The sequence below is a fragment of the Pseudomonas sp. 50_B genome, from assembly GCF_017491625.1.
GTDB classification, from domain to species: Bacteria; Pseudomonadota; Gammaproteobacteria; order Pseudomonadales; family Pseudomonadaceae; genus Aquipseudomonas; species Aquipseudomonas danubii.
In genome coordinates this window covers 57,672-145,793 of sequence record NZ_JAFGYX010000017.1, presented here as the reverse complement: position 1 = coordinate 145,793, position 88,122 = coordinate 57,672, and the positions used below count along the sequence as shown (strand labels likewise).

Below are 88,122 nucleotides of genomic sequence, written 5' to 3'. Positions count from 1 at the left end.
GGATTATTCCAGGCCAACCTTGTACAGGCCGCCCTGATCCTCGTCGGTGAGGATGTAGAGATAACCGTCCGGGCCCTGGCGCACGTCTCGGATACGCGCATTGAGCTCGCCCAGCAGGCGCTCTTCATGGGTGACACGGTCACCGTCAAATTGCAGGCGGATCAGTTCGCGGCTGGCCAGGGCGCCGATGAACAGGTTGTGCTGCCAGGGTTTGAAGCGATCACCGTCATAGAACGCCATGCCGCTGATGCCGGGAGACTTCTCCCAGACATGATGAGGGCCCACGGTACCTGGTGCTGTCTGGCCGCCGGCCTCGGGAATCGGCTGGCCGGAGTAGTTGACCCCGTGAGTCGCCAGGGGCCAGCCGTAGTTCTTGGCCCGTTCGATGAGGTTGATCTCGTCACCGCCCTTGGGTCCGTGCTCGTTCTCCCACAAGGTGCCGCTCCAGGGGTTGAGCGTCGCGCCCTGTGGATTGCGGTGGCCGTAGCTCCAGATCTCCGGACGCACCCCGGGCTGGCCGACAAAGGGGTTGTCGTCCGGCACCCGGCCATCGGCGTACAGGCGCACGATCTTGCCATGGAGTTTGTCCAGGTCCTGGGCGGTGGCCCGGTTGTTGTTCTCGCCCAGGGTGATGAACAGGTAGCCATCGCGGTCGAACACCAGGCGAGAACCGAAGTGGTTGCCGGTGGACAGCTTCGGCTCCTGGCGGAAGATCACCTTGAAGTCCTTGAGCCCGCTGAGGTCGTCGGCCAATCGGCCCCGGCCGACCGCAGTGCCGGCTGTGCCGTTCTCGCCACCGCCTTCGGCGTAGGACAGATACACCAGGCGGTCCTGCTTGAAGTCCGGCGACAGCACCACGTCCAGCAAGCCGCCCTGGCCATTGGCCCAGACCTTGGGCACCCCGTTCAAGGGGGCCGAAAGCTTGCCGTCCGGGCTCACCAGCCGCAGGCTGCCGGGACGCTCGGTGACCAGCATGCCTTGGCGATCTGGCAGGAAGGCCAGGGCCCAGGGGTGGTTCAAACCTTGCACCAGCGGCGTCAGGCTCAGAGTGCCCTGCTCGCTGGGAAACGACTGTTCGCCCGCCGCCGAGACCGGCAACGCGCTGCCCAGCAGGACGCTGGCGCACAAGGTGGCGAAAAGGGTTTTACGCAACATGCTCGCTTCCTTCTGTGGATCAAGAAATTCCCTCGCGCCCCCAGGCAGGCGGCGCCGACAACGCAGCACACCGGCATCTTAGCGCCGGTTGTTCGGATCGTTGGCTCGGGGGCTTTGCACTCGGGGATCGGGGTTGGGTCGCTGCACGCCGCCCCGGGGATAACCGTTGCCGATACCGCCGTTCTCCAGGGTGGGCCGCCGCACGCTGGGGCCGGTGCCAGGGCCGCGCACAGGCGGACTGATGGGCTGGGTGCCCTGCATGCTGTTGGGATTGGCCCGGCGAATGGGGTTGCTGTAGGGATCGTTGTTGCCACTGTTGGGCAGGTTCTGCGCCAGCAGCAGAGTGCTGGGCAAGTGCGGGGATGGGAGCGGTTCAGGAGCGGCGGCCCAAACGGCGCCACTGGCCCAACTCAGCGCGATGAATGCGGCAAACCTGCGGGCCAGACTGTTCATGACAAGCCTCCTGAAGAGCGACAAGGTATCGAATTCGATTCCACGCTACGCCCAGGGTTCGGCTTTGTTAATTAAATATTCCTGCAGAACATGTAACACCCGGTATCCGCGGCCCGCCATTGGCGGCGCCGCGTTACCGCTGTGCAGAAGGCGGATGGCCCATCAGATATAGATGAACAGCAACAGCAGTGCGGCGAAGATCGCCCACTTTTCCAGGTAGTAACGGGTGCGGTTGCGCTTCTTCAGTTCCTTGCCCCGCAGGCGGATCTTGTACAGCTTGTTGAAGGCACGGTTCAGGCCGCCGGTCTTGTCCCCGGCATCGTTGGGCGAACCGGCAGCGGACATCACCGTGCGGCTGAACCAGCCGTTGAACGCCGCAGCCCAGCGATACTTCATCGGCCGCTCCACGTCGCAGAACAGAATGATGCGGTTCTGATCGGTGGTGTTTTCCGCGTAGTGGATGTAGGTCTCGTCGAACATTACCGCTTCGCCATCGCGCCAGTGATAGCGCTCGCCATCGACCTCGATGTAGCAGCCTTCGTTGTTCGGCGTGGACAGCCCCAGATGGTAGCGATAGGAACCGGCATAAGGATCGCGGTGACGCACCAGCTTGGAGCCCGGAGGCAGCTCGGCAAACATCGCTGCCTTGATCGAGCCGATGCTCTGCACCAGCTCGGTGGTGCGCGGGCACAGCTTCATCGCCGAAGGGTGGCTGTCGCCGTACCACTTCAGATAGAAGCGTTTCCAGCCGGTCTTGAAGAACGAGTTGAAACCCACATCGTTGTACTGATCCGAGCGCTTGATCTCACCGGCCTGCAACAGGTTCTGGCCCTCGGCACGAATCTCCTCCCAGTGTTCCTGCAGCTTGTTCATCTCGGGGAAGTCGGCCGGGTCCAGGTAGGGCCGGTTGGGAAACTTGGAGAACAGATAAAGGAAGCAGTTGATGGGGGCCAGGAAGGTGGAGTGATCACTCAGTTGGCGACCCAGCTTGTGGCGCACGCGCCCCCGCAGGTGTACGTACGCAATGGATAAAACGTATACAGCGGCAATGATGAGTTTCACGGAAATTGTCACACTTCAGAAGAGAGCATGCTGCGCCCCTGAAAGCCCGAAGGGCCAAAGGCAAATGGCAGCGTCTGAGTTGAAAAAAGCGCAATCGGCGAACATCTTCGTCGTCGATCCGACCCTCGGCGTCCGGCCGTCGGGTCGCATTTTAGCCACAGTTTGTAACCAATGGTTAACTCAAATTTGTGAAAAGCTGCGCGACTTCTGTCGAAATTTGCCTGTATTGCGCCAGGTTTTGCTTCAGCTCAATAAAATGCCCTCCAGCCCTCTGGCCAGCACAAACGAGCTGTGTTGGCCGGACTCCCGAGGTATCCTGCCGGGCGCTTTTTTTCTTTGTACCCGGCAAGGATCGCTGAATTGATCGACCCCACACCGCTCCCGATCCTGGTCCTGCTGCCTGGAATGGATGGCACCGGCAGCCTGTTCGCCCCCCTGCTCCACGCCCTGCCCCCGAACCTAGCGGTGCAGGTGCTGCGTTATCCCACCGATCAGGTGCTGGACTACCCCGCCCTGGTAGAGCGGATATGGCAACAACTGCCGCTGGACCGTCCTTTCGTGTTGCTGGGCGAGTCGTTTTCCGGGCCGGTGGCCGTCAGCATCGCCGCCCGACGACCCAGCGCCATGCTGGGGCTGGTGCTGTGCTGCAGTTTTGTGCGCAATCCGCGTTCGGCACTGGCGCCGCTGTCACCGTTGCTCAAGCTGCTGCCCTTGCGACACCTGCCGTTCTGGCCGATGGATGCCTTGTTGCTCGGCGGTTTTTCCACCCCCTCCCTGCGCAGCGCCCTGGCGGCAGCCATCGCCCAGGTGACGCCCCAAGTACTGCGGGCCCGGTTGCAGTCAGTGATTGCAGTGGATGCAAGCCAGGCCCTGGTGGCCACAGAGGTACCGCTGCTGTACCTCCAGGCCCGCCACGACCGGCTGGTGCCGGCCTCGGCATCCATCCTGATCCGGCAACTGCGCAACGACGCCCGGCTGGTGGCCATCGACGGCCCTCACTGCCTGCTTCAGGCCGCCCCCACTGAGGCCGCCGCACACTTGCAGCGGTTCATGCACGCGTTGGCTCAGGCCCGGGTTGCACTTAACGGCAGTTGAACATCGGCCATTGCGGCGAAAATCCCTACCCGAGCGTCATACAACTGCTCGGTTACATATGCGACAATGCGCACAAATTCCAACATGCACCCCGCACTCTTCGCTCAGCAACCTGGCCCCGTCGCCGGAATGTTGCGCTCGACGTACGCCCGCTGGCTCAGTTCCACACCCAGACCGGCCCGACCTGGAAGGCTCCAGATCGCGCTTCGTGGATTCAAGGCTGGCGCTAAATCATTGGTAGGTAAGTAATTGATCTCCACAGCTAACATCACCATGCAGTTCGGCGCCAAGCCACTGTTCGAGAACGTTTCGGTCAAGTTCAACGGTGGCAACCGTTACGGCCTGATCGGCGCCAACGGTTGCGGCAAGTCGACCTTCATGAAAATCCTCGGTGGCGACCTCGAGCCGTCCGGCGGCCAGGTCATGCTGGAGCCGAACGTGCGCCTGGGTAAACTGCGCCAGGACCAGTTCGCCTACGAAGAATTCACCGTGATCGACACCGTGATCATGGGTCACGAAGAGCTGTGGAAGGTCAAGGCCGAGCGCGACCGCATCTACTCGCTGCCGGAAATGACCGAAGAAGACGGCATGGCCGTGGCCGAGCTGGAAACCGAATTTGCCGAGATGGACGGCTACACCGCCGAATCCCGCGCCGGTGAGCTGCTGCTGGGCCTGGGCATTCCCCTGGAACAGCATTTCGGCCCGATGACCGAAGTCGCTCCAGGCTGGAAACTGCGGGTGCTGCTGGCCCAGGCGCTGTTCTCCGATCCGGAAGTGCTGCTGCTGGACGAACCGACCAACCACCTGGACATCAACACCATCCGCTGGCTGGAAAACATTCTCACGGCGCGTAACAGCACCATGATCATCATTTCCCACGACCGGCACTTCCTCAACAGCGTCTGCACCCACATGGCCGACCTGGACTACGGCGAGCTGCGCCTGTTCCCGGGCAACTACGACGAGTACATGATCGCCGCGACCCAGTCCCGCGAGCAGTTGCTGTCGGACAACGCCAAGAAGAAAGCCCAGATCGCCGAACTGCAGACCTTCGTCAGCCGCTTCTCGGCCAACGCCTCGAAAGCCAAGCAGGCCACTTCCCGGGCCAAGCAGATCGACAAGATCCAGCTGGCCGAAGTCAAGCCGTCGAGCCGGGTCAGCCCGTTCATCCGCTTCGAACAGACCAAGAAGCTGCACCGCCAGGCGGTGACCCTGGAGCGCATGTCCAAGGGTTTCGATGGCAAGACCCTGTTCCAGAACTTCAGCTTCACCGTCGAAGCCGGCGAGCGCGTGGCGATCATCGGCCCCAACGGTATCGGCAAGACCACCCTGCTGCGCACCCTGGTGGGCGAGCTGACCCCGGACGCCGGTACCGTCAAGTGGACTGAAAGCGCGGAAATCGGCTACTACGCCCAGGACCACGCCCATGACTTCGAAGACGACGTCAGCCTGTTCGACTGGATGGGCCAGTGGACCCAGGGCGAGCAGATGATCCGTGGCACCCTGGGCCGCATGCTGTTCTCCAACGACGAGATCCTCAAGTCGGTGAAGGTGATTTCCGGTGGTGAGCAAGGCCGCATGCTGTTCGGCAAGCTGATCCTGCAAAAGCCCAACGTGCTGGTGATGGACGAACCGACCAACCACTTGGACATGGAATCCATCGAGGCCTTGAACCTGGCCCTGGAAAACTACCCGGGCACCCTGATCTTCGTCAGCCACGACCGTGAGTTCGTCTCGTCCCTGGCCACCCGCATCATCGAGTTGAGCCCAAGCGGCGTGACCGACTTCAGCGGCACCTACGACGACTACCTGCGCAGCCAGGGCGTGATGTTCTAAAGCGGCAGCGAGCGTCAAGCGACCAGAAAAGAGCCCCGTCCAGTGTGACGGGGCTTTTTCATTTGGGCCTCGCTGGCCGGTGCAGAAACCTTCGAACCTTGTGCACTATCGATCAGCGTGTTCGCCGGTAAGCCCGCGCTTGCAGGGCTCGCAGCGCCGCTGGGCTTATCGGCGAAGCAGCCTTCAGGCCTTGCACATCAGCGGTCTGCGAGGCGTTGGGGAAAGATAGTTAGCCTGCTTCCTTTTATGATCGCGGCACGCGATGATGCGGCTCTCTAACCGCCGCCCGCGAACGAGCCTTCATGCCCGAGCCACAGACCTCCGCTCAAAGCTCCATGGCGATCACCCTGCAGATCGTCTCCATCGTCTTCTATACCTTTATCGCCTTCCTCTGCATCGGCCTGCCAATCGCCGTGCTGCCGGGCTACGTCCACGAACAGCTGGGCTTCAGCGCGGTGATTGCCGGGCTGACCATCGGCGCGCAATACCTGGCCACCCTGCTCAGCCGGCCCATGGCCGGGCGCATGTCGGACACCGTGGGCACCAAGCGCTCGATCATCTACGGCTTGCTGGGGATTCTCCTCAGCGGGCTTTTGACCCTGATTTCAGTGTGGCTGGAACACTGGCCACTGCTGAGCCTTGCCGTGCTGTTGGGCGCACGCCTGCTGCTGGGCGTGGCCCAGGGCTTGATCGGGGTCGGCACCATCAGCTGGTGCATGGGCCAGGTGGGCGCGGAACACACGGCCCGCTCGATTTCCTGGAACGGCATTGCCTCCTACGGCGCCATTGCCATCGGCGCGCCGTTGGGAGTGGTGATGGTTGAGCAATACGGTTTCACCAGCCTGGGCATCGCCCTGTCGGTTCTGGCGGTGCTGGCCCTGCTGCTGATTCGCAACAAACCCTCGGTGCCGGTGATTCGCGGCGAGCGCCTGCCGTTCTGGGCGGTCTTCGGGCGCATTGCCCCCTTCGGCGCCAGCCTCAGCCTGGCCTCCATCGGCTATGGCACCCTGACCACCTTCATTACCTTGTTCTACCTGAGCCGCGGCTGGACCGGCGCCGCCTATTGCCTGACGGTGTTCGGGGTGTGCTTCATCTGCTCGCGGTTGCTGTTCATCTCCAGCATCAGCCGCTTTGGCGGCTTTCGCTCGGCCATTGCCTGCATGTGCGTCGAGACCCTGGGGCTGACCCTGCTCTGGCTGGCGCCGTCCACGGCCTGGGCGCTGATTGGCGCCGGGCTCACCGGCTTCGGCTTGTCGCTGGTGTACCCGGCGCTGGGGGTGGAAGCCATCAAGCAAGTGCCCAACAGCAGCCGCGGTGCCGGTTTGAGTGCCTATGCGGTGTTTTTCGATCTGGCCCTGGCCATCGCCGGTCCCTTGATGGGCGCGGTGGCCCTGAACCTGGGGTATTCGTGGATTTTCTTCTGCGCCGCCCTGCTCTCGATCACCGGCCTGGGACTGACGCTGCTGCTCAAGCGTCGGGCCGGTGCCTGAGTTACTGGTCGGCAGTCTGCATCCCTGCCCGGCTCGGCCGGCCCAGGGTATGGGTGAAGAACCTGCCGGCCTCGGCAATCAGGTTGCGATGGATATCCTCGCGGTCGACGCCGTCGGCATCGGTGCACAGGGCCGGCATGGCCGCCAACTGCTCGGCGCTGCACGGCGCCATGAACACGAAGTGCCCGGCACCGGCCAGCAGCTTGAAGTCCGGGGCCACGGGCAGCTTGCGCGCCAGGGCCGCGGCATTCTTGTCCAGGGCCACCAGCTGGTCGCCATCGCCGCTGTAGAGCAGCACGGGCACATGCACCCCGGCCAGGGTCTGGCGACCGAATTTCAGGCTCAGGGGCGCCATCAGCATCAGTGCATGCACCCGCGGGTCGGCCACTGGCTGCAGATCCTCGCGGTCGACAATCAGTTCGCCCTGGGTATTGCAGGCATCGCGATCATCGGGACGTTCCTGGCAGTAACGCCGCAGGCGGTCCAGGTCAGGCGTGGCGCCGGACAGGATCAAGGCGGTCTCGCCGCCGGCGGAATAACCGATGACCCCGACCTGATCGGCATTGACGAAGGGCGACAGCATGGGGTCGCCAAGGGTGGCGGTTATGGCTTCGGAAATCTGGATCGGCCGTCCGTAGAGGTTGCTCAAGGTGCCCAGGCGGCTGTGGTCCTTGGAGTTGTCACCGGGATGAATCACCGCCACCACGACAAAACCCTTGCGTGCCAGGGACGTCGCCAGGTCGTGCAGGGCCAGGGGTGTACCGGTATTGCCGTGGGACAGCATCAGCATCGGAAAGCGGCCGATGGCGACCTTGGCATCCCGGGATGCGGCGATCTGATACCCCTCGACCAAACTGGGGTGCTCGATGCCGGTGGACGGGTAAAAGGCAATGGCGCGCATCGGCTGCCGGTCCAGGGGATCGAGAAAACTCATTTCATGGAAGCCGACGCTCCAGTGCGGGTGGGGCGCAGGAGCGGCCTGCACTGAAATCGGGCTGCCGAGCAGGTACATCAGTAACACTGCACAAACACGTTTCATCACACGCCCACCTTTGCCGCCGGATCGAGAAAGCCCGTTACCCCTGCCATCCCTTGCTGCCAAGGCCTTGAAGCCAGATTGGCCCATCAATGCGAATGCACCGCCAGGGAGCACGACTCCCGGCCTCGAAAAACCTGCATAACCTGGGCCAGCAACACTGGAAACGCCCACAAAAAAACTCCGCATTCTGATCACTTCAAGCAGTCATCAGAATACGGAGTCTAGTGGCGCTTGCCGTGCCGGAAAGCGTCTTTACACAAGCCTTACGCCGCGGCGAAAAGCTGCTCGCTGATCTGCGCCTGGGCGTCGCTCATGGCTTTGTTGCGCACGTCTTCACCGTACCCCAGGCCGTGAGCGCGAACGAACTCGATATCGGTGATACCGAGGAAGCCGAACAGCACCTTGAGGTAGTCCTCATGAGCCGCGCCAGTGGCCTGGCCGACGTGCAAGCCGCCGGAGGTGGAGACCACCAAGACCTTCTTGCCGCCGCACAGGCCTTGCGGACCGGCTTCGGTGTAGCGGAAGGTCTGGCCGGCCACGGCGATGCGGTCGATCCAGGCCTTGAGCTGGGTCGGGATGGTGAAGTTGTACATGGGCGCCGCGATCACCAACGCGTCGGCGGCCTGGAATTCGGCCAGGGCCTGGGCGCTGAGTTCGGCTTCGTGCTTTTGCGCCGCATCACGCAGCTCGGCGGCGGTGCCGGCGGCCACCAGGGTCGCAGCGGAGAAGTGGCTGATGGCATCGCCGGCCAGGTCGCGATAGGTCACTGCCAGGTCAGGCTGGGCGGTTTTCCAGGCCTGGACCACGGCGTGGCTCAGTTGGCGGGACGCCGAGTTGTCACCCAGGATGCTGGAATCGATATGCAAGAGTTTCATGTGGGATCTCCAAGTGAGGACCGCCGCTGGGCGATCGGATGCTGGCAATCCTACAGATGAATTCAATAGCTGATTAGTCGGCATAAATGCGATAGTTCGTCCTACCAATAGGACAGTCGAGCCTTTCCCCATGCAAGACCTCAACGATCTCTATTACTTCGCCAAAGTGGTGGAAGCCGGTGGCTTCGCCGCCGCCGGGCGCCAATTGGGCATTCCCAAGTCGCGTCTGTCGCGGCGCATCGCCGAACTGGAGGAGCGCCTCAAGGCCCGGCTGCTGCAGCGCACGACCCGGCAGCTCAAGCTCACCGCCGTGGGCGAGCGCTACCTGCGCCATTGCCAGGCCATGTTGCTGGAAGCGGAGATGGCCGACGAAGCCGTGGCCAGCATGGCCAGCGAGCCCCGGGGACGCCTGCGAGTGTCGAGCCCGGTGGGCCTGGCCCATGAGTTGCTGACGCCACTGGTGAGCAGCTTTCTGGAGAAATACCCGCAGGTGCAGCTGGAGATGCTGTTGCTCAACCGCCGTGTCGACCTGGTGACCGAAGGCATAGATGTGGCCCTGCGAGTACGCGAGCAAGGCGACGAAGACCCTTTGTTGGTCACCCGGCGCCTGCGCCCGGCGCAGACGGCGATGGTCGCCTCCCCGGCCTTCCTGCGGGACAACCCGGTGACCCACCCGCAAGACCTGAGGCACCTGCCCATACTCGGCGCCCTGGAGGCCGACCGGCTGGTACACCTGCGGCTGCTGGATCAACAGGGCAACGCCTGCGACCTGGCCCTGGAAGCGCGCCTGGGCATCGATGACTTCATCGTCCGTCGCGCCTGCGCCCTCGCCGGCCTGGGCTGCACCGTGCTGCCGATGCTGTACTGCGAGGCCGAACTGGCCAGCGGTCAGCTGGTGCAACTGCTCCCCCAGTGGTCACTACCCGGCGGCTGGCTGCAAGCGGTGTATCCTCACCGCCGGGGTGTGCTGCCGGCCGTGCGGGCCTGGATCGAACACCTGAGTGAATCCTTCGAACGTTGTGGAGAACGTGCCCTGTGAAAGCTGCAACCCTGAATGAAGAGCAAGTGGCGCAATTCTGCCTGGGCCTGCCAGGCGCGCGGGAAGACTACAAATGGGGCGGCGTGCGGGTGTTCTCGATTGCCGGCAACAAGATGTTTGCGTTGCAGAACCTGCGGGGCGAGTCCCTGGCCTTCAAGGTCGACCGGGAACTGTTTCTTGGCCATGTCGACCGTCCGGGCATTGCCCCGGCGCCCTACCTGGCCCGGGCTCACTGGATCATCATGCACAGCCCCTACCCGCTGGGGGCCGTTGAACTCAAGGCCCTGCTGCAAGCGTCCCATCAATTGGTGGTGAGCAAGCTGCCCAAGCGCACCCAGGTCGGCCTGCTGCTCTAGAACAGGCTCAGCAGGCCGCTTTCCAGGAACAACCGATCAATCCAATAGACCTGATGCAAGGCCACGATCAGCCAGAACAGCGTCTGATAGGACACCTTGCGGGTCTTGTGCCGCAACAGTTGCTGAGCCAGCAAGGCACCGGGCCAGCCACCGGCCAGCTCCAGAGCGTGCAGGACCTTCTCCGGCGTGCGCTGCCCCTGGGCCCTGGCCCGGCGCTTGTCGTGCCAGTACAGCAGGAAGGTCAACAGGCTGACGGCGCCATAGGCGACCAGGGGGATGATCGAGACTGCTCGCCACCACAGGGATAACGAGCCGAACAACGGCAGTGCGCACAGCAGGCCCCCTACCAGCAACTTGAGCTTCAGATTGTGGATGTGCGCGCCACTGCCGGCGCGCGGTTCGCTGCGGCCCGTCGTCACGGCTTAACTGCCGTCCAGTCGACCCAACCGAACTGCCAGGTCGCCAGGATCAGCAGGCCGAAGGCAATGCGATACCAGGCAAACGCCGCATAGCTGTGGCTGGCAATGAACTTCAGCAGGCCCTTGACCGCGATCATGGCAAAGATGAAGGCCGTGACGAAGCCGATGGCGAACACCGGAAAATCAGCCGGCTGGAACAGATCGCGGTACTTGTAGCCGGAGTACACCGCGGCCCCCACCATGGTGGGCATCGCCAGGAAGAACGAGAACTCGGTGGCGGTCTTGCGCGACAGGCCGAACAGCAGCCCGCCAATGATGGTCGAGCCGGAACGCGAGGTCCCCGGGATCATTGCCAGGCATTGGGCGCAACCGACCTTGAGCGCGTCCTTCCAGGTAATGTCGTCCACCGTCTCGGCATGTACCTGATGCTGCCGGCGCTCGGCCCACAACATGATGATGCCGCCAACCACCAGGGCCGAAGCCACGGTGATGGCGTTGAACAGGTAAGCGTGAATCAGGTCGGCGAAGATCACCCCCAGCACCACCGCTGGCAGGAAAGCGATCAGCAGGTTGACGGTGAAGCGCTGGGCCTTGGGTTGGGTGGGCAAGCCCAGCACCACATCGAAGATCTTGCGCCGAAATTCCCAGACAACCGCAAGAATCGCCCCCAGTTGAATGATGATGTTGAAGGCCATCGCCCGCTCGCCCCCGAAGTCGAGCAAGTCGGCGACGATGATCTGGTGCCCGGTACTGCTGATGGGTAAAAACTCGGTCAGGCCTTCGACAATCCCAAGTATCAATGCCTGCGCGGCGGTCCAAAAATCCATCAATCCCCCATAAGGCGATGCTCCAGGCATGCCTCTTTTTTAAGTATTCAAAGCCATTGCTGCGACGAGCGTAGCCGAGTTTTCGGCGCCCATAAGATCAACACAAACCTATGAAAATTCTGTGAAAAATTCAGAAAGGTTCAGGTTTTGCGTGAAGGCGCCGAAATCCTAACAGACAGGCGCAAAATGCGCCTGTGGTGTTATTGGACTTCCGTAGGGTTGGCGCTCGAAGGCAGGCGTGCTTGGATGCTCACGGCCTTTTATGACAAGAACAAGAATCTGGAGTGACCGGATGATGAATAGCTTACGCAAGATGTCCATCAGTCAGCGTTTGTGGCTGATCCTGATCGTGGCGGTGCTGACCCTGGTGACCCTGGGCGTGATGATGCTCAAGCAGATTCATGGCGACCTGTACCAGGCCAAGGCGCAGAAGACCCAGCACGTGGTGCAGACCGCCGCCGGCGTGCTCACTTACTACCAGGGCCTGGAAGCCGCCGGCAGCATGAGCCGCGAACAGGCGCAGAAACAGGCGCTGCAGGTGATTCGCGGGCTGCGCTACAACCAGAACGACTACTTCTGGATCAACGATCTGGCGCCGGTCATGATCATGCACCCGGCCAACCCCAAGCTCGACGGACAGAACCTGGCGGCAGTCAAGGACCCGGACGGCTTCGAAGTGTTCAACGAAATGGTGGCCCTGGCCAAGTCCAAGGGCGCCGGCATGGTGGACTACCGCTGGCCCAAGCCCGGGGCCGAGCAGCCGGTGCAGAAGACCTCCTATATCCAGCTGTTCCAGCCCTGGGGCTGGATCATCGGCTCCGGGATCTACATCGATGACCTGCAACAGGAGTTCTATGCCCAGGTACTGCGGGCCTCCTCTGTCGGCCTGGTGATTGCCCTGCTGATGGCGGGCCTGGTGGTGCTGATCGTGCGCAGCATCGTCAGCCCGCTGCGCGAGACCGTTCACGCCATGGCCAATATCGCCAGCGGCGAAAGCGACCTGACCCGCAGCCTGGATACCCATGGCCAGGATGAAGTCACCGAGCTGGCCCGACACTTCAACGGTTTCACCGCCAAATTGCGTGGGGTCGTGACGCAGTTGCAGACCAGCGCCGCGGCCCTGGAACAGTCCTCCAGCGAGCTGGGCAGCAATGCCGCCGAGGCCCAGGAGCGCAGCCAGCAACAGTCCCAGCAGATGGAACAGGTGGCCGCAGCCATCAGTCAGGTCACCAGTGGCGTTCAGGATGTTGCGAAGAATGCCGAGCACGCCGCCAGTGAAGTGCGCGAGGCCGAAGCCCAGGCCCAGCAAGGCCAGGTCAATATCGACGGCAGCCTGCAGCAGATCGATCAGCTGTCGAGCACCATCGATCAGGCGGTGGAAGTGATTCGCACCCTGGCGGCAGAAAGCACCCAGATCGGCACCGTACTGGAAGTGATCCGCTCCATTGCCGAACAGACCAACCTGCTGGCCCTGAACGCCGCCATCGAGGCGGCCCGGGCCGGGGAACAGGGTCGGGGTTTTGCCGTGGTGGCCGACGAGGTGCGCCTGCTGGCCCAGCGCACCCAGCAATCGACCGCAGAAATCCAGGGCATGATCGAGCGCTTGCAGAATCACTCGGAAGCGGCGGTCAAGGTGATTGGCGACAGCAGCCGCGCGTCGCAGTTGACCATCGAGCAGGCAGGCCTGGCCGGTACCAGCCTCAATGCCATCGGCCAGGCGCTGCGGACCCTCAACGGCCTGAACGCCTCGATTGCCAGCGCCACCCTGCAACAGGCCCATGTGGTGGAAGACATCAACCACAACGTCGGCCAGGCGGCAGGCCTGTCCCAGGGCACCGCTCTGGCGGCCCAGCACTCCAGCGCCGCCAGCCGCCACCTCAAGGAGCTGTCGGAACAGCTCAATGGCCTGCTGCGTCAGTTCCGCGTCTGAGTCACTTCAGGGTCTGGGCCCCGGGCTGACGCCCAAGGCCCAGACTGGGTACAATCCGCCCCCTCCTCCACTTCCCCAAGGAACCGCCATGTCCGGGCTTGAACTGTTTGCCGCTGCGCTAGGCGTCATCGCCGTCTGGCTGACGGTTAAACAGAATCCCTGGTGCTGGCCCATCGGCCTGGTCATGGTGTTGCTCTACAGCTGGATTTTCTACGAGGTCAAGCTCTATTCCGACATGCTGTTGCAGGTGGTCTACGCCGTGCTGCAGCTCTATGGCTGGTGGCAGTGGACCCGTGGCGGCGACCAGCATCAGGGGCGCCCGGTCAGCCAGTTGCAGCCCGTCGGCTTGCTCCAGGGTCTGGCCCTCGGCGTACTGGGCAGCCTGATGCTGGGAGCGGCCATGGCCCACTGGACCGATGCCGCGCAACCCTGGCTCGACGCCGCCCTGACCGCCTTCAGCCTGGTAGCCCAATGGTGGATGGCGCAGAAGCGCGTGCAATGCTGGCCGCTGTGGATCGCCGTGGATGTGATCTTCGTGGGTCTGTTCATCTACAAGGAGCTGTACCTGACCGCGGCCCTCTACGCCCTGTTCACCCTGCTGGCGGTCCAGGGCTGGCGCACCTGGCGCGCCGACCCGGCGTTGCAGCCGTGAAGGTACTGGTGCTGACCGGCCCCGAGTCCAGTGGCAAAAGCTGGCTGGCGGCCGAGCTGCAAGCGCACTTCGGCGGCATCCAGGTGGGTGAGTACGTGCGCCACTTCATCGAGCAGGAGTGCCGCGATACCTGCCTGGCGGACATCCCCGAGATCGCCCGTGGCCAGTTGGCCTGGGAAGACCAGGCCCGGGCCCGGCAACCCGCCCTGCTGATTCTCGACACCCACCTACTGAGCAACCTGCTGTGGAGCCGGACCCTGTTCGGCGACTGCCCGCCGTGGCTGGAAACCCAGTTGCTGGCCCGGCATTACCACCTGCACCTGCTGCTGTCCCCGGAGGATGTGGCCTGGAGCGACGACGGTCAGCGCTGCCAGCCGCAACTGGCGCAGCGTCAGGCTTTCTTCGACGCCACGCAGCAGTGGCTGGACCTGCACGCGCAGCCTTATCGGGTCATTCGCGGCGATTGGCAGGAGCGCCGGCAGCAAGCCTTCGCCCTGGTTCGGCAACTGCTGCTGGACTGATCCCGCCGCAGGTGCGCGCCCCCCCAGAGTGTCCATTCCTGAAACACTCCCCTGGCGATCAGGCCGCCATTTTCGGGGGCGGCGCCCACTGTCGGCGAAACTGTTGCGCCACTGATACACCCCCGCAGCAACCCTTGTTCCAGAGCATTGTCCCGCTTATGGCCAATGGCCGTCGGTGGCGCCTGTCTCAATCCTGAAACACCTGCTGCGCCCTTTCCCCCCCAGCATTTTCCCAACCCATTGATTCTTCGCAAGAAATCAAAAGCGGCACGGCTTCTGCTCTCTCCCTCTCAACGCTGACTAGGGCCAGCACTGAGAAGAAGGAATACCGCCGTGGGGACTCTGAACAAAAGTTTCACCCGCCTACTGCTGATCGGTTGTGCCGTCAGCGCGGTGTCCAGTCTTCCGGTTCTGGCGGCGGGCAATGGCGAGATCATCATCCAGCGCACCTTACAGGCACAGCCCATTGGCCGTGCGCCTCTGCAGAAAGACCCCAATCCGGTTTCGGTCAATACCAACCCTTCGGCGTTGGTCAATCAGATGACCGGCAATGAAATGACCGATGGCGATTTCGCCGGCATCAGGACTGGCGCGCTGATCCGCGGCACCGTGCTGTCCGGCAACAGCGGTGTACCGGGGATGCATGTCCTGAGCAACAGCAATGGCCATGGCCTGCCAGGCATGGCAGTGGGTCATGGTGGCGGTGCCGGGGCCAGTATTTCCGGCTCGATCAATCGGAGCATCAACACCGGCATGGCTCCCTTGAAAAATATCGGGGGCCAATAAGATGAATCACTCAGTCCTGTTCCTTGCCTTGCTCGCCTGCTCCGGGGCCATGGCCGACTCCGCCAATCAAGCCGCCGCCACCTCCAGCATCCAGAACTCCGGCACCGGCTACACAGGCAACTTCAACGTCAACCAGGCCGCCGGCGACCAGCAACAACAGACCAACGTGCGGGCCATTGCCATCGGCACCAACGCCACGGCCACCACCAGCGTCAACCAACGCATCACCACGCCAGCCGACCGCTCGGTCAATACCAGCAGCACCATCGGCGGCAACTCTTTCAGCAACGGCAGCGGCGCACTGGGCGTGAACCAGTCGGCCGGGGCCAACAACCAGATGGCCAATGCCCTGCGGATCAGCATCAGCGCCAATCCGCAAAGCATTGACGACAGCGCCCTGTCCCAACAGAACGTGGCGCTGTTACCAAACTCGGGAGCAACTGGCGCTCAACAAGGCAGCCGCCAGGTCGTTACCAGCGACCAGGCCTTCACCGGCAGCCGTGGAGTGATTCAGGTGAACCAGAGTGCCGGGGTGGGGAACCGAATGGCTAACACCCTGAGCATACGGGTCGCAGATTGACCCCTCGTAGTGCAATTAGAAAGTACCAACACTTAACCAACTAATAAGCACCGGAGAAACACCATGAAACCTACAATGGCTCTCAAACCACTGGTTTTCGCACTGGCCGCAGTCATGGCAATGGCCGCCCAGGCAGGTGGAAATAACAACGGTCACAACGGCGGTCATGGCAATGGCCATGACGATCATGATAGAGGTCCAGACCTCGGCACTCTGCTGCAAATCACCGCTGGGGCCGGTGCTGCAGTGATCGACGTGCAGACCAGCACCTCCAACGTGGTGAAAAACCAGGGCACCAACAACAACGCCAAGATGGACAGCTCCCTCAACAACTCCAACGGCAACATGGGCGCCAACGTCGCCGCCGGCGACGGCAACCAACAAGACAACGCCGCTGCTCTGGCAACCGCTGACGAAAGCTTCATCTTCGGCAGCGCCGTGGCGGCTTCCAGCGCCACCCAGATCAATAGCAACAACCATGTGAAAAACTCTTCGACACAGAACAACGCTGTGTTGAACAACTCCGGCAACAACGGTTCCGGCAACATCGGCATCAACGTCACCGCCGGCAACTTCAACCAACAGAAAAACAACCTGGCCATCGCCGTGTCCGGCGGCCGCGTGGCAACCGCAGCAGCGGCGGCCAACCAGTCCTCGACCAATCTGGTCGTAGAGAACAAAGGCGTCCAGGCCTACAAAAAAGACACCCTCTCGGGCGGCTTCGTGGCCTACGGCACCTATAAAGGCACCGGCAGCGGCAAGATCGAAGGCGACGATCATCACGGCGGCGGCTATGGCAACAACAACCGCGGTGGTGGTCACGACAACGACGATCAAAAATTCACCTTCAAGGAACAAGGCACCATCGAACTGGCTGGCTACTGGACCCAGCAAGTGCTGACCAAAGACGGCTGGAAAAACCCAGTGGTCAACAACGCCAGCATGACCAACTCGATGAACGGCTTCTCCGGCAACGGTGGCGCCAACGTCTCGGCCGGTGTGGGCAACCAACAAAGCAACTCGCTGTCCATCGCCGCTGGCTGCAAAGCCTGCATGTAATCGCGATCGTAACGAAAGCCCCGGAAACGGGGCTTTTCCACAGTCCGACTCAGGCGTAACGATCATGCGTACTGCGATCCTCTCCCTCCTGCTGTGTCTCTGTGTTCCCGTTGAGGCTGCACAGATGGCCGTCGCCGGCCTGCCCGGTGGCAACCTGATCTTCAAACAGGTGCAGAGCGTGCGTGAACGCAAGTTCAGCGACATCGTCGAGCAGAAGACCGACTTCAGTTGCGGCGCCGCCGCGCTGGCGACCGTTCTGCGCCAGGCCTACTGGCTTGATGTCGATGAGGAGCACGTCATCAAGGGCATGCTGGTCAATTCGGATCAGAATCTGGTCCGCACCCAGGGTTTCTCCATGCTCGATATGAAGCGCTACGTGGAAAGCATCGGCATGCGCGCCCGAGGCTACCGGATTCCGCCCGACAAGCTCGAAGCGGTGACCATTCCGGTGGTGGTACTGATGGACATTCGCGGCTACAAGCACTTCGTGGTGATGCAGCGCGCCCAGAAAGGCTGGGTCTACATCGGTGATCCGGTGTTGGGTCACAAGCGTTACACCCATGAAGATTTCGTCAAAGGCTGGAATGGAATCGTGTTCGCCATCATCGGTCCCGGCTACGACAAGACCAACGCCTTGCTCGACCCGCCTGCCCCGCTGACCGCGAAAAACAAGCTCGATGGATTCTACCCGGTCAAAGACTCGGACCTGATGGACTTCGGTTTCATTCAGAGCGACTTCTTCTAGGAGCCCGAACAATCATAAAGGGGCAGGACGCTCCGGGAGCAGCAAGCAGATGAAGACTTCATACTGGCTGGCCGCCGCTTGCCTGGCAGCAGCTCTTCCAGCCCATGCTGGTTTCAAGCCCGAACTTATCCAGGATCAGGAATTATCGCAGTTACGGGGTCGTTACGTGATGCCGGGGCGGATTATCAGCTTCGGCATCGTCATGAGCAGTACCTGGCGCAACGCCAGCGGTGACCTGATCGGTGCGACCACCTCGCTGCAGATCCAGCAAGCCACCATCAAACCGGAATTCTACGTCTCCACCATCACCCAGACCGGTGACGGCACCACGCCGCCCCCAGGCACCGGCAATGTGATCGGTGGTGCAGGCCTGGCCAGTGGCCAGGGCGTGACCCAGAGCGTGAGAGCCGCCGGGGATGGCAATTCTGCCTACAACAACATCAGCATCAATGTCACAGAGGCCAACCAGGCGCCCGCCTTGGCCGCTGGCGCCGGCCAGGCCTTGATGAGCGGCCAGACCATCACCGGCAGCAACGCCGCCGGTAGCGTGGCGGTATCGGCCCTCAATGGCGGTATCCAGATGGCGATACAGGCCAACGGCAATCAGGGCAGCGCCCTGCAGCAAGTGGCCCAGGGCAATCTGTTGCAGAACACCCAGTTGATGGGTAACAGCAACCTGGTCAACAACCTGACTCAACTCAATGTGGTGCTCAGAAACAACGGGCCGAGCAACGGTGTTTTGGACTGCAACCTGACAACGCTCGACGCTCTACGCAAATTCTGATCTTGAACTACGCTGATTCTCGACCATTGGGGTTCAAAAGGGACGGTTTATTTCATGTATCGATCGGTTTCACTGCGCGCAGTCATCTGTTTAAGCACTCTATTTCCAGCGGCGCTGGTTCAAGCCGCGCCGGATGCCGATGTAGAGACCCTGAAACGCGAACTTCTGGAGCTCAAGCAACGTTACGAAGTGCAGCAGAAGGCCCTGGCGGTACTGGAGCAGCGGGTCCGGCAGGTAGAAGATCAACCCGCGGCACCACCGCCCAAGCGCCTGGCCAAATCGCCAGCCGATCTCAGAGGCAATCAACAGGTTGCCGGCACTGGCGCCGCAGCGGCGTCCGGAGGAGCAGCCGGGGGCGCTTCCTACGGTCAGTCGCTCAAGGATGATTCGGCTCCGGCCCAAAGCGTCAGCAACCTGTACGACGAGGCCAGTGGCTTCTTCGGTGGCGGCAAGTTCAGCGTCGAGACCGGCTTGACCTACGCCCGCTACGACGCTCGGCAACTCACGGTCAACGGCTTCCTTGCGCTGGACTCGATCTTTCTCGGCAACATCAACCTGGACCGGATCAAATCCGATACCTGGACCCTGGACCTGACCGCTCGCTATAACCTCAACAACCGCTGGCAATTCGACATCAACGCCCCCGTGCTGTATCGCGAGTCCACCTTCCAGTCCGGTGGTGGCGGCGGTGCCGGCACCCAGACCACCGAAGAATCGGTGACCCGTGACCCGACATTGGGGGACGTGAACTTCGGCGTGGCTTACAAATTCCTCGACGAATCGGAGTTCTGGCCCGACGCCGTGGCCACCTTGCGAGTCAAGGCCCCCACCGGCAAGGAACCGTTCGGGATCAAGCTGGTGCAATCCGCGGGCAACAACAACCTGTACGTGCCTGAAAGCCTGCCGACCGGTAACGGTGTCTGGTCGATCACCCCCGGGATCTCCCTGGTCAAGACTTTCGATCCGGCGGTGCTGTTCGGCACCCTGGCCTACACCCACAACCTGGAAGAGTCGTTTGACGACATCAGTTCCACGGTTGGCAGCAAGACCCCTGGCAAAGTTCGCCTGGGCGACAGCTTCCAGATCGGCGCCGGTGTGGCGTTCGCCCTCAACGAGAAGATGAGCATGTCCTTCTCGGTGTCCGACCTGATACAGCGCAAGAGCAAACTCAAGCAGGATGGCGGCGATTGGCAATCGGTGGTTTCCAGCGACGCCAACGCCGGTTACTTCAACGTCGGCATGACCATTGCGGCCACCGACAACCTGACCATTGTGCCCAACCTGTCCATTGGCATGACCGAGGACGCCCCGGCCTTCACCTTCAGCCTGAAATTCCCTTACTACTTCTGATCCACCGGCAGAAACGCCAAGGCCCGCAGCGATTCCCCAATCGCAGCGGGCCCTGGCGTTTTTGCCGCCCTAGCGGATCTGGTGTTTGTGCAGCAAACGGTAAAAAGTCGGACGCGAGATGCCCAGTACCCGGGCGGCAACGCTGAGGTTGTCACTGTGCCGGTTGAGCACGTCGCACAGGGCCTGACGCTCGGCGCGGTGCTTGTAGTCCTCCAGGGTGCCCATGGGCAGTTCCTGGGCTTGCAGGCCTTGCAAGCCCAGATCACTGGCCTGAATCTGTCGGCCTTCGGCCAGTACCAGGCCCCGGCGCACCCGGTTGGCCAGTTCGCGGACATTGCCCGGCCAGTCGTGCTTGCCCATGGCCACCAGGGCGTCCTCACTGAAACTGCGTGGCCGGCGTCCGGTTTCCTGGCTGTAGAAGTGGGCAAAGTGGCTGGCCAGCATCCCCAAATCGCCATGACGCTCACGCAGTGGCGCGGTAATCACCTGCAGCACGTTCAACCGGTAATACAGGTCCTCACGAAAACGACCGCTGGTGATGGCCGCCTCAAGGTCCACGTGGGTCGCAGCCAGGACCCTGACATCCACCGGTATCGGCTGGCTGCCGCCTACACGCTCGATGTGCTTTTCCTGCAGGAAGCGCAGCAGATTGGCTTGCAGCTCCAGCGGCAGATCGCCGATCTCATCGAGGAACAAGGTGCCGCCATGGGCCGCCTCGATGCGCCCGACCTTGCGTTGGTGCGCCCCGGTAAAAGCGCCCTTTTCATGGCCGAAGAGTTCGGACTGGATCAGGTGTTCGGGAATCGCCCCGCAGTTGATCGCCACAAATGGCTTGTCGTGACGCTGGGACTGGCGATGCAGGGTACGCGCCACCAGCTCCTTGCCGGTGCCGCTCTCGCCGCGGATCAATACCGGCGACTCGGTGGGCGCCAGCTTGCTCAGCAGCTTGCGCAGGTCGCGGATGGGCCGGCTGCTCCCCAACAACTCGTGCTCGGGCTGGTCCACATGGACCGCGCCCTGGCCCCTAAGGCGGGCCATGCCGAAGGCCCGTCCCAGGGTCACCTGGACCCGGGAGACGTCGAACGGCAGGGTATGGAAGTCGAAAAACCATTCGCAGACAAAGTCACCGACCTTTTGCAGGCGCAGGACTTCCGGACTCAGCACCGCGATCCACTCGGTGCCGCTGTGGCTGATCAGGTCCTTGACCGCTTCCGGACGCTCCAGGTGAAAGGGTTGCAGGCGCAGCAAGCCGACATCGCAGGAGCGCTCGCGGGCAGACTCCAGGTCACAGCTGTCCACATCCCAGCCGATAGCACGCAGCCCGGGCAGAAGACGATGGCAGTCATCACAGGGGTCGACCACCAGCAAGCGGCGCTGCACGGGAGCTTCGAGCATGACTGGTCCTTGGCGCCAAAAGAGGGAAAAGTTATTAGAAACAGTGGTTTGGCAAACCTGGCTGTAACGTTAGCAAGAACTTGACGCTTGAATGTATCAATTGCTTATAGCGCTGCTTACCAAAGGAACTAAGGCGCTACCAGAACTTCGTCCCGAGCGACTGATTGTCGCAGTCATTTTTTAAGAACCCCGTAACTAATGGTGTTGTCACAGGGCCCACGTACGAAAGTTGTAAAAACTTGTTTTTCAGTGTGACCCGATCACTACCTCAGTGCATCAGTACAAGTGACCAGCCGAACGGTAAGCCCAACCGACGGCACATCATCTGATTGGGCACATAGAGAGAAGACCCCATGAACGCCCCGCTCCGTAGAAACGAAGCACTTTTGATCGCCGACCGCGCATTCAAGCCTTTTCAATGCGTGGCCTGGGCCCCACAGGACGGGAACGGCGAGCTCAGCCTGAGCGTCATCGACCGTACCAGTACCCGTATCGGTCACACCCAGATTCCCAGCAGTGCCTACTCCGATCCAGCCCAACTGGAAGACCTGCTCAAACAAGCCCGCGCTGAACTGAGCCAGGAAGGTTATATCTTGCAGTCCTGGGCCATGCCCAAGTAAGTGATGCTGTTAGCGGATCACCCGAACAGGTGATCCGCTATTTAGGCAAAACAACTAAGCACGCTATCTATTTTTCCCTCGCTGCAACTTTTATCTGTAGCGTAGTGGTTGTTTTCGCTAGTGCAGAAGCTGCACCTCCTCGCTATTTCCAACTAGTGTCCCTTGTGCTTCATCGATGCCCTCTCAGGGCCGCCCCATCAGCGGGTCACTGATACTGTGTGCCCCGGTTTCCAGTCGTCCGGCTACCCTGCGCAACCAGCCTGCGTCACTGCGCAGGGTCAAGTCATACCAGCCACCGCTGGACTCACAGGCGAAAACCTGGCGCACCTCTGCTCCCCCAGGCACGACCAGGGTCCATGGCCCCTGTTGGGTATAAGGGCAGCGATCGATAGTGACCGATACCCCATGCGCACCCGGATTGCTCAGGGTGAATTGCAGTTGGTTATTGCTGGACGTCACCAACAGCTCAGGCTGGAGCTGTTGCAGCTGGCCGCTGAAGCTGCGGTGGAAGCCATTGGGTCCCAATACCCACAGCTGGTAGCGCTCCACCACGGGCCAGCTGTCCTGCAGCGCCTTGCCGGCCTCCACCGTGTAGCGCCGCGGGATATCGCTCAGGTGCAGGCCGTCGTAGACATGCAACACCGCGCCCTGCTCGCCAGTGTTCTGCAGGCTCAGGGACAGGGTCTTGGCCTTGGGGTCCACCTGGCTATCGACATGCAGACGATAAGGCAGTGCCCGTGAAGGTCGGGCCAGCCGCGGCTGGTGCGGTGGCAACTGCTGGCTGGCCAAGGGTAGCGGCACCTGGAGCAGCTTCTCCTGGCGCTGGCGCAAACCGTCGGCGGCCTGCCGGGTGGTGGTCTGCAGCGCCGGTAATGGCTCATGGTTGGGGTCGACGAAATTCAACGCCGACGTCAGGTCGCCACATACCGCCCGCCGCCATGCACTGATGTTGGGCTCGCGCACGCCAAAGCGTTTTTCGAGAAATTGCAGCACCGAGGTGTGATCGAACACCTGGGAATTGACCCAGCCTCCCCGGCTCCAGGGAGACAGCACCAGCATCGGTACCCGCGGCCCGGGGCCATACACGCCGCCATCGGGCAGCGGTTGCTGGGTCGAACCGGGTGGCGCCGGATGCTTGAACAGTTCGCTGTCGAAACCCAGCGTGGACTTGCCGGCAAAGCTGCCATCCTGACGCTGGGAAGGTGCCGACGGCGACGGCATATGATCGAAGAAGCCATCGTTTTCATCGTAGGTCAGTAGCAGCACGGTCTTGCTCCAGACCTCGGGATTGCCAGTCAACGCCAGGAGAATCTCCTGGGTGAACCAGCCGCCCTGGACCGGACTCGATGGGCCGGGATGCTCGGAATAGGCGGCCGGCGCCACAATCCAGCTGACCTGGGGCAACTTGCCGGCCTGCACGTCATTGCGAAATCCACCAATGATCGCCTCCAGATTGCTGCCGCTGCTGGCCGGCAAGGTATTGCCATTGCCCTTGTACAGCGCAGCGACGGCGTTCAAGGCATCGCTGTAAGGCACAAAGGCATTGAAGTCCTTGGGCGGTTGGGCCGGATTGCCCACCTTTACGCTGGCGGCGCGGTACTGACGGAAGCCGGCCAGGGGGTTGTCGCCGAAATTGTCCGGCAGGTGCTGGTAAACCTTCCAACTGACACCCTGCTCTTCCAGGCGTTCGGGATAGGTCTTCCAGCTGTAGCCGACATTTACCGCACCCGGGCCATCCCATTCGTTGACCACCGCAGCGACCTTTGCCGCACTCGGGCCGTTGCTGCCGGTCCAGAGAAACAACCGGTTGGGGTTGGTCCCGGCGTGTACCGAACAGTGATAGGCGTCGCACAGGGTGAAGGTGTTGGCCAGGGCGAACTGGAATGGCAGCTCCTGCTCACGGTAATAACCCATGGACGTCGCTGTCTTGTGGGTCGGCCAGGCACTCATGCGGCCGTTGTCCCAGGCCGAATGGGCATCCACCCATGAATGAGGCGTGCCACTGACGCGCTGGGCGTTGCCTTTGCTGCTGTCCAGGTGATAGGGCATCACCAGCCGGCCCTTACCCTGTTGCTCCCAGACCGTGCGCTGACCGGGCAGTGGAATGGTAAAGCGGTCGCTGAAGCCCCGTACCCCGGGAAAAGTACCGAAGTAATGATCGAAAGAGCGATTTTCCTGCATCAGGATCACTACATGTTCGACATCCTTGATCGTCCCCGTACGGTTATTCGCCGGTATGGCCAGGGCTTGGCGAATAGCCAGGGGCAAGGATGAAAAAAATGAACCGATAGCGGCCGCTTGCAATAGCTTCCTGCGTGAAAGACTGGGCATGGGTCTTTGAATCCTTGTGGTTGCAGCGCGATATATGACGCTGCAAGCAAAAGTATTCATTTCAAATAACAAGGCAGTGACATTGCCATTGCAATTACATCAAGCCGATATTGCCCAGACCTGAGACTTCGCAAATACACCATGTTTTCAAGGTTGCAAAAGAATGTTTCATGAAGAAAACACCCGAGCCTGCAAACTTGTCATCAATGGCCAGGTCCAGAAACAATATCGACCCGTCGCCTTACTGAAGATTGTCCGCCACTTCATTGCGTTGAACCCGCAACGGATTGAACGCCAGCCGGATAAACTGCGGGTCCCGCGCGAGTTTGTAGTCCGGACCGACAAAGTACTCCTTGGCCCCCGGATCATGCTTGCCGAGATATAAAATCCAGGCGGTTGTAATACCGGCGAACTCGTTTTCCCGGACACTGCGCACCGGACTGAAATGGGTGGCGTTATGGGCCGTGGCACTCCATCCCGGCACCGCCTTGATCAACCCGCCCTGCCAGAGCCGCGGCCAGGCCCAGGCCGGCACCACCACATCCGCGGCCCCGGTAAGCACCAGGGTTGGGGTCTTGACGGTGGAGCCCAGGCCTATGGGCCCAGGTTCGATGGGCAGCGAGCCGATGTAGCGCAGCTGTGGATCGATGTCCTGCAAGGTGCCAGGCAGCAGGCTCGACGAAAGGATCGACGCCCCGCCGCCAGCGGAGTGCCCCGCCACTATGGTGCGAGACAGATCGACCTTGCCGAACAACGCTGAGGTTGGGTCCTGGTTGAGCTTGCTCAGCTCAAGGGCACCCAGGACATGCATGGTGGGCGCGGTATTGATGAAGTCGGAGGAGATGATCACGATAAAGCCGTAACTCGCCCACAGCCTCATCAAATCGGTGTATTGCCCCTGATTGGAAAGGATGCCGCCAACAAAGTTGACCACCGGCAACTTGTCCAGATTCCTTATATTGCTCGGATAATAAACACTGGTGGAAACCGGACTGGCAAATCCATAGGGAAAGGACGAATTACATTGAACGCTGTTGTCCAGCAGCATGATCCTCGCCAATACACCCAACAGACCGCGACAGTCACTCAAGACCGCATTGGTAGTGACCTTGTACGGCCCTGGAGACTTGGCATATTGATCATTGGCCAGCCCCAGTGCCGGAACAAGTTGCGAGGCACCGGCCAGACTCCCAAAAGCAACTAAGACTCCAGCCAAACATAGTTGCACTGCCACCTTGCGTATCGATCTCATTGATAGTTCCTTTATCTGCCTGCTTTCCCTGCAAGACCGGATACTCCCTCTGGCCGTGCACTCACTACTGCCAATCACCTGAACTTCATCTCACTGCAACAAGCCTGAAACACTCAGCCTTAGTTGCCCAGCGGACTCTGGCGACCCTAGAACAAGACAAATTCCAAGGTCAATCCTTATTCAAGCTAGAGCAGCCCACCGAAGCGCCGATAGAAGCTTTCCCCGACATCCGGTAGCGGGCCATCAGCGCTCTCCAGAGCCGTGGCCAGCCACTCCTCGGCCTTGGCCTGGATCAAGCGATAGATGTTGCGACACAGCTGGCGCGCTGCACGACCCTCCCAATCGCCGGGAAGCAGTTCGTCCGGCAACTGCGGGTCGCGCAGCAACAGCTTGCGGTACTCATGAATCAGCAGCAGGCGAGCCAGGAAACAGTCGGATGGTTGCAACTGCTCCTGTTCGCGCAGGGCCTGCCAGAGGGGGCGAAACAGTTGGATGAATTCACTGTAATGGGCTGCCAGTTCGTCAATGTTCCAGCTCTCGCGCACCTGCTGGCGCAGGGCTCTGGAGCCGAGCACGTCCTCGGGTGCAGTGGCAAAGACAATGGTGTCGTCCTGGGCACCAAGCTCCAGCAAGGTGGCATTGATATCGGCGCGATCGCTGCGCGGGCACGCCAGCATCAGCGGCGACATCGCGGCAAACCCTTGCCACTCCAACTCTTCACGCACTTGCTTGCGCAACTCCGGTTGCAATTGTCCGAGCATTACCAGGCTCCAGGAACCATCCCAGGCCGGCACACCGGCGCTATAGACCCGCTTGAACGCCTTGTCGAATCGCCGGCGACCGGCCAGGGTCAGGCTGTAGTAACTGCGGCGCCCGACCTTTTCGGCAGTCAGCCACCCCTCCTTGCTCAGGCGGAAGATCGAAGTGCGGATCAGCCGCTCGTTGATCCCCATGGGCTCCAGCAGTTGAATCAGGCTGCCCAGCCAGACGGTGCCGCCATGGGGTTCGATGGCATCGCCGTACAGGGTGATGATCAGCGAACTGGCGCGGATCGGGGTCTGCTCCTGAAAGCGTTTGATCAGGTGGTTCAGTGGCGCTAGGGACGACATGGGCGTACCGGAAAAAAAGGAAGGAATATAGCCGGTTTCAGGCCGTCGCAGCGGCCCGGGGTGTTCATTGGCCGGCCTTGGGACGAAAGCCACCGTCGGCGATTCGCGGCCGATCATCCTCGACCCCAGACAGCGGCTCACAGACTTGCATCTGCTCCAGGCAGCGACGGGTCAAGTGCTGGTACTCCCGAGTGCCGGCCAGCTTCCAGGCCACTTCCTCGTCGCTCAACTGACGCGTGACCCGCGCCGGCGCGCCCATCACCAGCGATTGCGGCGCGCATTCGAAACCGGCCTTGACCAGCGCCGCCGCCGAAACGAAGGAACGCGGCGCAATGAAGGCGTTGTCCATCACCACCGCATTCATGCCCACCAGCGCGTCGGCGCCAATCCGGCAACCGTGCAACACTGCGCCATGGCCGACATGGCCATTGCGCTCCACCACCGTGTCGCTATCGGGGAAACCATGCATCACACAGGTGTCCTGCAGATTGGCCCCCTCTTCGAGGACAATCCGGCCAAAATCCCCCCGCAGGCTGGCCAGGGGGCCGACATAGCAACGGGGGCCGACTATCACATCGCCGATCAGCACCGCCGAAGGGTGCACATAGGCACTGGGATCGACCACCGGAATCAAGCCATCAAGGCTGTAGCACGTCATGCTGCTTCCCTCTCTGATCAGCAGAAACTGCTGTTGTTGGAGCGGCTGGGGGGCGCTGCACTTGCCCGCGAATACAACGCCGAGAATGCGCGACGCCACCCAATCCAGGATACCGATACAACGCGGACGGCATTTTGTATCAGGTTATTCTCGGTACACAACCGTTCTCCAAGACACAGGCCTGGCTCGCCACAGGCGCCACAACCCGCAAAGCATAAAGGATACGGCCTCAATTGCCGGCCCAAGTCAGCATTCCGTCGACCTGCCGCCCCGAACAGAACACAGCTGAAGCCGAAAGATAGGACACATTAACAATCCATTAACCTTGATTTTATGTATCGCATTGGCGATATACTCGGCGAAAACCGGCTCCCGGGCCGACCCGACAATCGAGCCGGCAACCGGCCGTATCACTCCGAGGACATCCACCATGCCTCAACACCCGACCCTGAACTTTGCCACCATCCTGTTCTCCATCAGCGAGGGCGTCGCCCTCCTCAGCCTCAACCGTCCCGAACAGCTCAACAGTTTCAACCCACAGATGCATGGCGAGGTGCAGGCGGCCCTCAAGCACGTGCGCAACAACCCCGAGGTGCGGGTCCTGCTCCTGACCGGCGAAGGCCGCGGCTTCTGCGCGGGGCAGGACCTTGGCGAGCGCGACGTCGCCCCCGGCGATGCAGCGCCTGACCTGGGGGAATCCATCGAACAGTTCTACAACCCGCTGGTGCGTGAGCTGCGCGACCTGCCATTGCCGGTGATCTGTGCGGTCAATGGCGTGGCCGCCGGCGCTGGCGCCAACCTGCCCCTGGCCTGCGACCTGGTGCTGGCGGCGCGCTCCGCGAGCTTTATCCAGGCCTTCTGCAAACTCGGGCTGATTCCCGATTCCGGCGGCACCTGGCTGCTGCCACGGCTGGTGGGCATGGCCCGGGCCAAGGCCCTGGCCCTGCTCGGCAACCGTCTGAGCGCCGAACAGGCCGAGCAATGGGGACTGATCTACCAGTGCGTGGACGACGCCTTGCTGCGCGATGAAGCCCTGAGCCTGGCCCGACACCTGGCGACTCAACCCACCTATGGCCTGGCGCTGATCAAGCGCAGCCTGAATGCCAGCCTGCACAACAGCTTCGACCAGCAACTGGAGCTGGAGCGCGACCTGCAACGCCTGGCGGGACGCAGCGAAGACTATCGAGAAGGTGTCAGTGCCTTCATGGACAAGCGCCCTCCTGTGTTCAAGGGGCGCTGACATGGCCCCGCTGCGTCGTACCGCAGAAACTGCCGCAGTGGGTGCCGGGGCGTGGGCACCACCCTGATCCTCCAGAGGCGCCAGCCCGCGCCTGCAGAACTCCCCGCAAGCCCTTCGTGCCTCTTGCGGGTCATGCACTCAGAACCCGCAGTGACGGGTTGAACGACAACAACAATACGAGTGACACCATGAACATGCCGATAGCCAGAACCGTGCCCGAAGCGCCGCTGGACCCGATGGAAACCGCCAGCATCGACCACTTGCGCCAGCATCAGCTGGAGCGCCTGCGCTGGAGCCTGAACCACGCCTACGCCAACGTCCCCCTGTATCGCCAGCGCTTCGACGCCCTGGGCGTGCACCCCCAGGACATCCAGCGCCTGGAGGACCTTGCCCAACTGCCCTTCACCACCAAGTCCGACCTGCGGGACAACTACCCCTACGGCATGTTCGCGGTGCCCATGCAGGAGGTGGTGCGCCTGCATGCCTCCAGCGGCACCACCGGCAAGCCCACGGTAGTGGGCTATACCCGCAACGACATCGACACCTGGGCCCAGGTGGTGGCCCGGTCGATCCGCGCGGCCGGCGGCCGGCCCGGCGACAAGGTGCATGTCTCCTATGGCTACGGCCTGTTCACCGGCGGCCTGGGGGCACACTACGGTGCCGAACGCCTGGGGTGCACCGTGATTCCCATGTCCGGCGGCCAGACCGAGAAGCAGGTGCAACTGATCAAGGATTTCCAGCCGGACATCATCATGGTCACGCCGTCCTACATGCTCAATATCGCCGACGAGATCGAACGCCAGGGCCTCGATCCCCACAAGCTGGCCCTGCGCCTGGGAATCTTCGGCGCCGAACCCTGGACCGACGAACTGCGCAGCGCCATCGAGCAGCGCCTGGGCATCCGCGCCCTGGATATCTACGGGCTGTCGGAGATCATCGGTCCGGGAGTGGCCATGGAATGCGCCGAGACCCGCGACGGCCCGACCCTCTGGGAGGATCATTTCTACCCCGAAATCATCGACCCGCTGACCGCTCAGGTGCTGCCCGATGGCGAAATGGGCGAGCTGGTGCTCACCTCCCTGAGCAAGGAGGCACTGCCGATGATCCGTTACCGCACCCGCGATCTGACCCGCCTGCTGCCGGGGACGGCGCGACCCATGCGGCGCATCGACAAGATCACCGGGCGCAGCGACGACATGCTGATCATTCGCGGGGTCAATGTGTTTCCCACCCAGGTGGAGGAGCAAGTGCTCAAAGCCGTGCACCTGGCCCCCTGTTACGAGATCCATCTGTATCGCCACGGCAACCTCGACAGCGTCGACATTCACGTCGAGCTCAAGAGCGAGCATCAGCAACTGGGGGATGAACAGCAAAGGGCCATCTGCAGCGAGCTCAGTCGCCACATAAAGACCCATATCGGCATCAGCTCGCGTATCGTTTTACAGCCCCCCTTCAGCATCAAGCGTTCGGAAGGCAAGGCCTGCCGCGTGGTCGATCGCCGCAAGTAGCGTTGCCGCAAGCATTGGAGCCCCGTCATGACGGGGCTTTTTTTCGCCTGCCATTCAAGTTGTGAGGCAAAGCGATACAGAAACAAACATGACACGCTATTTTGTGTTTGATATTTATTTATGTATCACATATAAACATTCACAGCCTCACCCACACCTGCAACCCGGGAGACACTCATGTACGCACAGCTGGTAGAGACGGGGATCAAGCGCATCAAGCCGCTGGCAGAAATGTCCGAGCAGGAGCGCACCTTCCAGGAAAAAATCGACGGGGAAATCAAGATCGAGGCCAAGAACTGGATGCCCGATGCCTACCGCCAGACGCTGATCCGGCAGATCTCCCAGCACGCCCACTCGGAAATCGTCGGCATGTTGCCCGAAGGCAACTGGGTCACCCGCGCCCCGACCCTCAAGCGCAAGCTGCAACTGATGGCCAAGATCCAGGACGAAGCCGGTCACGGCCTGTACCTGTACAGCGCCATGGAAACCCTGGGCGCCGACCGCGACGAGGAAATCGCCAAGCTCCACAGCGGCCGGGCCAAGTATTCGAGCATCTTCAACTACCCGACCCTGAACTGGGCCGACATGGGCGCGGTGGGCTGGCTGGTGGACGGTGCCGCCATCGTCAACCAGGTGGTGCTGCAGCGCACCTCCTACGGCCCCTACGCCCGGGCCATGGTGCGCATCTGCAAGGAAGAGAGCTTCCACCAGCGCCAGGGCTACGAAATCCTCCTGACCATGATGCGCGAGGGCAACCAGGCGCAGAGGGAGATGGTCCAGGACGCCATCAACCGCCTGTGGTGGCCGGCACTGATGATGTTCGGCCCCAGCGACGAACACTCCCCCAACAGCGCCCAGTCCATGGCCTGGAAAATCAAGCGCCAGAGCAACGACGAACTGCGCCAGCGCTTCATCGACCAGACCATCCCGCAACTGGAATTGCTGGGCTGCACCTGCCCCGACCCGGAGCTGAAGTGGAACGCCGAACGCGGCCACTACGACTTCGGCGAAATCCAGTGGCAGGAATTCTACGAGGTGCTCAAGGGCAATGGCCCATGCAACCAGGAGCGCCTGGAAACCCGCCGCCGGGCCATCGACGACGGCGCCTGGGTGCGGGCCGCCGCCGTGGCCCACGCCCAGAAGAAAGCCAACAAGAACGCCGCCTGAGCGCGCCTGCCTGATCCGGAGTCAATCCCATGTCTGAATGGACCCTTTACGAAGTCTTCGTGCGCAGCAAGCACGGCCTCAATCACAAACATGTGGGCAGCGTGCACGCCGCCGACGCCGCCATGGCCATGACCAACGCCCGGGACCTGTACACCCGGCGCAGCGAAGGCGTGAGCCTGTGGGTGGTGCCCTCGGCGCAGATCGTTGCCTCCTCCCCGGATGACAAGGACCCGCTGTTCGATCCGGCCGACGACAAGGTCTACCGCCACGCCAGCTTCTACCAGCTGCCCCCTGAAGTCGGACACATGTGAGGCCGGCCATGAACCCTGCAAACGATCTGATCAACCACCTGCTGCGCCTGGGCGACAGCGCCCTGATCCAGGGCCAGCGCCTGTGCGAATGGTGCGGCCGGGCGCCGGCCCTGGAAGAAGAACTGGCGCTGATGAACGTCGGCCTCGATCTGGTGGGCCAGGCCCGCAACTGGCTGGACTATGCCGCCGAACGGCTGGCCGATGGCCGCGACGCCGATCACCTGGCCTTCCGTCGTGACGAGCGGGCCTACCGCAACCTGTTGCTGGTGGAGCAGCCCAATGGCGATTTCGCGGTGACCCTGCTCAAGCAGTTCTTCTACGACGCCTGGCACCTGGAAACCCTCAAGGGCCTGAGCCAGTCGGCGGACGAGCGGATGGCCGGCATCGCCGCCAAGGCCCTCAAGGAAGTCACCTACCACCTGCGGCGTTCCAGCGAATGGGTCGAGCGCCTGGGCGACGGCACCGAGGAAAGCCACCAGCGCATGCTGCAGGCGATCCCCCGGCTGTGGCGCTTCACCGGCGAGCTGGTCGAGCACCACGCCACGGAAATCGAGCTGCACCGGGCCGGCCTGTGGGCCGATCCGGTCCAGGTGGCCGAGGCCTGGCGCGCCACCGTCGAAACCCACTTCGCCCGGGCCACCCTGCCCGTGCCCGAGGCGCCGAGCCATTTCTACCTGGATGCACGCCGGGGCCTGCACACCGAGCACCTGGGCCCACTGCTGGCCGAGATGCAATTCCTGCCGAGGGCCTACCCCGATGCGGTCTGGTGAACTGATCGGCAGCGACCAGGGCGCGCGGAGCCTGCAACAGGGCGACCTGGACCTGGCCTGGAGCACCCTGGATCAGGTCATGGACCCGGAAGTGCCGGTGGTCAGCGTGCTCGACCTGGGCATCGTCCGCGACCTGGACTGGCAGGCCGGCCATCTGCAGGTGGCGCTGACCCCCACCTACTCCGGCTGCCCGGCCACCGAGGTGATCGAGAACGACATTCGCCAGGCCCTGGAACAGGCCGGCTTCAAGGCTCCGCGCCTGGTGCGCCAACTGACTCCGGCCTGGACCACCGACTGGATCACCGAGCGCGGTCGCCAGCGCCTGCGGGCCTACGGCATCGCGCCGCCCTCGGGCAGCAGCAAGCGCAGCCTGCTGGGGGACGCGCCCCAGGTGCACTGCCCGCAATGCGGCAGTGCCCACAGCGAGCGCCTCAGCGAGTTCGGCTCCACCGCCTGCAAGGCCCTGTACCGCTGCCGCGACTGCCTGGAACCCTTCGACTATTTCAAGTGCATCTGAGCCGCCCGCGCCTCAGAGGAGAATCACCATGAGCCAGTTCCACCGCTTGACCATCAAGGATGTACGCAGCGAGACCCGCGATGCGGTGTCCATCGCCTTCGAGATTCCCCGGCACCTGCAAGGGCAGTTCCACTTCACCCAGGGCCAGCATCTGGTGCTGCGCACCGAACTGGAGGGCGAGGAAGTCCGGCGCTCCTACTCCATCTGCAGCGGGGTGAATGACGACGAGCTGCGCATCGCGGTGAAACGCGTCAGCGGCGGGCGCTTTTCGGCCTTCGCCAACGACCGGCTCAAGCCCGGGCAGTCGCTGGAGGTCATGCCTCCGGCCGGCCGTTTCCATGTCGAGCTTGATCCGGCGCGTCACGGCCACTACCTGGCGGTGGCCGCAGGCAGCGGCATCACGCCGATCCTGTCGATCATCAAGAGCACCCTGGAAGGCGAGCCGCTGAGTCGCATCACCCTGCTCTACGGCAACCGCTCCAGCGCCTCGGCGCTGTTTCGCGAACAGCTGGAGGACTTGAAGAACCGCTATCTGCAGCGCCTGAACCTGGTGTTCGTGTTCAGTCGCGAACAGCAGGACATCGACCTCTACAACGGCCGCATCAACCAGGACAAATGCCGGCAACTGTTTTCCCGCTGGCTCGATGTCAGGCAACTGGACGCGGCCTTCATCTGCGGCCCCCAGGCCATGACCGAAACCGTGCGCGACAGCCTCAAGGCCGCCGGCATGAAGGCCGAGCGCATCCACTTCGAGCTGTTCCATGCCGCCGGCGACGGGCAGAAGCGCCAGGCCCGGGAAGCCGCCCGCGCCCAGGACCCGCAGGTCAGCCGGATCACCGTGATCAGCGACGGTCGGGCCCTGGCCTTTGACCTGCCGCGCAACAGCCAGAGCCTGCTGGATGCCGGCAACGCCCAGGGCGCCGAACTGCCCTATTCGTGCAAGGCCGGGGTCTGCTCCACCTGCAAGTGCAAGGTCATCGAAGGCGAGGTGGAAATGGACAGCAACCACGCCCTGGAAGACTACGAAGTGGCGGCCGGTTATGTGTTGTCCTGCCAGTCCTATCCCCTCAGCGACAAGGTGGTCCTGGACTTCGACCAGCCCTGAACCCAGCGTCGGTATGCGTGCCCCAGAACAACAACAAGAGAGAACCCGCCCATGAGCCCGCAAGAAATAGACCGCATCACCCGCCACCCGGACTTTATCCAGCTGGTCCGGCGCAAGCAGCGACTCTACTGGTCCCTGACCCTGGTCATGCTCCTGGCCTACTACGGCTTCGTTTTGCTGGTGGCCTTCAATCCCGGCCTGCTGGGCCGCTCGCTGTCCGGCGGGGCCACCAGCGTCGGCATGCCGGTGGGCGTGGCGATGATTCTCCTGGCCTTTGCCCTCACCGGTCTTTATGTGTATCGCAGCAACCGGCTGCTGGACCCGCTGAACGACAAACTCAAGCGCGAGTACCGGTCATGAAGCGCGGTGCAGGAGTCATCCTGCTGCCCTGCTTGCTGGCCTGGGACCTGGCCCTGGCCGCCGACGACAGCGCCCGCCCGCTGAACTGGAACGCCATCGGCATGTTCCTGGTGTTCGTCCTGCTGACCCTGGGCATCACCCGCTGGGCCGCCCTGCGCACCCGCTCGGCCAAGGACTTCTACACCGCCGGCGGCGGCATGAGCGGCCTGCAGAACGGCCTGGCGATTGCCGGTGACATGATCTCCGCCGCGTCCTTCCTCGGCATCTCGGCCATGATGTTCCTCAACGGCTACGACGGCCTGCTGTACGCCCTCGGGGTGCTGGCCGGCTGGCCGATCATCCTGTTCCTGATCGCCGAACGCCTGCGCAACCTGGGCACCTACACCTTCGCCGACGTGGTTTCCTATCGCCTGGCCCAGACGCCGGTGCGCCTGACCTCGGCGTTCGGCACCCTGACCGTGGCCCTGATGTACCTGGTGGCGCAGATGGTCGGCGCCGGCAAGCTGATCGAACTGCTGTTCGGCCTCAGCTACCTCCACGCGGTGATGCTGGTGGGCCTGCTGATGGTCTGCTACGTGACCTTCGGCGGCATGCTGGCCACCACCTGGGTGCAGATCATCAAGGCGGTGATGCTGCTCTCGGGCACCAGCTTCATGGCCTTCATGGTGCTCAAGCACTTCGGTTTCAGCAGCGAGGCGCTGTTCGCCCGCGCCAGCGAGGTGCACGCCAAGGGCAGCGCGATCATGGCCCCCGGCGGGCTGCTGTCGAACCCCATCGACGCCATTTCCCTGGGCCTGGGGATGATGTTCGGCACCGCCGGGCTGCCCCATATCCTCATGCGCTTCTTCACCGTCAGCGACGCCCGGGAAGCGCGCAAGAGCGTGCTCTATGCCACAGGTTTCATCGGCTACTTCTATCTGTTGCTGATCGTGGTCGGCTTCGGCGCGATCGTCATGGTCGGCACCGAGCCCGAGTATCGCGACGCCAGCGGCGCGATCATCGGCGGCGCCAACATGATCGCGGTGCACCTGGCCCAGGCGGTGGGCGGCAACCTGTTCCTGGGTTTCATCTCGGCCGTGGCCTTCGCCACCATCCTTGCGGTGGTGGCCGGGCTGGCGCTGTCCGGCGCCTCGGCGGTGTCCCATGACCTGTATGCCTGCGTGATGCGCCAAGGCCAGGCCAGCACCCAGCAGGAAATGCGCGTCTCGAAGATCGCCACCCTGTGCATCGGTGTCCTGGCGGTGCTGCTGGGGCTGTTGTTCGAGTCGCAGAACATCGCCTTTCTCTCGGGACTGGTGCTGGCGATTGCCGCGTCGGTGAATTTCCCGGTGCTGTTTCTTTCCATGTTCTGGAAAGGCCTGACCACCCGGGGCGCGGTGGGCGGCAGCCTGGCCGGGCTGATCTCGGCGATTGTCCTGCTGATCCTCAGCCCGGCGGTCTGGGTCAATGTGCTGCACCACCCCCAGGCGCTGTTTCCCTACGCCAACCCGGCGCTGTTCTCCATGAGTCTGGCGTTCTTTGCCGCTTGGGCCTTGTCCGTCAGCGACCGCTCGCCCCGGGCCGAGCTGGAGCGCGGCCGCTACCTGGCGCAGTTCATCCGTTCCATGACCGGCATCGGCGCTGGCGGCGCCAGCCATCACTGAGTTGTCTCCCGGCGCCCGGTACGGTGCGCCGCCCCCCACTTGACCCTTCGGAGCCTTTCTCCCATGCCACAGTCTCCTACCCTGCAAAGCTTTATCGGCGGCCGCTGGATCGGCCAGCACCCGGCCCAGGCCTTGCGCAGCGCCATCGATGGCCATGAAGTGGCGCGCACCCATGAAGAGCCCCTGGACTTCGCCGAAGCGCTGCAACATGGGCGCGTGAACGGTGCCCGGGCCCTGCTCGCCCTGGATTTCCAGGAGCGCGCCCGGCGCCTCAAGGCCCTGGCGCTATACCTTGGCGAGCGCAAGGAACAGCTGTACGCCCTGTCCCACCACAGCGGCGCGACCCGGGCCGACAGCTGGATCGACATCGAGGGCGGCAACAGCACCCTGTTCAGCTATGCCGGGCTCGGCGCCCGCGAGCTGCCTTCGGGCAACCTGCTGCACGAAGGCCCGGCACAGACCCTGAGCAAGCTTGGCAGTTTTGCCGGCACCCATATCCTGGTGCCTCGTGGCGGCGTGGCGGTGCACATCAACGCCTTCAACTTTCCCATCTGGGGCATGCTGGAAAAGTTCGCCCCCTGCTTTCTCGCCGGCATGCCCTGCATCGTCAAACCGGCCAGTGCCACCAGCTACCTGACCGAGGCGGCAGTGCGCCTGATGCATGAGTCCGGCCTGTTGCCCGAAGGCAGCCTGCAACTGGTGATCGGCGGCACCGGCGATCTGCTCGATCGCCTGCAAGGCCAGGACCTGGTGACCTTCACCGGCTCGGCGGTCACCGCCGCCACGCTGCGGGCCAACCCCAACCTGATCCGCCACTCGGTGCCCTTCAACGCCGAGGCCGATTCGCTGAACTGCGCGATCCTGGCGCCGGACGTGACCCCGGACGACCCGGAATTCGAGCTGTTCATCAAGGAAGTGGTGCGGGAAATGACGGTCAAGGCCGGACAGAAATGCACCGCCATCCGCCGCGCCATCGTTCCGGCCAAACAGCTGGATGCCGTGGCCACGGGCTTGCGCCAGCGCCTGTCGAAGGTGGTGGTCGGCGATCCGTCGCTGGAAGGCGTGCGCATGGGCGCCCTGGCCTCCCACGCGCAACAGCGGGACGTGGCCGAGCGCCTGGAAAGCCTGCTGCACAGCAGCGACCTGTTGTTCGGCGCACGGGACGGCTTCGAGCCCCGGGGCGACAACGTCAGCCAGGGCGCGTTCTTTGCCCCGACCCTGCTGCTGTCCCGTGATCCCCTGGCCCAGGGTGGTGCTCACGATATCGAGGCCTTTGGCCCGGTCAGTACCTTGATGGCCTACGACGATCTGGACCAGGCTCTGGACCTGGCCGCTCGCGGCAAGGGCAGCCTGGTGGCCAGCCTGGTGACCAAGGACCCAGGCATCGCCGCCCAGGTCATTCCTCGGGCCGCCAGCTGGCATGGCCGCCTGCTGGTGCTGGACCGCGAGTGCGCCGGCGAATCCACCGGCCACGGCTCGCCATTGCCGCAACTCAAGCACGGTGGCCCCGGTCGCGCCGGTGGCGGTGAAGAGCTGGGCGGCCTGCGGGCGGTCAAGCACTACCTGCAGCGAGCCGCTGTGCAGGGCTCGCCGAGCATGCTGGCGGCAGTGACCGGTGAATACGTGCGCGGCGCCAAGGTCATCGAAACCGAGGTCCACCCGTTCCGCCGGCACTTCCAGGACCTGCAGATCGGCGAGTCCCTGCTGACCCACCGCCGCACCGTGACCGAGGCCGATCTGGTGAACTTCGGCTGCCTGTCGGGGGACCACTTCTATATGCACTTCGACGAGATCGCCGCCAAGGATTCCCAATTCGGCAAGCGTATTGCCCACGGCTACTTCGTGCTCTCGGCGGCGGCCGGGCTGTTCGTGTCCCCGGCACCGGGCCCGGTGCTGGCCAACTATGGCCTGGACAGCCTGCGCTTCATCAGCCCGGTGGGCATTGGCGACACCCTGCAAGCGCGGCTGACCTGCAAGCGCAAGATCGACCAGGGTAAACAGAGCCCTCAGGGCACGCCGCAGGGGGTGGTGGCCTGGGACGTGGAAGTGACCAATCAACTGGGTGAGCTGGTGGCCAGCTACGACATCCTGACCCTGGTTGCCAAACGCACCCCCTGAGCGTAGGAGCCGGCTTGCCGGCGAATGGCCCTCACGATGGCATTGCCCCTGAGGCCGCCTTCGCCAGCCAGTTGGCTCCTGCAAGAGTGTGCCAGCGCTTGTGCGGATGCTTGGCTCGGGCAGATTGTGGCAAAAGATTTCATGGGTTCTTGATTCTCAATCCGGCTTGCGGCAAGTTGCGCGCTTCTCACTATTAGGAGCAGCCCATGTCCGGCTCAATGGCCCAGGCGTTCGCGCACAATTTTCTCGGCCACTCACCCCGCTGGTACAAGGCAAGCATTGTCGCGTTCCTGCTGCTCAATCCGCTGCTGTTCTTCGCGGTCAGTCCGGCCGCAGCGGGCTGGTGCCTGGTGATCGAGTTCATCTTCACCCTGGCCATGGCCCTCAAGTGCTACCCCTTGATGCCCGGTGGTCTGCTGTTGGTGCAAGCGCTATTGCTGGGCATGGCCACGCCCCAGGCGCTGTACGACGAACTGGTGCACAATTTCCCGGTGATCCTGCTGCTGATGTTCATGGTGGCCGGCATCTACTTCATGAAAGAACTGCTGCTGTTCCTGTTCTCCCGGCTGCTGCTGGGGGTGCGCTCCAAGGCGCTTTTGGGGCTGCTGTTCTGCTTTCTGTCGGCCTTCCTCTCGGCCTTTCTCGACGCCCTGACCGTGACCGCGGTGATCATCAGCGCCGCGGTGGGCTTCTACTCGGTGTACCACCGGGTGGCCTCCGGCAATGACCCGCGCCAGGACAGCGGCTATGGCGACGATCAGCATCTGCCAACCCTGCACCACGACGACCTGGAGCAGTTCCGCGCCTTTCTACGCAGCCTGTTGATGCACGGCGCCGTGGGCACGGCGCTGGGAGGCGTATGCACCCTGGTGGGCGAACCACAGAACCTGTTGATCGGCCATGAGATGGGCTGGCACTTCGCCGAGTTCTTCCTCAAGGTGGCGCCGGTTTCACTGCCGGTGCTGGCCGCCGGACTGGTGACCTGCGTACTCCTGGAAAAACTGCGCTGGTTCGGCTACGGCACGCTGCTGCCGGATAACGTGCGCAAGGTGCTGGCCAACTACGCGGCCGAAGACGACGCCCAGCGCACCGCGCGGCAGCGGGCGGCGTTGCTGGTCCAGGGGCTGGCGGCGCTGATCCTGATTGTCGGCCTGGCCCTGCACGTCGCGGAAGTCGGGCTGATCGGCCTGCTGGTGATTGTGCTGATCACCGCCTTCACCGGGATTACCGACGAGCACCGCCTGGGCAACGCCTTCAAGGACGCCATGCCCTTCACCGCCCTGCTGGTGGTGTTTTTTGCCGTGGTGGCGGTGATTCACCAGCAACAGCTGTTCGTGCCGCTGATCCAGTGGGTGCTGGCACTACCGGCGGACCAGCAGCCAGGCATGCTGTTCATTGCCAATGGCCTGCTGTCGGCCATCAGCGACAACGTGTTCGTCGCCACCATCTACATCACCGAGGTGAAACAGGCCTTTGTCTCCGGGCAGATGAGTCGCGAACACTTCGAGACCCTGGCGATCGCCATCAACACCGGCACCAACCTGCCCAGCGTCGCCACGCCCAATGGCCAGGCCGCCTTCCTGTTTCTGCTGACCTCGGCGATTGCGCCGCTGGTGCGCCTGTCCTACGGACGGATGGTGTGGATGGCCCTGCCCTACACCGTGGTGATGGGCCTGCTGGGCTGGTACGCGGTGAGTTACTGGTTGTAGCGCTGGAGGATGTTTGAAGGGTTGAGGCGCTGATCCGGGTGCAACGGGGTGCCGTCCATATCGCTAAGCAGGAACGCGATGGACCGCACCTTGCCCCCCTTCAGCCGAGGGCGTGCCAGACGCGACCATCCCGGGCCAGCAACTCATCAGCGGCATCCGGACCATCCTCACCCGCAGGATAAGTCTGCACGCTCGCGTCCTGCTTCCAGGCATCGAGGAAAGGCTGCACGGCGCGCCAACCGTTCTCGATATTGTCTGCCCGCTGAAACAGCGTCTGGTCACCGACCAGGCAGTCGTAGATCAGCGTCTCGTAGCCGGTGGACGGCTGCATTTCGAAGAAATCCCGATAGGCGAAGCCCAGTTCGATATTGGCCATGTCCAGGCTCGGCCCGGGCTTTTTCGCCAGCAGGTCGAACCACATGCCTTCGTTGGGCTGGATCTGAATCCGCAGGTAAGTCGGCGACAGCTGATCGACTTCGGTATCGCGAAATTGCGCGTAGGGTGCCGGCTTGAAGCAGATGACGATTTCGGTGTCGCGCACGCTCATGCGCTTGCCGGTGCGCAGGTAGAACGGCACCCCGACCCAGCGCCAGTTGTCGATCATCACCTTCAGCGCGACATAGGTTTCAGTATTGCTGTCCGGCGCGACATTAGCCTCTTCGCGGTAACCCGCCAGGGCCTTGCCCGCCACTTCGGCGGCGCGGTACTGGCCGCGCACCGAGTTGGCCCGCGCCTCCTCCAGGGACCAGGGACGGATCGCCCCCACCACCTTGGCCTTCTCGCCGCGCACTGCATCGGCGCCAAAGGCCGCAGGGGGCTCCATGGCCACCATCGCCAGGAGTTGGAACAGGTGGTTGGGCACCATGTCTCGCAGGGCGCCGGTGTGTTCATAAAAGCTGCCACGGGTTTGGACCCCGACGGTTTCCGCCGCGGTGATCTGCACGTGGTCGATGTAATGGTTGTTCCAGAACGCCTCGAACAGGCTGTTGGAAAAGCGGCTGACCAGAATGTTCTGCACCGTTTCCTTGCCCAGGTAATGGTCGATGCGATAGATCTGCTTTTCGCTCATGACCTTGAGCAAGCAGGCGTTGAGGGCCTCGGCGCTCTGCAGATCGGAGCCGAAGGGCTTCTCGATGACCACCCGGCGAAAGGCCTCCGGCCCCTCCTCCAGCAACCCCGAAGCCCCCAGGCGCTGCACCACTTCACTGAAGAAGCGCGGCGCGGTGGCCAGGTAGAACACCGCGTTGCCGGTGCTGCTGGCGGCAATTCGCGCCGCCAGTTCGGCATAGGTGGAGTCGTCGAGGAAGTCGCCCTGGACGTAGCTGATGCCACGGGTCAGGCGGGCCCAGACGGCGGCGTCCACGGACGCCCCCTGGCCTTGTTTGCTCAGCACTTCATCGCGAAGGAAGTCTTCCAGCAAGGTGGCGAACTCAGCGTCGCTCACCGCGTTGTGGTCGACGCCGACAATCCGCAGCCCCTCATCCAGCAGACCGTCGCGGCTCAGGTTGTACAGCGCCGGCGTCAACAGGCGCTTGACCAGATCACCGCGGGCGCCGAACAGGAACAGCGTGGTCGGCGGCGCGGGCAACGCCTTGGACTTCTTTCGCGTAGAGGTCATTTCTTACCGGTCTCCACGTGGCCGCCAAAGCCGAAGCGCATGGCCGACAGCAGCTTGTCGCCGTAGGTGCCCTGGCCGCGGGAGCGGTAGCGGGAGAACAACGAGTTGGACAGCACCGGAACCGGAACCGCCTGCTCCATGGCCGCTTCGATGGTCCAGCGCCCTTCACCACTGTCGGCCACGGCACCGGAAAAACCGTCGAGCTTCGGATCGCCGGCCAGGGCATCGGCGGTCAGGTCCAGCAGCCAGGAGGACACCACGCTGCCGCGCCGCCAGACTTCGGCGATGTCCGCCACATTGAGGTCGAAGCGCTGATCCTCCGGCAGGATGTCCGAAGACTTGGTCTTGAGAATGTCAAAGCCCTCGGCGAAGGCCTGCATCATCCCGTACTCGATGCCGTTGTGGATCATCTTGACGAAATGCCCGGCACCGGCAGGACCGGCATGGATATAGCCACGCTCGGCACGGTCGTCATCAGAAACGCGGTCCTTGGTCCGTGGAATCGAACCCAGGCCAGGGGCCAGTGCCGCGAACAGCGGGTCCAGGCGCAGCACTTCATCGGCATCGCCGCCGATCATCATGCAGTAGCCGCGCTCCAGGCCCCAGACGCCGCCGGAGGTGCCGACATCGATGTACTTCAGGCCCTTTTGCGCCAGGTCCCGGGCACGGCGGATGTCGTCCTTATAGTAGGTATTGCCGCCGTCGATGATCACATCACCCGGTTCCAGCAACTGGCTCAGGGTGTCGATGGTCTCTTCGGTGGGTGCGCCGGCGGGCAGCATGACCCAGACCGCGCGGGGTTTTTCCAGGCCAGCCACCAGGGCCGGCAGGTCGGCGACGCCCTTGGCGCCTTCGGCGGCCAGGGTGCTGACGAAATCGGTGTTGCGGTCAAAGACTACGGTCTCGTGCCCATTGAGCATCAGGCGCCGTGCAATGTTGCCGCCCATGCGGCCCAGTCCAATAATCCCCAGTTGCATGTGCTGATGCTCCTACTGCAAAAAATTCAGATCAAAAATGTATAGCCCAAAGGGCTGGGTGCAAACGTCGAGGGGCGCAACTATACAAGGCGAGACGCTCCAAGACAGCGCAATCTTCAGACATAACGCCAGTTTTTGCGGCCACCTGCGCGCAACGCAGCGCGCCCAAGCCCGATCTCTTGCCCCTCGGCCGGCGCGAACCGCGTGGAGATTAGTCCCGGCACTGGGGGCGAAGTTTCTCAGAACTTGGGGGGATAACGACGCAAAACACCAGGAAGGCACAACGACCACGAAAAATAAAAAAGTTCCAATTGCGCTGAAAAGAAATAAAATTGCCGCCTTCAGGCTGCGTGGAAACGTCACGAGTGAAGGCAAGACGGTTGCCTGACACCGTCATTTTCGCGCTGCCGACGATAGTGCTTTGCGCAAGGGATGCGACCAGCAAAGCATAGTTGAGGCACTCCATTTGCGAGGTGAAGCAATGGGCACAGTACTACCGGCACGACCTGCACAGACTCTCTACGTGACCATTCGTCGTGACGAATTGCGCCAACTCAAAGACGAGCGCGATCAACTGCAACGGCAACTCGCCCAATTGCGCCTGATGTTGCAGAACCAGGGACAAGCCCCTGCCGTAGCGCTGCAGCGCCCCTGAGCAACCTCAGCTGTGCCCCGGAACGCAGGCCCGGCCTGCGTTCACCGCTCTACCCACTCCCTTTCCTGCCACCTATCTGCCGCCACACCTGATCCCGCCGCCTGCTACGCCGGACAAAAATCCAACGCTGCGCTAACGAACTTTTCACACTTGCCTATCGATACTCCCGGCCATTGTGGCCGTCTTGTTACAGACGGCGGCCTTCATTCGCAGCGCTGAACCGGCGCGCAATGATCACGGAACGGCGGGGAGCGCTGAATGGCATTGTTCAAACGCAGTAACACGTCTGCGACAGGTTTTGACTGGATGGGGCTGCTCTGGCTGTTCCTGTTCTTCTGGTATTTCTCCGGCATCACCCAACTGCTGATTCAACTGACGGACACGTCCGGCTTCGCCGGTTTCCGCCAGGCGTTCTTCATGAGCGCCATCTGGCTGGCGCCGATGCTGCTGTTCCCGGCACGCACCAAAGTCATGGCGGCAGTGATCGGCGTGGTGCTCTGGGCCTGCTCCATGGCCAGCCTGGGCTATTTCTTCGTCTATCAGCAGGAGTTCTCGCAAAGCGTCATCTTCATCATGTTCGAGTCCAACCCCTCGGAAGCCGGTGAATACCTGACGCAGTACTTTGCCTGGTGGATGCTCCTGGCGTTCCTGGCCCACACCGCCTTCGCCCTCTTCCTCTGGACCCGCCTGCGCCCGGTGTACCTGCCCCGGGGCCAGGCCCTGGCGGCTGCCGTGGCAATCCTGGTGGCGATTGTCGGCTACCCGCTGATCAAGCAAATCGCTCGCACCGACACCCTGGCCGACGGCCTGGAGAAATTTGAAACCCGTATCGAACCCGCCGTGCCGTGGCAGATGGTGGTCGCTTATCGCCGCTACCGTGAGCAACTGAACGGCATGCAGGGCATGCTCGACAGCGTCAGCAAGATCCCGCCGCTGACCAACCTCAAGGACAGCATGGCCAATCAGCCGGCCACCCTGGTGCTGGTGATCGGCGAGTCCACCAACCGTCAGCGCATGAGCCTCTACGGCTACCCGCGCCAGACCACCCCGGAGCTGGACAAGCTCAAGGATCAGTTGGCGGTGTTCGACAACGTCATCACCCCGCGCCCCTACACCATCGAGGCGTTGCAACAGGTGCTGACCTTCGCCGACGAAGAAAACCCCGATCTCTACCTCAAGACGCCGTCCCTGGTCAGCGTGATGAAGCAGGCCGGCTACAAGACCTACTGGATCACCAACCAGCAGACCATGACCAAACGCAACACCATGCTCACCACCTTCTCCGAGCAGGCGGACGAGCAGGTGTACTTGAACAACAATCGCAACCAGAACGCCCGCCAGTACGACGGCGACGTGCTTGAGCCCTTCTCCAAGGCCCTGGCCGACAGCGCCCCGCGCAAGTTCATCGTGGTCCACCTGCTGGGCACTCACATGAGCTACCAGTACCGCTACCCGCCAAGCTACGACAAATTCACCGATCGCCAGGGCGTGCCGGCCGGTGTGCGTGACGATCAACTGCCGACCTACAACAGCTACGACAACGCGGTGCTGTACAACGACTTCGTGGTCTCCAGCCTGATCAAGGATTACGCCAAGACCGACCCCAACGGTTTCCTGCTGTACCTGTCGGACCACGGCGAAGACGTCTTCGACTCCGCCGGCCACGACACCCTGGGACGCAACGAAGGCAAGCCCACGGCGCCGATGTACACCATCCCGTTCATGGCCTGGGCCTCGCCGAAGTGGCGGCAAACCCATGACTGGAACTTTGCTTCCGACCTCAGCCGCCCTTACAGCAGCTCCCAGCTGATTCATACCTGGGCCGACCTGGCGGGCTTGAGTTTCGACCAGCTGGACCACAGCCGCAGCCTGGTCAGCGACAGCTTCAAGCCGCGCCCGCTGCTGATTGGCGACCCCTACTCGCGCCAGAGCAAGGCGCTGATCGACTTCAGCCTGATGAAACCCAAAGCGCCGACGGAAGCGACCGTGGTCCAGAAGTAAGAACCCGACTCGGGGGCCGCAACGGCCCCCATCCCTGCTGGCGCCCGGCATGCCGGCAAAGGCGCCATCCTGCCTTGCAGCGAGCTCTGCGACACCCTCACTGGCCAACCAGCTGCTACAGGCTTTGATTGTCTGCAGACACATAATGTCAAGAATGTAATATCCCGCTCAGGCTGACGTTAACCCTCACTTAATACACTTCGCTGAAACTTGCCCCATCACTTCTTGTGCAGGGACGAAACAAGTTACCGAACACTCTTAAGTAGGAAACGCAGTATGAAACTTTCAACTTTGGTATTTAGCGGTTTGATTCTCGCCACTTCCAGTGCAGCCTTTGCCGAAGGCGGAGCCGAGCATATGCAACGCTTTTACGAGAACTTCCGCGTCAATCAGCAACAGATTCACGGCGATAAAAACCAGAACCTCGCCAAGACCGAGCAAGACAAGGCCGGTACCCACTATTCCGCGCCGGACGCCAAGCAACAACAGCCCGGCGCCTGATACCTCTTCAACGCAGTACCCACTCTGGACAATCCGCTCCTTTGGCAGAGATGGACGTTTGGCGCCCTCTACAGGGCGCCTTTTTTATATCCGCTGGCAGGCCCTCACTGTCACGCCAATGACAGGAATATTACAACTCTGTCATCCGCCACTTTCCCTGCGTGCAATCAACTAGCATGCCTGCGCCCAAGCGCTCACCCGCTATCGGCTGACCTGGCTAATCCTATGAATTAGATGATTATTTTTCTTGACCCTATAGCTACTTCAGGCTTCACCCTGCACTCATTCGATAATGCCCAAGCGGTTTGGAGAGGATCTGGCAATGCGTATTCTGGTGGTTGAAGACGAACCCAAAACAGCGGACTACCTGCATCAAGGCCTGAGTGAAAGTGGTTATGTCGTGGACCGCGCCAACAATGGCGTGGACGGTCTGCACCTGATACAGCAACAACCTTACGAGTTGGTGATCCTGGATATAAACCTGCCGGGCCAAGATGGCTGGCAAGTGTTGGAACATATGCGCGGACATTCTCCGGCCCGGGTCATGATGTTGACCGCTCGCGGGCGCCTGGAAGACAAAGTCAAAGGGCTGGATATGGGCGCCGATGATTATCTGGTCAAACCTTTTCAATTTCCCGAGTTACTGGCCCGGGTCCGGACTTTGATTCGCCGCAGCGAACCCGTGTCCCAGCCGCAAGTATTGCAAGTGGCCGACTTGCAACTTGATCCTCGCCGGCATCGGGCTTATCGCGGCGACCGTCGAATAGATCTCACGACCAAGGAATTCACCCTGTTGCATGTATTGATGCGCCACTCGGGGGAAGTGCTGACCCGCACGCAAATCATTTCCCTGGTCTGGGACATGAACTTCGACTGCGACACCAATGTGGTGGAAGTCTCCATCAGCCGCCTGCGGGCCAAGATCGATGATGCCAGTGAGGTCAAGCTGATCCACACCCTGCGCGGTGTCGGTTATGTCCTGGAAGTGCGCCAATGACGCCCCAGCCGGCGGCGCCGACCAACAGCAGCCTGTCCATGCGCCTGGGGCTGACCGTCAGCCTGATGGGGGCGGCCCTGGTCCTGCTGCTGGCAACCCTGGCCTATCTGGCCCTGAACCACGAGTTGGACAACCTGGCGCGCAAGGGCCTGGAGAGCAAGCTGGAACAGATCCAGCACAGCCTCACCAGCGACCTCAAGAGCAGCGACCTGGCCGCCCGCCCCCACTCCCTGCTGGACCTGGTGATGGGCCACGACAATCTGCAATTGAACATCCTGAGCAGCGCGCCTCTGGCCGAACCCTTGCTCAATGTTGGCGGCATCGCTGAACAACCGCTGCCCCGGGCCCTGAGGGAGAGCAGCACCGAGGGTTACCTCGACTGGCGTGACAGCCGCGGCAATCCCTTGCTCAGCGCCACCCGGCAAATGAACCTGCGCAATGGCGAGCCGGTGCGAGTGGTGTTGAGCCTGGACCGCGGTAATGACCAGGCACTGCTCAGCGCCTACCTGCGCTCCACGGTGATTGCCCTGCCCCTGTTGCTGCTGCTGATCGGCATGGGTGCCTGGTGGCTGGTGCAAAGGGGCCTGCTACCCCTGCAACAGTTCACCCGGGTCGCCGCCAAGGTCACCACCCAGGACCTGACCCATCGCCTGAACCTGGACAAGCTGCCCCGGGAACTGGCGGAACTGGGCCAGGGCATCAACGTCATGCTGCAGCGCCTGGATGGCGGCGTACAACGCCTGTCGCAGTTCTCCGACGACCTGGCCCACGAACTGCGCTCGCCCATCAGCAACCTGATGGGCAAGGCCCAAGTGACCCTGTCCCGCGAGCGCCCCCCGGAGGAATACAAGGCCGTGCTGGAGGCCAGCATCGAGGAACTGGAACGGGTCACACGAATCGTCGCCGACATGCTGTTCCTGGCTCAGGTCAGCCAGCCGGCTTCCCAGGCCCGCTTTGCCCGGGTGTCTCTGGGCGAGGAGGCGCGGCGGGTCATGGACCTGTTTGCCCTCAGCGCCGAGGACAGGCAACTGCAGCTGGAACTGCGCGGTGACGCCTGGGTGCTGGGGGATCGCCTGATGATCCAGCGGGCCATTTCCAACCTGTTGTCCAACGCCATCCGCCATTGCCCGGATCAGGGCCGGATCGACCTGCGGATCGAGCGCCAACTGCAGAGCGTGAGCCTCGCGGTGGGCAATCCCGGGCCGGGCATCGCCGCCTGCCACCTGCCCCATCTGTTCGAGCGTTTCTATCGGGTCGACAGCAGCCGCACCCGAGCCGAAGGCGGCACCGGGCTGGGCCTGGCAATCGTGCGCTCGATCATGAACCTGCATCAGGGCCGCACCGAGGTCGACAGCGTACCGGACAGCCTCACCGAGTTCCGCCTGGTGTTCCCCAAGCTCGACCCGGCATTGCACGACGCTTAAAGCAGTCAGCCCCGCTCCCCTACAGCACCAGGGCGCCAATCAGCCAGGGGGGCTGACATCGGACATTACAAAGCTTTGCTCCAGAACAGCATGCGGCCATGGGCGGGATCGAGCATGGCATTGGCGAAACCGCAGGCCTGGTAGGCAGCCTGGGCCTGGGCGTTGCCTTCCAGCACTTCCAGGGTGATCTTGCAGCAACCCCGTTGCCGGGCAATGTCCTCGACCTTCTGCAGCATCCGCTTGCTCAGGCCCTGGCCGCGAAAGCTGTCCAGCACCACCACGTCGTGAACATTCACCAGAGGCCGGCAGGCAAAGGTGGAAAAGCCCTCGAAGCAGTTCACCAGCCCCACCGGCTGGCCCCCGGCAAAGGCCAGTACGCTGAACGCCTGAGGTCGCTTGGCCAGCTCTGCCGGCAGTTGCTGAAGCTGGTCCGGCGCCAGAGCCTGGCCGCCGCCCATGGGGTCCTGGGCGTAATGATTGAGCAGCACGCCTATGGCTTCGGCATGCACCGGGTTGCTGTAACTGGCTTGCAGCACCACGACATCGGCAACGTCCATGTTCATCCTCGATCAATGCAGTGAAAGTGAGCGTTCAGGGCTCAGGCAGCCTCGATTGTAGGCTGGGGGATTTGACCAAACGAAGATTTTTCTCCCTCCTTCTGCAGAAAAATCCTAATGATTGGCCAGGATGAACCACAGCCGGAAGCCCTTCCCCTCAAGCGCGAGGCTGGCTGGCAAAGCGTTGCAACTGCATTTCCTGCAGGCGGCTCAGGGTGCGGCGGAAGGGAAACTCCAGGTAACCCTCGGTGTACAGCTGCTCCATCGGTACCTGGGCCTCCAGATAGAGCGGCACCTTGCGGTCGTAACATTCATCCACCAGGGCAATGAAGCGGCGCACGCTGTCGTCATGGATCGACAGTTGCGGCAATTCGCGATCCCCTGCCACCACCCGCTGGGCGCCATCCTCGGTGCCTCGGGCAATGCGTCCCGGGCGTTGCTGGGCACTGAGGTTGGGGACCTGGCTGAGGAGGATCGCACTGAACCTGTCACACAGCGCCATGAAGTCCATGGCGGAAAACGGCTGTTCGCACAGATCGGCAAAACGGCACCAGATCACGCTGCCGGCGGCCTTGACCACCTGCACCGGCCGATAGCCGATCAGCAGCGGTTCAGTGGAGACCGCCTGGCCGCCGCTCAACTGCTGGAACAAGGGTTCCAGGGCGCTGGGCTGGCCCTCGACACTGAGCCAGTAGCGTTGCGCCGCGGCCCCCGGATGCAGACGGTGATCCTGCTCGCCGTCCACCGCCACCACTTGCATGTGCTGGCTGATGGCGCTGATGGCCGGGAGGAAACGTTCACGATTGAAGCCCTCGGCATACAGCTGCTCGGGAGGCTGGTTGGAGGTGCAGACCATGACCACGCCCTGCTCGAACATCACCTGGAACAGGCGTCCGAGAATGATCGCGTCACCGATATCGTTGACGAACAACTCATCGAAGCACAGCACCCGCACCTCTTCGGCGAGCTCCCGGGCCAGGGCCTGCAAGGGATCGGCGGTGCCGGTGAGCTGGAACGAACGTTGGTGCACCCAGCCCATGAAGTGATGAAAGTGCTGACGCCGCGCCGGCACCCGCAGGCTCTGGTAGAACTGATCCATGAGCCAGGTCTTGCCCCGCCCGACCGCACCCCACAGATAGACCCCTTGCACCGCTGTACGCCCCTGATGCAGGGCCTCGTGGCAGTTCTGCAAGGCTTGCACGGCCCGCGCCTGTGCCTCATCGGCGACGAAGCCGTCCTGCTCCAGGGCATGCCGATAGGCGCTCAAGGGGGAATCGAATGGCATGGGCCGCTGGCCTCCCGGCAAAAAAGCCGCAGTATGCCACCGCGCCCCATTCCATGGAGGAACCGGCTGCCGGCGAACCGCCCGACACACCGGTCGACAAGCCTCAGCGGGAGATATCCAGCCGTGCAATCCGTCCCTGCGGGTCCAGGCGAAAGGTGTAGCGCAGCGTCTGCGGGCTGGCGGAAAAATCCCCGCAGACCAGGCTGTCCAGCAACACCTTGCCGGTGCGCTGCTGGACCCCGAGGATCTGCAGCCGTGGACGCACGCGGTGGCTGGCGTCCATCCAGCGGGCAATCTCCTGCGGCCCTACCCGGTGCTCTCGCTCGTCGAACACTTGGGCCTCGGCGGCAAAGATCGCCGCCGCCACCGAGCTGTCGCCAGTGTTGGCCGCCATCACGTAGGCGCGGATCGCCGGGGCCAGTGAAGCGTCGATACCTGACATGAGAAAAGCTCCTGATAAGTCGATGATCGCGCCATGTTAAAAGCCCCGCGCGTCATTTCCTGTCAGGAGTGAATTGACCGCCCTGCTCGTCCTTTTGCAGGCACTGGCGCCAGGCTCGCAGCCAATCGCTGCGCCGCCCCGGATAGGCCTGTCCCTGCTCCTGGGCCGCGGCAATGCGGTCGGTGCGAAAGGTCCGGTAATCGCCCCGTAGCTCGCACCAGGCGACGATCACCCGGGCCTCGTTGAGAAACCCCAGAGCCAAGGGCCAGATCAGCCGCTGGCTGGGGTTGCGATTGACGTCGGCATAGTCGATCAACAGCTTGGCCTGGTGCCGGATCGCCTGGCGGAACACGTTCAACGACACGCTGTTGTCGGGAAAGCCCCAGCCCGCGGGGCCCGGCAGCAAGGTCGGGTTGCGCAGGGCATCCTGGGCCGCCGGGGCCAGCACGGCGGCGATCTTGGCCATGGCATCAGCCGCAGCCTTGCTCAGCACCTCGTCGCCACGCTGATCGACATAACGCAAGCCCAGGACCACGGCCTCGGTCTCGTCGGCATTGAGCATCAGGGGCGGCAGGAACAGCCCGCTGCGCAACACATAGCCGATGCCCGCCTCACCGTAGATCGGCGCGCCCAGTGAAGTGAGCTCGGCGATATCGCGGTACAGGGTGCGCTCGGACACCTCCAGCTCCGCCGCCAGGGTGGCTGCGGTGACGGGACGGCTCTTGCCCCGCAGCATCTGCAACAGGGTGAGTAAACGGCTGGCTCGCGACACCTTGGGTGGACTCCGGAGAAAAAACACCGGCGCAGAATATCAGAGCCTCCTGACAGTCAGTGTCAGGAGGCTTGTGAGGCGAGACAGGCAATGTCCACGGATGCCACGGGGCCCGAAGCGTGCTCCGCAACGGCTGGTGGTGGCGGTGTCGAAGGGCACGCCACCGAGGAAGACCTGCTGCGGGCCTTTGCCTGGGCCGTGCCGATCCCGGGGCATGGCCCCTCAGTAGGCCATGCTCCAGCTCAGGGTGTAGGTGCGGCCACGACCCTGGTAGTCATACAAGTAGTCCGGCCCATAGGTCGGTGAGTAGAACAGCTTGGCGCGCTGGCCCCAGACGGTGCTGTATTGCTTGTCCAGCAGGTTCTGGATACCGCCGCTGAAGGTGCCGAAGTCGGTGTCGTGGCTGCCCAGCAGGTCGAAGGTGGTGTAGCCGTCGATGGTGTTGGGGGCGTCGACGCTGTGAGTGGCGTCGATGACCTTGACCGCATCGTCCTTGAGGGTGAAGGCGTGGTTGCCCTGCAAGCGAATGTTGCTGCTGTCACCCTTCCAGCCGACGAAGGCGGTGAGTTTCGACAGCGAGGCATAACGGGCGTCGCGCTTGCTCCAGCCGCCGTTCTTGTTCTCCTCCTCGGAACGCACGGCATGCAGGGTGCCACCCACTTCCCAGCCGTTCTGGAAGTGCCGGGTCAGGGCGCTCTCAAAGCCGTAGTCGCGGCTTTTCTGATCCTTGACGTCAATGGTCAGGGTGGCCTGGTCGGTGCTGATCACCTTGTCCGACCAGATGTAGTACAGCGCCGCCTGGGCCTCCCAGTCGCTATCGGAGAAGCGCCAGCCGGTCTCCACCTGGCGGCTCTTGATCCCGGCCAGGGGGTTGTCGTCGACGCTCAGGCCCGGCTTGCCGTAGAACTTGGCCGGGTCCGGCAGATCGAAGCCCTCGCCGTAGTTGACCCAGACCTGATGACCGTTCTTGAAGTCGTAGATGCTGCCCAGGTTGTACAGGTTGACCGCATATTGGTTGCTGCCACCGGGGACGTTCTTGAAGCGGCCGACATCCACGTCCATCTGCTGACGCCGGTAGCCGCCGGAAACCGTCAGGTTGTCGGTGGCATGCCAGTCCAGTTGGGCGTAGCCGGACAGGCCGTCGACCCGATAACTGGGATAGCGCGGCGCCTTGCTCAGGGTCACCAGATCCAGACCGCCACTGTCCGAGGAAATCTGCTGATCGAAGGTGCTCTGCTCGGCATTGAAGCGCTCCCGGTCCAGGTCCACGCCGTAGGTGAGCTTGAAGGCATCGAGCTCCTTGGCCAACAGCGCCTTGAGGCTGGTGACCTCGAAATTCTGCTGCGACGCGGCAAAGTACACGCCCTTGGAGCCTGCGGGACTGCCGCTGTTGTAGTAGGGGAACGGGAAGAAATTGTTGTCTTCCTTGCGGTACGAGGCCTGCAGGTAGAAGTCCTGACCCAGCACATCGCTGTGGTGATAGTTGGCGTTGAGCAGCAGGCGCTTGGTCCGCGGCTCCAGGTCGGTGGAATAGCCGCCCCGCAGCTCGGCGTTTTCCAGGTTGGACGGTGCCCGGTACTTGAGGTTGGGGAAATAGATCCCGGTGCTGCCGTGGTTGCCCGAGTCGTAGTACTGGGCCAGCAGGTCCAGGCTCTGCTCGTCATTGAACTGCAGGGCCAGGCTGCCCATCAGGTCCAGGGTGCGGTTGTACTGCAGGTCGGTCTGGGTGTTGTCGATGAAGATCTGTTTGCCGGCGCCGTCATAGAACGCCTGGTTCTGCTCCCCCGCCACCGCCAGCCGGCCGCTGATGGCTTCGTTGCCGCCGCTCACCGACTGGGCGACGCGGGTGCTCAGGTCATCGCTGTTGTTGAAGCCACTGCTGGCCCCCAGTTGGGTCTCGAACCGCGCCGGGCCCGGTTCGCCTTTCTTGGTGACGATATTGATGATGCCGCCGGTGGCGCCGCCGCCGTAGATGGCGCTGGCCCCGGACAGCACTTCGACGCGCTCGACGTTGAACGGCGAAATGCTGTCGAACTGCCGGGACAGGCCCCGGGAACTGTTCTGGCTGACCCCGTCGATCATCACCAGGACGTTGCGCCCGCGCATGTTCTGGCCATAGTTGGTGCGCCCTTCAGGGGCCAGGTCGAGGCCCGGCACCAGCTTGCCAATGGCTTCCTTGAGGCTGACTCCGGTACTCAGTTGCTCGCGCAGCTGGCTCTGCTCCACCACCCACACCGTGCCGGGGATCTCACTGATGGCGGTGCTGGTGCGCGACGCCACGCTGACCTGGGTCGGCTTGAGGTTGAGGCTGGCGGCCGGCACGGCGCGACGCAGGATCACCGTGCGCGAATCGCTGAAGGACCAGCTCATGCCGCTGCCGGCCAGCAGTGTCTGCAGGGCCTGGGCCAGCGTGACCTCGCCATTCAGGGCCGGTGCTTGCAGGCCGTCCACATCAGCGGTGGTGTACAGCAGGCGCAGGTCGGCCTGATCGGCAAAACGGGTCAGTGCCTGATCCAGGGGCTGGGCCGCCAGCTTGAGCGCCACCCGGCGCTCCTGGGTGCTGCTGCCCTGGCTGGTGGAGCTGGCGTCCTGCGCCTGGGCCAGCAGTGGGCTCACGGCACCGGCGAACAGCGCCTGGGCCAGTAATGTGCGGCGCATGAGGTGTTGACCGCGCCCCAGTATCGACAGCTTGAACATAGCTTTCACGTGTTCCTTCCCAGCCCGTTGAAATGACGTCAATGAGAATGATTGTCTTCTCAGTCTCACTACGACGATTGGCCGGGAAAGAACTTGCAGTGCCCCAAGCAAAAAAAATCCACTCAGTGCAAAACCGCCAGCCACGGCAGGTAGGTCACCTGCAGCGGATAACGCTGCTGCAAGGCCTGCAGCGAACCTTGCGGGTCGTGCAGATCGAACACACCGCTGATGGCCAGGGCCGCCAACTGGCTATCGGAGATCAGAATGCGACCATGCTGATAACGCTCCAGCTCGCCAATCACCTCGCCCAGGGGGCGACCGTTGAAGATCAGCTTGCCCCGCTGCCAGGCGGTGAGACTGGCAGCGTCCACGGCTTGCTGGGCCAGCAGCGGCTGGCCGGATTGATACTGCAGACGCTGATCGGCCTGGAGCAGTACCGGCGCATGATCACCAGTGAACTGCACCTGGCCTTCACGCACCACCACCGTCAGCCGACTGCCGTCGCGGCGCAGGCTGAAGGCGCTGGCGGCACTGTGCAGGTATTGGCCGTCGGCCTGCACCACAAACGGCCGTTGGGGGTCGGCAACCGGCTCGAACAGCGCCTCGCCAGATTGCAGGATCACCCGGCGCTCGCCCGCCGAGTACGCCACCGACAATGCGCTACCGCTGTTGAGCGTGACCCTGGAACCGTCCGCCAGGGTGATGTGCTGTTGCTGGCCGACCGCGGTGTGGTAGTCCGAGGTCAGGGCCGGCCACTGCCACCAACCGACGCCGCTGGCCACGGCCAGTACCAGGGACGCCACCAGCGCCGGCCAACCACGCCAGGAACCGGTGGCTGTCGCCGCCCGGTGCTGTTCGGCGGCCCGGGTCTGGCCCAGGTCGCCCCACAGCTGCTGCGCCTCTTGCGCTGCTGCCGCGTGGGCCGCACTGGTCTGGCGCCATTGCTGATAGGCCATGCGCTGGGCCGCCGTGGCGTTGCCGGAATGCAGCAACACCTGCCATTGGAGTGCAGCGTCTTCAAGGCTTTCGGAGTGTTCGGTCATGGGGATGTCGGCGGCGGGCAAGGGGGAATCACTCATGATGCTGTTGCAGCCAGTCGCGGCAATGGCGCAGGGCCTGGCCGATGTATTTTGCCACCATGCTTTCGGAAACGCCCAGGCGTAACGCAATCTGCGCCTGAGTCAGGCCTTCCAGGCGATTGAGCAGCAAGGCCTGGCGGGCGTTGTCCGAGAGTTGCGCCAGGGCCTCGTCGAGCACCGCCAGGCGTTCCTTGGCCAGCAGCACCGCTTCCGGCGCCGGTGCCGGGTCCACCACTTCACGGTGTGGCTCGGTGTCGCTGAGATTGGCCGCCAGGCGCTGCTCGCGGCGCAGGGTATCGATGGCCAGGTTGCCGGCAACGCGAAAAATGAAACGGCGATCGTTGTGCACCTCCACCGTCTGCTGGTCGACCTTGAGCAGCTTGAGATAGGTGTCCTGGGCCACGTCCGCCGCCCGTTGGCGATCGCTCATGCGCCGGGTGAGAAACTTCAGCAGATCGTCGTAGTGCTCTTGAAAGCTGCGCAGCAGGCTGGGTATGGGCAGCATCGAGGGAAGGTCCGCAAATCGGGGAGACGGATTATTCCACAACGGCAAATGAGAAACAGTATCTTTCGTATCCCTGCAAAATTGACCCTTTGCGCCTGTTTGCCCTTCTGACAACAGGACCTTTCTGGCATCCTGCGCCTCCTTTTTCTGACCGGGTGCGCAAGTCTTGTCCGATGCCATGACATTGCGGCCCAAGTCCCGTCCACTTTCCGGCGTGCGCCCTGGCGTTTTCGCACGCTACTGGCAGGCCTTCTCTCATGACCGCACCTGATCGTTCCCCTCCCCGCTACAAGTCCGACCTGATCTACGGCCTCAATGACCGTCCGCATTTCAGCGCGGCGATCTTCGCCGCCCTGCAACATGTGCTGGCCAGTTTTGTCGGCATCATCAGCCCGACCCTGATCTTCGGCGGCGTGCTGGGCCTTGAGAACGAACTGCCCTACCTGATCAGCATGGCGCTGTTCGTCTCCGGCCTGGGCACCTTCGTCCAGGCCCGGCGCCTGGGGCCCATCGGCTCGGGCCTGCTGTGCGTGCAGGGCACCAGCTTCTCCTTTATCAGCGTGCTGCTCAGCGCCGGCTTCATGGTCAAGGGTCGTGGCGGCAGCACCGACGACATCCTCTCCACCATCTTCGGCATCTGCTTTGTCGCGGCCTTTATCGAGATGTTCCTCAGCCAGTTCATCGGCAAGCTGCGCAAGCTGATCACCCCGGTGGTCACCGGCACCATCATCACCCTGATGGGCCTGTCACTGATCAAGGTGGCGGTCACCGACATGGCCGGCGGCTACGGCGCCAGCGACCTGGGCGCGGCGAGCAACCTGGGGCTGGCGGCCCTGGTGCTGCTGACCATCGTCGTGCTCAACCGTTTCAACCACCCGATGCTGCGCCTGGGCTCGATCGTCATCGGCCTGACCCTGGGCTTCGTGGTGGCCTGGATGCTGGGCCGGGTGGACATGGCGGCCCTGCCCGACGTGCCGCTGGTGAGCGTGCCGGTGCCGTTCAAGTACGGTTTTTCCTTCGACCTGATTGCCTTTATTCCCCTGGCGGTGATCTTCCTGATTTCGCCCCTGGAAGCGGCCGGCGACCTGACCGCCAACTCGATGATTTCCCAGCAGCCGGTGAAAGGCCCGCTGTACATCAAGCGCATCAAGTCCGGGCTGCTGGCGGATGGTTTCAACTCGGCGGTGGCGGCGGTGTTCAACAGCCTGCCGATGGTGACCTTTGCCCAGAACAACGGGGTGATCCAGTTGACCGGCGTCGCCAGCCGCTACGTGGCCTACTTCATTGCCGGGCTGCTGGTGTTGCTGGGGCTGTTCCCGGTGATCGGCGCGGTGCTGCAACTGATGCCCAAGCCGGTGCTGGGCGGCGCCACCCTGATCATGTTCGGCACCGTGGCCGTGGCCGGGATCAAGATCCTCGCCGAAGCCGGCCTGCATCGGCGCAACGTGCTGATCGTGGCCATTTCCTTGGGCATGGGCCTGGGGGTGGCGGCGGTGCCGGAAGTGCTGCGTGAGCTGCCCAAGGCGCTGCACAACATCTTCGAGTCGCCGATTACCGTGGGCGCTTTCTGCGCGATCTTGCTCAACATTTTCCTGCCGGAGGAATTCCTTGAGCTGGAAGAGGATGAGTTCGACCCGGAAGCCGCGACCCTCAAGGTGATGCAAGACCCGGACATGAGCGGCAAAGCGAACTCCTGAGGCTGGCGGGCGTCTATGCTGCGTGCGCGGGTGTTGGGCTCTCGGCTTTGGAGGTTGGTCGGGGGTTTTCCAGGCAAGGCCCTGGGGGCCTTGTCGCAGCCTCGCAGGCTCGGCAGCGGCTACAAGGTGCCGGTCCGTCATTCATTTCCATTGTTGACAGGTATTGCATGCGTAGATTGATCGCCTTGACCCTGGTACTGCTCAGTCTCAGCGCCTGTGCGCTGTTGCCCAACCGCGACCCGCTGGCGATCAACGTGGTGGGCATCGAGCCACTGCCCAGCCAGGAGCTGGAAATGCGCTTCGCGGTGAAGCTGCGCCTGCAGAACCCCAACGAAAATGCCATCGACTACAACGGCGTCGCCCTGGACCTGGAAGTCAACGGCCGCCCGCTGGCGTCCGGAGTCAGCGACCAGCAAGGGCATATCGGCCGTTACTCGGAGGACATCCTGGTGATTCCGGTCAGCGTCTCGGCGTTTTCCGTCCTGCGCCAGACCCTGGGGTTGAGCCAGACCCAGACCTTGGACAACCTGCCTTATGTACTGCGAGGCAAGCTGGCCGGCGGCCTGTTCGGCACCCAGCGTTTCATCGATCGCGGGCAGATCAGCCTGAGCAACCCGGGCGCCTGGTAAGTCCTAGAACACCGACCAGCCGATGCGTTGGCTGAGCAGCTCCAGGGCCGCCATGCCCACCAGGGAGTTGCCAGCGCTGTTGAGTTCAGGTGACCACACGCACACCGTGAACTGCCCCGGCACCACCGCGACAATCCCCCCTCCCACCCCGCTCTTGCCCGGCAAGCCGACCCGATAGGCAAAGTTGCCGGCTTCGTCGTACAGGCCACTGGTGGCCATGATCGAGTTGACCTGCTGGGTCTGGCGCCGAGTGAGGATCTGTTCACCGCTGTGCTTGCAGAAACCGTCGTTGGCCAGAAAGCAGAACGCCCGGGCCAGATCGACGCAGCTCATGCGCAAGGCGCAGTGGCTGAAATAACTGCGCAGCACCGCCTCCACATCGTTATGGAAGTTGCCGAAGGACTGCATCAGATAAGCCATGGCCGCGTTGCGGGCACGGTGCTGGTATTCCGAATCGGCCACCCGGCCATCCACCATCACCTGACTGTTGCCCGACAGGCGCCGGACAAAGTCACGCATGGACAAGGCCGGCGCGGCGAAGCGCGACTGGTTGATGTCGCAGATCACCAGGGCCCCGGCGTTGATAAAGGGGTTGCGCGGCCGCCCCCGCTCGAACTCCAGCTGCACCAGGGAGTTGAACGGCTGCCCCGAAGGCTCGTGACCCAGGCGCTCCCAGATCGCCTCGCCGGAATGACCGATGGCCTGCACCAGACTGAAGACCTTGGAAATACTCTGTACCGAAAACGGCGTGTCGGCGTCACCGGCGCTGAACACCTGGCCGTCGTTGCCATACACGGCAATCCCCAGCTGGTTGGCTGGCACATCGGCCAGGGCGGGAATGTAGTTGGCGACCTGGCCTTGGCCGATCAGGGGGCGGACTTCATCGAGGATCTGGTTCAACAGGGCTTGCATGGTCGGGCTCATCGTCACGGGCCCCGATACGGCTGCGGGGCTATGGCTGCTAGACGCGCGCCAGCGCCTGCGCAGCACACCCGTGTGCAAATCCTCCGCCACCTCGCAGGCGCCAGCCGGGCCAACGCCATCGCGGAGCCGGTTTGCCAACCCAAACACGCCCTAGCCCTGCACAGGTCTCGAAGGCCCCTTAGCCGGCCAGCCAACTGCTCCTCGCCCGTTGCCGCAATGCCCAGCACATGAAATCGAAATGTAATTGAGATTCGATCATTTTCAGCAGTCATAAAACACCGTATCGATGACCAAAATCAGCTTGAATTAAGGTTCAAGCGCTAGAATGGCACCCGGTCACGCGCACAAAAACCTGTCATATCCAGCTTTACCCCAGCGCCACACCATTCCATGCATCGCTCCCTTTGGCAGCGCCCACCCGTTGCAAAGGGGCCCTTTGCGGCAGTCGATGTTCATGCCATGACGGCATTTCCTGAGCGGAGTCATGCACCCTTGAAAACCTGGCACACGATCGTCGGTGTCCTGCTGATCACCACCTTCACCCTCCTGCTGGAGATTCCTTCCGCCACCTGGCTGACCTCCGCCACCCTGAGCATGATCCTGGGCAGCACGGCCTTGGCCTACATGGCCCTGTCCTGCCTGCTGGCCGCCCGCTGGGGCTTGGTCGAGCGCCTGTTCGGCGGCCTCGACCGGGTCTACGAGGTGCATAAATGGCTGGGTATCTGGGCCCTGGCGTTCGCCAGCTATCACCTGGTGTTCAAGGCCAACCTGGAAGAATGGAACAGCGTGCCGATCCTCGAACTGTCGAAGTACTGGACACGCCTGGTGCGCCAACTGAGCTACGTGGCCCTGGGCCTGATCGTGCTCCTGGCGCTGAACCGCAACATTCCCTACAGCCAGTGGCGCTGGTGGCACAAGCTGTCCGGCCCGCTGTTTCTGATCGTCATCCTGCACGGACTGAGCTTCAAGTCGCCCATCACCCTGGACTCGCCCTCCGGTCTCTGGCTCGGCGCGCTGTGCATCCTCGGAGTGCTCGGGGCCCTGTACAAGCTGCTGCTCTACCCTTTCGTGGCCAAGGTCGGCGAGTACCAGGTGAGCGCGGTCAAGGTGGAGAAGAACTCCCTGCACCTGGAACTGACCCCCCTGGGTCGGGGCTTTCCGTTCAAGGCCGGCCAGTTCGCCTTTTTGTCGATGCAGGAAAAGGGCCTGCGCGAGCCGCACCCCTTCACCATCGCCAGCGCCCAGAGCGAAGACGGGCGCATCGAATTCGTGATCCGCGCCCTCGGCGACTACACCCAACGGCTGCGCAAGCAGGTGCAAACCGGCATGCGCGCTGACCTCTACGCGCCTTATGGTCGCTTCAAGCGGCCTCGGGAAGCGGCGCGGGAAATCTGGATCGGCGGCGGCGTGGGCATCTCGCCGTTCATTGCCTGGCTGCAGGATTCGGCCGCCGGGCAGTTCGACAAGGCGACCCTGGTGTACTGCTACAACCCGTCCCGGGCCTTTCCCAGCGTCGACACCCTGCAAGGCATGGCCCAGGCCCGTGGCGTGGACTTCGTCGCCAACAGCGGCGGCACCGAATCCCTGGCCCAGACCCTCAAGCGCACGGCCACGGAAACCGACCCGCAGCAGATCCAGATCAGCTTCTGCGGACCCAAGGGCCTGCTGGCCCAGGTGCGGGAGCTGATGAACGAATACCGGATTCCCGAAGGCAACCTGCACTACGAGTTCTTCGAGTTCCGCTGATCAGTCACGGGCCTGACACGGGTGGCGCGGCTCATGCAACGCCACCCTCACCACCAGGGCAGCCAGCAGGGTGATGACCATCAACACCTGCAACAGCTGGCTGAATGCCTGGGAGTAGATGTGCAGCAACCCTTCCCGGGACAACGTCGGCAAGGACCCGGCACTGGCCGCCAGATCGCCACCGGCCAACTGCCGCGCGGCCAGCAGCGACTCCCCCGGCAGTGCCAGGCTTGCAAGGCCGTGCTGCAACAGCCCCGCCAGCAGCGCCACCACCAAGGCCAGGGCAATGCCCTCACCCGCCACCCGGGTGGTACTGAAGATGCCACTGGCCATGCCAGCCCGCTCCTTGGGCACCACGCTCACCGACAGCCCATCCATCAAGCCCCAGGGCAATCCGCTGCCCAGGCCGATCAGCAGCAATGGCCAGGCCCGCTCGACCGCGGCCTGCCCCGGCTCGATCCGACTGAGCCAGAACAGCCCGCCGGCGGCCACCAGCAAACCCAGGCTCGACAGGTTGCCGGCGCTGAACCAGCGGTTGAGCCAGCCCGCGGCAAAGGGCACCACCAACATCGGCGCCGACAGGGCCATCATCAGGATGCCGGCGTCGATCTCGCTGTAGCCTTCGACGCCGATAAAGCGGATCGGCAGCAGGATCAGCAGCACCACGTAGCAGTAGCAGGTGGCGATGGGCAGCACTTGCACCCCGACAAAGCGCGGGTAGCGAAACAGCGACAGGTCAAGCATTGGCCGCGAGGCCCGGCGCTCCACACCAATGAACAGCCCCAGCGCCAGCAGCGCTCCCGCCAGCAACAACAGGACCCAAGGGCTGTCCCAACCACTCTGGGGCGCCAGCAGAATGCCCCAGGTGAGCAACACCAGGGCCAGGGTGAAACTCAAGGTGCCGGGCCAGTCCACGCCCTGGGCCTCGGGGTCCCGGGATTCCTCCATGCGCGGCACGCCAAAGCCCAGGGCCAGACCACCGATCAGCGCTCCGGAGACAAAGATCCCGCGCCAGCCGCTGTGCTCGATCAGCACCCCGGCAAGGATCGGCCCAAAGGCCAGACCGACGCCGAAGGTGGTGCCCAGCAGGCTGAAGGCGCGGGTTCGCGCAGGCCCTTCGAAGGCCTGGGCCAGGGCGGCCGAGCCACCGGCCAGGGCAGCGGCGCCTGCCAGGCCCTGGACTGCGCGCAACAGGTTGAGCCACAGCAGCGACGGCACGAACACCAGGGCCAGGGAGCTCAGGCCGAACAGCGCTACCCCCAGGCTGAACAAACGCTTGCGACCGTACTCGTCGGCCAGGGTGCCGGCCGCCATCAGCACACTGCCGAAGGTCAGCATGAAGGCGTTGGTGGTCCAGCTCAGGGCCAGCGGGCTGCCCCCCAGTTCGCGGCCAATGGCCGGCGTCGCCACCGCCACGCCGACAAAGGTCAGGGGCAACATCAAGGCCGCCAGACAGACCGCGGCCAGTACGCCATAGGAAGCCCGCTCGCGGGCACGGGCCGACTGCCCCAGGGACAATTCGAGTTCAGGATTCACACACACCTCTCAGCCCTGGTAACCCGGGCGCTTTGCAGAAAAATCCATGATAGGGGGGCCGCAATAGGCGAAAAACCAGGCATTCTTCCGCTCTTTACGGACAAAAACGCTGCAATCGAGGTGAGCGATGGACAACCTTAACGGCCTGCAGGTGTTTGTCTGCGTGGTCCGCAGCGGCAGCCTGGTGGGGGCCGGCGAGCGTCTTGGACTGTCCGCCTCAGCGGTGGGCAAGGCCCTGGCGCGCCTGGAACAACGACTCGGTGTGCGCTTGCTCAATCGCAGCACCCGGCGCCTGAGCCTGACGGACGAAGGCGCGCTGTTCTACGAGCGCGGCCAGCGTATCGTCGACGAAGTGCTGGAGGCCGAGGCCGAGCTGGCGCGGATCAGCGACAAGCCCCGAGGCCGGCTGCGGGTCAGCCTGCCCGCCATCGGCTATCGCATGCTGCTGCCGATCCTGCCGGAATTCGCCGCGCGCTATCCGGACATCGAGCTGGACCTGGACTTCAACGACCGGCTGATCGACGTGATCGCCGAAGGCGTCGACGCGGTGATCCGCAGCGGCGAGCTGCCAGACTCCCAACTCAAGTCCAGGAGCCTCGGTCCCTTCGGCTTCGTGCTGATCGGCGCCCCCGGCTACTTTGCCCAGCGCGGCATCCCGCACACCCCCCAGGACCTGGAGCGGCACGCCTGCCTGCGCTACAAGTTCCCCGGCGGCAACGTGCTGCAGCCATGGAATCTGCGCCTGCCCGACGGCGCGCCACCGCTGGTAATGGGCCGCGCCCTGACCAGCAACAACCTGGAATCGTTGATCCACGCCGCAAGCCAGGGCCTGGGCATCGCCTACGTGCCCGAATTCGTGGTTTGCGGCGCCCTGGCCGACGGCAGTCTGATCTCGGTGCTGGACGACTATCAGCAAGAGCGCGGCAAGTTCTCCATTCTCTGGCCCAGCAGCCGGCACTTGCTGCCAAAATTGCGGGTATTCGTCGACTTTCTCAGCCAGCGACTGAGGCTAGGCAACGCCCACAAGGAGTCCCGCTCATGATCGACCCTGTTCCCACCCTGCACACCGAACGCCTGCTGCTGCGCCCCCTGGAACTGGCGGATGCCGAGGCCATCCAGCAGCTTTTTCCGCAGTGGGAAGTGGTGCGCTACCTCAATGCCATGGTGCCTTGGCCCTACCCGGCCGACGGCGCCCTGAGCTACCTGCGGGACATGGCCCTGCCGGCCATGGCCCGGGGCACAGAATGGCACTGGACAATCCGTTTGCGCAGCGAGCCCAAGCAAATGATCGGCAGCATCAGCCTGATGGACGAAGCCGACAACAACCGCGGCTTCTGGCTGGCCCCGCCCTGGCAAGGCCAGGGCTACATGAGCGAAGCCTGCACCGTGGTCGACGAGTTCTGGTTCGAAGTGCTGCAACGACCGCTGATGCGGGTGCCCAAGGCTGCGCCGAACCAGGGCTCGCGGCGCATCTCCGAGCGTGGCGGCATGCACCTGGTGCGCTCCGAGAGCGGCGACTTTGTCGGCGGGCATTTCCCCCTGGACATCTGGGAAATCACCCGCGAGCAGTGGCGCCGCCGACGCTGAACAACACCGGCGACTCAGATAAAGCGCACCCCGGATCGGGGGCGCTGGTCCACGCTCAGTTCAAACACATCCGGACGCGCATAGTGGCCGACCACGTCGTAGTCATAGCGGGCCTTCACCAGGTCAGCCGTATCGATCTCGGCACTGATCAGCCCGGCACTGCCCACCAGCGGCCCGGCCAATACATCGCCCATGGGCCCCACGATGACGCTGCCACCGGCAATCAGCGGGCGCTCTGCCGGCCAATTGGCGATCTTCAGCCCCAGCTCCTGGGGCGAGGCCTGGACCTGACAGGCGCTGACCACGAAACAACGACCTTCATGGGCGATGTGACGCATGCTCACCTGCCACATCTCGCGCTCGTCCACCGTGGGCGCGCACCAGACTTCGATGCCCTGGGCGTACATCGCGGTGCGCAGCAACGGCATCATGTTTTCCCAGCAGATCACCGCGCCGACCCGTCCCACCTGGGTGTCCAGCACCGGCAGGGTCGAGCCGTCGCCCTGGCCCCAGATCAGGCGCTCGGTGCCGGTGGGCATCAGTTTGCGGTGCTTGCCCAAGAGCCCCTGCTGTGGATCGAAATACAGCGCCGTGCAATACAGGGTGCTGCCACTGCGCTCGATCACCCCCAGCACCAGATGGGCTCCGGTACGGGCCGACAGCCCGGCCAGTGCCTCGGTCTCCACACCCGGCACATCGATGGCATTGGCAAAGTAACGGGCAAAGGCTTCGCGTCCCTCCGGCAGGCGGTAACCCAGTTGGGTGCCGAAGCCTTCGCCCTTGGGATAGCCCCCCAGCAGCGCTTCGGGCATCACCACCAACTGCGCACCCGCTTCGATGATGGCGCCCTCATAGGAGAGGATCTGCTCCAGGGTGGCGGCCTTGCCTTCTGGCAAGGCCCCGATTTGCAGCGCGGCGACGATGGACTTGGGCATGACATGACTCCTCGAACGATCAGGTGTTGCGCATTGTCCTGCCGCCGCTGATCATCGATAAACCCCAACCCAGTGCTTAATGATATGAACCAGATGAATATCGCCAGCGTCGACCTCAACCTGCTCAAGGCTTTTGAAGCCCTGCATGACGAGTCCAGCGCCAGCCGCGCGGCCCTGCGCCTGGGAGTGACCCAATCGGCCATGAGCGCAGCCTTGCGCCGCCTGCGCGAGTTGTATGGCGATCAATTGTTCGTTCGCACTGGCCGCGGCCTGGCGCCGACCCTCAAGGCCAATCAATTGAAGCCGGTGGTCACTGAGGCCCTGAACAAATGTCGCCAGAGCCTGGCCATGGTTGCCCCGCACAGCGCCGATTATCAGGGACGCTCGGTGACGGTCGGCCTGTCGGATGATTTCGAGATTGCCTACGGCCGGCGCCTGATCGAGGCCGTGGCCCGCAGCGCACCCAAGTTGCGGCTGATCTTCCGCCAGACCCACAGCCAGATCGTCGCCGAGGCGCTGTTGCAGCGCAGCGTCGACCTGGCCATCAGCGCCGGTGGCTTTGCCGAGCGCCTGCTCAGTCGGCAGGTGCTGGGGGAAGGCGACTACCTGTGCCTGGCGGACCTGGCCAGCCTGGAGCCCGGGCAACGACAGATCGACCTTGAGGAGTTCGTTCGACGCGAACACCTGCTGGTGTCATCACAGGGGTTTATCGGCATCACCGATGAAGGATTGGCGAATCTGGGGCTCAGCCGCCAGGTCTGCGCCTCGACCACGCATTTTGCCGCGCTGCCCTTTCTGCTCAAGGGCAGCCAGGCGGTGGCGACCATTCCTGCCCATGCCGCGCGGCGCATCGCCGAGTTCACCGGCCTGCAGCTGCTGCCCTGCCCCCTGGCGCTGCCGCGCTATCCGATCGAACTGGGCTGGCGCACCAGCCCGCAGATCGACCCGCTGCTGGTGAAGGTACGTGAAGCGATTGTCGAGTGTTTCGCGATTACTTGTTCGCCGCCATCAGTCGATTGACTTCACTGCGCACCATGTTGGAGTACTCCGGCGGCGACATGCCGTCCAGTTCCGCGCGCACCCACTCGGCCCACTTGCCCTTGCGCTTGCCGCGCTCGCCGAACAACCGTGCCGCCTCGCCCTTGGCCTTGCCCAGGTTGCTCTGCCACAAGTCGAACAGACGGGACTTCTCGTCCTCGATGGCGGCGCGTTCGGCCAGGGTCTTGTTAGCCAGATTGAAACTCATGGGGAAATTCCTGCTGCGTAAAATAGGCGCCATCTTACACTGTAGGGGCTGACGGTTTTACTCAAGGGTGGCGAGCAAGGCGCAAAATGGCTGCAACTTTTGCCCCAGCGCCGGACTCCATTGCTTGTACCCGATGACTGCAGCCGCTGCCGCAGGCTGCTATCGACTTGGGCAATACGCCTGATACCGCAGGCGTGCCCTTGCACCACCGACCACATTTCCAAGGAAAAACTTCATGGCTCGCAAATCTGCCGCGCAAGCGGAAAACGATCAAATCAAGGACCAGGCCTTCAGCGAACTGCAGGCGCTGATCGAAGAATCGGAAAAGCTGCTCAAGGGCAGCGCCAGCCTGGTAGGCGAAGAAGGTGAGAGCTTGCGCCAGCAAGTGAGCCTCAAACTCAAGCAGGCGCTGGACTCGGTGAACAACGTGCGCGAACGCAGCAAGCCGGTGGTGGATGCCACCGAGCAATACATCGGTGGCCACCCGTGGCAGACCGTGGCCATCTCCGCCGGCGCTGGCCTGGTGGTCGGCCTGTTGCTGGGCCGGCGCTCGTAACCGCCCCGCTCGCTCCAGGGCCAGGCGCGCCAGTGGCGGCCTGGCCTTTTTTCGTTTCAGGCCTGCGCCAGCGCCCGCAGCTGTTGCAGTTGCTCCACGCCAATGGCGATTCCCTTTTGCAGCGAACGCTCGCGCTGCTGATGCCGACGATCCCCCGGTAGGCGCTTGAGTCCCACCGCGTGCATCTGCCGCACCAATTCCTGGCTGCGCTCGGCGAAGCTCTGTCCGGCGGCCTTGCTCGGGTCGATGACGATCAGCAACTGCCCAGTCCAGGGCGTCTTGGCACCAGGATGGTTGGACCAGTCGAACTCGAAGGAGAAGTGACCTCCGGTCAGGGCCGCGGCCAGCAACTCCACCATCATCGACAGGGCCGAACCTTTGTGGCCGCCAAACGGCAGCAAGGCGCCGCCTTCGAGAATCGCCTTGGGGTCCTGGGTCGGCTGCCCCAGGCTGTCGACGCCGATGCCAAGGGGCAAGCGCTCGCCCTTGCGCGCGGCGATCTGCACATCGCCGTGGGCGATGGCACTGGTGGCCAGGTCGAAGACAATCGGCTGGCCCTGGGCCTGGGGCGCGGCGAAGGCAATCGAATTGGTGCCGAACAACGGCCGGTCGGCGCCGTGAGGCACGACACAGGTCATGCTATTGACCACGCTCAGGGCCACCAGCCCCTCTTCGGCAAAGGGCTCGACATCTGGCCAGAGTGCGGCGAAATGGTGCGAGTTACGGATCGCCAGCACCGCAATCCCGGCGTTGCGGGCCTTGCTGACCAGCCGCTCGCGAGCGGCCGCCAGGGCCGGTTGGGCAAAGCCGTTGCCAGCGTCGACCCGGACAAAGGCCGCCGCAACGTCTTCCACCACAGGCACCGCCCAACCATCGACCCAGCCACTGGCCAGGGTCGAGACATAGCCGGGGATACGAAACACACCATGACTCTGGGCACCGTCGCGCTCGGCGGCGGCGCAGTTCTCGGCCAGGCAACGGGCCACTTCGGCGCGACAGCCATGACGCAGGAAAATCGTCTCCAGCAACTGCACCAGGGCCGGCAGAGAGAGGTATTCGCAAGGCGTTTCAACATCCAGGGACGATGCAGACATCTGAAGCTCCAGAGTAATTATTGGAGGGGGCGACAGCGTGTGACCCGGCGATTAAACAACGCTGACTGTTGGCCCTGTCAACCCGATCCTATGGCTCGCAAGGAAGGTGCCAGCGTTGCTGGCCAACCGACACGGCCGTCAGGCATGCCCATTTGTAGACACTTTGGATACATAGCGGGTTTTCAGGGCATGGCCGATGAAAATAAGTTCACTTTGATGCGCATTAGCCATGACGGCTGTTCTACAAGCCTTGCGCCGGAGGGTAGAATGCGGGAAATCAGGAAGAGTCAATGAGCGAACAGATCCTCTCAGAAGCCGAATACGACGCCATTACCCAAGCTGCCGCGCAATGGTGCATGCGTTTGCATGAAGCCGACTGCAGCGATGCGGAGCGTCTGGCCTTTCAGCAATGGCATGATGCCGACCCCCTGCACGCTTTCGAATACGAGGCGATGCGGGAGATATGGGAAGTGGCCGATCAACTGCCACCCTCCACTCTGGCGCCGGCTCCAGTCAAACCTGCCCCCCGGCGCACCTGGCAGCATTACGGCGCGGCCGCGGCCGTCGCCCTGTGCGCCCTGCCCCTGGCCGCCTACAGCGGTTGGGAACTGGGCTGGCTGCCATCGTCCTACGAGCATTTCGAAGCCGGCGACAGCCTGCGCAACGTGACCCTGGCCGACGGCAGCCAGGTGGAACTGAACCTGGGCAGCAGCCTGACCTACAGCAACTACAAGGATCAGCGCCGGGTCACCCTGAAGAAGGGCGAGGCGTTCTTCAAGGTCAGCCACGACAGCAGCCATCCGTTCGTGGTCAAGGCCGCCCAAGGCCAGATCAAGGTCACCGGCACCCAGTTCAACGTGTGGATGTATGAGGATCAGGTACGGGTCACCCTGCTGCAGGGCTCGGTGCTGGTCACCAGCAATACCGCGCTGCCCGGCGAAGGTTTCCGCCTGGAACCGGGCATGCAGGCTCACTACAAGGATGGCGATTACGCGCCGCAGATCAGCCAGACCTACAGCAACGACAGTTCACTGGCCTGGCGCAACGGCAAACTGGTGCTGGACAACCTGGCCCTCAGCGATGCCCTGCCACTGATCAATCGCTACCTGGACACTCCGGTGCAGCTGGCTGACAGCTCGACCGGCAAGATCCGCGTGGGCGGCATCTACAACACCCGGGAAATCAGGAGCCTGCTGACTTCGTTGCCCAAGGTGCTGCCGGTCTACCTGACGCGCAATCGCGACGGCAACCCGGTGATCAATTCGTTGCCCCAGTCCCCGCCAAAAAGCTGAAGGCCGCCCCGTTACGGGGGCGGCCTCGATTCCAGTCAACCTCTGACACCCACTACTTGGCCAATGGCTGCGAATCCCGGCGCGGCTCCTGGATCAGTTGCGACTGATACTGGCCATCGGCGCGGATCTGCGCCTCGGTAAAGGGCAGCACACTCCACTGATTCCGGGCAAAGGCCTCGGTCTGGTCGCGAAAGTGCGGCGACGCCGGATCGCTGGACAGGGAAAACGCCAGCAGGCCCAGGGCCCGCGGCCCCTGCTCATCGAAACTGACCACATTCAGGTAGCTGGTGCCGCTCACCACCTCGCGCTTGCCATCGGCACCCGGCACGCTCTGGATAGCGTTGTACACCCCCAGGCTTTCCGGGCCGCCAGGCACCGGGGTCGGCCGCCCGCCCTGGCTCACCTGCTGGATATCGCCCCAGCGCACATCGGCGCCCAACCCGGCCTGCGCCACTTGCTGCGCCGAGGCCAGCATCGCCTCACGCAGGGCCTGGGCCACTGCTGGACGGCTGATGGCCAGGCCCCGTGGCGTGTGCTGCGGGTCCTTGGGGTCGAAGGCGACACGCCAGATATCCGGACGCTGCAACAGCGGCTGCATGATGCCCTGGAAATGCACGAAGCCCAGGCCCGTCTGCAACCCGGCGCTGCGGTCCCAGGACTTGAGGCTGGCGCACAGCGCGGCCAGTCGCTGGGCGTCGGGGCCCAGGTCCTGCGCGCAGAATTGCAGCAGGTCCGGCATCACCTGACCGGCCAGGTACACCTGATCATCGGTGACCATATGCTGCAGATCGCTGACCTGGGCCTTGGGCATCCGGCTCAAGCGATCCAGGGCGAAACGCGCACGCATCTTCAGGGGCACGTCCTGCTGGCTGATCACCGGCGAAAAGCCCTGCAGCGGCGCCGCCGGGTTGACCATCCAGGCCGAGTCATTGGAGTGCTGCAGGTAATCGTTGCGCGCCAGTTGCGGCAATTGGCCGGCGGCAAAGATCCCCGGCTGGGCCGCCGCCGGGTCGATGTCCCAGGCGCAGGTGCTGCGGGAACCATCAAGGACGATGACCTGGGTGCCGACCCGCGGATCGCTGCACTGGGCGAGCTTGGCCTGGGTGACGTTGGGCACCACCGACTGGTTCATGTACAGCGCACGGCCCTGGTCATCTGCCGCCAGGGTGTTGACCCAGGGAATGCCCTGCAGCTGATGCACGCTGTCTTGCAGGCCCGTCACGCTGTCGGCCTGGTTCATCGCGTACCACTGGGCCAGCACCCGGGTGTTGTCGAGGTTGGCATCACGCAGGCTGTAGGCATGTTCGCGGTCCCAGTCCAGCTCCCCCGGCCACTGCACCACCGGGCCGAAGACCGAGCTGTAGAGGGTCCGCGACTCGCTATGCAACTGGCCATCCGCGCCTTTGACCTGCACCGTCACGGTCTGGCGCTCCAGGGGTTGCGAGCGGCCATCGAGCAGATAGCGGGTCGGATCCTTGGGGTCCAATTGCAGGCGGTACAGGGTGAAATGCTTGGACGCATCCACCGTGTGGGTCCAGGCCAGGTGCTGGTTGAAGCCGATATTGATCAGCGGCAGGCCGGGCAAGGCGGCCCCCATCACATCCAGCTGGCCGGGGATGGTCAGGTGCATCTGATAGAAACGCATGGCGCCGACCCAGGGGAAATGCGGGTTGGCCAGCAGCAGGCCGCGACCGTTGAACGAACGCTCGCTGCCGATGGCCACCGCATTGCTGCCACGGTCCAGGGCGAAACCTTGCTGGCGGGCTGCCGCCAGTTGCCAGTGCCCCTCGCTCAGTGCCGCCTGGGCCGTGACGCCCGGGGGCGTGGCTCCCGCCAGGGCCTCGGCGAACTGCCCGGCGCCGCCTTCCACCAGCAGGCGCCGGGTCAGCTTCACCAGGTCCGAGGTGGCCAGCGGCCGTACCCAGTCGCCCTGGCACTGCTCGGGCAGCCCCTGAACCCGGCGCTCCGCCAACTGGCGGTTGTAGCCCTCGACATAACCCTGCATGCGCTCACGCACCGCCGGGGTCTGTGCCTGCCAAAAGCCGGCCACCGCCTGGGGCGTGTTCAGCCAACTGAAAAACACATCGCTGCTCAGGTTGTCCCGCTGCTCCAGAGTCTGACCTTCGGCACCGAAGTACCTGGCCCGCTCGGCGTTCACCGTCAGCACTTCATTGGCCATCAGGCACAGATTGTCCTGGGCATAGGCATAACCGATGCCATAACCCAGGCCGCGCTCGTCGCTGGCACGGATATGCGGGACACCAAAGCTGGTGCGGCGAATCTCGGCACGGGTCGGTTCGGGCTGCGCCTGTGCATGGGCACCGCAACTGAGACTTAGAAACAGGGCTGCAAGGCAAAAATGCGGTAACTGCCTGGAAATGATCACGCCGACTCCTGATGCAAAAATACAGAACCAGGACTGGTGTGCAGGAAGGGTTTGGCAACGCCGCCAGTCTGGGAATCCGGCCGCGCACGGATCAACCGACGCCTGCCTGCCCCTATGGACGAATGGCCGCCGAAAAAATTACCCCCCGCAGGACAACACCGACCTGGCGATGACAGGTCAGTGACTTGATACCGACAATTTTTCTACATCCCGGGCTTCATGATTCGCCGTGCTCGTTCGTCTAGTTACTAGGATCTGTACGAAAGCTCACCGAGCAAAGATCAGGCAAGGCAAAAACAGGCGAGGAAGCGGAGTGTAGGGACCTACATGAGCATTCCGAGCCTGTTTCTACGTCGCGCCGAAGGCGCGAAGTGCGCAGCATGATCGAAGCGCAGGTAGTTTTCGGACAGAACCTAGAGCACCCATCATTCTTTTCCTGATACGGCTCTGCTAAGGAGTTTTTGCATGTACAACCCGCAACTGCCAATGGACGGCATCACCGTGAACAACACGCCTTCCCTGAATGCCGGCGCCGGTGTCTTCGGCAAGAACGCCGAGCGCAACAGTAACGAACGGATCAAGCAGCTGCTGAAAAGCTTTGGCCTGCGCACCAGCCTGATTCGCCTGAAAGTCATCGACGCCCTGCTCACCGCCGCCCAGAGCGAGCGCTCCCTGGGTGTGCGGGGGGTCCACAGTCAACTGCTGGAACTGGATATTCCGCTGTCGTTTCTAAGCGTGCGGGAAGTCTTGAAGCGCCTGTGCAGCGAGGGCGTGCTGACCCTCAACGCCGACAAGAGCTACAGCCTGCACCAGCAGGCTGCGGCGGTGCTCGACGGTCTCTCCTGAGACGGTCGAGCCACGGCTCAGGGCTTGACCTTGCGGCGCATCACGCCATTGATCACCACCACGACCACCGCCACACCAATGGCGATGTACTGGAACAGTTTTTCACTGATGACGCCGTGGTTCTGCAGGTAGGAAAGGCCAAGCATGATCCCCAGTACCACCAGGGAAATCAGGATCGAGTATTTCAAGCGTTGTGACTGGGTCATTGCGGGGTCCTGAAGCTGAAAATGTATCCGCCGTGTATCAAGAACGATGCCAAGCACCTACCCGGATTCGGGGATGCGCCGGGGAAATCGGGGTCACATGGTACAGGCGCGAAAGAGATTTTTCTCCTTCATCGTCCTGTCGAGCTCCCTGTGCCCCAACCAACGCCCGCCCTGCCGCGGGCTTTCTGCTGTCTGTGGCCCGCCTTCAGGGGCGCGAGGTGCCATTGCCAGGGCGGGCGAACAGCTCCAGCAACCAGTCGACGAAGACCCGCACCCGGGTCGACAGATGACGCTGGGGCGGATACATCGCGGTCAGCGGTAGCGACGGCACCGGAAATTCCTCCAGGACCTCGCGCAAGACCCCGGCCCGCAACTGTCGGGCTACGTTGTAATACGGCGTCTGCACCAGTCCGTAACCGGCTTCGCAGGCCGCCAGGTAGCCGTCGGCGCTGTTGACCGCCACCTGCTTGGGCAACTCCATCGGGCGCAACTGACCATCGATGTAGAACTCCAGGCCATAACGCTTGCCGCTGACACTGGAGAAATACTCCACCATCCGATGCCCTTGCAGGTCGGCCAGCGATTGGGGCGTTCCCTGTTGCTGCAGGTAGCCCGGGCTGGCGCACGTCACTTGCTGCAACTGCACCAGCGGCCGGGCCACCAGGCTGTCATCCAGGGTCGGGCCGCCCCGCAAGGCGCAATCCACGCCCTCACGGATCAAGTCCACGGGACGGTCATTGAGGCCGATCTCCAACTCGATCAGCGGGTAGCGGGCAGAAAACTCCGGTAACGCGGGAATCACGATCAGCCGACCGATGCCCACCGGCATATCGATGCGCAAGAGCCCCCGAGGGTTGTGCCGGGTCACGGAAAATGCCGCTTCGGCCTCCTCCAGGTCCGCCAGCAGGCGCACGCAGCGCTGGTAATAGGCGGCGCCGTCCAGGGTCGGGCTCACCTGACGGGTGGTGCGGTGCAGAAGCTGCACGCCCAGGTGAGCTTCCAGTTGCTTGATCAGGATGGTGACCGAAGCCGCCGGCATGTGCAGATCCTCGGCGGCCCTGGCAAAGCCGCCCAGCTCGACAATCCGGGTGAAGACACGCATGGCATTGAAACGGTCCATGAAACAGGCTCACGATTATTTAGATAATGATAATAGTGATAGCGCTTTTATCCTGTTTATACAGCTTTTGTCGAGTAGCACACTGAGCACTCTTTCCCCCTCATCGGAGTATTGAGCGATGCACACTCGACAACTGGGCCATCAGGGTCCGCAGGTTTCCGCCATTGGCCTGGGCTGCATGGGCATGAGCGATTTCTACACCACCGGCAACGACCCCAAGGAGGCCGTCGCCACCCTGCACCGCGCCCTGGAACTGGGGATCAACCTGCTGGACACCGCCGATATGTACGGCCCCCACAGCAACGAGGAACTGATCGGCCAGGCGATTCGCGGTAAGCGCCAGCAAGTGTTCCTGGCCAGCAAGTTCGGCATCGTCCGCGATCCGGGCGATGCGCAGGCTCGCGGCGTCAACGGCCGTCCCGAATACGTGCGTGCCTCCATCGACGGCAGCCTGCGGCGCCTGGGCGTGGACACCCTGGACCTGTATTACCTGCATCGGGTCGACCCGGACGTGGCCATCGAAGAAACCGTCGGCGCCATGGCGGAGCTGGTCCAGGCCGGCAAGGTGCGCTATTTGGGCTTGAGCGAAGCCTCGGCCAGCACGCTTGAGCGCGCTCATCAGGTGCATCCCATCAGCGCCCTGCAAAGTGAATACTCGCTGTGGAGCCGGGATCAGGAAGACAACGGCTGCCTGGCCGCCTGCCAGCGCCTGGGAATCGCCTTTGTCCCCTACAGCCCGCTGGGCCGTGGCTTTCTGACCGGCGCCCTGAACAGCCCGGAGGACTTTGCCGCCGACGATTTCCGGCGTTCCAACCCGCGTTTCCAGGGCGAGAATTTCCAGCGCAACCTGCAACTGGTGAAGCAGGTGCAGCAACTGGCGGCGGACAAACAGGTCAGCGCCGGGCAACTGGCCCTGGCCTGGGTGCTGGCACAGGGCGACTACCTGATCCCGATTCCCGGAACCAAGCAACGGCGCTATCTGGAGGAAAACGTGGCAGCGCTGCAGATCCGCCTGAGTGCTGCGGAGCTGGCTTCGCTGGAGGGCATTTTCAGCCCGCAGGCCACCGCCGGTCTCCGGTACACCGAGGAGGTGATGGCGCTGCTGGATCGCTGACGCAAAAAACGCGGCGCGGGCTCGGCAAGAGCGCGCGCCGCGGCTGGATCAGGCTTTGGCGGAGACGTTCTTGTCGGTCACCGTAGTGCCGTTGCCCTTGCCATAGTTCTGCAGGCTCTGCAGAACGTAGATGGCCTTCTTGTACTCGGGAACCAGGTAGTTGGCGTACTTGTTGCCCTTGATGTTGTTGTTCTGGATGTCATCGAGCTTCATCGCGAAGTATTCCAGGGCATTGAACGGCTCATCCGGGTTCTTCGGAATGCCGAAACGGTCGAACTTGTCACCGGCGTTGATCAGGTTCAACGCGGTGATGTCGGAAATCAGGCCGTTGTTCTTGAGGAAGGTACTCATGCCACCCAGGGATTTGGTGGTCACGTTGGTCGGGTCGAAACCCTTGATCTGCTTGTGAAGCTTCAACTGGTCCATCTTGCGGATATCCAGCACGGTGGGGTTGCTTCCCACCAGGCTCAACATCTGCCGTACCTTGGCACTTTGCGAGACCGGCTTGGAGGAACCGCTGCCACCGCCGTCCTGCACCAACAGACCCGCCTTGCTGGTCCAGCCTCCAACGTATCCGATTGCCATGCTGACACTCCTGTAGTCCGGCTTGCCAATCCTCCTGTTCAGCCTGGCCCAGAGAGGACCGAAAAAGTCTTATCTGGCGTCTGAAACTGGGTGCAAGCCGTGTTGAATCATCTGAATGGGCGCAAGTATCAACGCCAGGACGACCTCCCAACAACGCTTTATTTCCACAAATTACAATTTCTGTACAAACTCGACACAATTAGCCGGAAGGCCCGATTTAAGCGGCGCCGGCTGTTTGCAGCACCCGCAAACCGCGATCTTTTCCTGCTGGCGATCGAACCGTTCAGCGGCTGCCTGACCCTCCTCTGTGTCACCTGAGACACTTTTCAACGACATCGAAGTTTTTTTTGGACGATCGTACTAAAGAGCAGAAAAACCGCGCCGACATCCTGAGGATGCCCCGACAAGGCTCCCCCTCTCCAAATAATAAAAAACGCTCGGTAAGGACAGGTCCCATGCCCGCTTTGCGCACGATTCAAGCCCGCTACACGCTCTTTCTGGTCCTGTTCATTGTCCTGATGCTGGTACTCACGGTCGTGGGCATCAGCCAAATGGTGGCGCCCAAGCTGCGCCATACCGAGGAACAGGTGGTCCTCAATCGCATCGCCGAAGTGGCGCAGCGCATCCAGGGCGAGTTGAACAAGGTCCAGGCCCAGCAACGCAGCATCACCCAGACCGTGCCCCTGCTCGACAGCGATAGCATCGACAAGGTCCTGCCCGGCCTGGTGGACCAGTACGGCGAGCAGAAGGTCTTCGGCGGCGGAATCTGGCCCCTGCCCGGCCAGCGCACTCCGGGGCGCAACAAGCACAGCACCTTCTGGCACCGTGATGCGTCGGGCAAGCTGGTGGTCAACACCTTCTGGAACAGCGACCCGGCCCCCAACTACTACGACCAGTCCTGGTACAAAGGCGGCCTGCAGAGTGCTCCCGGCCAGTGCGCCTGGGCCGCGGCCTACAAGGACGACGCCAGCGCCGAGCCACGCACCAACTGCGCCATGGCCATCCGCCGCGACGGCCAACCCTGGGGCGTGGCCACCATCGACGTCACCCTGGGTTTCTTCAACGACCTGGTGGCCCGCCAGGAGAAAGAGCTCGACGCCCAGATGCTGATCGTCGAGGCCGACGGCAAGGTCATCAGCAACAGCTCGCGGATCAATGGCCCGATCGTGCTGAAGAACATCCGGGAACTGGCCGCCGGCTCGCCCTTCGCGGCCCAGGTGCAGAGCGCCCTGGAACGTCGCGACAACAGCGCCCAACGTATCGAGTTCGATAACGCCGGGGTGCCCAGCATCTTCTTCATGCGCGCCATCGAAGGCACCCCCTGGTTCCTCGCCAGCGCCCTGCCCACCCAGCTGATCACCGCACAGCGCGACGATGTGCTGAGCACCCTGAGCCTGTTGCAGATCCCCATGGTGATCCTGCTGGTGCTGCTGCAGGTCTATGCGATCCGCCAACTGGTGCAGCGGATGAAGATCCTCAAGGGCAATATCGATGCCCTGGCCACCGGTGACGCCGACCTGACCCGGCGCATCGTGATCCGCGCCGAGGACGAACTGGGGGCCATCGGGCACTCGGTCAACCACTTCATCCAGTACCTGCAGAACATGATCGGCGAAGTCACCCAGGCCACCGAAGCCATGGCCGGCAGCCTGGCGCAGTTGCAGCAGACCTCGGCCCACAGCCAGCAGATCCTGATGCGCCACGCCTCGGAAACCGACCAGACCGTGACCGCCATCACCCAGATGAGCAGCACGGCCGACAGCGTCGCAGCCAACGCCGCCCAGACCGCGGACTTCACCCGGCGCGCCAACGAGCATGCCGAACACTCGCGGGTGGTGGTGGGCGAAGCCTCCGGCAGCGTGATTGCGCTGATCGACGAAGTGGCCGATGCCACCCACAAGGTCGAGGCCATGCAAGCCGACGCCCAGCGCATCACCGAGATCCTCGGGGTGATCGGCGCGATCGCCGGGCAGACCAACCTGCTGGCCCTCAACGCCGCCATCGAAGCAGCCCGGGCCGGGGAACAGGGACGCGGCTTTGCCGTGGTCGCCGATGAGGTCCGGGCCCTGGCCGCGCGGACCCAGGACAGCACCTCGCAAATCAACGAAATGCTCAGCCGCCTGACCCAGGGCGTGAGCTCCTCGGTCAGCGCCATGGAAAACACCCAGGCCAGTTGCCAGTCCGCGGCGGACGCCACGGCCCGGGTCAACAGCGGCCTGGATGAAATGGCCGACTCGGTGAACCAGATCAACAGCCTGAGCACCCAGATCGCCACCGCCGCCGAACAGCAGAGCGCGGTGACCGAGGAGATCAACCGCAGCATGGTCAGCATCCGACACATGGTCGAGGAACTGGTGGAGAGTGCCCGGGCCGGTGAAAGCAATACCCAGAGCCTGTTGCAGGCCAATGCCCAGGTCAGCCACCTGATGAGTCGCTTCAAAGTCCGCTGAACGGTCTGCCGCCGCCGCTGGCACCCCCAGGCGGCGGGACTATATTGGAGGCTCCGGTCACAAGGAAGTGGGGTGCATCATGGGTCAGCGCCAATCACATCTGCTGCAAGAGCGGCTCAGCCACGAGCTGTATATCCAGGCCGATATCGACACTGTCTATTACTACGTGACCCAGCCGGACCGCTGGCCGGAGTGGCAGCCCTCCTGCCTGCGGGCCGACACCGGCTTTTGTGGCTCGCTGCCGGCGGGTCACCGCTTCAGCGAAGTCATGAATCTCCTCGGAATACAGATCCCCATGAGCTATCGCGTGCTGAACGCGGTATTTCCCAAGGAGTTCAAGGCCGTCTTCAGCTCCGCGGCGCTGGACGGCACTGTCCATTACCAACTGAACAAGCACAGCGACGGCACGCTGTTGCGGCACACGCTGGACTATTACACAGACCTGCAACTGAGCGGCCTGCGGGCGCGCATGGAACAGCTGTCGGCCCAGGCCCTGGACAATCTCAAGCAACATCTGGAGCATCCGGGCGACTGACAAATCTGTAATGCCCGCCTCAGTTTCCTGACAGCCAGCGCTGATTAGAGTCCCCTCCAATCCGCTGACCGACTGGAAGCCTGCCATGCCGTTCCCCCCATCAAGACACAGCCCGTCCCGCCGCACCTTCGTCAAGGCCCTGGCGGCCGGAGGCGCTCTCGCCGGTCTGGGGCTGTGGCGCAATCCGGTCTGGGCCATCAGCAGTCCGGGTCAGCCCGAGGTCGCGGCAAGCACCGATTTCGACCTGTCCATTGGCCAGTTGCCGGTGAACTTCAGCGGCCAGCCGCGCCAGGCCATGACGGTCAACGGCAGCCTGCCCGGCCCCCTGCTGCGCTGGCGCGAGGGCGACCGGGTCACCCTGCGGGTGCGCAACCGGCTGCACCAGATGACGTCGATCCACTGGCACGGGATCATCCTGCCCGCCGACATGGACGGCGTACCCGGCCTGAGCTTCGAAGGCATCGAGCCCGGCGGTCTGTATCGCTATTCATTCCCGGTCAAGCAGCACGGCACCTACTGGTACCACAGCCATTCCGGGCTCCAGGAACAACTGGGGGTGTACGGGGCACTGGTGATCGACGCCCGGGAGCCGGAGCCCTTCACCTACGACCGCGACTACGTGGTGCTGCTGTCGGACTGGAGCGACGAGGCGCCGGAACAGATCCTGCGCACCCTGAAAAAGCAGTCCGACTACTACAACCGGCACAAACGCACCCTCGCTGACTTCATCGAAGACGTCGGCCGCGACGGCTGGGCCGCCACTGTGGCCGAACGCACAATGTGGGCGCAGATGAACATGACCCCCACCGACCTTGCCGACGTCAGCGGCGCCACCTACACCTACCTGCTCAACGGCCAGGCACCGGACAACCACTGGACCGGGCTGTTCCGCCCCGGCGAACGCCTGCGCCTGCGGCTGATCAATGCCTCGGCCATGACCTACTTCGACCTGCGCATTCCCGGCGTGAAAATGACCGTGGTGGCCGCCGATGGCCAGCACGTGGAGCCGGTATCGGTGGATGAGCTGCGGATCGCCGTGGCGGAAACCTTCGACGTGCTGGTGCAGCCCAGCGCCGGTGCCCATAGCCTGTTCGCTCAGGCCATGGACCGCAGCGGCTATGCCCTGGGCACCCTGGCCAGCGCCCCCGGGCTCAAGGCCACGGTGCCGCCCATGGACCCGCGCCCGTTGCTGAGCATGGCGGACATGGCCATGGGCGCCATGGATCATGGGGCCATGCCGGGCATGAACCACGGAACCATGGCCGCGATGGAGCACAACGCGGTGAACGCCGCGATCCGCCACCCGGCCTCGGAAACCAACAACCCGCTGGTGGACATGCAGACCCTGAACCCCACGCCGCGCCTGAACGACCCCGGCCTCGGCCTGCGCCACAACGGCCGTCGGGTGCTGACCTACGCCGATCTGAAAAGCACCTTCGCCGACCCCGACGGCCGCGAACCGAGCCGTACCCTGACCCTGCACCTGACCGGCCATATGGAAAAGTTCGCCTGGTCTTTCGACGGCATCGCCTTTGCCGAGGCCGAGCCCCTGCGCCTGGAGTATGGCGAGCGGGTGCGGATTGAACTGGTGAACGACAGCATGATGAGCCACCCCATCCACCTGCATGGCATGTGGAGCGACCTTGAGGACGAACACGGCCGTTTCCAGGTGCGCAAGCACACCATCGACATGCCGCCGGGCACCCGCCGCTGCTACCGGGTCACGGCCGATGCCCTCGGGCGCTGGGCCTTCCACTGCCATCTGCTGTACCACATGGAGAGCGGCATGTTCCGCGAAGTCCGGGTCGAAGAGCGGGAGGTGCCCCATGCCGATTGAGACGCCCCTGCTGCCGGGCGGGCTGACCGGTCTCGGCCTGGGCATCGTCCTGCTGGCCTGGCCCGGTATCCCGGCCCACGGTCAGTCCATGCCCGGCATGGACCACGACACCCGGGCACCACAACAGATGCCCGGGCACGACATGCGCGGCATGGATCACTCAGCGATGCCGGACCTGCCAGTCGCAGCCCCCTTGCAAAGCCGTACGCCGATTGCGCCGTTGACCGATGCCGATCGCCGGGCGGTCTATCCAAGCGCGGCCGGTCACGTCCTCCACGGCAAGTCGCTGAACAGTTTTTTCCTGGTGGAGCAGCTCGAATGGCAGGACGCCGAGCGGGGCACGAGCCTGGGCTGGGAGGTCAATGGCTGGATAGGTGGCGACCGTGACCGGCTGTGGCTGCGCAGCGAAGGTGAACGCACCCGGGGCGTCACTGAGCATGCCGAGCTGCAAGCCCTCTGGGGCCATGCCATCGGCCCCTGGTGGGATCTGGTCAGCGGCCTGCGTCAGGACTTCAAGCCCGGCACGGCCCAGACCTGGGCAGCCCTGGGCCTGCAAGGCATGGCGCTGTACAACGTCGAAAGCCAGGTCACCGCCTATCTTGGAGAAGGCGGCCAGAGCGCCTTGCGGGTCGAGGCCGACTACGACCTGCTGCTGACCCAGCGCCTGATCCTGCAGCCGTCGGCGCAACTCAACCTGTATGGCCGCAACGATCCGCAACGGGGCCAGGGCGCCGGCCTGGCCGACAGCGAAATCGGCCTGCGGCTGCGCTATGAACTGCGCCGGGAATTCGCACCTTATATAGGTGTGACCTGGAACCGCAGCCACGGGCGGACCGCCGACTACGCCCGCAACGACGGCGAACCGGACAACGGCGCCCGCCTGGTGCTGGGGCTGCGAATGTGGTTCTAGAACCCTTGCTGCGCGCCCGGGGCTTGGTATCAACTTGAAACAAAAGCCGTCGGCAGCTGGCAAAAAAAGCCGCAAAATGCACCACCCCCAGCGTGTCCCCACAAGGGCCGGCCCTGCCAGCGCCCCTTATTCAACAGCGACAACGAGACTTTCGATGAAAACTTCACTGCGTCTGGCGGCCCTGTCCGCCCTGCTGATCGGCTCCCTGGCTCAGGCGAGCGAACTGATCCCCATCGACGTGCACCGCGACGCCAACTGCGGCTGCTGCAAAAAGTGGATCGAGCACCTGCAGGACAACGGCTTTGCCGTCACCGACCACGTGGAAAGCAACATGAGCGCGGTCAAACAGCGCTTGGGCGTGGCCCCGCGCCTGGGCTCCTGTCACACCGCGGTGATCGACGGCAAGTTCGTCGAAGGCCACGTGCCCGCTGAACAGGTCCTGGCCTTGCGCAAGCGCGACGACCTGCTGGGCATCGCCGCCCCGGGCATGCCCATGGGCTCCCCCGGCATGGAAATGGACGGCATGGGCGCCGACGCCTTCCAAGTCATCGGCCTGACCCGTGACGGCCAGGATGTGGTGGTAGCGGACTACCCGGCCCGTTGATCGCCAGCGCCTACCTCGGCCTGTTTCTCGCCGCCTTCGCCGCCGCCACCCTGCTGCCCCTGCAGTCGGAAGCGCTGCTGGTGGGCCTGCTGCACAACAGCCAACTGACGGTACTCGGGCTCTGGCTGGTAGCAACCCTGGGCAACGTCCTGGGCTCCCTGGTCAACTGGTGGCTGGGGCAGCGCCTTGACACCTACAAGGAGCGTCGCTGGTTTCCCGTTAGTCCGAAGCACCTGGAGCGGGCCCGGGTGCACTACCAGCGTTACGGCCACTGGACGCTGCTGCTGAGCTGGATGCCGGTGATCGGCGATCCGCTGACCCTGGTGGCAGGCGTCATGGGCGAACCTCTCAAGCGTTTCCTGCTGATCGTCAGCCTGGCCAAGGGCGCCCGCTACGCCGTGCTGGTGTGGCTGACCCTGGGCTGGCTCGGCTGAGCCGCTGCGTGCTCAACCGGGCCTTGGGTCGCCAACAGATCCCCGGGGCCCTGCCCGTTTTCGGGCAAGGCCACCAGCGATCTGCACCAACCCCTGGCGCGCCCTCACCGTTTTCGCGCCGAGGCCATTTCAGCCGCGCTCTGCTGCGGTGCACGGCCGACCTTTCGTCGGGATGGATCCGTCGCCCTGCGCCCACGCCAAATCAACGCCCCGCCCTGCCCGACGCCGCTCTAGGTTCTGTCCTAGACTGATTTTCGCATTGTGACCGAGCGGTCACTTTGGCATTGAAAAAGTCGAAACTTTTCGCGTCGGCCCAAGGTCAGGTTAAAGGTAGGGTCGCTGCCACTGGTGCATTCCTTGCAACGGCTCCTCCACCCTTTCTGCTGCAGCGCTCGAGCAGCTCAGGCTGATCGATGTGTGGCGCAATTGCGCCCGGCCACAGGAATGGCCCGACAGTAGCGTTTGAGACAGCAGAACAGATCAATAAAACGGGAGAGACCTATGATCAGCGCCGCATTGGACACTCAGGGAGAGCATCCTCAACAGCAGGCCGGTGAACGTGCCCCCCAGGCGATTTCCATCCCTGGAGGCAAGACCCTACTGCCGCTGGCTCGTCAGAATCCCAACCGCAAGCGGGTGCTGTTCGTCACTTCGGAAATCGCCGATCTGGTGAAAACCGGCGGCCTGGGCGACGTCTCCGCCGCCCTGCCCCGGGCCATGGCCCACCTGCACGATGTGCGGGTGCTGATTCCCGGCTATCCCCAGGTGCTGCACAGCGAGAACCCCATCCATATCATCGGCGAGCTGGGGGGCCACGCGGCGCTGCCGGCCTGCAAGATCGGGCGCATGGACATGCCCGACGGCCTGGTGATCTATGTGCTGATCTGCCCGGAGCTGTACGAGCGCGAAGGCACGCCCTACGGCGCCAACAATGGCCGCGACTGGCCCGACAACCACATTCGCTTTGCCCGCCTGGGGCTGGCCGCCGCCGACATCGCCGCCAACCTGGCTCAGATCCACTGGTGCCCCGACCTGGTGCACGCCCACGACTGGCCCGCCGGGCTGGCCCCGGCCTACATGCACTGGCGCGGGCAGCGCACCCCGACCCTGTTCACCATCCATAACCTGGCCTACCAGGGCGTGGTCAGCCTGGCCTCGTGCCCGGAGCTGGGCATCCCCGAACACGCCCTGCAACAGGAAGGCATGGAGTTCTACGGCAAACTGTCGTTCCTCAAGGCCGGCATGGCCTACGCCAGCCACATCACCACGGTGAGCGCCACCTACGCCCAGGAAATCACTACCCCGGCCTTCGGGTGCGGCCTCGACGGTTTTCTTGCCAGCAAGACCCAGCAAGGCTTGCTCAGTGGCATCCCCAACGGCATCGACGAAAGCTGGGACGCCGCCACCGATGCGCACCTGTTCTGCCCCTTCAGCATGGGTGATTGGGACGGCAAGGCGGCCAACGCCGCCCATGTGCGGCAGATGTTCGGTCTCGATCCCAGCAACGGCCCGCTGTTCGCCGTGGTCTCGCGGCTGGTCTACCAGAAGGGCCTGGACCTCACCGAAGGCGTGGCCGAATTCATCGTCGCCAACGGCGGCCAGATCGCCATCATCGGCCGCGGGGAACCGGAAGAGGAACAATCCATGCGCGCCCTGGCCCGGCGTTTTCCCGGGCGCATCGGGGTCAACATCGGCTTCAATGAAACCGATGCCCGGCGCATGTTCGCCGGCAGCGACTTTCTGCTCATGCCGTCACGCTACGAGCCCTGCGGGCTGAGCCAGATGTACGCCCAGCGCTTCGGTTCGCTGCCGGTGGCACGCAACACCGGCGGCCTGGCGGACACCATCGAGAATGGCGTCACCGGCTTTCTGTTCGACGAGTCCACGGTGGCCAGCTACCAGGAGGCGCTGACCCGGGCGTTCAAGGTCTTCGCCTATCCAGCGCTGCTCAACGCCATGCGCTGCCGGGCCATGGCCGCCCCGTTCAACTGGTGCAAGGCGGTGGAACCCTACGCCGAACTCTACGAACAACTGGTGGCCAAGGCCCTGGGGCAGGCCACCCGACAATAAAGGGGCCTGGACCCATGCCATCAAGCACCCTGCACAGCTGGAGCCACGGCGCAGTGATGCTGGATAGCGAGCACACCCGGTTCGCCCTGTGGGCACCGGATGCCCGTGAGGTCAGCGTTGCACTGGCGGACGGCCGGTCATTGCCGATGCGGCCCGAGGCCGACGGCTGGTTCGTGATTCAGGCCCGCTGCCCGGCGGGCAGCCGCTACCGCTACACCATCGATCGACAGATCCAGGTGCCGGACCCGGCCTCCCGAGCCCAGGACGGCGATGTGCATGGCCCCAGCCTGGTGGTCGACCACAACGCCTACGCCTGGCAGCAGCCCCAGTGGCGTGGCCGGCCCTGGCACGAGGCGGTGATCTACGAACTGCATGTCGGGGTCATGGGCGGCTACCTGGCGGTGCAGCAGGCCCTGCCGGCCCTGGTGGACCTGGGGGTGACCGCCATCGAGCTGATGCCCCTGGCGGAGTTCCCCGGCGAGCGCAACTGGGGCTACGACGGCGTCCTGCCCTACGCCCCGGAAGCCTCCTACGGTGCTCCCGACGACCTCAAGGCCCTGATCGACGCCGCCCACGGCCTGGGCCTGGCGGTGATCCTCGACGTGGTCTACAACCACTTCGGCCCCGACGGCAACCACCTGCAGCGCTACGCCAAGGGCTTCTTCCGCGAGGATCTGCACACCCCCTGGGGCGCGGCCATCGACTTCCGCCGGCGGCAAGTACGCGACTTCTTCATCGACAACGCCCTGATGTGGCTGCTGGAGTACCGTTTCGACGGCCTGCGCCTGGACGCCGTGCACGCCATCGACGACCCGGACTTTCTCCATGAACTGGCCCAGCGGGTACGCCAGGCGGTGCCGGCGTCGCGCCAGGTGTGGCTCAACCTGGAAAACGAGTTCAACCAGGCCAGCCTGCTGCAGCAGGGTTTCGACGCCCAGTGGAACGACGACGGGCACAACGCCCTGCACGTGCTGCTCACCGGGGAGACCGACGCCTACTACGCCGACTTCGCCGACGACCCCACCGCGCAACTGGCCCGCTGCCTGAGCCAGGGCTTCGCCTTCCAGGGCCATGCCAACCGCCACGGCCAACCCCGGGGCGAACCCAGCGGCCACCTGCCCCCCAGCGCCTTTGTGCTGTTCCTGCAAAACCACGACCAGATCGGCAACCGGGCCTTTGGCGAGCGCCTCAACCAGCTGGCGCCGACCCAGGCGCTGCAGGCGGCCACGGTGTTGCTGCTGTTGTCACCGATGATCCCGCTGCTGTTCATGGGCGATGAAGTGGCGGCCCAGGAGCCGTTCCTGTTCTTCACCAGCCATCAGGGGGAACTGGCCGAAGCCGTGCGCCAGGGCCGGCGCAACGAGTTCGCCGCCTTCAGCGCCTTTGCCGACGCCGCCCAGCGCCAGCGCATCCCCGATCCCAACGCCCCCTCGACCTTCCAGGCATCACGGCCCCGACCCCAGTCGCAACAGGCCGAGACGACCCGCCAGCTGTACCGCAGCCTGCTGCGTATCCGCCACCGCGAACTGATCCCGCGCCTGCCCGGCGCCCAGGCCCTGGATACCCGGGTACTGGCCGAAGGCGCCCTGAGCGCACGCTGGCACCTGGGTGACGGCAGCCTGCTGCGCATCGACCTCAACCTCAGCCCACACCGGGTCGAACTGGAGCCCGAAGCAACAGCACAACTGTGGTTTGAACACCCACCGCGGGCCCTTGAACACTGGCAGCAGGGCTGGTTACCCGCCTTCAGCGCAGTGGTGCAACTGCACAGCGGGCCTTGCCCCACCGCCCCCCATGGAGAACGCCGATGAGCGATGCGCAACTGGAAATACTCGCCAGCCGCGCCGGCCTGGCAGTGGACTGGATCGACGCCAACGGCCGACCGCAGAAGGTTGAGGCCCGGGTGTTACGGGCCGTGCTGGCGGGCCTGGGCCACCCTGCCGACAGCGACCAGGAAATCGCCGACAGCCTGCAGCAGTTGCATCATCTGCAGCAAAGCCGGCACCTGCCACCGCTGCTGACCGCCGACGTCGGCCAGGGCCTGGACCTGGCCCGGTACTTCGCGCCCGGGACCCGCTGTGCCATCGAGCTGGAAAACGGCGCACCGCTGTCGTTGCAGCTCGATGAAAGGAGCGTGCTGCCAGGACAGATCCCGGTGGGTTACCACTCGGTGCGCATCGAGGAGGAACACTTCACCCTCGCAGTGGCCCCCGCACGCTGCTACAGCGTGGCCGACGCCGTGGGCCAGCCGACCCCGCGAGCCTGGGGCCTGAGCGTACAGCTGTATGCCCTGCGCCGCCCCGGTGACGGTGGATTCGGCGATACCCAGGCACTGGAAGAGCTGGCCCGGCAAGCCGCCGAGCGCGGCGCCGATGCCCTGGCCATCAGTCCGCTGCACGCCATGTTCAACAGCGATCCTGAGCGCTACAGCCCCTACTCGCCCTCCAGCCGGCTGTTTCTCAACAGCCTGTACGCCGCTCCCGGGGCCATTCTCGGCGACCGGGCCTGGCGCAGCGCCATCGAATCCTGTGGCCTTGGCCAGACCTTGCAAGCCCTGGAACAGCAACCACTGATCGACTGGCCCCAGGCGGCCCAGGCCAAGCAACAAGCACTGCGCGCCCTGTACGAAGGCTTCTGCCACGGCCAGCACCCCCTGCACGAGGACTTCGCCAGCTATCGCCGCAGCGCCGGCGAAGCCCTGGAAAACCACTGCCGGTTCGAGGCCATCCAGGCCGAGCGCGCCGCCCGCGGCGAAGACCTGGACTGGCGTCACTGGCCGCAACACTGGCGTAACCCGGCGAGCCCGGCCCTGGCCCGGTTCGCCGAGGAGCAGGCCCATGAGATCGGCTTCCATGCCTTCTGCCAGTGGCTGATCGCCCGCAGCCTGGAACGAGCCCAGAGCGCGGCCCACAGCAGCGGCATGGGCATCGGCCTGATCGCCGACCTGGCGGTGGGCGCCGACGGCGGTGGCAGCCAGGCCTGGAGCCGCCAGGAACAGTTGCTGGCGTCCCTGACCGTGGGTGCGCCACCGGACATCCTCAATCGCCAGGGCCAGGGCTGGGGCATCTGCGCCTTCTCTCCCGAAGGTTTGCAGCGCCATGGTTATCGCGCCTTCATCGAAATGCTCCGGGCCAACTTCGCCCATGCCGGCGGCTTGCGCATTGACCATGTGATGGGCTTGCAACGGCTCTGGGTGATCCCGTCGGGAGCGCCGCCCTGCGACGGTGCCTACCTGTACTACCCGGTGGACGATCTGCTGCGCCTGCTGACCCTCGAATCCCATCGGCACCAGGCCATTGTCCTCGGCGAGGACCTGGGGACGGTGCCCGACGGCCTGCGGGAAAAGCTCGCCGCCCGGGCCATGCTCGGCATGCGCGTGCTTTTGTTCGAACAGGACCACAACTGCCACTTCAAGCCGATCCTGGACTGGCCGGACAACGCCCTGGCCACCACCAGCACCCACGATCTGCCCACCCTCAACGGCTGGTGGCAGGGCCGCGACATCGACTGGAACCTGCGCCTGGGCATGGTGGATGAACAGGGCGCGCGGCAATGGCGCGAACACCGCCTGCGCGAGCGTGACGGCCTGCGCCAGGCCCTGGCCCAGGACCCACAGAACGTTCACCAAGAGGCCCACGAAGCCGACCAAGTGCTGGACGCCAGCGTGCGCTTTCTTGGTCATACCCGTGCGCCCCTGGTGCTGCTACCCCTGGAAGATGCCCTGGGCATCGATGAACAGGCCAACCTGCCCGGCACCCTCGACAGCCACCCCAACTGGCGCCGTCGCCTGGCCAGTGCCAGCCGGCGCCTGCTGGACGACAGCGATGCCGCGCGGCGCCTGGAACTGCTGGCCTGTGCCCGGCAACAAGCCCTAGAGCGTGACCGATGAACCTGCCGTCCCTGCCCTTGCTGCGGGCCAGCCTGCGCCTGCAGTTTCATCAAGGCTTCACCCTCGACGACGCCGTCCCCCTGGTGCCCTACTTCGCCCGCCTGGGCATCAGCCATCTCTATGCCTCCCCCCTGCTCCGGGCCCGGGCCGGCTCCCAGCACGGCTATGACGTGGTGGACCCGACCCAGATCAACCCGGAGTTGGGGGGCGAAGCGGCCCTGCGGCGCCTGGTGGCGGCCCTGCGTCAACAAGGGATGGGGCTGATCCTCGACATCGTGTCCAACCACATGGCCGTGGGCGGCAGCGACAACCCCTGGTGGCTGGACCTGCTGCAATGGGGGCGACTGAGCCCCTATGGCGAATTCTTCGATATCCAGTGGCACTCCGCGGACCCGCTGATGGAAGGTCAGTTGCTCCTGCCGTTCCTCGACAGCGACTATGGCGTGGCGCTGCAGGAAGGCCGCTTGAAGCTGCGCCTGGACGACGACCTGGGCGGCTTTCACGTACAGCACCACGAA

At 63.5% G+C, this 88,122-nt stretch carries 83 protein-coding genes and 1 pseudogene (1 of these 84 cut by a window edge); 53 read left to right on the top strand and 31 right to left on the bottom strand.

Going from position 1 to position 88,122, the window contains the following annotated elements; genetic code table 11:
* Positions 1-3 precede the first annotated feature (3 nt).
* The 3 genes from J5M73_RS22615 to lpxO form a co-directional block, all read right to left on the bottom strand.
* The gene (locus J5M73_RS22615) at positions 4-1,155 is read right to left on the bottom strand and encodes a PQQ-dependent sugar dehydrogenase (protein WP_207816180.1); all 1,152 of its coding nucleotides are present in this window, start codon (positions 1,153-1,155) and stop codon (positions 4-6) included.
* 78 nt (positions 1,156-1,233) lie between these two features.
* Positions 1,234-1,608 (bottom strand): hypothetical protein, encoded by a 375-nt coding sequence (locus tag J5M73_RS22610; RefSeq protein ID WP_115580090.1) that lies wholly within the window; start codon positions 1,606-1,608, stop codon positions 1,234-1,236.
* Between the two features lie 162 nt (positions 1,609-1,770).
* On the bottom strand, positions 1,771-2,670 hold the full coding sequence (lpxO, locus tag J5M73_RS22605; protein WP_102863520.1) for a lipid A hydroxylase LpxO: 900 nt from the start codon (positions 2,668-2,670) through the stop codon (positions 1,771-1,773).
* Between lpxO and J5M73_RS22600 the strand changes: the two genes are divergently transcribed.
* From J5M73_RS22600 to J5M73_RS22585, 4 genes are all read left to right on the top strand, one after another.
* Entirely contained in the window at positions 2,633-3,034 is a 402-nt protein-coding gene (locus J5M73_RS22600) for a hypothetical protein (protein WP_162884042.1), read from the top strand. The two genes, lpxO and J5M73_RS22600, sit on opposite strands and share 38 nt — an antisense overlap.
* Positions 3,031-3,765: an alpha/beta hydrolase gene (locus tag J5M73_RS22595; RefSeq protein WP_207816178.1), complete on the top strand. Its 735-nt coding sequence runs from the start codon at positions 3,031-3,033 to the stop codon at positions 3,763-3,765. Before J5M73_RS22600 ends, J5M73_RS22595 begins: the two co-directional genes overlap by 4 nt.
* 249 nt (positions 3,766-4,014) lie before the next feature.
* Entirely contained in the window at positions 4,015-5,601 is a 1,587-nt protein-coding gene (locus J5M73_RS22590; RefSeq protein WP_102863518.1) for an ABC-F family ATPase, read from the top strand.
* 302 nt (positions 5,602-5,903) lie between these two features.
* The gene (locus J5M73_RS22585; RefSeq protein ID WP_060839364.1) at positions 5,904-7,091 is read left to right on the top strand and encodes an MFS transporter; all 1,188 of its coding nucleotides are present in this window, start codon (positions 5,904-5,906) and stop codon (positions 7,089-7,091) included.
* A 1-nt stretch (position 7,092) separates the two neighbouring features.
* Here J5M73_RS22585 and J5M73_RS22580 read toward each other — a convergent pair whose 3' ends face one another.
* Both J5M73_RS22580 and J5M73_RS22575 read right to left on the bottom strand, forming a co-directional pair.
* On the bottom strand, positions 7,093-8,130 hold the full coding sequence (locus J5M73_RS22580; RefSeq protein ID WP_102863517.1) for a dienelactone hydrolase: 1,038 nt from the start codon (positions 8,128-8,130) through the stop codon (positions 7,093-7,095).
* A 263-nt stretch (positions 8,131-8,393) separates the two neighbouring features.
* Entirely contained in the window at positions 8,394-9,005 is a 612-nt protein-coding gene (locus J5M73_RS22575; RefSeq protein WP_102863516.1) for an FMN-dependent NADH-azoreductase, read from the bottom strand.
* 130 nt (positions 9,006-9,135) lie between these two features.
* Here J5M73_RS22575 and J5M73_RS22570 point away from each other — a divergent pair, with 130 nt between their 5' ends.
* Both J5M73_RS22570 and J5M73_RS22565 read left to right on the top strand, forming a co-directional pair.
* Complete coding sequence (locus J5M73_RS22570) at positions 9,136-10,044, top strand: LysR substrate-binding domain-containing protein (protein WP_102863515.1); 909 nt, start codon at positions 9,136-9,138, stop codon at positions 10,042-10,044.
* 11 nt (positions 10,045-10,055) lie between these two features.
* Positions 10,056-10,400 (top strand): MmcQ/YjbR family DNA-binding protein, encoded by a 345-nt coding sequence (locus tag J5M73_RS22565; RefSeq protein ID WP_180988578.1) that lies wholly within the window; start codon positions 10,056-10,058, stop codon positions 10,398-10,400.
* On the opposite strand, the gene J5M73_RS22560 is transcribed toward J5M73_RS22565, so the two are convergent.
* Together J5M73_RS22560 and J5M73_RS22555 are read right to left on the bottom strand one after the other, a co-directional pair.
* Positions 10,397-10,819 (bottom strand): DUF1294 domain-containing protein, encoded by a 423-nt coding sequence (locus J5M73_RS22560; RefSeq protein WP_102863513.1) that lies wholly within the window; start codon positions 10,817-10,819, stop codon positions 10,397-10,399. The genes J5M73_RS22565 and J5M73_RS22560 overlap by 4 nt on opposite strands.
* Positions 10,816-11,646 carry an undecaprenyl-diphosphate phosphatase gene (locus tag J5M73_RS22555; RefSeq protein WP_207816176.1) on the bottom strand — a complete coding sequence of 277 codons (831 nt, stop codon included), beginning with the start codon at positions 11,644-11,646 and terminating at the stop codon, positions 10,816-10,818. Before J5M73_RS22555 ends, J5M73_RS22560 begins: the two co-directional genes overlap by 4 nt.
* Positions 11,647-11,941: 295 nt before the next feature.
* Between J5M73_RS22555 and J5M73_RS22550 the strand changes: the two genes are divergently transcribed.
* The 9 genes from J5M73_RS22550 (at position 11,942) to J5M73_RS22510 (ending at position 20,053) form a co-directional block, all read left to right on the top strand.
* On the top strand, positions 11,942-13,576 hold the full coding sequence (locus J5M73_RS22550) for a methyl-accepting chemotaxis protein (protein ID WP_102863587.1): 1,635 nt from the start codon (positions 11,942-11,944) through the stop codon (positions 13,574-13,576).
* A gap of 88 nt (positions 13,577-13,664) precedes the next feature.
* A complete protein-coding gene (pnuC, locus tag J5M73_RS22545; RefSeq protein WP_102863511.1) occupies positions 13,665-14,228 on the top strand; it encodes a nicotinamide riboside transporter PnuC in 564 nt (187 codons plus the stop codon).
* Positions 14,225-14,749, top strand: coding sequence for an AAA family ATPase (locus J5M73_RS22540; protein WP_102863510.1), 525 nt, complete (start codon positions 14,225-14,227; stop codon positions 14,747-14,749). The genes pnuC and J5M73_RS22540 overlap by 4 nt, the downstream gene beginning before the upstream one ends.
* A gap of 333 nt (positions 14,750-15,082) precedes the next feature.
* On the top strand, positions 15,083-15,535 hold the full coding sequence (locus J5M73_RS22535; protein WP_102863509.1) for a hypothetical protein: 453 nt from the start codon (positions 15,083-15,085) through the stop codon (positions 15,533-15,535).
* A 1-nt stretch (position 15,536) separates the two neighbouring features.
* The gene (locus J5M73_RS22530; protein ID WP_102863508.1) at positions 15,537-16,115 is read left to right on the top strand and encodes an adhesin; all 579 of its coding nucleotides are present in this window, start codon (positions 15,537-15,539) and stop codon (positions 16,113-16,115) included.
* Between the two features lie 63 nt (positions 16,116-16,178).
* A complete protein-coding gene (locus tag J5M73_RS22525) occupies positions 16,179-17,174 on the top strand; it encodes a heme utilization protein (protein WP_102863507.1) in 996 nt (331 codons plus the stop codon).
* A 64-nt stretch (positions 17,175-17,238) separates the two neighbouring features.
* Entirely contained in the window at positions 17,239-17,919 is a 681-nt protein-coding gene (locus tag J5M73_RS22520) for a C39 family peptidase (RefSeq protein WP_102863506.1), read from the top strand.
* Between the two features lie 49 nt (positions 17,920-17,968).
* Complete coding sequence (locus J5M73_RS22515; RefSeq protein WP_102863505.1) at positions 17,969-18,703, top strand: hypothetical protein; 735 nt, start codon at positions 17,969-17,971, stop codon at positions 18,701-18,703.
* Between the two features lie 54 nt (positions 18,704-18,757).
* The gene (locus J5M73_RS22510) at positions 18,758-20,053 is read left to right on the top strand and encodes a hypothetical protein (RefSeq protein ID WP_102863504.1); all 1,296 of its coding nucleotides are present in this window, start codon (positions 18,758-18,760) and stop codon (positions 20,051-20,053) included.
* Between the two features lie 69 nt (positions 20,054-20,122).
* On the opposite strand, the gene J5M73_RS22505 is transcribed toward J5M73_RS22510, so the two are convergent.
* The gene (locus tag J5M73_RS22505) at positions 20,123-21,448 is read right to left on the bottom strand and encodes a sigma-54 dependent transcriptional regulator (RefSeq protein ID WP_102863503.1); all 1,326 of its coding nucleotides are present in this window, start codon (positions 21,446-21,448) and stop codon (positions 20,123-20,125) included.
* Between the two features lie 353 nt (positions 21,449-21,801).
* On the opposite strand from J5M73_RS22505, the gene J5M73_RS22500 reads away from it, so the two are divergent.
* Entirely contained in the window at positions 21,802-22,068 is a 267-nt protein-coding gene (locus J5M73_RS22500; RefSeq protein WP_102863502.1) for a hypothetical protein, read from the top strand.
* A gap of 183 nt (positions 22,069-22,251) precedes the next feature.
* On the opposite strand, the gene J5M73_RS22495 is transcribed toward J5M73_RS22500, so the two are convergent.
* The 4 genes from J5M73_RS22495 to paaY all read right to left on the bottom strand — a co-directional run bounded on the left by J5M73_RS22495 (position 22,252) and on the right by paaY (position 27,418).
* The gene (locus J5M73_RS22495) at positions 22,252-24,399 is read right to left on the bottom strand and encodes a phospholipase C, phosphocholine-specific (protein WP_102863501.1); all 2,148 of its coding nucleotides are present in this window, start codon (positions 24,397-24,399) and stop codon (positions 22,252-22,254) included.
* A 241-nt stretch (positions 24,400-24,640) separates the two neighbouring features.
* Positions 24,641-25,651 carry an adenylate cyclase gene (locus tag J5M73_RS22490; RefSeq protein WP_102863500.1) on the bottom strand — a complete coding sequence of 337 codons (1,011 nt, stop codon included), beginning with the start codon at positions 25,649-25,651 and terminating at the stop codon, positions 24,641-24,643.
* 185 nt (positions 25,652-25,836) lie between these two features.
* Positions 25,837-26,760 (bottom strand): phenylacetic acid degradation operon negative regulatory protein PaaX, encoded by a 924-nt coding sequence (paaX, locus tag J5M73_RS22485; RefSeq protein ID WP_102863499.1) that lies wholly within the window; start codon positions 26,758-26,760, stop codon positions 25,837-25,839.
* Between the two features lie 64 nt (positions 26,761-26,824).
* Positions 26,825-27,418 (bottom strand): phenylacetic acid degradation protein PaaY, encoded by a 594-nt coding sequence (gene paaY, locus J5M73_RS22480; protein WP_102863498.1) that lies wholly within the window; start codon positions 27,416-27,418, stop codon positions 26,825-26,827.
* Between the two features lie 448 nt (positions 27,419-27,866).
* On the opposite strand from paaY, the gene paaG reads away from it, so the two are divergent.
* From paaG to nhaB, 11 genes are all read left to right on the top strand, one after another.
* Complete coding sequence (gene paaG / locus J5M73_RS22475; protein WP_102863586.1) at positions 27,867-28,658, top strand: 2-(1,2-epoxy-1,2-dihydrophenyl)acetyl-CoA isomerase PaaG; 792 nt, start codon at positions 27,867-27,869, stop codon at positions 28,656-28,658.
* 188 nt (positions 28,659-28,846) lie between these two features.
* Entirely contained in the window at positions 28,847-30,166 is a 1,320-nt protein-coding gene (gene paaK, locus J5M73_RS22470; protein WP_102879242.1) for a phenylacetate--CoA ligase PaaK, read from the top strand.
* Positions 30,167-30,343: 177 nt separating this feature from the next.
* Positions 30,344-31,333: a 1,2-phenylacetyl-CoA epoxidase subunit PaaA gene (gene paaA / locus J5M73_RS22465; RefSeq protein ID WP_102863496.1), complete on the top strand. Its 990-nt coding sequence runs from the start codon at positions 30,344-30,346 to the stop codon at positions 31,331-31,333.
* 29 nt (positions 31,334-31,362) lie between these two features.
* Positions 31,363-31,644 (top strand): 1,2-phenylacetyl-CoA epoxidase subunit PaaB, encoded by a 282-nt coding sequence (gene paaB / locus J5M73_RS22460; protein ID WP_060843646.1) that lies wholly within the window; start codon positions 31,363-31,365, stop codon positions 31,642-31,644.
* A gap of 8 nt (positions 31,645-31,652) precedes the next feature.
* Positions 31,653-32,414 carry a 1,2-phenylacetyl-CoA epoxidase subunit PaaC gene (paaC, locus tag J5M73_RS22455; protein WP_102863495.1) on the top strand — a complete coding sequence of 254 codons (762 nt, stop codon included), beginning with the start codon at positions 31,653-31,655 and terminating at the stop codon, positions 32,412-32,414.
* Positions 32,401-32,931, top strand: coding sequence for a 1,2-phenylacetyl-CoA epoxidase subunit PaaD (gene paaD / locus J5M73_RS22450; RefSeq protein ID WP_207816173.1), 531 nt, complete (start codon positions 32,401-32,403; stop codon positions 32,929-32,931). Before paaC ends, paaD begins: the two co-directional genes overlap by 14 nt.
* A 28-nt stretch (positions 32,932-32,959) precedes the next feature.
* A complete protein-coding gene (gene paaE / locus J5M73_RS22445; RefSeq protein WP_207816172.1) occupies positions 32,960-34,036 on the top strand; it encodes a 1,2-phenylacetyl-CoA epoxidase subunit PaaE in 1,077 nt (358 codons plus the stop codon).
* 51 nt (positions 34,037-34,087) lie between these two features.
* Positions 34,088-34,396, top strand: a complete 309-nt coding sequence (locus J5M73_RS22440; RefSeq protein WP_102863492.1) for a DUF485 domain-containing protein — start codon at positions 34,088-34,090, stop codon at positions 34,394-34,396.
* Positions 34,393-36,039: a cation acetate symporter gene (locus J5M73_RS22435; protein WP_207816163.1), complete on the top strand. Its 1,647-nt coding sequence runs from the start codon at positions 34,393-34,395 to the stop codon at positions 36,037-36,039. The genes J5M73_RS22440 and J5M73_RS22435 overlap by 4 nt, the downstream gene beginning before the upstream one ends.
* A 63-nt stretch (positions 36,040-36,102) precedes the next feature.
* Positions 36,103-38,157, top strand: a complete 2,055-nt coding sequence (gene paaZ, locus J5M73_RS22430; protein WP_207816161.1) for a phenylacetic acid degradation bifunctional protein PaaZ — start codon at positions 36,103-36,105, stop codon at positions 38,155-38,157.
* Positions 38,158-38,363: 206 nt separating this feature from the next.
* Positions 38,364-39,866 carry a sodium/proton antiporter NhaB gene (nhaB, locus tag J5M73_RS22425; RefSeq protein ID WP_102863489.1) on the top strand — a complete coding sequence of 501 codons (1,503 nt, stop codon included), beginning with the start codon at positions 38,364-38,366 and terminating at the stop codon, positions 39,864-39,866.
* A gap of 100 nt (positions 39,867-39,966) precedes the next feature.
* On the opposite strand, the gene zwf is transcribed toward nhaB, so the two are convergent.
* Positions 39,967-41,484, bottom strand: coding sequence for a glucose-6-phosphate dehydrogenase (gene zwf / locus J5M73_RS22420; protein WP_207816159.1), 1,518 nt, complete (start codon positions 41,482-41,484; stop codon positions 39,967-39,969).
* The gene (gene gnd / locus J5M73_RS22415) at positions 41,481-42,461 is read right to left on the bottom strand and encodes a phosphogluconate dehydrogenase (NAD(+)-dependent, decarboxylating) (RefSeq protein WP_102879231.1); all 981 of its coding nucleotides are present in this window, start codon (positions 42,459-42,461) and stop codon (positions 41,481-41,483) included. Before gnd ends, zwf begins: the two co-directional genes overlap by 4 nt.
* Before the next feature lie 481 nt (positions 42,462-42,942).
* On the opposite strand from gnd, the gene J5M73_RS22410 reads away from it, so the two are divergent.
* The 5 genes from J5M73_RS22410 (at position 42,943) to J5M73_RS22390 (ending at position 48,039) form a co-directional block, all read left to right on the top strand.
* Complete coding sequence (locus J5M73_RS22410) at positions 42,943-43,116, top strand: DUF6026 family protein (protein WP_207816157.1); 174 nt, start codon at positions 42,943-42,945, stop codon at positions 43,114-43,116.
* A 258-nt stretch (positions 43,117-43,374) separates the two neighbouring features.
* Positions 43,375-45,117: a phosphoethanolamine transferase CptA gene (locus J5M73_RS22405; protein ID WP_102863486.1), complete on the top strand. Its 1,743-nt coding sequence runs from the start codon at positions 43,375-43,377 to the stop codon at positions 45,115-45,117.
* Positions 45,118-45,393: 276 nt separating this feature from the next.
* Positions 45,394-45,618 carry a hypothetical protein gene (locus J5M73_RS22400; RefSeq protein WP_102879229.1) on the top strand — a complete coding sequence of 75 codons (225 nt, stop codon included), beginning with the start codon at positions 45,394-45,396 and terminating at the stop codon, positions 45,616-45,618.
* A gap of 322 nt (positions 45,619-45,940) precedes the next feature.
* On the top strand, positions 45,941-46,615 hold the full coding sequence (locus J5M73_RS22395) for a heavy metal response regulator transcription factor (protein WP_102863484.1): 675 nt from the start codon (positions 45,941-45,943) through the stop codon (positions 46,613-46,615).
* Entirely contained in the window at positions 46,612-48,039 is a 1,428-nt protein-coding gene (locus tag J5M73_RS22390) for a heavy metal sensor histidine kinase (RefSeq protein WP_115580108.1), read from the top strand. The genes J5M73_RS22395 and J5M73_RS22390 overlap by 4 nt, the downstream gene beginning before the upstream one ends.
* Positions 48,040-48,104: 65 nt before the next feature.
* Here J5M73_RS22390 and J5M73_RS22385 read toward each other — a convergent pair whose 3' ends face one another.
* The 8 genes and pseudogenes from J5M73_RS22385 to J5M73_RS22350 form a co-directional block, all read right to left on the bottom strand.
* Positions 48,105-48,596: a GNAT family N-acetyltransferase gene (locus tag J5M73_RS22385; protein WP_102863585.1), complete on the bottom strand. Its 492-nt coding sequence runs from the start codon at positions 48,594-48,596 to the stop codon at positions 48,105-48,107.
* Positions 48,597-48,753: 157 nt separating this feature from the next.
* Positions 48,754-49,881: a cell division protein ZapE gene (gene zapE / locus J5M73_RS22380; RefSeq protein WP_207816155.1), complete on the bottom strand. Its 1,128-nt coding sequence runs from the start codon at positions 49,879-49,881 to the stop codon at positions 48,754-48,756.
* Between the two features lie 103 nt (positions 49,882-49,984).
* Entirely contained in the window at positions 49,985-50,323 is a 339-nt protein-coding gene (locus tag J5M73_RS22375) for a ketosteroid isomerase (RefSeq protein WP_102863481.1), read from the bottom strand.
* 52 nt (positions 50,324-50,375) lie between these two features.
* The gene (locus J5M73_RS22370) at positions 50,376-51,095 is read right to left on the bottom strand and encodes a YafY family protein (protein WP_102863480.1); all 720 of its coding nucleotides are present in this window, start codon (positions 51,093-51,095) and stop codon (positions 50,376-50,378) included.
* A 96-nt stretch (positions 51,096-51,191) separates the two neighbouring features.
* Positions 51,192-51,269, bottom strand: a pseudogene (locus tag J5M73_RS31900) (arginase family protein); the annotation flags it as partial.
* 48 nt (positions 51,270-51,317) lie between these two features.
* Positions 51,318-53,753: a TonB-dependent receptor gene (locus J5M73_RS22360; RefSeq protein WP_243433891.1), complete on the bottom strand. Its 2,436-nt coding sequence runs from the start codon at positions 53,751-53,753 to the stop codon at positions 51,318-51,320.
* A gap of 161 nt (positions 53,754-53,914) precedes the next feature.
* A complete protein-coding gene (locus tag J5M73_RS22355; RefSeq protein WP_207816151.1) occupies positions 53,915-54,871 on the bottom strand; it encodes a FecR family protein in 957 nt (318 codons plus the stop codon).
* Positions 54,864-55,376, bottom strand: a complete 513-nt coding sequence (locus tag J5M73_RS22350) for an RNA polymerase sigma factor (RefSeq protein WP_102863477.1) — start codon at positions 55,374-55,376, stop codon at positions 54,864-54,866. Before J5M73_RS22350 ends, J5M73_RS22355 begins: the two co-directional genes overlap by 8 nt.
* A gap of 257 nt (positions 55,377-55,633) precedes the next feature.
* Between J5M73_RS22350 and J5M73_RS22345 the strand changes: the two genes are divergently transcribed.
* Both J5M73_RS22345 and J5M73_RS22340 read left to right on the top strand, forming a co-directional pair.
* Positions 55,634-57,073, top strand: coding sequence for a nucleobase:cation symporter-2 family protein (locus J5M73_RS22345; protein ID WP_207816149.1), 1,440 nt, complete (start codon positions 55,634-55,636; stop codon positions 57,071-57,073).
* A 167-nt stretch (positions 57,074-57,240) separates the two neighbouring features.
* Positions 57,241-57,702 carry an LEA type 2 family protein gene (locus J5M73_RS22340; RefSeq protein WP_102863475.1) on the top strand — a complete coding sequence of 154 codons (462 nt, stop codon included), beginning with the start codon at positions 57,241-57,243 and terminating at the stop codon, positions 57,700-57,702.
* Positions 57,703-57,705: 3 nt separating this feature from the next.
* Here the strand turns inward: J5M73_RS22340 and glsB are convergent, their stop codons facing one another.
* Entirely contained in the window at positions 57,706-58,614 is a 909-nt protein-coding gene (glsB, locus tag J5M73_RS22335) for a glutaminase B (protein ID WP_102863474.1), read from the bottom strand.
* A gap of 504 nt (positions 58,615-59,118) precedes the next feature.
* Here glsB and J5M73_RS22330 point away from each other — a divergent pair.
* On the top strand, positions 59,119-60,372 hold the full coding sequence (locus tag J5M73_RS22330; RefSeq protein ID WP_207816147.1) for a ferredoxin reductase family protein: 1,254 nt from the start codon (positions 59,119-59,121) through the stop codon (positions 60,370-60,372).
* Here J5M73_RS22330 and J5M73_RS22325 read toward each other — a convergent pair whose 3' ends face one another.
* Positions 60,373-61,908 (bottom strand): MFS transporter, encoded by a 1,536-nt coding sequence (locus J5M73_RS22325; protein WP_207816145.1) that lies wholly within the window; start codon positions 61,906-61,908, stop codon positions 60,373-60,375.
* 127 nt (positions 61,909-62,035) lie between these two features.
* On the opposite strand from J5M73_RS22325, the gene J5M73_RS22320 reads away from it, so the two are divergent.
* Positions 62,036-62,950 carry a LysR family transcriptional regulator gene (locus J5M73_RS22320; protein WP_102863471.1) on the top strand — a complete coding sequence of 305 codons (915 nt, stop codon included), beginning with the start codon at positions 62,036-62,038 and terminating at the stop codon, positions 62,948-62,950.
* Positions 62,950-63,495: a GNAT family N-acetyltransferase gene (locus J5M73_RS22315; protein WP_207816185.1), complete on the top strand. Its 546-nt coding sequence runs from the start codon at positions 62,950-62,952 to the stop codon at positions 63,493-63,495. Before J5M73_RS22320 ends, J5M73_RS22315 begins: the two co-directional genes overlap by 1 nt.
* A gap of 14 nt (positions 63,496-63,509) precedes the next feature.
* On the opposite strand, the gene J5M73_RS22310 is transcribed toward J5M73_RS22315, so the two are convergent.
* Positions 63,510-64,430, bottom strand: coding sequence for a carbon-nitrogen hydrolase family protein (locus tag J5M73_RS22310; RefSeq protein ID WP_207816144.1), 921 nt, complete (start codon positions 64,428-64,430; stop codon positions 63,510-63,512).
* Positions 64,431-64,514: 84 nt separating this feature from the next.
* Between J5M73_RS22310 and J5M73_RS22305 the strand changes: the two genes are divergently transcribed.
* The gene (locus J5M73_RS22305) at positions 64,515-65,450 is read left to right on the top strand and encodes a LysR family transcriptional regulator (RefSeq protein ID WP_207816143.1); all 936 of its coding nucleotides are present in this window, start codon (positions 64,515-64,517) and stop codon (positions 65,448-65,450) included.
* Here the strand turns inward: J5M73_RS22305 and J5M73_RS22300 are convergent.
* Complete coding sequence (locus J5M73_RS22300) at positions 65,422-65,676, bottom strand: hypothetical protein (protein WP_011061196.1); 255 nt, start codon at positions 65,674-65,676, stop codon at positions 65,422-65,424. The genes J5M73_RS22305 and J5M73_RS22300 overlap by 29 nt on opposite strands.
* A 235-nt stretch (positions 65,677-65,911) precedes the next feature.
* Between J5M73_RS22300 and J5M73_RS22295 the strand changes: the two genes are divergently transcribed.
* On the top strand, positions 65,912-66,232 hold the full coding sequence (locus J5M73_RS22295; protein WP_207816142.1) for a DUF883 family protein: 321 nt from the start codon (positions 65,912-65,914) through the stop codon (positions 66,230-66,232).
* Positions 66,233-66,288: 56 nt separating this feature from the next.
* Here the strand turns inward: J5M73_RS22295 and J5M73_RS22290 are convergent, their stop codons facing one another.
* Positions 66,289-67,326 (bottom strand): Ldh family oxidoreductase, encoded by a 1,038-nt coding sequence (locus tag J5M73_RS22290; protein WP_207816141.1) that lies wholly within the window; start codon positions 67,324-67,326, stop codon positions 66,289-66,291.
* Between the two features lie 290 nt (positions 67,327-67,616).
* Here J5M73_RS22290 and J5M73_RS22285 point away from each other — a divergent pair, with 290 nt between their 5' ends.
* Positions 67,617-68,618: a FecR family protein gene (locus tag J5M73_RS22285; protein ID WP_102863465.1), complete on the top strand. Its 1,002-nt coding sequence runs from the start codon at positions 67,617-67,619 to the stop codon at positions 68,616-68,618.
* A 52-nt stretch (positions 68,619-68,670) separates the two neighbouring features.
* Here the strand turns inward: J5M73_RS22285 and J5M73_RS22280 are convergent, their stop codons facing one another.
* A complete protein-coding gene (locus tag J5M73_RS22280) occupies positions 68,671-71,004 on the bottom strand; it encodes an acylase (protein ID WP_207816136.1) in 2,334 nt (777 codons plus the stop codon).
* Positions 71,005-71,469: 465 nt separating this feature from the next.
* Between J5M73_RS22280 and J5M73_RS22275 the strand changes: the two genes are divergently transcribed.
* On the top strand, positions 71,470-71,850 hold the full coding sequence (locus J5M73_RS22275) for a fe2+ zn2+ uptake regulation protein (protein ID WP_102863463.1): 381 nt from the start codon (positions 71,470-71,472) through the stop codon (positions 71,848-71,850).
* A gap of 17 nt (positions 71,851-71,867) precedes the next feature.
* Here J5M73_RS22275 and J5M73_RS22270 read toward each other — a convergent pair whose 3' ends face one another.
* Complete coding sequence (locus J5M73_RS22270; protein WP_042941707.1) at positions 71,868-72,056, bottom strand: hypothetical protein; 189 nt, start codon at positions 72,054-72,056, stop codon at positions 71,868-71,870.
* A 205-nt stretch (positions 72,057-72,261) separates the two neighbouring features.
* A complete protein-coding gene (locus J5M73_RS22265; RefSeq protein ID WP_207816134.1) occupies positions 72,262-73,176 on the bottom strand; it encodes a LysR family transcriptional regulator in 915 nt (304 codons plus the stop codon).
* 118 nt (positions 73,177-73,294) lie between these two features.
* Here J5M73_RS22265 and J5M73_RS22260 point away from each other — a divergent pair, with 118 nt between their 5' ends.
* Positions 73,295-74,290: an aldo/keto reductase gene (locus J5M73_RS22260; RefSeq protein ID WP_115580120.1), complete on the top strand. Its 996-nt coding sequence runs from the start codon at positions 73,295-73,297 to the stop codon at positions 74,288-74,290.
* Between the two features lie 48 nt (positions 74,291-74,338).
* On the opposite strand, the gene J5M73_RS22255 is transcribed toward J5M73_RS22260, so the two are convergent.
* Positions 74,339-74,875, bottom strand: coding sequence for a hypothetical protein (locus J5M73_RS22255; RefSeq protein ID WP_102863460.1), 537 nt, complete (start codon positions 74,873-74,875; stop codon positions 74,339-74,341).
* 99 nt (positions 74,876-74,974) lie between these two features.
* Here J5M73_RS22255 and J5M73_RS22250 point away from each other — a divergent pair, with 99 nt between their 5' ends.
* The 11 genes from J5M73_RS22250 to J5M73_RS22200 form a co-directional block, all read left to right on the top strand.
* The gene (locus J5M73_RS22250) at positions 74,975-75,193 is read left to right on the top strand and encodes a hypothetical protein (protein WP_146036414.1); all 219 of its coding nucleotides are present in this window, start codon (positions 74,975-74,977) and stop codon (positions 75,191-75,193) included.
* 137 nt (positions 75,194-75,330) lie between these two features.
* Positions 75,331-77,325, top strand: coding sequence for a methyl-accepting chemotaxis protein (locus J5M73_RS22245; protein WP_102863459.1), 1,995 nt, complete (start codon positions 75,331-75,333; stop codon positions 77,323-77,325).
* Between the two features lie 79 nt (positions 77,326-77,404).
* The gene (locus J5M73_RS22240; protein ID WP_102863458.1) at positions 77,405-77,860 is read left to right on the top strand and encodes an SRPBCC family protein; all 456 of its coding nucleotides are present in this window, start codon (positions 77,405-77,407) and stop codon (positions 77,858-77,860) included.
* 85 nt (positions 77,861-77,945) lie between these two features.
* The gene (locus tag J5M73_RS22235) at positions 77,946-79,697 is read left to right on the top strand and encodes a copper resistance system multicopper oxidase (RefSeq protein WP_102863457.1); all 1,752 of its coding nucleotides are present in this window, start codon (positions 77,946-77,948) and stop codon (positions 79,695-79,697) included.
* Positions 79,687-80,607: a copper resistance protein B gene (locus J5M73_RS22230; RefSeq protein WP_207816132.1), complete on the top strand. Its 921-nt coding sequence runs from the start codon at positions 79,687-79,689 to the stop codon at positions 80,605-80,607. The genes J5M73_RS22235 and J5M73_RS22230 overlap by 11 nt, the downstream gene beginning before the upstream one ends.
* Positions 80,608-80,761: 154 nt before the next feature.
* Positions 80,762-81,211: a DUF411 domain-containing protein gene (locus tag J5M73_RS22225; protein ID WP_102863455.1), complete on the top strand. Its 450-nt coding sequence runs from the start codon at positions 80,762-80,764 to the stop codon at positions 81,209-81,211.
* Complete coding sequence (locus J5M73_RS22220) at positions 81,208-81,645, top strand: YqaA family protein (protein ID WP_102863454.1); 438 nt, start codon at positions 81,208-81,210, stop codon at positions 81,643-81,645. Before J5M73_RS22225 ends, J5M73_RS22220 begins: the two co-directional genes overlap by 4 nt.
* A 501-nt stretch (positions 81,646-82,146) precedes the next feature.
* Positions 82,147-83,715, top strand: a complete 1,569-nt coding sequence (gene glgA, locus J5M73_RS22215; protein WP_102863453.1) for a glycogen synthase GlgA — start codon at positions 82,147-82,149, stop codon at positions 83,713-83,715.
* A gap of 14 nt (positions 83,716-83,729) precedes the next feature.
* Entirely contained in the window at positions 83,730-85,526 is a 1,797-nt protein-coding gene (gene treZ / locus J5M73_RS22210) for a malto-oligosyltrehalose trehalohydrolase (RefSeq protein ID WP_102863452.1), read from the top strand.
* The gene (malQ, locus tag J5M73_RS22205; RefSeq protein ID WP_207816130.1) at positions 85,523-87,604 is read left to right on the top strand and encodes a 4-alpha-glucanotransferase; all 2,082 of its coding nucleotides are present in this window, start codon (positions 85,523-85,525) and stop codon (positions 87,602-87,604) included. The genes treZ and malQ overlap by 4 nt, the downstream gene beginning before the upstream one ends.
* A protein-coding gene (locus J5M73_RS22200) for a malto-oligosyltrehalose synthase (RefSeq protein WP_207816128.1) crosses the window boundary here: on the top strand, positions 87,601-88,122 show its start. It continues 2,265 nt past the right edge of the window; only the first 522 of its 2,787 coding nucleotides appear in the window; the start codon lies at positions 87,601-87,603; its stop codon lies off the right edge, out of view. The genes malQ and J5M73_RS22200 overlap by 4 nt, the downstream gene beginning before the upstream one ends.

What these genes read in the sequence shown, in the direction of transcription:
- J5M73_RS22615 (WP_207816180.1), bottom strand. Translation starts at nt 1,155, where the DNA reads ATGTTGCGTAAAACCCTTTTCGCCACCTTGTGCGCCAGCGTCCTGCTG.
- J5M73_RS22610 (WP_115580090.1), bottom strand. Translation starts at nt 1,608, where the DNA reads ATGAACAGTCTGGCCCGCAGGTTTGCCGCATTCATCGCGCTGAGTTGG.
- J5M73_RS22600 (WP_162884042.1), top strand. Translation starts at nt 2,633, where the DNA reads ATGGATAAAACGTATACAGCGGCAATGATGAGTTTCACGGAAATTGTC.
- J5M73_RS22585 (WP_060839364.1), top strand. Translation starts at nt 5,904, where the DNA reads ATGCCCGAGCCACAGACCTCCGCTCAAAGCTCCATGGCGATCACCCTG.
- J5M73_RS22580 (WP_102863517.1), bottom strand. Translation starts at nt 8,130, where the DNA reads ATGAAACGTGTTTGTGCAGTGTTACTGATGTACCTGCTCGGCAGCCCG.
- J5M73_RS22575 (WP_102863516.1), bottom strand. Translation starts at nt 9,005, where the DNA reads ATGAAACTCTTGCATATCGATTCCAGCATCCTGGGTGACAACTCGGCG.
- J5M73_RS22570 (WP_102863515.1), top strand. Translation starts at nt 9,136, where the DNA reads ATGCAAGACCTCAACGATCTCTATTACTTCGCCAAAGTGGTGGAAGCC.
- J5M73_RS22555 (WP_207816176.1), bottom strand. Translation starts at nt 11,646, where the DNA reads ATGGATTTTTGGACCGCCGCGCAGGCATTGATACTTGGGATTGTCGAA.
- J5M73_RS22550 (WP_102863587.1), top strand. Translation starts at nt 11,942, where the DNA reads ATGAATAGCTTACGCAAGATGTCCATCAGTCAGCGTTTGTGGCTGATC.
- pnuC (WP_102863511.1), top strand. Translation starts at nt 13,665, where the DNA reads ATGTCCGGGCTTGAACTGTTTGCCGCTGCGCTAGGCGTCATCGCCGTC.
- J5M73_RS22530 (WP_102863508.1), top strand. Translation starts at nt 15,537, where the DNA reads ATGAATCACTCAGTCCTGTTCCTTGCCTTGCTCGCCTGCTCCGGGGCC.
- J5M73_RS22525 (WP_102863507.1), top strand. Translation starts at nt 16,179, where the DNA reads ATGAAACCTACAATGGCTCTCAAACCACTGGTTTTCGCACTGGCCGCA.
- J5M73_RS22520 (WP_102863506.1), top strand. Translation starts at nt 17,239, where the DNA reads ATGCGTACTGCGATCCTCTCCCTCCTGCTGTGTCTCTGTGTTCCCGTT.
- J5M73_RS22515 (WP_102863505.1), top strand. Translation starts at nt 17,969, where the DNA reads ATGAAGACTTCATACTGGCTGGCCGCCGCTTGCCTGGCAGCAGCTCTT.
- J5M73_RS22510 (WP_102863504.1), top strand. Translation starts at nt 18,758, where the DNA reads ATGTATCGATCGGTTTCACTGCGCGCAGTCATCTGTTTAAGCACTCTA.
- J5M73_RS22505 (WP_102863503.1), bottom strand. Translation starts at nt 21,448, where the DNA reads ATGCTCGAAGCTCCCGTGCAGCGCCGCTTGCTGGTGGTCGACCCCTGT.
- J5M73_RS22500 (WP_102863502.1), top strand. Translation starts at nt 21,802, where the DNA reads ATGAACGCCCCGCTCCGTAGAAACGAAGCACTTTTGATCGCCGACCGC.
- J5M73_RS22495 (WP_102863501.1), bottom strand. Translation starts at nt 24,399, where the DNA reads ATGCCCAGTCTTTCACGCAGGAAGCTATTGCAAGCGGCCGCTATCGGT.
- J5M73_RS22490 (WP_102863500.1), bottom strand. Translation starts at nt 25,651, where the DNA reads ATGAGATCGATACGCAAGGTGGCAGTGCAACTATGTTTGGCTGGAGTC.
- paaX (WP_102863499.1), bottom strand. Translation starts at nt 26,760, where the DNA reads ATGTCGTCCCTAGCGCCACTGAACCACCTGATCAAACGCTTTCAGGAG.
- paaY (WP_102863498.1), bottom strand. Translation starts at nt 27,418, where the DNA reads ATGACGTGCTACAGCCTTGATGGCTTGATTCCGGTGGTCGATCCCAGT.
- paaK (WP_102879242.1), top strand. Translation starts at nt 28,847, where the DNA reads ATGAACATGCCGATAGCCAGAACCGTGCCCGAAGCGCCGCTGGACCCG.
- paaA (WP_102863496.1), top strand. Translation starts at nt 30,344, where the DNA reads ATGTACGCACAGCTGGTAGAGACGGGGATCAAGCGCATCAAGCCGCTG.
- paaB (WP_060843646.1), top strand. Translation starts at nt 31,363, where the DNA reads ATGTCTGAATGGACCCTTTACGAAGTCTTCGTGCGCAGCAAGCACGGC.
- paaC (WP_102863495.1), top strand. Translation starts at nt 31,653, where the DNA reads ATGAACCCTGCAAACGATCTGATCAACCACCTGCTGCGCCTGGGCGAC.
- paaD (WP_207816173.1), top strand. Translation starts at nt 32,401, where the DNA reads ATGCGGTCTGGTGAACTGATCGGCAGCGACCAGGGCGCGCGGAGCCTG.
- paaE (WP_207816172.1), top strand. Translation starts at nt 32,960, where the DNA reads ATGAGCCAGTTCCACCGCTTGACCATCAAGGATGTACGCAGCGAGACC.
- J5M73_RS22440 (WP_102863492.1), top strand. Translation starts at nt 34,088, where the DNA reads ATGAGCCCGCAAGAAATAGACCGCATCACCCGCCACCCGGACTTTATC.
- J5M73_RS22435 (WP_207816163.1), top strand. Translation starts at nt 34,393, where the DNA reads ATGAAGCGCGGTGCAGGAGTCATCCTGCTGCCCTGCTTGCTGGCCTGG.
- paaZ (WP_207816161.1), top strand. Translation starts at nt 36,103, where the DNA reads ATGCCACAGTCTCCTACCCTGCAAAGCTTTATCGGCGGCCGCTGGATC.
- nhaB (WP_102863489.1), top strand. Translation starts at nt 38,364, where the DNA reads ATGTCCGGCTCAATGGCCCAGGCGTTCGCGCACAATTTTCTCGGCCAC.
- zwf (WP_207816159.1), bottom strand. Translation starts at nt 41,484, where the DNA reads ATGACCTCTACGCGAAAGAAGTCCAAGGCGTTGCCCGCGCCGCCGACC.
- gnd (WP_102879231.1), bottom strand. Translation starts at nt 42,461, where the DNA reads ATGCAACTGGGGATTATTGGACTGGGCCGCATGGGCGGCAACATTGCA.
- J5M73_RS22410 (WP_207816157.1), top strand. Translation starts at nt 42,943, where the DNA reads ATGGGCACAGTACTACCGGCACGACCTGCACAGACTCTCTACGTGACC.
- J5M73_RS22405 (WP_102863486.1), top strand. Translation starts at nt 43,375, where the DNA reads ATGGCATTGTTCAAACGCAGTAACACGTCTGCGACAGGTTTTGACTGG.
- J5M73_RS22400 (WP_102879229.1), top strand. Translation starts at nt 45,394, where the DNA reads ATGAAACTTTCAACTTTGGTATTTAGCGGTTTGATTCTCGCCACTTCC.
- J5M73_RS22395 (WP_102863484.1), top strand. Translation starts at nt 45,941, where the DNA reads ATGCGTATTCTGGTGGTTGAAGACGAACCCAAAACAGCGGACTACCTG.
- J5M73_RS22390 (WP_115580108.1), top strand. Translation starts at nt 46,612, where the DNA reads ATGACGCCCCAGCCGGCGGCGCCGACCAACAGCAGCCTGTCCATGCGC.
- J5M73_RS22385 (WP_102863585.1), bottom strand. Translation starts at nt 48,596, where the DNA reads ATGGACGTTGCCGATGTCGTGGTGCTGCAAGCCAGTTACAGCAACCCG.
- zapE (WP_207816155.1), bottom strand. Translation starts at nt 49,881, where the DNA reads ATGCCATTCGATTCCCCCTTGAGCGCCTATCGGCATGCCCTGGAGCAG.
- J5M73_RS22375 (WP_102863481.1), bottom strand. Translation starts at nt 50,323, where the DNA reads ATGTCAGGTATCGACGCTTCACTGGCCCCGGCGATCCGCGCCTACGTG.
- J5M73_RS22360 (WP_243433891.1), bottom strand. Translation starts at nt 53,753, where the DNA reads ATGCGCCGCACATTACTGGCCCAGGCGCTGTTCGCCGGTGCCGTGAGC.
- J5M73_RS22355 (WP_207816151.1), bottom strand. Translation starts at nt 54,871, where the DNA reads ATGAGTGATTCCCCCTTGCCCGCCGCCGACATCCCCATGACCGAACAC.
- J5M73_RS22350 (WP_102863477.1), bottom strand. Translation starts at nt 55,376, where the DNA reads ATGCTGCCCATACCCAGCCTGCTGCGCAGCTTTCAAGAGCACTACGAC.
- J5M73_RS22345 (WP_207816149.1), top strand. Translation starts at nt 55,634, where the DNA reads ATGACCGCACCTGATCGTTCCCCTCCCCGCTACAAGTCCGACCTGATC.
- J5M73_RS22340 (WP_102863475.1), top strand. Translation starts at nt 57,241, where the DNA reads ATGCGTAGATTGATCGCCTTGACCCTGGTACTGCTCAGTCTCAGCGCC.
- glsB (WP_102863474.1), bottom strand. Translation starts at nt 58,614, where the DNA reads ATGCAAGCCCTGTTGAACCAGATCCTCGATGAAGTCCGCCCCCTGATC.
- J5M73_RS22320 (WP_102863471.1), top strand. Translation starts at nt 62,036, where the DNA reads ATGGACAACCTTAACGGCCTGCAGGTGTTTGTCTGCGTGGTCCGCAGC.
- J5M73_RS22310 (WP_207816144.1), bottom strand. Translation starts at nt 64,430, where the DNA reads ATGCCCAAGTCCATCGTCGCCGCGCTGCAAATCGGGGCCTTGCCAGAA.
- J5M73_RS22305 (WP_207816143.1), top strand. Translation starts at nt 64,515, where the DNA reads ATGAACCAGATGAATATCGCCAGCGTCGACCTCAACCTGCTCAAGGCT.
- J5M73_RS22300 (WP_011061196.1), bottom strand. Translation starts at nt 65,676, where the DNA reads ATGAGTTTCAATCTGGCTAACAAGACCCTGGCCGAACGCGCCGCCATC.
- J5M73_RS22295 (WP_207816142.1), top strand. Translation starts at nt 65,912, where the DNA reads ATGGCTCGCAAATCTGCCGCGCAAGCGGAAAACGATCAAATCAAGGAC.
- J5M73_RS22290 (WP_207816141.1), bottom strand. Translation starts at nt 67,326, where the DNA reads ATGTCTGCATCGTCCCTGGATGTTGAAACGCCTTGCGAATACCTCTCT.
- J5M73_RS22285 (WP_102863465.1), top strand. Translation starts at nt 67,617, where the DNA reads ATGAGCGAACAGATCCTCTCAGAAGCCGAATACGACGCCATTACCCAA.
- J5M73_RS22275 (WP_102863463.1), top strand. Translation starts at nt 71,470, where the DNA reads ATGTACAACCCGCAACTGCCAATGGACGGCATCACCGTGAACAACACG.
- J5M73_RS22270 (WP_042941707.1), bottom strand. Translation starts at nt 72,056, where the DNA reads ATGACCCAGTCACAACGCTTGAAATACTCGATCCTGATTTCCCTGGTG.
- J5M73_RS22265 (WP_207816134.1), bottom strand. Translation starts at nt 73,176, where the DNA reads ATGGACCGTTTCAATGCCATGCGTGTCTTCACCCGGATTGTCGAGCTG.
- J5M73_RS22260 (WP_115580120.1), top strand. Translation starts at nt 73,295, where the DNA reads ATGCACACTCGACAACTGGGCCATCAGGGTCCGCAGGTTTCCGCCATT.
- J5M73_RS22255 (WP_102863460.1), bottom strand. Translation starts at nt 74,875, where the DNA reads ATGGCAATCGGATACGTTGGAGGCTGGACCAGCAAGGCGGGTCTGTTG.
- J5M73_RS22245 (WP_102863459.1), top strand. Translation starts at nt 75,331, where the DNA reads ATGCCCGCTTTGCGCACGATTCAAGCCCGCTACACGCTCTTTCTGGTC.
- J5M73_RS22240 (WP_102863458.1), top strand. Translation starts at nt 77,405, where the DNA reads ATGGGTCAGCGCCAATCACATCTGCTGCAAGAGCGGCTCAGCCACGAG.
- J5M73_RS22235 (WP_102863457.1), top strand. Translation starts at nt 77,946, where the DNA reads ATGCCGTTCCCCCCATCAAGACACAGCCCGTCCCGCCGCACCTTCGTC.
- J5M73_RS22230 (WP_207816132.1), top strand. Translation starts at nt 79,687, where the DNA reads ATGCCGATTGAGACGCCCCTGCTGCCGGGCGGGCTGACCGGTCTCGGC.
- J5M73_RS22225 (WP_102863455.1), top strand. Translation starts at nt 80,762, where the DNA reads ATGAAAACTTCACTGCGTCTGGCGGCCCTGTCCGCCCTGCTGATCGGC.
- glgA (WP_102863453.1), top strand. Translation starts at nt 82,147, where the DNA reads ATGATCAGCGCCGCATTGGACACTCAGGGAGAGCATCCTCAACAGCAG.
- treZ (WP_102863452.1), top strand. Translation starts at nt 83,730, where the DNA reads ATGCCATCAAGCACCCTGCACAGCTGGAGCCACGGCGCAGTGATGCTG.
- malQ (WP_207816130.1), top strand. Translation starts at nt 85,523, where the DNA reads ATGAGCGATGCGCAACTGGAAATACTCGCCAGCCGCGCCGGCCTGGCA.